The 108,887-nt window shown below is 70.4% G+C and carries 113 protein-coding genes (1 of these 113 running past the window's edge); 66 read left to right on the top strand and 47 right to left on the bottom strand.

Annotated features, from left to right (window positions below; translation table 11 throughout):
• Nucleotides 1-816: the 3' portion of a phytanoyl-CoA dioxygenase family protein gene (locus IE246_RS03830; protein WP_189987620.1), read on the top strand. It extends 18 nt beyond the left edge of the window; only the last 816 of its 834 coding nucleotides appear in the window; the start codon falls outside the window, past its left edge; it ends in the stop codon at nt 814-816.
• 79 nt (nt 817-895) lie between these two features.
• Here the strand turns inward: IE246_RS03830 and IE246_RS03825 are convergent, their stop codons facing one another.
• Nucleotides 896-1,819: a LysR family transcriptional regulator gene (locus tag IE246_RS03825; protein WP_189987619.1), complete on the bottom strand. Its 924-nt coding sequence runs from the start codon at nt 1,817-1,819 to the stop codon at nt 896-898.
• A gap of 155 nt (nt 1,820-1,974) precedes the next feature.
• Between IE246_RS03825 and hpaH the strand changes: the two genes are divergently transcribed.
• The 7 genes from hpaH to IE246_RS03785 all read left to right on the top strand — a co-directional run bounded on the left by hpaH (nt 1,975) and on the right by IE246_RS03785 (nt 10,135).
• On the top strand, nt 1,975-2,787 hold the full coding sequence (gene hpaH / locus IE246_RS03820; protein WP_189987618.1) for a 2-oxo-hept-4-ene-1,7-dioate hydratase: 813 nt from the start codon (nt 1,975-1,977) through the stop codon (nt 2,785-2,787).
• A 4-nt stretch (nt 2,788-2,791) separates the two neighbouring features.
• The gene (hpaI, locus tag IE246_RS28220) at nt 2,792-4,984 is read left to right on the top strand and encodes a 4-hydroxy-2-oxoheptanedioate aldolase (RefSeq protein ID WP_308434475.1); all 2,193 of its coding nucleotides are present in this window, start codon (nt 2,792-2,794) and stop codon (nt 4,982-4,984) included.
• Between the two features lie 11 nt (nt 4,985-4,995).
• Entirely contained in the window at nt 4,996-6,468 is a 1,473-nt protein-coding gene (locus IE246_RS03805) for an aldehyde dehydrogenase family protein (protein WP_189987617.1), read from the top strand.
• A gap of 11 nt (nt 6,469-6,479) precedes the next feature.
• Nucleotides 6,480-7,346 (top strand): DODA-type extradiol aromatic ring-opening family dioxygenase, encoded by an 867-nt coding sequence (locus IE246_RS03800; protein WP_189987616.1) that lies wholly within the window; start codon nt 6,480-6,482, stop codon nt 7,344-7,346.
• 79 nt (nt 7,347-7,425) lie between these two features.
• Nucleotides 7,426-8,304 (top strand): fumarylacetoacetate hydrolase family protein, encoded by an 879-nt coding sequence (locus IE246_RS03795; protein WP_229836326.1) that lies wholly within the window; start codon nt 7,426-7,428, stop codon nt 8,302-8,304.
• The gene (locus tag IE246_RS03790; RefSeq protein WP_189987614.1) at nt 8,301-9,284 is read left to right on the top strand and encodes a 2-dehydropantoate 2-reductase; all 984 of its coding nucleotides are present in this window, start codon (nt 8,301-8,303) and stop codon (nt 9,282-9,284) included. The genes IE246_RS03795 and IE246_RS03790 overlap by 4 nt, the downstream gene beginning before the upstream one ends.
• A 35-nt stretch (nt 9,285-9,319) precedes the next feature.
• A complete protein-coding gene (locus IE246_RS03785) occupies nt 9,320-10,135 on the top strand; it encodes a DODA-type extradiol aromatic ring-opening family dioxygenase (protein ID WP_189987613.1) in 816 nt (271 codons plus the stop codon).
• A 95-nt stretch (nt 10,136-10,230) separates the two neighbouring features.
• Here the strand turns inward: IE246_RS03785 and IE246_RS03780 are convergent, their stop codons facing one another.
• The 4 genes from IE246_RS03780 to IE246_RS03765 form a co-directional block, all read right to left on the bottom strand.
• Complete coding sequence (locus IE246_RS03780; protein ID WP_189987612.1) at nt 10,231-11,043, bottom strand: ABC transporter permease; 813 nt, start codon at nt 11,041-11,043, stop codon at nt 10,231-10,233.
• Nucleotides 11,036-11,803: an ABC transporter ATP-binding protein gene (locus IE246_RS03775; protein WP_189987611.1), complete on the bottom strand. Its 768-nt coding sequence runs from the start codon at nt 11,801-11,803 to the stop codon at nt 11,036-11,038. The genes IE246_RS03780 and IE246_RS03775 overlap by 8 nt, the downstream gene beginning before the upstream one ends.
• 70 nt (nt 11,804-11,873) lie before the next feature.
• Entirely contained in the window at nt 11,874-12,893 is a 1,020-nt protein-coding gene (locus IE246_RS03770) for an ABC transporter substrate-binding protein (protein WP_189987610.1), read from the bottom strand.
• 37 nt (nt 12,894-12,930) lie between these two features.
• A complete protein-coding gene (locus IE246_RS03765; protein ID WP_189987609.1) occupies nt 12,931-13,596 on the bottom strand; it encodes a GntR family transcriptional regulator in 666 nt (221 codons plus the stop codon).
• Between the two features lie 144 nt (nt 13,597-13,740).
• On the opposite strand from IE246_RS03765, the gene IE246_RS03760 reads away from it, so the two are divergent.
• Nucleotides 13,741-15,336, top strand: a complete 1,596-nt coding sequence (locus IE246_RS03760) for a lysine--tRNA ligase (protein ID WP_189987608.1) — start codon at nt 13,741-13,743, stop codon at nt 15,334-15,336.
• Nucleotides 15,337-15,491: 155 nt separating this feature from the next.
• Here IE246_RS03760 and IE246_RS03755 read toward each other — a convergent pair whose 3' ends face one another.
• From IE246_RS03755 to IE246_RS03745, 3 genes are all read right to left on the bottom strand, one after another.
• Nucleotides 15,492-15,818 (bottom strand): hypothetical protein, encoded by a 327-nt coding sequence (locus IE246_RS03755; RefSeq protein ID WP_189987607.1) that lies wholly within the window; start codon nt 15,816-15,818, stop codon nt 15,492-15,494.
• 78 nt (nt 15,819-15,896) lie between these two features.
• Nucleotides 15,897-16,583, bottom strand: a complete 687-nt coding sequence (locus IE246_RS03750; RefSeq protein ID WP_189987606.1) for a DUF1028 domain-containing protein — start codon at nt 16,581-16,583, stop codon at nt 15,897-15,899.
• 223 nt (nt 16,584-16,806) lie between these two features.
• The gene (locus tag IE246_RS03745) at nt 16,807-17,649 is read right to left on the bottom strand and encodes a branched-chain amino acid aminotransferase (protein WP_189987605.1); all 843 of its coding nucleotides are present in this window, start codon (nt 17,647-17,649) and stop codon (nt 16,807-16,809) included.
• 183 nt (nt 17,650-17,832) lie between these two features.
• Between IE246_RS03745 and IE246_RS03740 the strand changes: the two genes are divergently transcribed.
• On the top strand, nt 17,833-18,636 hold the full coding sequence (locus tag IE246_RS03740; protein ID WP_189987604.1) for an SDR family NAD(P)-dependent oxidoreductase: 804 nt from the start codon (nt 17,833-17,835) through the stop codon (nt 18,634-18,636).
• Between the two features lie 25 nt (nt 18,637-18,661).
• On the opposite strand, the gene IE246_RS03735 is transcribed toward IE246_RS03740, so the two are convergent.
• On the bottom strand, nt 18,662-19,093 hold the full coding sequence (locus IE246_RS03735; protein ID WP_189987603.1) for a hypothetical protein: 432 nt from the start codon (nt 19,091-19,093) through the stop codon (nt 18,662-18,664).
• Between the two features lie 442 nt (nt 19,094-19,535).
• Here IE246_RS03735 and IE246_RS03730 point away from each other — a divergent pair, with 442 nt between their 5' ends.
• Genes IE246_RS03730 through IE246_RS03725 form a run of 3 tightly spaced genes read left to right on the top strand, consistent with a single transcriptional unit; the run spans nt 19,536 to nt 20,983 of the window.
• A complete protein-coding gene (locus IE246_RS03730) occupies nt 19,536-19,748 on the top strand; it encodes a cold-shock protein (RefSeq protein ID WP_189987602.1) in 213 nt (70 codons plus the stop codon).
• Between the two features lie 49 nt (nt 19,749-19,797).
• Entirely contained in the window at nt 19,798-19,932 is a 135-nt protein-coding gene (locus tag IE246_RS28100) for a hypothetical protein (RefSeq protein ID WP_268245266.1), read from the top strand.
• Nucleotides 19,933-19,942: 10 nt separating this feature from the next.
• Entirely contained in the window at nt 19,943-20,983 is a 1,041-nt protein-coding gene (locus tag IE246_RS03725; RefSeq protein ID WP_229836319.1) for a fatty acid desaturase family protein, read from the top strand.
• 356 nt (nt 20,984-21,339) lie between these two features.
• On the opposite strand, the gene IE246_RS03720 is transcribed toward IE246_RS03725, so the two are convergent.
• The 5 genes from IE246_RS03720 to IE246_RS03700 form a co-directional block, all read right to left on the bottom strand.
• A complete protein-coding gene (locus IE246_RS03720; RefSeq protein WP_229836317.1) occupies nt 21,340-21,663 on the bottom strand; it encodes a DUF1488 family protein in 324 nt (107 codons plus the stop codon).
• Between the two features lie 28 nt (nt 21,664-21,691).
• Nucleotides 21,692-21,841 (bottom strand): hypothetical protein, encoded by a 150-nt coding sequence (locus tag IE246_RS03715; protein WP_189987601.1) that lies wholly within the window; start codon nt 21,839-21,841, stop codon nt 21,692-21,694.
• Between the two features lie 109 nt (nt 21,842-21,950).
• Nucleotides 21,951-22,142: a hypothetical protein gene (locus tag IE246_RS03710; protein WP_189987600.1), complete on the bottom strand. Its 192-nt coding sequence runs from the start codon at nt 22,140-22,142 to the stop codon at nt 21,951-21,953.
• A 38-nt stretch (nt 22,143-22,180) separates the two neighbouring features.
• Nucleotides 22,181-22,624: a hypothetical protein gene (locus tag IE246_RS03705; RefSeq protein ID WP_189987599.1), complete on the bottom strand. Its 444-nt coding sequence runs from the start codon at nt 22,622-22,624 to the stop codon at nt 22,181-22,183.
• Nucleotides 22,625-22,917: 293 nt separating this feature from the next.
• On the bottom strand, nt 22,918-23,403 hold the full coding sequence (locus tag IE246_RS03700; protein WP_189987598.1) for a PaaI family thioesterase: 486 nt from the start codon (nt 23,401-23,403) through the stop codon (nt 22,918-22,920).
• Between the two features lie 202 nt (nt 23,404-23,605).
• On the opposite strand from IE246_RS03700, the gene IE246_RS03695 reads away from it, so the two are divergent.
• The 3 genes from IE246_RS03695 to IE246_RS03685 all read left to right on the top strand — a co-directional run bounded on the left by IE246_RS03695 (nt 23,606) and on the right by IE246_RS03685 (nt 27,800).
• Nucleotides 23,606-24,550, top strand: coding sequence for a methylenetetrahydrofolate reductase (locus IE246_RS03695; RefSeq protein ID WP_189987597.1), 945 nt, complete (start codon nt 23,606-23,608; stop codon nt 24,548-24,550).
• A 40-nt stretch (nt 24,551-24,590) separates the two neighbouring features.
• A complete protein-coding gene (locus tag IE246_RS03690) occupies nt 24,591-25,502 on the top strand; it encodes a methyltetrahydrofolate cobalamin methyltransferase (protein ID WP_189987596.1) in 912 nt (303 codons plus the stop codon).
• A 210-nt stretch (nt 25,503-25,712) separates the two neighbouring features.
• Nucleotides 25,713-27,800 (top strand): ASKHA domain-containing protein, encoded by a 2,088-nt coding sequence (locus IE246_RS03685; RefSeq protein WP_189987595.1) that lies wholly within the window; start codon nt 25,713-25,715, stop codon nt 27,798-27,800.
• A gap of 278 nt (nt 27,801-28,078) precedes the next feature.
• Here IE246_RS03685 and IE246_RS03680 read toward each other — a convergent pair whose 3' ends face one another.
• Together IE246_RS03680 and IE246_RS03675 are read right to left on the bottom strand one after the other, a co-directional pair.
• Nucleotides 28,079-28,951: a phosphonopyruvate hydrolase gene (locus IE246_RS03680; protein WP_189987594.1), complete on the bottom strand. Its 873-nt coding sequence runs from the start codon at nt 28,949-28,951 to the stop codon at nt 28,079-28,081.
• A gap of 86 nt (nt 28,952-29,037) precedes the next feature.
• Complete coding sequence (locus tag IE246_RS03675; protein WP_229836315.1) at nt 29,038-29,610, bottom strand: histidine phosphatase family protein; 573 nt, start codon at nt 29,608-29,610, stop codon at nt 29,038-29,040.
• Between the two features lie 253 nt (nt 29,611-29,863).
• Here IE246_RS03675 and IE246_RS03670 point away from each other — a divergent pair, with 253 nt between their 5' ends.
• Nucleotides 29,864-31,579: a methyl-accepting chemotaxis protein gene (locus IE246_RS03670; RefSeq protein ID WP_189987592.1), complete on the top strand. Its 1,716-nt coding sequence runs from the start codon at nt 29,864-29,866 to the stop codon at nt 31,577-31,579.
• A 33-nt stretch (nt 31,580-31,612) separates the two neighbouring features.
• On the opposite strand, the gene IE246_RS03665 is transcribed toward IE246_RS03670, so the two are convergent.
• The 4 genes from IE246_RS03665 to IE246_RS03650 form a co-directional block, all read right to left on the bottom strand.
• The gene (locus IE246_RS03665) at nt 31,613-32,227 is read right to left on the bottom strand and encodes a 2-hydroxychromene-2-carboxylate isomerase (protein WP_189987591.1); all 615 of its coding nucleotides are present in this window, start codon (nt 32,225-32,227) and stop codon (nt 31,613-31,615) included.
• A 90-nt stretch (nt 32,228-32,317) separates the two neighbouring features.
• The gene (locus tag IE246_RS03660) at nt 32,318-32,800 is read right to left on the bottom strand and encodes a flavodoxin family protein (RefSeq protein ID WP_189987590.1); all 483 of its coding nucleotides are present in this window, start codon (nt 32,798-32,800) and stop codon (nt 32,318-32,320) included.
• A gap of 113 nt (nt 32,801-32,913) precedes the next feature.
• Nucleotides 32,914-34,599, bottom strand: coding sequence for a glutamine--tRNA ligase/YqeY domain fusion protein (locus tag IE246_RS03655; protein WP_189987589.1), 1,686 nt, complete (start codon nt 34,597-34,599; stop codon nt 32,914-32,916).
• A 207-nt stretch (nt 34,600-34,806) separates the two neighbouring features.
• Nucleotides 34,807-35,685 carry an MBL fold metallo-hydrolase gene (locus IE246_RS03650; RefSeq protein ID WP_189987588.1) on the bottom strand — a complete coding sequence of 293 codons (879 nt, stop codon included), beginning with the start codon at nt 35,683-35,685 and terminating at the stop codon, nt 34,807-34,809.
• A gap of 157 nt (nt 35,686-35,842) precedes the next feature.
• Here IE246_RS03650 and IE246_RS03645 point away from each other — a divergent pair, with 157 nt between their 5' ends.
• The 4 genes from IE246_RS03645 to IE246_RS03630 all read left to right on the top strand — a co-directional run bounded on the left by IE246_RS03645 (nt 35,843) and on the right by IE246_RS03630 (nt 39,220).
• Nucleotides 35,843-36,556, top strand: a complete 714-nt coding sequence (locus tag IE246_RS03645; protein ID WP_189987587.1) for a tellurite resistance TerB family protein — start codon at nt 35,843-35,845, stop codon at nt 36,554-36,556.
• A 79-nt stretch (nt 36,557-36,635) separates the two neighbouring features.
• The gene (locus tag IE246_RS03640; protein ID WP_189987586.1) at nt 36,636-37,016 is read left to right on the top strand and encodes a nuclear transport factor 2 family protein; all 381 of its coding nucleotides are present in this window, start codon (nt 36,636-36,638) and stop codon (nt 37,014-37,016) included.
• 69 nt (nt 37,017-37,085) lie between these two features.
• On the top strand, nt 37,086-38,171 hold the full coding sequence (locus tag IE246_RS03635; protein WP_189987585.1) for a dipeptidase: 1,086 nt from the start codon (nt 37,086-37,088) through the stop codon (nt 38,169-38,171).
• Nucleotides 38,172-38,257: 86 nt separating this feature from the next.
• Complete coding sequence (locus tag IE246_RS03630) at nt 38,258-39,220, top strand: cation diffusion facilitator family transporter (RefSeq protein ID WP_189987584.1); 963 nt, start codon at nt 38,258-38,260, stop codon at nt 39,218-39,220.
• Nucleotides 39,221-39,265: 45 nt separating this feature from the next.
• Here the strand turns inward: IE246_RS03630 and IE246_RS03625 are convergent, their stop codons facing one another.
• From IE246_RS03625 to IE246_RS03615, 3 genes are all read right to left on the bottom strand, one after another.
• On the bottom strand, nt 39,266-39,646 hold the full coding sequence (locus IE246_RS03625; protein WP_189987583.1) for a hypothetical protein: 381 nt from the start codon (nt 39,644-39,646) through the stop codon (nt 39,266-39,268).
• 71 nt (nt 39,647-39,717) lie between these two features.
• Nucleotides 39,718-40,848, bottom strand: a complete 1,131-nt coding sequence (locus tag IE246_RS03620) for a PAS domain-containing sensor histidine kinase (RefSeq protein ID WP_189987582.1) — start codon at nt 40,846-40,848, stop codon at nt 39,718-39,720.
• 220 nt (nt 40,849-41,068) lie between these two features.
• Complete coding sequence (locus tag IE246_RS03615) at nt 41,069-41,650, bottom strand: TetR/AcrR family transcriptional regulator (protein ID WP_189987581.1); 582 nt, start codon at nt 41,648-41,650, stop codon at nt 41,069-41,071.
• A gap of 185 nt (nt 41,651-41,835) precedes the next feature.
• Here IE246_RS03615 and IE246_RS03610 point away from each other — a divergent pair, with 185 nt between their 5' ends.
• From IE246_RS03610 to IE246_RS03595, 4 genes are all read left to right on the top strand, one after another.
• Nucleotides 41,836-42,384 (top strand): carboxymuconolactone decarboxylase family protein, encoded by a 549-nt coding sequence (locus tag IE246_RS03610; protein ID WP_189987580.1) that lies wholly within the window; start codon nt 41,836-41,838, stop codon nt 42,382-42,384.
• A 74-nt stretch (nt 42,385-42,458) separates the two neighbouring features.
• On the top strand, nt 42,459-42,923 hold the full coding sequence (locus IE246_RS03605) for a nuclear transport factor 2 family protein (RefSeq protein WP_189987579.1): 465 nt from the start codon (nt 42,459-42,461) through the stop codon (nt 42,921-42,923).
• 125 nt (nt 42,924-43,048) lie between these two features.
• Nucleotides 43,049-43,918: a cysteine hydrolase family protein gene (locus tag IE246_RS03600; protein WP_189987578.1), complete on the top strand. Its 870-nt coding sequence runs from the start codon at nt 43,049-43,051 to the stop codon at nt 43,916-43,918.
• Between the two features lie 56 nt (nt 43,919-43,974).
• On the top strand, nt 43,975-44,460 hold the full coding sequence (locus IE246_RS03595) for a YHS domain-containing (seleno)protein (protein WP_189987577.1): 486 nt from the start codon (nt 43,975-43,977) through the stop codon (nt 44,458-44,460).
• A 69-nt stretch (nt 44,461-44,529) separates the two neighbouring features.
• On the opposite strand, the gene IE246_RS03590 is transcribed toward IE246_RS03595, so the two are convergent.
• Nucleotides 44,530-46,254, bottom strand: a complete 1,725-nt coding sequence (locus IE246_RS03590) for a hydantoinase B/oxoprolinase family protein (RefSeq protein ID WP_189987576.1) — start codon at nt 46,252-46,254, stop codon at nt 44,530-44,532.
• 169 nt (nt 46,255-46,423) lie between these two features.
• On the bottom strand, nt 46,424-48,496 hold the full coding sequence (locus tag IE246_RS03585; RefSeq protein WP_189987575.1) for a hydantoinase/oxoprolinase family protein: 2,073 nt from the start codon (nt 48,494-48,496) through the stop codon (nt 46,424-46,426).
• Between the two features lie 182 nt (nt 48,497-48,678).
• Here IE246_RS03585 and IE246_RS03580 point away from each other — a divergent pair, with 182 nt between their 5' ends.
• Nucleotides 48,679-49,956: a hypothetical protein gene (locus IE246_RS03580; protein WP_189987574.1), complete on the top strand. Its 1,278-nt coding sequence runs from the start codon at nt 48,679-48,681 to the stop codon at nt 49,954-49,956.
• Nucleotides 49,957-50,102: 146 nt separating this feature from the next.
• A complete protein-coding gene (locus IE246_RS03575; RefSeq protein WP_189987573.1) occupies nt 50,103-51,413 on the top strand; it encodes a hypothetical protein in 1,311 nt (436 codons plus the stop codon).
• A gap of 21 nt (nt 51,414-51,434) precedes the next feature.
• Here the strand turns inward: IE246_RS03575 and IE246_RS03570 are convergent, their stop codons facing one another.
• A complete protein-coding gene (locus IE246_RS03570; protein ID WP_189987572.1) occupies nt 51,435-52,166 on the bottom strand; it encodes a S24 family peptidase in 732 nt (243 codons plus the stop codon).
• Between the two features lie 167 nt (nt 52,167-52,333).
• On the opposite strand from IE246_RS03570, the gene IE246_RS03565 reads away from it, so the two are divergent.
• The 25 genes from IE246_RS03565 (at nt 52,334) to IE246_RS03445 (ending at nt 74,077) form a co-directional block, all read left to right on the top strand.
• Nucleotides 52,334-52,735: a hypothetical protein gene (locus IE246_RS03565; RefSeq protein ID WP_189987571.1), complete on the top strand. Its 402-nt coding sequence runs from the start codon at nt 52,334-52,336 to the stop codon at nt 52,733-52,735.
• Nucleotides 52,732-53,127, top strand: a complete 396-nt coding sequence (locus IE246_RS03560) for a DUF6362 family protein (protein WP_189987570.1) — start codon at nt 52,732-52,734, stop codon at nt 53,125-53,127. Before IE246_RS03565 ends, IE246_RS03560 begins: the two co-directional genes overlap by 4 nt.
• A 218-nt stretch (nt 53,128-53,345) precedes the next feature.
• Nucleotides 53,346-53,813, top strand: a complete 468-nt coding sequence (locus IE246_RS03555; RefSeq protein WP_189987569.1) for a terminase — start codon at nt 53,346-53,348, stop codon at nt 53,811-53,813.
• Nucleotides 53,770-55,047, top strand: a complete 1,278-nt coding sequence (locus tag IE246_RS03550) for a DNA-packaging protein (RefSeq protein WP_189987568.1) — start codon at nt 53,770-53,772, stop codon at nt 55,045-55,047. Before IE246_RS03555 ends, IE246_RS03550 begins: the two co-directional genes overlap by 44 nt.
• Before the next feature lie 51 nt (nt 55,048-55,098).
• Nucleotides 55,099-55,497, top strand: coding sequence for a phage tail terminator-like protein (locus IE246_RS03545; protein ID WP_189987567.1), 399 nt, complete (start codon nt 55,099-55,101; stop codon nt 55,495-55,497).
• A gap of 62 nt (nt 55,498-55,559) precedes the next feature.
• The gene (locus IE246_RS03540) at nt 55,560-56,978 is read left to right on the top strand and encodes a polymorphic toxin type 44 domain-containing protein (protein WP_189987566.1); all 1,419 of its coding nucleotides are present in this window, start codon (nt 55,560-55,562) and stop codon (nt 56,976-56,978) included.
• Nucleotides 56,975-57,358, top strand: coding sequence for a hypothetical protein (locus tag IE246_RS03535; protein WP_189987565.1), 384 nt, complete (start codon nt 56,975-56,977; stop codon nt 57,356-57,358). The genes IE246_RS03540 and IE246_RS03535 overlap by 4 nt, the downstream gene beginning before the upstream one ends.
• Nucleotides 57,359-57,374: 16 nt before the next feature.
• Nucleotides 57,375-57,761 (top strand): hypothetical protein, encoded by a 387-nt coding sequence (locus IE246_RS03530; RefSeq protein ID WP_189987564.1) that lies wholly within the window; start codon nt 57,375-57,377, stop codon nt 57,759-57,761.
• A gap of 98 nt (nt 57,762-57,859) precedes the next feature.
• A complete protein-coding gene (locus IE246_RS03525) occupies nt 57,860-58,180 on the top strand; it encodes a hypothetical protein (protein ID WP_189987563.1) in 321 nt (106 codons plus the stop codon).
• Between the two features lie 27 nt (nt 58,181-58,207).
• A complete protein-coding gene (locus IE246_RS03520) occupies nt 58,208-59,548 on the top strand; it encodes a DUF4055 domain-containing protein (protein WP_189987562.1) in 1,341 nt (446 codons plus the stop codon).
• 27 nt (nt 59,549-59,575) lie between these two features.
• Nucleotides 59,576-60,256, top strand: a complete 681-nt coding sequence (locus tag IE246_RS03515) for a hypothetical protein (protein ID WP_189987561.1) — start codon at nt 59,576-59,578, stop codon at nt 60,254-60,256.
• Between the two features lie 72 nt (nt 60,257-60,328).
• Nucleotides 60,329-60,703 carry a hypothetical protein gene (locus tag IE246_RS03510; RefSeq protein WP_189987560.1) on the top strand — a complete coding sequence of 125 codons (375 nt, stop codon included), beginning with the start codon at nt 60,329-60,331 and terminating at the stop codon, nt 60,701-60,703.
• Nucleotides 60,704-60,984: 281 nt separating this feature from the next.
• Entirely contained in the window at nt 60,985-61,455 is a 471-nt protein-coding gene (locus IE246_RS03505; protein WP_189987559.1) for a hypothetical protein, read from the top strand.
• 127 nt (nt 61,456-61,582) lie between these two features.
• Complete coding sequence (locus IE246_RS03500; protein ID WP_189987558.1) at nt 61,583-62,737, top strand: major capsid protein; 1,155 nt, start codon at nt 61,583-61,585, stop codon at nt 62,735-62,737.
• Between the two features lie 192 nt (nt 62,738-62,929).
• A complete protein-coding gene (locus tag IE246_RS03495) occupies nt 62,930-63,238 on the top strand; it encodes a hypothetical protein (RefSeq protein ID WP_189987557.1) in 309 nt (102 codons plus the stop codon).
• Nucleotides 63,235-63,702 (top strand): DnaT-like ssDNA-binding protein, encoded by a 468-nt coding sequence (locus IE246_RS03490; RefSeq protein ID WP_189987556.1) that lies wholly within the window; start codon nt 63,235-63,237, stop codon nt 63,700-63,702. The genes IE246_RS03495 and IE246_RS03490 overlap by 4 nt, the downstream gene beginning before the upstream one ends.
• Nucleotides 63,699-64,058, top strand: coding sequence for a hypothetical protein (locus IE246_RS03485; protein WP_189987555.1), 360 nt, complete (start codon nt 63,699-63,701; stop codon nt 64,056-64,058). The genes IE246_RS03490 and IE246_RS03485 overlap by 4 nt, the downstream gene beginning before the upstream one ends.
• Nucleotides 64,059-64,243: 185 nt before the next feature.
• On the top strand, nt 64,244-65,413 hold the full coding sequence (locus IE246_RS03480; RefSeq protein ID WP_189987554.1) for a phage tail tube protein: 1,170 nt from the start codon (nt 64,244-64,246) through the stop codon (nt 65,411-65,413).
• A gap of 26 nt (nt 65,414-65,439) precedes the next feature.
• A complete protein-coding gene (locus tag IE246_RS03475; protein ID WP_189987553.1) occupies nt 65,440-65,895 on the top strand; it encodes a phage-derived protein YdaY family protein in 456 nt (151 codons plus the stop codon).
• A complete protein-coding gene (locus IE246_RS28285) occupies nt 65,892-66,179 on the top strand; it encodes a phage tail assembly chaperone (RefSeq protein WP_444545901.1) in 288 nt (95 codons plus the stop codon). The genes IE246_RS03475 and IE246_RS28285 overlap by 4 nt, the downstream gene beginning before the upstream one ends.
• Before the next feature lie 161 nt (nt 66,180-66,340).
• Nucleotides 66,341-69,403, top strand: a complete 3,063-nt coding sequence (locus IE246_RS03465) for a hypothetical protein (RefSeq protein ID WP_189988123.1) — start codon at nt 66,341-66,343, stop codon at nt 69,401-69,403.
• Nucleotides 69,404-69,583: 180 nt separating this feature from the next.
• The gene (locus IE246_RS03460; protein WP_189987551.1) at nt 69,584-71,098 is read left to right on the top strand and encodes a hypothetical protein; all 1,515 of its coding nucleotides are present in this window, start codon (nt 69,584-69,586) and stop codon (nt 71,096-71,098) included.
• Between the two features lie 7 nt (nt 71,099-71,105).
• The gene (locus IE246_RS03455; RefSeq protein WP_189987550.1) at nt 71,106-71,960 is read left to right on the top strand and encodes a hypothetical protein; all 855 of its coding nucleotides are present in this window, start codon (nt 71,106-71,108) and stop codon (nt 71,958-71,960) included.
• A gap of 36 nt (nt 71,961-71,996) precedes the next feature.
• Nucleotides 71,997-73,409, top strand: coding sequence for a hypothetical protein (locus tag IE246_RS03450; RefSeq protein WP_189987549.1), 1,413 nt, complete (start codon nt 71,997-71,999; stop codon nt 73,407-73,409).
• Between the two features lie 2 nt (nt 73,410-73,411).
• Entirely contained in the window at nt 73,412-74,077 is a 666-nt protein-coding gene (locus IE246_RS03445) for an SPRY domain-containing protein (protein ID WP_189987548.1), read from the top strand.
• 7 nt (nt 74,078-74,084) lie between these two features.
• On the opposite strand, the gene IE246_RS03440 is transcribed toward IE246_RS03445, so the two are convergent.
• On the bottom strand, nt 74,085-75,005 hold the full coding sequence (locus IE246_RS03440) for a hypothetical protein (RefSeq protein ID WP_189987547.1): 921 nt from the start codon (nt 75,003-75,005) through the stop codon (nt 74,085-74,087).
• Nucleotides 75,006-75,149: 144 nt separating this feature from the next.
• Here IE246_RS03440 and IE246_RS03435 point away from each other — a divergent pair, with 144 nt between their 5' ends.
• Genes IE246_RS03435 through IE246_RS03425 form a run of 3 tightly spaced genes read left to right on the top strand, consistent with a single transcriptional unit; the run spans nt 75,150 to nt 75,831 of the window.
• The gene (locus IE246_RS03435; RefSeq protein ID WP_189987546.1) at nt 75,150-75,344 is read left to right on the top strand and encodes a hypothetical protein; all 195 of its coding nucleotides are present in this window, start codon (nt 75,150-75,152) and stop codon (nt 75,342-75,344) included.
• Nucleotides 75,345-75,376: 32 nt separating this feature from the next.
• A complete protein-coding gene (locus tag IE246_RS03430; RefSeq protein ID WP_189987545.1) occupies nt 75,377-75,607 on the top strand; it encodes a hypothetical protein in 231 nt (76 codons plus the stop codon).
• Nucleotides 75,604-75,831: a hypothetical protein gene (locus IE246_RS03425; RefSeq protein WP_189987544.1), complete on the top strand. Its 228-nt coding sequence runs from the start codon at nt 75,604-75,606 to the stop codon at nt 75,829-75,831. Before IE246_RS03430 ends, IE246_RS03425 begins: the two co-directional genes overlap by 4 nt.
• On the opposite strand, the gene IE246_RS03420 is transcribed toward IE246_RS03425, so the two are convergent.
• The 4 genes from IE246_RS03420 to IE246_RS03405 form a co-directional block, all read right to left on the bottom strand.
• Nucleotides 75,822-76,508 carry a DUF4286 family protein gene (locus IE246_RS03420; protein WP_189987543.1) on the bottom strand — a complete coding sequence of 229 codons (687 nt, stop codon included), beginning with the start codon at nt 76,506-76,508 and terminating at the stop codon, nt 75,822-75,824. The two genes, IE246_RS03425 and IE246_RS03420, sit on opposite strands and share 10 nt — an antisense overlap.
• A gap of 32 nt (nt 76,509-76,540) precedes the next feature.
• On the bottom strand, nt 76,541-77,419 hold the full coding sequence (locus tag IE246_RS03415; protein WP_189987542.1) for a fumarylacetoacetate hydrolase family protein: 879 nt from the start codon (nt 77,417-77,419) through the stop codon (nt 76,541-76,543).
• Nucleotides 77,420-77,429: 10 nt separating this feature from the next.
• The gene (locus IE246_RS03410) at nt 77,430-78,239 is read right to left on the bottom strand and encodes a hypothetical protein (RefSeq protein WP_189987541.1); all 810 of its coding nucleotides are present in this window, start codon (nt 78,237-78,239) and stop codon (nt 77,430-77,432) included.
• Nucleotides 78,240-78,332: 93 nt separating this feature from the next.
• Nucleotides 78,333-79,130, bottom strand: a complete 798-nt coding sequence (locus IE246_RS03405) for a hypothetical protein (protein ID WP_189987540.1) — start codon at nt 79,128-79,130, stop codon at nt 78,333-78,335.
• A gap of 34 nt (nt 79,131-79,164) precedes the next feature.
• Between IE246_RS03405 and IE246_RS03400 the strand changes: the two genes are divergently transcribed.
• Entirely contained in the window at nt 79,165-79,482 is a 318-nt protein-coding gene (locus IE246_RS03400; protein WP_189987539.1) for a hypothetical protein, read from the top strand.
• Between the two features lie 9 nt (nt 79,483-79,491).
• On the opposite strand, the gene queF is transcribed toward IE246_RS03400, so the two are convergent.
• From queF to IE246_RS03365, 7 genes are all read right to left on the bottom strand, one after another.
• Nucleotides 79,492-79,959 carry a preQ(1) synthase gene (gene queF / locus IE246_RS03395; protein WP_189987538.1) on the bottom strand — a complete coding sequence of 156 codons (468 nt, stop codon included), beginning with the start codon at nt 79,957-79,959 and terminating at the stop codon, nt 79,492-79,494.
• Nucleotides 79,956-81,092 (bottom strand): tRNA epoxyqueuosine(34) reductase QueG, encoded by a 1,137-nt coding sequence (gene queG / locus IE246_RS03390; protein ID WP_189987537.1) that lies wholly within the window; start codon nt 81,090-81,092, stop codon nt 79,956-79,958. Before queG ends, queF begins: the two co-directional genes overlap by 4 nt.
• Nucleotides 81,089-81,577 carry a hypothetical protein gene (locus tag IE246_RS03385; RefSeq protein WP_189987536.1) on the bottom strand — a complete coding sequence of 163 codons (489 nt, stop codon included), beginning with the start codon at nt 81,575-81,577 and terminating at the stop codon, nt 81,089-81,091. Before IE246_RS03385 ends, queG begins: the two co-directional genes overlap by 4 nt.
• A gap of 91 nt (nt 81,578-81,668) precedes the next feature.
• On the bottom strand, nt 81,669-82,793 hold the full coding sequence (tgt, locus tag IE246_RS03380) for a tRNA guanosine(34) transglycosylase Tgt (protein WP_189987535.1): 1,125 nt from the start codon (nt 82,791-82,793) through the stop codon (nt 81,669-81,671).
• A complete protein-coding gene (gene queA, locus IE246_RS03375; protein ID WP_189987534.1) occupies nt 82,790-83,827 on the bottom strand; it encodes a tRNA preQ1(34) S-adenosylmethionine ribosyltransferase-isomerase QueA in 1,038 nt (345 codons plus the stop codon). Before queA ends, tgt begins: the two co-directional genes overlap by 4 nt.
• Nucleotides 83,827-84,384 carry a queuosine precursor transporter gene (locus IE246_RS03370; protein ID WP_189987533.1) on the bottom strand — a complete coding sequence of 186 codons (558 nt, stop codon included), beginning with the start codon at nt 84,382-84,384 and terminating at the stop codon, nt 83,827-83,829. The genes queA and IE246_RS03370 overlap by 1 nt, the downstream gene beginning before the upstream one ends.
• A gap of 202 nt (nt 84,385-84,586) precedes the next feature.
• Nucleotides 84,587-84,982 (bottom strand): hypothetical protein, encoded by a 396-nt coding sequence (locus IE246_RS03365; protein WP_189987532.1) that lies wholly within the window; start codon nt 84,980-84,982, stop codon nt 84,587-84,589.
• Between the two features lie 132 nt (nt 84,983-85,114).
• On the opposite strand from IE246_RS03365, the gene IE246_RS03360 reads away from it, so the two are divergent.
• The 4 genes from IE246_RS03360 (at nt 85,115) to IE246_RS03345 (ending at nt 90,550) form a co-directional block, all read left to right on the top strand.
• Nucleotides 85,115-86,602 carry a tetratricopeptide repeat protein gene (locus IE246_RS03360; protein WP_189987531.1) on the top strand — a complete coding sequence of 496 codons (1,488 nt, stop codon included), beginning with the start codon at nt 85,115-85,117 and terminating at the stop codon, nt 86,600-86,602.
• A 60-nt stretch (nt 86,603-86,662) separates the two neighbouring features.
• A complete protein-coding gene (locus IE246_RS03355) occupies nt 86,663-87,667 on the top strand; it encodes a thiamine pyrophosphate-dependent dehydrogenase E1 component subunit alpha (protein ID WP_373297847.1) in 1,005 nt (334 codons plus the stop codon).
• Nucleotides 87,667-88,644: an alpha-ketoacid dehydrogenase subunit beta gene (locus IE246_RS03350; protein WP_189987529.1), complete on the top strand. Its 978-nt coding sequence runs from the start codon at nt 87,667-87,669 to the stop codon at nt 88,642-88,644. The genes IE246_RS03355 and IE246_RS03350 overlap by 1 nt, the downstream gene beginning before the upstream one ends.
• A gap of 172 nt (nt 88,645-88,816) precedes the next feature.
• Complete coding sequence (locus IE246_RS03345; RefSeq protein WP_189987528.1) at nt 88,817-90,550, top strand: thiamine pyrophosphate-binding protein; 1,734 nt, start codon at nt 88,817-88,819, stop codon at nt 90,548-90,550.
• A 151-nt stretch (nt 90,551-90,701) separates the two neighbouring features.
• Here the strand turns inward: IE246_RS03345 and IE246_RS03340 are convergent, their stop codons facing one another.
• Nucleotides 90,702-91,253, bottom strand: a complete 552-nt coding sequence (locus tag IE246_RS03340) for a hypothetical protein (protein ID WP_189987527.1) — start codon at nt 91,251-91,253, stop codon at nt 90,702-90,704.
• A gap of 5 nt (nt 91,254-91,258) precedes the next feature.
• Nucleotides 91,259-91,798, bottom strand: coding sequence for a PAS domain-containing protein (locus IE246_RS03335; RefSeq protein ID WP_189987526.1), 540 nt, complete (start codon nt 91,796-91,798; stop codon nt 91,259-91,261).
• A gap of 87 nt (nt 91,799-91,885) precedes the next feature.
• Between IE246_RS03335 and IE246_RS03330 the strand changes: the two genes are divergently transcribed.
• The 3 genes from IE246_RS03330 (at nt 91,886) to IE246_RS03320 (ending at nt 95,488) form a co-directional block, all read left to right on the top strand.
• Nucleotides 91,886-92,191 (top strand): hypothetical protein, encoded by a 306-nt coding sequence (locus IE246_RS03330; RefSeq protein WP_189987525.1) that lies wholly within the window; start codon nt 91,886-91,888, stop codon nt 92,189-92,191.
• A gap of 77 nt (nt 92,192-92,268) precedes the next feature.
• Nucleotides 92,269-93,720 (top strand): amidase, encoded by a 1,452-nt coding sequence (locus IE246_RS03325; RefSeq protein WP_189987524.1) that lies wholly within the window; start codon nt 92,269-92,271, stop codon nt 93,718-93,720.
• A 127-nt stretch (nt 93,721-93,847) separates the two neighbouring features.
• The gene (locus IE246_RS03320) at nt 93,848-95,488 is read left to right on the top strand and encodes a thiamine pyrophosphate-binding protein (protein ID WP_189987523.1); all 1,641 of its coding nucleotides are present in this window, start codon (nt 93,848-93,850) and stop codon (nt 95,486-95,488) included.
• Between the two features lie 86 nt (nt 95,489-95,574).
• Here IE246_RS03320 and IE246_RS03315 read toward each other — a convergent pair whose 3' ends face one another.
• From IE246_RS03315 to IE246_RS03290, 6 genes are all read right to left on the bottom strand, one after another.
• A complete protein-coding gene (locus tag IE246_RS03315; protein ID WP_189987522.1) occupies nt 95,575-97,485 on the bottom strand; it encodes a glycosyltransferase family 61 protein in 1,911 nt (636 codons plus the stop codon).
• A 43-nt stretch (nt 97,486-97,528) separates the two neighbouring features.
• Entirely contained in the window at nt 97,529-98,194 is a 666-nt protein-coding gene (locus tag IE246_RS03310; protein WP_189987521.1) for an acetyltransferase, read from the bottom strand.
• A 483-nt stretch (nt 98,195-98,677) separates the two neighbouring features.
• A complete protein-coding gene (locus IE246_RS03305; RefSeq protein WP_189987520.1) occupies nt 98,678-99,799 on the bottom strand; it encodes a CaiB/BaiF CoA transferase family protein in 1,122 nt (373 codons plus the stop codon).
• Nucleotides 99,799-100,956: an acyl-CoA dehydrogenase family protein gene (locus IE246_RS03300; protein WP_189987519.1), complete on the bottom strand. Its 1,158-nt coding sequence runs from the start codon at nt 100,954-100,956 to the stop codon at nt 99,799-99,801. Before IE246_RS03300 ends, IE246_RS03305 begins: the two co-directional genes overlap by 1 nt.
• An 18-nt stretch (nt 100,957-100,974) precedes the next feature.
• Nucleotides 100,975-101,556: a thiamine pyrophosphate-dependent enzyme gene (locus tag IE246_RS03295; RefSeq protein ID WP_189987518.1), complete on the bottom strand. Its 582-nt coding sequence runs from the start codon at nt 101,554-101,556 to the stop codon at nt 100,975-100,977.
• A 1-nt stretch (nt 101,557) separates the two neighbouring features.
• Entirely contained in the window at nt 101,558-102,094 is a 537-nt protein-coding gene (locus tag IE246_RS03290; RefSeq protein WP_189987517.1) for a thiamine pyrophosphate-binding protein, read from the bottom strand.
• A gap of 106 nt (nt 102,095-102,200) precedes the next feature.
• Between IE246_RS03290 and IE246_RS03285 the strand changes: the two genes are divergently transcribed.
• Nucleotides 102,201-103,136 (top strand): LysR family transcriptional regulator, encoded by a 936-nt coding sequence (locus IE246_RS03285; protein WP_189987516.1) that lies wholly within the window; start codon nt 102,201-102,203, stop codon nt 103,134-103,136.
• Between the two features lie 12 nt (nt 103,137-103,148).
• Here the strand turns inward: IE246_RS03285 and IE246_RS03280 are convergent, their stop codons facing one another.
• On the bottom strand, nt 103,149-104,630 hold the full coding sequence (locus IE246_RS03280; protein ID WP_189987515.1) for a tetratricopeptide repeat protein: 1,482 nt from the start codon (nt 104,628-104,630) through the stop codon (nt 103,149-103,151).
• A gap of 196 nt (nt 104,631-104,826) precedes the next feature.
• On the opposite strand from IE246_RS03280, the gene IE246_RS03275 reads away from it, so the two are divergent.
• Nucleotides 104,827-107,265, top strand: coding sequence for a S8 family serine peptidase (locus IE246_RS03275; RefSeq protein ID WP_189987514.1), 2,439 nt, complete (start codon nt 104,827-104,829; stop codon nt 107,263-107,265).
• A gap of 24 nt (nt 107,266-107,289) precedes the next feature.
• The coding region (locus IE246_RS03270) for a S8 family serine peptidase (protein WP_189987513.1) at nt 107,290-108,887 on the top strand (1,598 nt) is incomplete at its 3' end.

Here is a 108,887-nt window from a genome sequence, read left to right as displayed (position 1 = left end):
CCCGAGCAGGTCGCCGCCTTCGAGCGCGACGGCTACATCGTGCTGCGCGGCCTGTTCGACGCCGAGGAGGTCGACCTGCTGCGCCGCGCCATGGAGGAGGATCCGTCGGTCCGCGACCACATGCTGGTGCGCGCCGACGGCGAGGGCGGCGGCACCAGGATCGCGCTGTGGAACCGCGCCGGCGACAGCGTCTACGGCCTGGCGGCGCGCTCGGACCGCATGGTCGACGCCGCCGAAGCCCTGCTGGGCGGGCCGGTCTATCATTTCCAGTCGAAGCTGACGGCCAAGGACGCCGGCGGCGGCGGCGCCTGGGAATGGCACCAGGACTACGGTTACTGGTACTACAACGGCTGCCTGTACCCGCGGCTGCTGAGCTGCATGATCGCGCTCGACCGCACCGACCGCGGCAATGGCTGCCTGCAGTTCCTCAAGGGCTCGCACCATCTCGGGCGGGTCGAGCACGTGCAGATCACGCCGGAGCAGAACGGCATCGACCCGGCCCGCGTGGCCGCCGCCGAGCAGCGGCTGGAACGGGTGTACGCCGAGCTCGACCCCGGCGACGTGGTGATCTTCCACTGCAACCTGTTCCACCGCTCCGACCAGAACCGCTCGGACCGCCGGCGCTGGACCCTGATCGTCTGCTACAACCGGGTCGACAACGACACCATCACCAAGGACGACGACCGCTACTACGTGCCGCTGGAGCGGGTGCCCGACGGCGCGCTCAAGGCGGCCGGGCTGAAGTTCGCCGACGCCGGAAACGCCGAGCACTTCACCAGCAAGCCCTACGTGCCGAAGGTCGGCGCTGCGGAGTAGGGGGCGGAGCGGCGCGGCCGTCCGTAGCCTCCTCTGACCGGCCACCCGACGGTCAGGGGGCAAGCATCGGGCACACCGATCAAGCCGAGTCGAATTCTCCGACGTTCGCCTCGATCCAGTCGGTCAGATGTTTGGCGAACCCCTCCGCAGCAGGCGAGAGAGCACGCCGCGTCGACCGGTAGAGGCAGACCTGCCGGATCGATTCCGGCTCCACGATGCGCTTCATCACCAGCCCGAGCCGCCGCGCCAGGATGCCCACATAGGCCGGCGACAGCGTCACCGCCGGCCCGACGGCAGCGATGCCGAGGGCCGTCGAGATGTGATCCACTACCTGGGACGGTGTGATGCGCTCCTCCTCCGGCAAATTGCTCCGCATGCGGGCGACACTGCGCTCGTGGTCACGGCCGGCGGCGACCATCGGCAGGCCGCGCAGGTCCTCCCACTCGACGACTGGCTTGCCGGCAAGCCCGTGTTCGGGCGCGCACCACAGAACCCAGGGGCTGTCGAACAGTGGCAGCCGCTCGACGTCGTCGCCATGCGGGCGGTCCGGGCCGATCGACAGATCGACCTCGCCGGTCGCCACCACGTCCACCAGGCGCTCGACGGCGGCGTCGCGGATCGCGACGACCACCTTCGGGTGCCTCTTGGCGTAGGGCTCGATGATCCTCGGCAGCATCATCCCGGCGATCACCTGGGGGGCGGCGACGCGGATCATGCCGGCGGCTTGATTGCGCAGATCCTCGGCGGCGATCTCCGCCAAGCCCGCGTATCTCAGCACCGCTTCCGCCGAGCTCAGCAGCTCCCGGCCCGGGCCCGAGAGCTCGACCTTGCGCGTGCTGCGGTCGAACAGCCGCAGGCCCAGGGAATTCTCCAGCTCGACCACCAGCTGGCTGACCGCCGACGGCGTCAGGCCCATGCGGTTGCCGGCCTCGGTGAAGCTCAGCGTCTCGGCGACGGTGACGAACGCCTCGAACTGGCGAAGCGTGAAGCGGGAGAGCGGCATCCGATCGGTCGATTTGTTAGGTCTTCTTCATAGTAGCCCAATATTCATCGTTTGTGTGCAACCGCCCTCCTGTGGACAGTTATCGCCAAGCGGATCCCGGCCCCGGCGGCCTTCCATGAAGATCCGGTCAGGATGACAAGCGAGGAAGCCCAAGTATGGCGTGCCACCTGGACGCAACGACCATTCGTGCCCTGGCGCTGGAACTGCACCGGTCTGAACAGTCCGGCGAACAGGTCGAGCATTTCTCGAAGCGTCACCCGGACATGACGATGGACGACAGCTACGCCATCCAGCGGGCCTGGGTCGAGGTGAAGCTGTCCGAGGGTCGACAGGTGAAGGGCCACAAGATCGGCCTGACCTCGCGGGCGATGCAGGTGTCCTCGCAGATCGACGAGCCTGACTATGGCTGCCTGCTCGACGACATGTTCTTCCGCGACGGCGGAGACATCCCGACGGCACGTTTCATCAAGCCGCGGGTGGAGGTCGAGCTGGCCTTCATCCTCGGTCGCCGCCTGGCCGGGCCGGACGTCACGATCTTCGACGTGCTGGCTGCGACCGACTACGTGGTGCCGGCGCTGGAGATCATCGACGCGCGCATCGAGCAGCTCGACCGGACCACCGGTGCGCCCCGCAAGGTGCTCGATACGATTGCCGACAACGCCGCCAACGCCGGTGTGGTGCTGGGCGGTCGGCCGGTGAAAGCGGACGCGGTGGATCTGCGCTGGTGCGGTGCCCTGCTGTACCGCAACGGCGTGATCGAGGAATCCGGGCTGGCTGCCGCGGTGCTGAACCATCCGGCCAACGGCGTGGCGTGGCTGGCCGGCAAGCTCGCGCCGCACGACGAAGGGCTGGAGGACGGCGAGGTCGTGCTGGCCGGCTCCTTCACCCGCCCGGTCGCCATGAGCCGGGGCGACGTGTTCCACGCCGATTACGGCCCGCTCGGCTCGATCGTCCTGAAGATGGTCTGAGCCCATGCGTACGCCCGACAACGGCTTCAAGCAGGCGCTCGCGCGCGGCGAGACACGGATCGGGCTGTGGCTCGCCCTGGCCGACGCCTACGCCGCCGAGCTGTGTGCCGGCAGCGGTTTCGACTGGCTGTTGATCGACGGCGAGCACGCGCCGAACGACCTGCGGAGCATCCTCGCCGCCTTGCAGGCGGTGGCGCCGTACCCGGTGCATCCCGTCGTGCGCCTGCCGCACGGCGATCCGGCGCTGATCAAGCAGGTGCTCGATCTGGGTGCCGCGACGCTGCTGGTGCCGATGGTGGAGACAGCGGAACAGGCGCACACACTGGCGCGCGCCATGCGCTACCCGCCCGCGGGCACCCGAGGGGTGGGCAGCGGGGTCGCGCGCTCGTCGCGCTGGACGCGCTTCCCGGGGTATCTGCGCGAGGCCGACGACCGGGTCTGCCTCCTGGTGCAGGTCGAGTCCGAGACGGGGCTGGCGCAGCTCGAGGCCATAGCGGCGGTCGACGGCGTCGACGGCGTGTTCATCGGCCCGGCCGATCTGGCGGCATCGATGGGCCATCTCGGCCGGCCCGACGCGCCGGAGGTCAGGTCGGCGATCGACGCCGCCATCGCCGCGATCCTGAAGGCCGGCAAGGCGCCGGGCATCCTGGCGACCGACCCCGTCCTGGCGCGGCACTACCTGCAACTCGGCGCGCGCTTCGTGGCGGTCGGCGTCGACACGACCCTGCTCGCCCGCTCGACGGCCGCCCTCGCGGCGTCCTTCGTCGCGCCGCCAGCGGACAAACCTTCGCTCGAGGACCTGCGCGCGGCGTTCTCCGGACGCCTTCTGACCGGCGAAGACGAGATGGAGCCGTTCCTGGTGGACTGGCGCCGGCGCTGGCGCGGACGGGCGCTCGCGGTCGCCCAGCCCGACACCACGCTGGACGTCGCCGCCGTGCTGTCCTGGTGCAACCGCAACCGGGTTCCCGTGGTTCCGCAGGGCGGAAACACCGGGCTCTCGGGCGGCTCGGTGCCGGATGGCAGCGGACGCGCCATCGTGCTGTCGCTGACGCGGCTGTCGCGCATCCGCGCCGTCGATCCGGTCAACAACACGATCACCGTGGAGGCCGGCTGCACTCTGCAGCAGGTGCAGGAGGCGGCACGCGCCGCCGGGCGACTGTTCCCGTTGAGCCTGGCGGCGGAAGGCACCTGCACGATCGGCGGCAATCTCGCGACGAACGCCGGCGGGGTGCGGGTGCTTCGCTACGGCAACGCCCGCGAGCTCTGTCTCGGCCTGGAGGCGGTCACGCCCTCCGGCGAGGTCTGGGACGGGCTGCGGGGACTGCGCAAGGACAACACCGGCTACGACCTCCGCGATCTCTACATCGGCTCGGAGGGAACGCTGGGAGTCATAACCGCGGCGGTCCTGAAACTGCATCCGCTTCCGGCCGTGGAGACCGCCGCCTTCATAGCTGTGCCCGACTTGGAGGCGGCTGTCAGGGTGCTGGAGCTCGGCCAGCAGCGGCTGAACGCGGAGTTGACCGCCTTCGAGCTGCTCAGCGAGGAATGCCTGGGCCTGGTGCTCAAGCACATGCCCGCCCTGCGCCGCCCCCTGGCGGAGCCCTCGCCTTGGTACGTGCTGATCGGCGTGTCCAGCAGCCGCGCCGAGGGCCAGGCCTCGCAGAGCCTCATGGACCTGCTGGAGGCGGCGCTGGAACGCGGCTGGGTCACCGACGCGACTGCCGCGCAGTCGCTCGGGCAGGTTAAGGACCTCTGGGCGCTGCGCGAGAACACCTCGGAGGCACAGGCCCACGAAGGTCCGACGATCAAGCACGACATATCGCTGCCGATCTCCGCGATCCCGGAGTTCGCCATCGGCACGGGCGAGGCGATCGCTTCCGGATATCCCGGAGTCCGGCTGGCCGTTCTCGGGCATCTCGGCGACGGCAACCTGCACTACAACCTGCTGCCCGCTGCCGACCGCTGCGGCCCCGAGCATGCCGAGGCGTTCCGTGCGCTCGAGGCGCCGATCAACCGCCTGGTGCACGACGCGGTGGCCCGCTTCGGCGGCTCGGTGTCGGCGGAGCACGGCCTGGGCGTCCTGCGGCGTGCCGAGGCCGCCCGCTACAAGTCGCCGGTCGAGCTGCGGCTGATGCGGACGGTCAAGGACGCCCTGGATCCGCTCGGCCTCATGAACCCCGGAAAGCTGTTCGCGTGAAGGAAACCACGATGACAGACGCGCTCCACATCGCGGGCATCGCCGTCTCGCCCGACCACTACATCGATAGGCGGCGGGTCCCGTCCCCGACCGGCTTCGACCTGTTCTCGCCGATCGACCGGTCGACGCTCGGCCGGGTCGCCGAGGGCACGCCGGAGCACGTGAATGCGGCGATCGCCGCGGCGCAAGCGGCGTTCCCGGCCTGGGCGGCGCTGCCCGCCGAGGCGCGGCGCGACCATCTCCATCGCTTCGCCGAGGAGATCGGGGCGCGTGCCGACGCGTTCTGCCTGGTCGAGTCGACCGACGCCGGCGTCCTGCTTTCGCGCATGCGCCACGGGGTGGTGCCGCGGGCAATGCAGAACCTGACCTTCTTCGCCGACCACGCGCTGTCCCTGCAGGACCGGGTCATCGAGACAGCGCAGGCGACCCACCGGGTGCGCCACGATCCCGCCGGGGTGGCGGCGATCATCACGCCGTGGAACGCGCCGCTGATGCTGACGACCTGGAAGCTCGGCCCGGCGCTGGCCGCCGGCAACACCGTGGTCGTCAAGCCGCCGGAGTGGGCGCCGCTGACCTGCTCGCTGCTGGCCGACGCGGCGCATGCCGCCGGCCTGCCCGCCGGAGTGTTCAACATCGTGCAGGGCACGGGGGCGAACACCGGTGCCGCCCTGGTGTCCGACCCGCGGCTGGCACGGATCTCCTTCACCGGCTCGGTGCCGACCGCCAAGTGGATCGCCCAGGCCGCCGGCGCCAACCTGGTGCCGTGCAGCTTCGAGCTCGGTGGCAAGTCGCCGTTCATCGTGCTGGAGGATGCCGACCTCGACGGGGCCGCGGCGACTGGCGCGCTGATGTACCGCAACGCCACGCAGGTCTGCCTGGCTGGCACCCGCTTCCTGGTACACGAGGCCATCGCCGACGCCTTCGTCGAGCGCATGCGCGGCTATGTCGAGAATCTGCGCGTCGGCGACCCGCGCGAGGAGACGACCGAGGTCGGACCGATCATCCACCCGCGCCAACTCGAGCGGGTCAAGGGCTTCGTCGAGCGCGCCGTGGCCGGCGGGGCCGAGGTGCTGTGGGGTGGGGAGACGCACCCGGCGGGCGGGTTGTACTACCGGCCGACCATGCTCACGAACGTGCGGCAGGATTCCGAGATCGTGCAGAACGAGGTCTTCGGCCCGGTCCTGACCCTGCAGACCTTCGCCTCGGACGACGAGGCGGTCGCACTGTCCAACGACGTCGACTACGGCCTCGGCGGCGTGTGCTACGGCGCGACCGAGCGCGCGGCGGCGGTGGCCGATCGGGTTCGCACCGGCTTCATCTGGGTCAACTCCTTCGGCATTCGCGACCTGGCGGCCCCGTTCGGCGGCTGCAAGAGGTCCGGCATCGGGCGCGAAGGCGGCGACTGGAGCTTCGAGTTCTTCTGCGACGTGAAGGACGTGGTGCTGCCGAAGAAGCCGTTCCGCGCCAGTTTCAGTCAGCGATAAGGAGACATGTCATGGGAAAGATCGTTGGTTCGGCCATCGTGTCCCACCACCCCGGCCTCATGCAGTGCGAGGACTTCCGACGCATGATGGGAGCGGGCCAGGACTCCGACCTGATCGCAGGCTACGAGCGGCTCCGCCACAAGATCGAGGCGGTCAAGCCCGACGTCGTCGTGATTTTCGACTCCCATTGGTTCACCACCGGCTACCACCTGGTCGACGGGGGCGCCCATTACGAGGGGGTCTACACCTCCGACGAGATGCCTTGGTACCTGTACGGCGTTCCGTACAACTACCGGGGCCACCCCGCGTTCGCCCTCGACATCGAGGCGGTGTCGAAGGAAATGGGCGGCTACAACCGCGCGATCGCCCACTCCGGCCTGGAGCGCCAGTACGCGACCCTCAACCTGATCAAGCATCTCCGTTTCGAGCTCAGCGATACCCCCGTCGTTTCCGCCAGCTCCTGTCAGAACTGCCGGCCCGAGCACTTCCTGCAGTCCGGTGCGGTGATCGGCGAGGCGATCCGGCGCAGCGACCTGAACGTCGTGCTGTTGGCGTCGGGCGCGCTCAGCCACCGCTTCGTCGACATCGACTGGAAGCCGAACCACCCGCGGATCTTCCACGAGAGCAACCTGTCGTCGCCGGAGAACCTGGCCAGCGACAAGAAGGCGATCGCGCTGATGCAGGACGGGCGTCACGACCGGATCCTGGAGGATTGGGACAGCGATTTCCGCAAGGCGCACTGGGAAGCCTTCGGCGCCCACTACCTGCAGATGCTGGGGGCGATGGGCGGGGCCGAATGCCGTGCCAAGGGGGAGCCGCTGTCGGCTTACGAGAACGCCCGCGGCACCGGGAACATCCATGTCTGGTTCGACGCGTGAGGGCCGGGTGATGACGTTCGAATTTCCGATCGGAGAGTTGCCCGCCGTTCTGCGGGGCCCCCGCGTCGAGCGGCGCCGCTTGCTGATCGGTGGCAGCGCCTTCTGGGGCACGGTGATCGAGACCGGTGCCGACGTGGGCAAACTTCAGCTCGACGACGGCCGTGTGATCGATGCCGAGACCGCCTGCTACCTGCCGCCGGTCAGCCCGAGCAAGATCATCGCGGTGCACATCTCCTATAGCTCGCGCAGCATGGAGACCCGCAACCGGCCGAAGCCGACCGAGACGCCGACCTATTTCACCAAGCCGCCGAGCTCGCTCAACGGCCATCGCGGCCAGATCCTGAAGCCGGCCGACTGCAGCTACCTGAACTACGAGGGCGAGTATGCGGTCGTGATCGGTCGGACCTGTCGCAACGTCACGCCGGACGAGGCCTGGGACTGCATGGCGGGCTTCTGCCCGGCCCTCGACATGGGCCTGCAGAACTTCCGGGACACCGACCAGGGCAGCATGCTGCGGGTAAAGGGGGCCGACACCCTGCTGCCGATCGGCCCCGGCATCGTGCGCGGCGTGAACCTGCTCGAGGAGACGCTGCGCACGACGGTGAACGGGCAGGTCGTGCAGGAGGCGCATATCGGCGAGGAGACGATCTGGGGGCCGCACTACGTGATTGCCGACCTCGCGCGCCACATCACCCTGGTCGCCGGTGACGTGATCCTGATGGGCACGCCCTGCCACTCGCGCTCGGTCGACGCCGGCGACGTGGTCGCCTGCGAGATCACCGGTATCGGGCGGGTCGAAGGCACGGTGACCGCCATCCCGGCACCAAGGGCGAGTGCACTCGGCGTCGGCGCGCCGCCGACCGACAGCGACGAGGTGCGACGGGTCGCGCTGGGCTTCGACGAGCGCGTGCCGGAGCGCTTCAAGGACAATCTGCGCAAGGCGAGGCAGCGGTCGTGAAGACGGTCTGCATCGTCGGCGCCGGGGCCATCGGCGGGTTCATCGGCGCCCGGCTGGCCGCGACCGGACAGGTCTCGGTCGGCGCCGTGGCGCGGGGGGACACCCTTCAGGCCCTGTCCACCCACGGCTGGCGGCTGCGGCAAAGCGGTGGGATGGTCGGCGGCCCGGCGATCGCGTCGGACGATCCGGCCAAGCTCGGGGCGCAGGACTTGGTGATCATCGCCGTCAAGGGACCGGCCATGCCGGCGGTGGCCGGGACCATCACGCCTCTGATCGGTCCCGACACCGTCGTGCTGCCGGCGATGAACGGCCTTCCCTGGTGGTTCGGAGACGGTGTTCAGGCGCTTGACGGCCCGCCTCTGGAGAGCGTCGACCCTGACGGCGCCATCGCCGCGGCCATCCCGGCACACCACGTGCTCGGCTGCGTCGTGCACGCCGCCGCGGCTGTCACCGAGCCCGGCCTGGTGGAGCACCGGATGGGCAACGGTCTGATCGTGGGCGAGCCGGACGGGTCCGCCTCGGACCGGCTGGCAACGGTCTCCGCCCTACTCACGGAGGCCGGCTTCGACGTCACCGTGTCCGGCAGCATCCGCCGCGAGATCTGGTACAAGCTGTGGGGCAACCTGACCATGAACCCGGTGTCGGCGGTCACCGGGGCGACCGCCGACCGCATCCTGGACGACCCGCTGGTCCGGGCGTTCTGTTCGGCGGCGATGCGCGAGGCCTCGGCGATCGGCGAGCGGATCGGCTGCGTGATCGACCAGAGCCCGGAAGACCGCCACGAAGTGACCCGCAAACTCGGCGCTTTCAAGACCTCGATGCTGCAGGACGCCGAGGCCGGCCGCCCGCTGGAGCTGGACTCGATCGTTGCCGTGGTGTCGGAGATCGGCCGGCGGGTCGGCGTCGACACGCCCAACGTCGACGCCTTGCTCGGCCTGACCCGCCTGTTCGGGCGGGTACGGGGCCTCTATCCGCAGTAGCATGGCGACGGTTACCGGCAACGGAGGGACGGCCGATGGCACAGGTCTTCTTCATTCCTCATGGCGGAGGACCTCTGCCGCTGCTCGGTGACCCCGGCTATGCGCGCTTGGCGTCGATGCTTCGCGCCCTGCAGCCGAGGCTCGACGGCAGCAAGGCCATCATCCTGGTAACGGCGCATTGGGAGGCGGAGCAGCCTCGCCTGGCGACAAGCCCACACCCCGGCATGCTGTTCGACTACTACGGTTTCCCCGAGGAGTCCTACCGCTACGGCTACCCGGCGCCCGGCGCACCGGACCTCGTCGAGCCTGTCGTATCGGCGCTGGCCGCCCAGGGGATCGGCGCGCAGCTCGATCCCGAGCGGGGTTTCGATCACGGCACCTTCGTCCCGATGATGCTGATGCGGCCGGAAGCCGACATCCCGATCCTTCAGATGTCCCTGATGTCCTCGCTGGATGCGGAACGGCATCTGGCGGTCGGGAGGGGCCTCGCCGCACTGCTCGACCAGGACATTACCCTGATCGGCTCCGGCTTCAGCTTCCACAACATCCAGGCCCTGATCGGCCGCTCACGCGTCGACCGCGAAGCCGGTTACGCCCTGGCCAAGTCCTTCCATGACTGGATCGACGAGGCGGTGTGCGGCGAGGGCCTGCGCGCCGACCAGCGTGCCGAGCGGCTCGCGGCCTGGGAAACGGCGCCGGGCGCACGGTTCTGCCACCCGCGCGAGGAACATCTGCTGCCGCTGCACGTCTGCCTCGGCGCGGCAATCGAGGCCGGGATGGCCGTGACGAAGATCTTCGGCGAGCCGGTCAAGGGATACCAGACATCGGGCTATCACTGGCAGGCTGCGTAGTCACCCGCGGCTCGGGCCACTGGCTCGCGCTCCCTTGGGCGGACAACCGCTACACGGATCCGCTCCCGCCCGGTTCCGGCCCCGCGCCGGCGCCCCTACGACCGCCAGCCCAGCAGGCGCTTCTCGATCTGGCCGATCGCCGAGCTGACGACCACGCCCAGCAGCGACAGGATCACCACCCCGGCGAACAGCCGCTCCAGGTCGTACAGCGCCCCGGCCTCCAGGATGTAGGCGCCGATCCCGTACTCGGCGCCCAGCATCTCGGCGGCGACCAGCAGGATGATGGCGATGGCGAGGCTGATGCGCAGCCCGGACAGGATCCCCGGCATGGCGCCGGGCAGCACGATCTTCAGTACGATCGACCGCCACGACAGCCCGAAGCTCTGGCCCATGCGGATCAGCGACCGGTCGACGTTGTCGACCGCGCCGTAGGTCGCCACCACGGTCGGCGTGAAGGTGCCGAACGCGATCAGAGCGTATTTCGAGCCCTCGTCGATCCCGAACCAGATCACGAACAGCGGCAGGAGCGCGATCTTCGGGATCGGGAAGATCGCCGCGACCACCGGCACCAGGGCGGCCCGGACATGCGAGAACAGCCCGATCAGGATGCCGAGCGTGACCCCGAAGCTGGCGCCGATGGCGGCGCCGACCACCAGCCGCGACAGCGACGGCGCCAGGTGCTTGAACAACAGCCCGCTCTGCCAGAGCTCGACGAACACGCCCAGCACGTCGGACGGCCGCGGCAGGGTCAGGGCCGAGATCCAGCCGGCGCGCGTGCCCCACTCGACGAACGCGATCGCCAGGGCGAATACCACCGCCCCGGCCCAGCGGTTGGCCTTCGGCGCGAACCCGCCGCCGCGGAAGCGGACCTCGACCGGCGCCTGGCCCGGGGCCGTCGCTTCAGACATCGATCAACTCCTCGTCGGCGGCGCGGGCCTCCTCGCGCATCAGGGTCCACAGGTGCTGCCGGGCGGCCTCCAGCTCGGGGTCGGCATAGCCGCGCTCGGCCAGCGGCTTGTCGATCTCGACCACCTCGCGGATCCGGCCGGGGCGGCGCGACAGCACCGCGATGCGGTGCCCCAGCCGGACCGCCTCGGCCAGGTTGTGGGTGACGTACACCGCGGTGAACGGCTGCCGCGCCCACAGCCCGACCAGGTCGTCCATCAGCAGCTCGCGGGTCTGGGCGTCGAGTGCCGACAGCGGCTCGTCCATCAGCATGACCGCCGGGTTCACCGCCAGCGCGCGGGCGATCGCGACCCGCTGCTTCATGCCGCCGGACAGCTGCTTGGGCAACGCCCGGCCGAAATCCGTCAGCCGGGTGCGGGCCAGCACGTCGGCGATGATCGCGTCGGCCCGCGCCCCGCGGATGCCGTGGTCCTCCAGCACCAGCGAGACGTTGCCGCGCACGGTCCGCCACGGCAGCAGCGCGAAGTCCTGGAACACGTAGGTCAGCGGGTTCAGGCAGCCTTCCGGCGGCGAGCCGAGCTGCAGGACGCGGCCCGCCGACGGGCGCTCCAGCCCGCCGATGAACCGCAGCAGCGTGGACTTGCCGCAGCCCGACGGCCCGACCAGGCAGACGATCCGGCCGGTCGGGACCTCGAGCGAGATGTCGCGCAGCACCTCGGTGCCGCCGTAGGCATGGCTGATGGCGTCGAGACGGATGTCCATGGCGGGCCCTTCTCCGGCACGCGCCCGGGGGGCGGCGCCGCGGTTGCGGGCGCCGCCTCCGGGGCTGGGCTCAGGCCTCGAAGGTCTCGACGTAGCTGGTGTCGAGCAGGGTATCGAGGGTGATCTTGGCGTCGACCAGGCCCTCGGCCTGGAACCACTCCAGCTGGTCGCGGACCGAGGCGACGTTCAGGGCGGCGTTCTCGTTCAGCCGCATCGTGCCGTTGATGATCGAGGGGGCGGCCTTCTCGCGCGGCTGGTCCTCGTAGACGTATTTGTGGATCAGGTCGACCATGGCGTTCACGCCGGCCTCGCCGCCGGCCTTGTCGATCATCGCGGCGTTGTAGTCGTGCACGCCCTTGCCGAAGGCGGCGAGGAACCCCTTGGTCTTGTCGCGCTCGCCGGCGGCGTTCTTCGCCGAGGTGAACACCGTCGTCACCTGGTAGCGCGGCAGGTAGTCGGAGATGTTGCCGATGACGTGCACCGCGCCGGAGCCGGCCAGCGGCTTGGCGATGTGCGGCACGATGACCCAGGCGTCGATCTGGCCGGACTTCAGCGCGCCGATGATGGCGCCGACCTTCTGCAGCGGCTTGAACGACATCTGCACGCCCTCGGCGGCGGCGACCTTGGAGCCCATGTAGTGGAACGAGGAGCCGGCCGAGGTCATGCCGAAGGTCCGGCCGCCGAGCTGCTTCGCCGACGTCAGCCCGGCCTTGAAGGCGGCGTCCGAGGCCAGGATCTTCTGGCCGTCGATGCCGGGTTCCTCCGACAGCGCGCCGCCGATCACCTTGATCGCGCCCTTGTCGGCAAGCGACACCAGGCCGCCGGAGATCGCGGTGACCGCATAGTCGACGTCGCCGCTGGCGATCGCCACGGCCATCGGCTGGGCCGCCTGGAAGAACTTCAGCTCGACGTCGAGGCCGGCCTCGGCGAAGTAGCCGCGCTCGAGTGCGACGAAGCTGCCGGCATGGCTGGTGAAACGCAGCGCGCCGACCACGATCTTGCGGTTCTGGGCAACCGCCGGGGCGGCCAGCCCGGTCGCCGCGGCGGCGCCGATCAGCCCGAGCGCCCGGCGTCTGTTCAGTTGGATCATCGTCTCCTCCCTCTGTGGTCTTGGTTGCGGTCTTGTCTCACGCGCCGAGATCGGCGGATATCTCCGCCTCCAGGCAGGCCAGGGCGCGCGGCGCGTCGCGCTTCAGGATGGCGTCGCGCAGCGCCTCGCGGCGGGCCGTGCGCGCGGCGAAGTCGATCCGGCCCTCGCGCAGCAGGGCCAGTCTGAACCGGCGCGACTGGTTGTAGAACTGGCCGGTCAGCCCGGTCAGCCGCGGCGAGTCGCCGGCCTCGGTCAGCGCCAGCGCGAGGTCCCGGCAGGCCTCGTCCCATTGCAGCGCGGTCACGTCGTCCGGGCTGGCCTGGACCGCCGCATCGGCCCGGCCGACCGCGTGCAGCGCGGCGACCACGCGGGATTCCCAGGCGACGCCACCGCGCTCCAGCGAGCGGGCCAGGCCGAGCCGCTCGACCTGCAGCCGCATCAGCAGGATGTCGCGCAGGTCGTCCTCGGTCGCCGAGGCGACGCGGAAGCCGCGCTGGCTGGTGGCCTCGACCATGCCTTCGGCGGCCAGCACCCGCAGGGTCTCGCGCATGGAATGGTTGGAGCCGCCGTAACGCTGGCGCAAGCCCTCGATCTTCAGCTTCTGGTCGGGCCGCAGGACGCCGAACGCGATGTCCCGGCGGATGGCGGAGGCGAGAACGGCGACGACGGTGTCGTCCTCGTCGTTTCGTCCACCGAACAGCATAACGCCTCCCGTTCCCCGGAATATTGGATGTTCTATCGAGGCCCTGCCGACCCGAGTCAAGGGCGGCGGCCGCCACCCCCGAATCGTTGACGCCGCGGCCTTCGCGCACTAACCCTCGTCCTCCCGTTCACCCTGGAGGCAGACATGTCCGCCACTTCGCTCCGACCGCTCGCCGAGAACGCCCGCGCCTGGCCGTTCGAGGAGGCGCGCAAACTGGTCGAGCGGATCGGCGGCAAGGCGCCGGACAAGGGCTACGTGCTGCTGGAGACCGGCTACGGCCCGTCCGGCCTGCCGCACATCGGCACGTTCGGCGAGGTGGTGCGCACCACCATGGTGCGGCGCGCCTTCGAGCAGCTCTCGGACGTGCCGACCCGGCTGTTCGCGTTCTCCGACGACATGGACGGCCTGCGCAAGGTGCCGGACAACATCCCCAACAAGGAGCTGATCCGCCCGCATCTCGGCAAGCCGCTCACGCAGGTGCCGGACCCGTTCGGGACCCATGAGAGCTTCGGCGCCCACAACAACGCCCGCCTGCAGGCGTTCCTCGACAGCTTCGGCTTCGAGTACGAGTTCAAGAGCGCCACCGCCTGCTACAAGAGCGGCGAGTTCGACGCCGCCCTGCTGAGCGTGCTCAGGCACTACGACGCGGTCATCAAGGTGGTGCTGCCGACCCTGGGGGCCGAGCGCCAGGCCACCTACTCGCCGTTCCTGCCGGTCTGCCCGCGCACCGGCGTGGTGCTGCAGGTGCCGATCGTCGAGCGCGACGTCGCGGCCGGCACGGTCTCCTACGACGACCCGGAGACCGGCGACCTGGTCACCGTCCCGGTCACCGGCGGCGCCTGCAAACTGCAGTGGAAGTGCGACTGGGCGATGCGCTGGACCGCGCTCGACGTCGACTACGAGATGTCGGGCAAGGACCTGATCGACTCGGTCAAGCTGTCCAGCCGGATCGAGACCATCCTCGGCGGCCGGCCGCCCGAAGGCTTCAACTACGAGCTGTTCCTGGACGAGCAGGGCCAGAAGATCTCCAAGTCCAAGGGCAACGGCCTGTCGGTCGAGGAGTGGCTGGCCTACGGCCCGCCGGAGAGCCTGGCGCTGTTCATGTACCAGCAGCCGCGCCGGGCCAAGCGCCTGTACTTCGACCAGATCCCGAAGGCGGTCGACGACTACCTGACGTTCCTGGCCAAGGTGCAGGACGAAGAGCCGGCCCAGCGGCTGGAGAACCCGGCTTGGCACATCCACGAGGGCGCTCCGCCGGCGGCCGAGTCATCGGGGCTGTCGTTCGGCCTGCTGCTGAACCTGGCGAGCGTGTGCCACGCCGAGGACAAGGCGGTGATCTGGGGCTACGTGACCCGCTACGCGCCGGGCGCCAGCCCGGAGGCCAACCCGCTGCTCGACCGGCTGGTCGGCTACGCGGTGCGCTACTACCAGGACTTCGTGCGGCCGGCTAAGACCTACCGGGCGCCGACCGAGGTCGAGCGCGCCGCGCTGGAGGAGCTGAAGTCGGCGCTGCAGAACACCGCCGCCGGGACCTCGGCCGAGGACCTGCAGACCGAGGTCTACGAGATCGGCAAACGGCACCCGTTCGAGAACCTGCGCGACTGGTTCAAGGCGCTGTACGAGGTCCTGCTCGGGCAGTCCCAGGGCCCGCGCTTCGGCTCGTTCGTGGCGCTGTACGGCATCGCCGAGACCGCGACGCTGATCGACCGGGCGCTTAAGGGCGAGGACCTGGCGGCGTAGCCGCCCACTCGGCATGGGTCCCGGATCCGCCGCGCCTGCGGCCCGCCGGTCCGGGATGAGGGAAGCCATAGGCGTTTGCCTTCACCCCCTCATCCCGGCCGCAGCGGCGGAGCCGCGTAGAGCCGGGACCCACGACGCGACAGGCACGCCCCCCTTTACCAGCAGCGCCCCCACGGGAACGCCGAGAACCGGTCGCAGCCGAAGCGGGCGCGGTTGGCGTCGTCGCTGCGGCGCTGCGCCATGCCCTGGTCGATGCAGCTCTGCAGGTTGCGGCGCTGGGCCTCGCGCAGCCAGGTCACCGGCACGTCGGCGGCGTAGCCGAAGCCGCGCAGCCGCTGGCACACGAACTCGTCGTTCTGCCGGGCGATCACCTGCGGCGGCATGGCGCGCGCCTGCTGCAGCTGGCCGATCCCGGCGCAGCCGGCCAGCAACAGGGCGAGGCCCAGTACGGCGAACGGCGGGGTGAGGCGGCGGTCGGTCATGGCTCCCTCCGGGCGACCCCTGTCATGTGGTGGCGCGGCACCCGACAGGGAACGGCGACCGGGAACGGCAGTGCGCCGTCAGGCCTCGGCGTGGCCTTCCAGCGCCTCGGTCGAGGGCGCCCCGGCCGGATCCACCGCGCGCTGCAGGTAGCCGTCCATGACCGGCTGCCAGCGCTCCCAGGCGGTGCGCAGGTCGGCGATCGGCCGGGCCGACAGGTCGACCCGCAGGTCGACGACCGGGAAGCTCCAGCCCGGCGCGCACACCAGCACCGCCGCCGACTGCAGCGGGTCGAGCTCGCCGCCCTCGGCCTCGCCGGCCTCCAGCGCCTGGATCAGCCGGTCGGCCAGCTCGGCCGGCGGATCGGTCTCGAAGCCGGCGGCGATCGCCGCGACCACGGCCTCGCTCTTCACCCAGTTGCCGATCACCACCGCACCGTCGAGCGCCATGCCATCGGCCGGCGGGGCCACGTCGCTGCCGGTCCAGTGGGCGACGTCGCCGGCGGCGGTGATCGCCGCGACCTGCCGCCAGCTCGCCTCCGGTGTCGATGCCACCAGGCCGTCGATGGTCTGCCGGGCGCTGCGCCCAGCCGCCAGCAGGTCGAGGCCGAGCGGCCCGAGTCGCGGATCGGTGCGGGCCTGTGTGAGGATCGCGCCGACGCCGGGCCGCAGGTGCGGGCAGCGCCCGCCGGCGCCGATCGACGAGGTGGCCAGCGCCACCCCGAACTGCCCGGTCCGGGGACAGTGCCCGGCGATCGAGAAGGTCATGTTGCGCTCCGTCGTCATCCGCCTTGTGGCGGAGAGTGCGCACGGAAGATCGGGCGCGGCCGGTGGGTTCCGGCTCGACCGCGCCGAGGGCGGCGCGGTCGTCCGGAATGACGACAGGAGGGTGGATCGGTGTGTGGACCCTCTTCCTGTCGTCATTCCGGACCGGACCGCCATCGGCGGACCGGAGCCGGAACCCACGAAGCGACGTGCGCCCCGCGAAGGGTCAGGCGTCGCCGTGGGCGAACGCCCAGTACAGCTCCTTGGCCTTGGCTGCGACCGGGCCCGGCTGCAGATCCTGGTCCTCGAACTTGGTCAGCGGCTGCACCTTGCCGTGGTTGCCGGTCGAGAAGATCTCGTCCGCCTCCTTCAGGTCAGCGACCGTCACCGTGCGCTCGTGCACCTTGTAGCCGGCCTTGGCCAGCAGCCCGAGGATCCGCTGGCGGGTGATGCCGTTCAGGAAGGTGCCGTTCGGGATCGGGGTGTGGACCTCGCCGTCCTTGGCGAACACCAGGTTGGCGGTCGCGAACTCGGCGACGTTGCCGATCGGGTCGAGCACCACGGCGTTGTTGAAGCCCTTGTCGACGGCCTCCTTCAGCGCCCGGCCGGCGTTGGCGTACAGGCAGGCGGCCTTGGCGTCGGTCGGCGCCTGGTCGGGGGCGGGCCGGCGCTTGGTCGACACGCAGGCGGTGAAGCCGGCGTCGCCCGGCAGCGGGCTCTCGAACACGTTCAGCAGGAACCGGGTGGAATCCGGGTCCGGGTAGATCCAGCCGGAATCGGCCCAGAACATCGGCTTGATGTAGAGCGCGGTGCTGCCGTCGAAGCGCGACACCGCGTCCTTGACGATCTCGACCATCTCCTCCGGCCGGATCTTCGGCTCCAGCATCATCTTGCGGGCCGAGGCGCAGGCCCGGGCGCAGTGCAGGTCGATGTCGGGGATCACGCCCTCGAACGCGCGGGCACCGTCGAAGATCAGCGAGCCGAGCCAGGTGGACTGGCTCATCGGCCCAAGCACCATCGGGTTGCCGTCGTGCCAGGTTCCGTCATCGACGTAGGTAACGGCCTTCATGCCAAGGACTCCGGTGTGTCGGGAATGTGGAATGGCTGGACCTTAGACCGGCCGGACCGGAATGCCAACGCGGCCGGGCCGGCCGATGGGGCCAAGCGGTGCCCTTCCGGTGGGGCAGCTTCCGGCGCCCGCCGGTGCGGTCTAGGCTTGCCGCAACGACAACGCCATCCGGGAGGACCCACCATGCCGCAGCACCCATCCGTCGACGACGTCGCCGACCCGTCCACCCTGTTCCGGCTCGACGGCAAGACCGCGCTGGTGACCGGGGCCGGCGGCGGCATCGGGGCGCTGGCCGCCAAGGTGCTGGCGCGCGCCGGCGCCAGGGTGGCGGCGACCGACGTCGACGCCGAGACCGCCGAGGCGACCGCCGCGACGATCCGCGGCGAGGGGCTGGAGGCCAGGGCCTACCGGCTCGACGTCGCCGACGAGGCCTCGGTGGTCGCGGCGTTCGAGGCGGCGAAGGCCGATCTCGGCCCGGTCGGGGTGCTGATCAACAACGCCGGCATCGCCAGGCGCAGCCGCACCGAGGAACTGGACCTCGCGACCTGGAACCAGGTGGTCGCGGTCAACATGACCGGGGTGTTCCTGTGCGCCCGCGAGGCCGCCAAGCAGATGCTGGAGATGGGCGAGGGCTCGATCGTCAACATCTCGTCGATGTGGGGCCACGTCGGCGGCGGCTTCTATCCGAACCTGTCGTACCACGCCACCAAGGGCGCGGTGGTCAACATGACCCGGGCGATGGCGGTCGAGTGGGGCGGCCGTGGCATCCGCGCCAACGACATCGCCCCGACCTTCCTGCGCACCGCCCTGACCGCGCCACTGTTCGCCGAGCCGGCGCTGATCGAGCGGTTCGACGAACTGACCCCGCTCGGGCGCACCGGCGTGCCGAACGACCTGGCCGGGGCGCTGATCTTCCTGGCCAGCCCGGCCTCGGCCTACGTCACCGGCCACTCCCTGCTGGTCGACGGCGGCTGGACGGCGCGCTGAACCTTTGCCGGTCGCCGGGCCGCTCTCAGTCGTCGAGCCGGTCGAAGAAGGCACGGGCGGCGTCGTCGTCGACCTCGTCGCCGGCGGCCTCGTCGCTCTCGAACAGGCCGGTCTCGCGGCGCTGCGCCGGCTCGTCCGCGGCCTTCGGGGCCGGTGTGGCGGTCGTCGCCCCCGGGCGTCCGGCCCGGCGCAGCAGCCCGCGGCGCTTGGCCTCGCTGCCGAACTCCTGCAGCTCGATCAGCGCCTTCAGGAACCCGGCCCGCTCGGCACCGTCGTCGATCGCGCGTTCGGCCAGCCGGGACATCGCCAGGATGTGGCCGCTGGCGATGCCGTGCTGGTCCATCAAGCGGCGAGCACGAGCCTGGGCACCGGAGAGCAGGGCCTTCAGTTCTTCGTCGTCGTAGTCTTTCGGGTGCTTGCCGGCGCCGTCGGTCGCCGTCTGGGAGGTGTCGACCATCAGACGTGTCGCTCCGATCCGGTGAGCGTTCCGGTTGTCGTGGTACGCTGACATGACATGCGTGACATGTGAGGGCGTCCGGCTCGAGGACAAGGCCGGGCTCGTCGGCGCAGCTCATCGGGAAGTCCGGCACCGGCTCGGACCAGGCGGATGTTCGCCTCCCCGACCCGATGGTTCGACGAGCCAGCCGGCCCCGGCCTTCAGCGGTGAAAGTCTGCCCTCTTGTGGGCTTCTTCGAACCGATCGAAAAATAAAAATCATGATTGTCTTGTGTCGACCACGGTAATGATCCATTTAAGGCAGGTCGATAGACGGTCGGATTATATGGGCCGGCGCAAGAATTTGCAGTGGCGCCACGTCGCAGTATTCTAACCTGGAAAATGCAACGTCGACAGTTCGCGGCAACGCGGACAGCAAATTCTTGTGTCTTAGGGGAACTCCCATGGCTACCGGAACCGTCAAATGGTTCAATGCACAGAAGGGCTTCGGGTTCATCGAGCCCGATGGCGGCGGCAGCGATGCCTTCGTGCACATCAGCGCCGTCGAGCGCGCCGGTCTCGGTACCCTGGTCGAGGGCCAGAAGGTCAGCTTCGAAGTGATGGCCGATCGCAAGACCGGCAAGATGGCGGTCGATACCCTGCGGGTCATGGACTGAACCGACAGTCTGGATCGTCTTGATCGAAGCGTCTTCCAGGAGAATGGACATGGCCAAGGGCCAGAAACGCGGCAACCGCGAGGTGCGCAAGCCGAAGGCGGTCAAGCAGCCCGCTGCGGCGGCGACGACCTTCCTGCCCAGCCGGGACAAGCCGATGCCGACGGCGGCGAAGAAGAAGCCGTAGCGAGGGGCCGGTGATTTCCGGCAACCCATCGACGGCCGACGCCGCTCGAACCGAGCTGCGGCGGGAGGTGGCGCGGTTCCAGGCGCCGGTTCTGGGCGACAGCCTGTCTCAGCTCGGCTCGTCGTTCGGCGGCTTTGTCGCCGTGTGGGCGGCGATGTACGTGCTGAGCGGTTCGTCGTTCTGGCTGGCCCTGGTGCTGGCACCGCTGGCCGCCGGTTTCCTGGTTCGCATCTTCATCATCCAGCACGACTGTGGGCACCACGCGTTCTTCCGGTCCCGGCGGGCGAACGATCTGGTCGGGACGGCGTGCAGCCTGCTGACGCTCACCCCGTACCCGTCGTGGCGCCGCCAGCACGCCGGTCACCACGGCGTCTGGAACGACCTCGACCGCCGGCAGAGCGGGGCCGACATCTACTCGTCCTGCCTGACCGTCGCCGAGTACACCAGCCTCGGACCATGGACGCGCCGCTGGTACCGGTTTACGCGGCATCCGCTGGTCGCCAACGTGCTGCTACCCCCGCTGGTGTTCATCCTACTGTACCGCCTCCCGTTCGACATGCCGCGGTCCTGGCGGCGCGAGCGGCTCATGGTCCATGCGACGACCCTTGCGCTGGCGACAGCGATCGGGGGGCTCGGCATGTTGCTGGGATTCGGGCGGCTGGCTGCGGTCCAGGTGCCGATCACCGTCCTCGCGGCGATCGCCGGGGTCTGGCTGTTCTCGGTGCAGCACCGCGGCGACCGGACGGTCTGGGCCCGCCACGAGGCCTGGGACGCGACCTCGGCGGCGCTGCGCAGCTCGACCTATCTGAGGCTGCCGAAGATCCTGCAGTGGTTCACCGGCAACATCGGCTTCCACCACGTTCATCACCTCAATCCCCGCGTGCCGAACTACCGGCTGCAGGCCTGCCACGAGCGGATCGAGGATCGCTGCGACGTGGTGCCGAGGCTTTCGTTCCGGGACGGCCTGCGGGCGCTCCGGCTCAGTCTATGGGACGAGAAGCGGGCCCGTATGGTCACGTTCCGGGAGGCGGCTGCGCAACGGCATGCCTAGCGCGGACGCCCTCGGCCGTCGGTCCCCGGCTGGGAGTCGATATGCCTGTTCCGGGCCGCGCCGTGGTTCAGCGACTGTTGCCTGAAGCCGGATGCGATCGGACCGGGGTGCCCTGGCGCCAGGCGTGCGAGCCCTTGCAGCGTGTGCAGATGCGTTCGCCCGACCATGCGCTCTCGAACAAGGTCCGGCACCGCAGGCACTGACGCTGCTTCGGCGGGGCAGCCACCTCCTGCTCGGTCACGCCGTCGTCTCTCCATGACAGGGTCATCGGCTCTCCCTTCGGATCGGTTTCCGCTGTCGCGCGGTGCAGGTCGGGGCAGAAGCGTGTCCGGAACGCGCTTCCGGGGAATCGGGTGTCAGAAGTCCGACAGGGTCAGGTGATGGCTGTAGGCGGGGCGGCGGGCGTGAACCGCTGCCGCCACTTCGCGTATCCGGGCCACCCCCTCGTCGAACGCCTGAAGCGCTATGGCCTCGGCATGCGCCGATTCCGGATCGGCTTCGGACTGCGGGTCGACGGGCATCAACGCATCGACCTCGACGAAGAACGTGATCTCGAGAGCGCTGTCGTATCCCCAGAACCGCACGCGCCGTCGCGTCGGATCGTAGCTGCGTGAGCCGTTCGGGAAACTGAGCGGGATGTCATGCCCTCCTGCACAGGGCGTGTGGGTACGACGGACCATCCGGCCCGCCGCGCCACACGCGTACGATCTAGCCTTTGTTGTCGGGCACTTGCGCCTCGGTCGGCGTCTTGGCGGCCGGGGCGGTCGGTCGGTCGTGGACCGGCATCGCCTTCGGCCCGTCGTTCGCCGCGGTTTTCTTTTCGGTATTAAGATTTGACGAGAAGTTCTTGAACGACATCTGATCACCAATTCAAGTGGTTGCAGAAAATCAAGTATTCTAAGTGGTGATTCGGAGCGTTATTCGCAAGTTTATTTTGATTTGGTGTGTGCCGATCGGGCCGGCAACCTCAAGCCAACGACAGGTCGGGCTCCGAGACGAGCCGCTCGTGCGGCTCCTGCTTGCTCTTGATGCGGTATTGCGGGCCGCGGTTGTCGGCCGGGAGACGCGCGATGACGGTGTACTCGCCGCGCGCCGCCTTGAGGGTGCCCTGGCCGAAATAGCTGACCATCTGGCCGACCTTGAACTTGTGCTGTTGCATTGTCGTCCTTGCCGCGAGGCGGTTGCGGCGGCTGGTTGTTAGCGGTCGAGGTAATCGAAGAGCGCCCGGCTGGCGTCGGTCGAGACGCCGTCCGCGCCCTCCTCGTCGGAGGCGAACATCCGGGTTCCGCGATCGCCGACAATCGGAGCGTCCGCCGGCGGCTGGTCGGTATCCGGCGCTTTCCCCTTGGCGGACCGGTCCCGCGGCGCGACGAGCAGCCCGCGCTGCCGGGCTCGTCGCCCGAATTCGTGCAGGTCGATCAGGAGCCGCAAGAACTCGGCACGTACCGCCGTGTCGGCGATGGCCTGCTCGGCCTGCCAGGCCATGATGCTGATGTTCGCGCTGGCGATCTTGTGTTCACGCATCAGCGCGCGGGCGCGCGACTGCACTTCCACGAGCCTGTCCATCAGCGCGTCGTTGTCGAGATTGTGCGGTGCCGACCGGTCGGACGACTCCGCGGCGCCCGAACTGCGCGCCGCCATAGACATTTACGGATCCTTCCGCAGGACAAACTGCCGATCTGCAAAAATTCAATGCCGTCGACAGTCCGATCTGCCATAAGTTGACAGTTTTGGCGCGCCGAGAATTGAGCTTACGGTGCGTCGGAACTTTTGAATTTATATATCGTTAATTCGCAGAAATCCAGGAAAATTGATGCAATTTCATTCGAAATGCCGCCAGAGCCAGGGTGCCGAACCCAGGAAGTTCTTGGTCAACGTGCCGGAATCGCGGCTCTCTTTCTTAAGGACGGGGTGACCGTCGGCCGCGCGCGCGACTACCCCAGGATCAGGCAGGTCTCGGAGCCGTGGGCGTAGACCTTGCCGGCGGCGTCGACGACCCGCGCCTCGGCGGTCGCGGTGCGGCGGCCCTGGTGCACCACCCAGCCTTCGATCCGCAGCTTGCCGGTCTTCTCGGTGACCGCCCGGGTGATGTTCACCTTGTACTCCAGCGTGGTGTAGCCGGTGCCGGCCGGCAGCGCCGAGTGCACCGCGCAGCCCATCGCCGAGTCCAGCACCAGGCCGTACCAGCCGCCGTGCAGGCCGCCGGCCGGGTTCAGCAGGTGCTCGCCCCACTCGCCCTCGAACACCGCGCGGCCGTCGCCGGCCTCGACCAGCCGGAAGCCGACGGTCTTGCCGATGGTCGGCATCGGCAGCTCGCCGGCGATCAGCTTGGCGAACAGTTCCGGGCCCGACAGCTCGCGCACGGCGGCGGCCAGCTCGGCCGGATCGGTCCAGGTGACGGTGCGGCTGCGCTCGGTCATCGACTGGCTCTCCCCAGGGGGTTCCGAAGGTGATGTCGCCGTCACATGCCTGGAAGTCGGTGTCGAGACAATCGGAATCGGCGGAACGAATGCGTGTCGGATTTGAGGCGTTCGGCGGCGCCGCGACACCATCACCGCGCCGGAAATCGCCGATAAGTGTCGGCACGTTCGGGTTGGTCGTGTGGTGGAGGTCGTGTCGCCGATGAGCCAGTTTGCCGTATCCCCCCGTGCCTCCGCTGCCGATGTCGTCGCCCTGATGCGCGACTTCTCGGTAGAGACCACGCCGACCTCGGCGGCCAAGGTCGCGAGCTTCGCCGACCATCTGGCGGCCGGCACCACCGTCAACGTGACGTTCCTGCCGGGCTCCGATCCCGCCGATACCGTCGCGGTCGCCCGCCGGCTGCGGGCCGAGGGCTTCGAGCCGGTGCCGCACGTGGCGGCGCGCTCGCTGGCCGACCGGGCGACGCTCGACCGCTATCTCGGCCGCCTCGGAGACGAGGCCGGCGTCACCCAGGCGCTGGTGATCGCCGGCGGCGTCGACAAGCCGGTCGGCGCCTTCGCGTCGTCCATGGACCTGCTGGCGACCGGGCTTTTCCAGGCCCGCGGCATCACCCGGATCGGCGTCGCCGGGCACCCCGAGGGCACCCCCGACATCGCGGAGCCGGCGCTCCGGGACGCGCTGCTGTGGAAGAACCGCTACGCCGCCGAGCACGGGCTCGACATGTACATCGAGACCCAGTTCTGTTTCGACGCCGCCGCCATCGCCGCCTGGGACCGCAGGATCCGCGGCTGGGGCAACCGGCTGCCGATCCACCTCGGTGTGCCCGGCCTGGCGACCCTGAAGACCCTGCTCAAGTTCGCCCAGTCGTCCGGCGTCGGCCCGTCGATCCGGGTGCTGACCCGCCAGGCCCGCAACATCGCCAAGCTGATGCTGGTGCAGGCCCCCGACCGGCTGGTCGTCGAGCTCGCCGCCTGCAAGGCGTTGGACCCGGAGTGCGGCATCGAGAAGCTGCACTTCTACCCGTTCGGCGGCCTCGCCAAGACCGCCGAGTGGGCGAACGCCGTGGCCGCCGGCCGGTTCGCCTTCGATGAGCGCGGCACCGGCCTCGTTATCGGCGAGCAGGCGACGCTGCGCGCCGCCTCCTGACCTCCATCGACACCAGCAAGCCCGCGTTCCGGAGAACCCCATGGTCGACACCGTCGTCAGCTCCGCCACCAAGGAAGTCGTGATCGGCTTCGAGCGGCCGTTCTGCGTCATCGGCGAGCGCATCAACCCGACCGGGCGCAAGCTGCTGGCGGCCGAGATGGCGGCCGGCGACTACAGCCGGGTCGAGGCCGACGCGCTGGCCCAGGTCGCCGCCGGCGCCACCATGCTGGACGTCAACGCCGGCATCCCGATGGCCGACGAGCCGGCGATCCTGGCGGAGTCGATCAAGCTGGTGCAGTCGCTGACCGACGTGCCGCTGTCGATCGACAGCTCGATCGTGGCGGCGCTGGAGGCCGGGCTCGCGGTCTACAGGGGCAAGGCGCTGGTCAACTCGGTCACCGGCGAGGAAGAGCGCCTCGAGGTCGTGCTGCCGCTGGTCAAGAAGTACGGCGCGGCCGTGGTGGCGATCTCCAACGACGAGACCGGCATCTCCGAGGACCCGGACGTCCGCTTCGAGGTCGCCAGGAAGATCGTCCAGCGCGCCGCCGACTACGGCATCCCGGCCGCCGACGTGGTGGTCGACCCGCTGGTGATGCCGGTCGGCGCCCTGAACCTGGCCGGGATCTCGGCGATGCGGCTGATCCGCCGGCTGCGCGAGGAACTCGGCGTCAACACCACCTGCGGCGCCTCCAACATCTCGTTCGGCCTGCCGAACCGGCACGGGCTGAACGCGGCGTTCCTGACCATGGCGATCGCGTCCGGCATGACCTCGGCGATCATGAACCCGCTGCGCGACGAGGAGATGCAGGCGATCATGGGCGCCAACGTAATGATGGGGAACGACCCGGAGTGCCGGCGCTGGATCCGCAAGTACCGCGAGCCGTTGCCGGAGGGCGCCGAGCAGCTCGGCGCGCGCGGCGGCCGCGAGCGGCGGCGCCAGCGGGCGGTGTGAGTTGGGAGTGCACCGGCGTTGGACCGGCCGGTGGGTTCCGGATGCCGCTGCGCGGCTCCGGAATGACGGAAGGGATAAGGGGGCCGGACAAGTAGCTCCTTTCCTTTCGTCGTTCCGGACGCGCCAGGCGCGATCCGGAACCCACCAGTCGCTCCGAGCCGGGGCTGGAACGTGGAGGAGTAGTCGAGGCGTGGAGACCGCGATCACCGGATGACGGAATCGAGCGTCGCGCGGACACCGCAGGGAGACCCGGCCCCCCAGCAGGCGGCCGGTGACGGGGAGGCTTTCGTCGTCTTCACCCCGTCGGGGCGGCGTGGCCGGTTCCGGGTCGGCACCCCGGTGCTGGAGGCGGCCCGCAAGCTCGGGGTCGACATCGACTCGGTGTGCGGCGGCCGCGGCATCTGCGGGCGCTGCCAGGTCGACGTCGCGGTCGGGCATTTCCCGAAGTTCCAGGTCGACTCCCGCGCCGGCAACCTGACCGAGCCGGCCAGGCAGGAGCTGCGCTACGCCGAGAAGCGCGGGCTGGCGGCCGGCCGGCGGCTGTCGTGCTCGGCCAAGCTGCTGGGCGACGTGGTCATCGATGTGCCGGAGACCAGCCAGGTCCACCGGCAGATCGTGCGCAAGCGCGCCGAGGCGCGCGTCATCGACATCAAGCCGATCCACAAGCTGCACTACGTCGAGGTGCGCGAGCCCGACATGCACGACCCGTCCGGCGACTTCCGGCGGCTGTGCGAGAGCCTGCGCGAGCAGTGGCCGGACTGGGGCATCGCCGCCGACGTGAGCTGCGACCTGCCGGTGCTGGTCGGGCTGCAGAAGGCGCTGCGCCAGGGCGACTGGAAGGTCACGGTGTGCCTGCGCGAGGGCCGGCGCGTGGTGGCGGTGTGGCCGGGCTTCCGCGAGAAGGTCTACGGCCTGGCGGTCGACATCGGCTCGACCACCATGTCGGCGCATCTGTGCGAGCTCGGCACCGGCGAGGTGGTGGCTTCCGGCGGGGTGATGAACCCGCAGATCCGCTACGGCGAGGATCTGATGAGCCGGGTCAGCTACGTGATGATGAACCCGGGCGGCGAGGTCGAGCTGACCCGGGTGGTCCGCGAGTCGGTGAATTACCTGGCCGGCCAGGTGGCCGAGGAGGCCGGGATCGTCCGCGAGGACATCGTCGACCTGGTGTTCGTCGGCAACCCGATCATGCACCACCTGATGCTCGGCATCGACCCGGTGGAACTCGGCGGCGCCCCGTTCGCGCTGGCGATCGACACCGCCGTGAACCTGCGGGCCGAGGAGCTGAGTCTCGCTCTGCACCCGAACGCCCGGGTCTACGGCCTGCCGTGCATCGCGGGGCACGTCGGCGCCGACACCGCGGCGGTGATCCTCTCGGAGGCGCCGCACGGCCAGGACGCGATGACGCTGATCGTCGACGTCGGCACCAACGCCGAGATCGTGCTCGGCAACCGGCACCGGCTGCTGGCCGCCTCGTCGCCGACCGGCCCGGCCTTCGAGGGGGCGCAGATCTCCTCCGGCCAGCGCGCCGCCCCCGGCGCCATCGAGCGGGTGCGGATCGACCCGCTGACGCTGGAGCCGCGCTTCAAGGTGATCGGCTCGGAACTGTGGTCGGACCAGGACGGCTTCGACGAGGAGACCCGGCGCACCGGCATCACCGGGATCTGCGGCTCCGGCATCATCGAGGTGCTGGCCGAGATGTACCTCGCCGGCATCCTGCGCCACGACGGCATCATCGACGGCGCGGCGGCGGCCCGCAGCCCGCGCATCGAGGCGGACGGCCGGACCTTCGCCTACCGGCTGACGCCGGAGGTCTCGATCGTGCAGAACGACGTGCGCGCCATCCAGCTCGCCAAGGCGGCGCTGTACGCCGGCGCCCGGCTGCTGATGGACAAGATGGGGGTCGAGACGGTCGAGCGGGTCATCCTGGCCGGCGCCTTCGGCAGCCACATCGACACCAAGTACGCGATGGTGCTGGGGATGATCCCGGACTGCCGGCTCGACCGGGTGTGGTCGGTCGGCAACGCCGCCGGCACCGGCGCCCGCATCGCCCTGCTGAACGCCGAGGCGCGGCGCGAGATCGAGACCGTGGTGCGCCGGGTCGAGAAGATCGAGACCGCGGTCGAGCCGCGCTTCCAGGAGCACTTCGTCGGCGCCATGGCGATCCCGCACGCCACCGCGCCATACCCGAACCTGGCGGCCGAGGTGGCGCTGCCGGAGCGGCCGGCGCCGGGCGAGGGCGGAGACGAAGGCGGCGAGGGGCGCCGGCGGCGCGGCGGCAGGAGGGGACGAGGCTGACGCCGGGCGGCGCGGCGGTTGGGCCCGTCCTTTCCCTATCGCCTTGAAGTGTCCGAGGCGAAGCGGAAGTTCCGGTGGCGGTTCCGGTAGTTCCGGTGACATAGTTCCGGTGACAGTAGTTCCGGTGACAGTGCACTTATCTCGCGGTTCCAGTGACAGCAGTTCCGGTGACAGTGCACTTATCTCGTGGCAGGAATTGAGTGCACTGTCACCGGAATAACTGTCACCGGAATATGTGTTGACCACTGGCACGGTCTGCCACGTGCTGGCGCTCCCCGCTACCGCAGGAACCGCTTCTCGTCCTGTTTGACCCGGTCCATGCCCTGCAGGCGGAAGATCTCCTCGACGCTGACGATGTCGCGGTCGGCGCCCCGGATGCCGCCCTCGTCGAGGATCTGCCGGAACACCCGCTGCATCGCCGTCACCGCGGCGCGGATCGCGTGGTTGCCCCAGATCGCGACGGCGATCTTGCCGAGCGCCTTCATGCGCTCCACCGTGAACTCCGGGTAGGCGGTCGGCACCACCACGATCGGCACCTTTCCCCGCCACGCCCGCACGTAGCTCTCGACCTCGTCCGGGGTCTTCTGCTTGGAGTGGATCAGGATCATGTCGGCGCCGGCTTCCTCGTAGGCCGCCGAGCGGGCCAGCGCCTCGGCCTCGCCGAGCCCGGCGATCAGCGCCTCGCAGCGGGCGATCACCAGGAAGTCCGGGTCCCTGCGGGTCGCGCAGGCGGCCTCGATCTTGCCCTGGAACTCCTCGACCCGCAGCAGGTCCTGGCGGCCGCCGGCGATCAGGCTGGTGACCTTGGGGAACGACTTGTCCTCGATCACCACCGCGGCGGCGCCGGCGCGCTCGTACTGCTCGATCGCGTGGATTACGTTGATGGCGTTGCCGAAGCCGGTGTCGATGTCGGCCACCACCGGCAGGCCCGACGCCTCGACCATCGCCCGCATGGTCTCCAGGTGCTGGGTCATGGTGACCAGGCTGACGTCCGGCAGGCCGTGCAGCGCCGACAGCTCGAAGCCGCTCGCCCAGATGCCGTCGAACCCGGCCTCGGCCGCCAGCCTCGCCGACAGCGGGCTGTGCCCGGCCATCACCTGCACCAGCCCGCGCTCGGCGATCCGGTCCTTCAGTTGCCTGCCCTTGCTCATGCTCCGGCCCTCGTCGTTGCAGGGCGAAGGCTAGGCCAGCCGGGGGCGACGGCGCCACCGGAAACGCCCGCGTTCGGACGTCGATTTCAGGGCACCGGGATCGCGATCGAGCCGAGCGTCTGCACGCCGCCGTCCTGGGCGACCCGGATCACCAGCACCTCGCCGGACCGGGTCGAGCGGCCGGTGAGGGCCGCAATGTTGACCTGGTGGGTGACCAGCAGCAGCTTCTCCGCCGGATCCGCCCCGGCGAGGCGCCGGCGCACCGCCTCGGTCTGGGCGTCGGCGGTGCTGCGGTCGGCGAAGAACGAGTCGAGCGCCGCGAATTCCTCGACCGGAGCCAGTGCGGTTTCCTCGGCCGTGTGCCGGCACCGGCACCAGCGGCTGGTCAGGATCCGGTCGACCTCGATGCCGGCGGCCCGGAAGGCGTCGCCGACGGCCCGGGCCTGGGCCCGGCCGCGCGCGTCCAGGTCGCGCTGGGTCGCGCAGTCGCCGAGGGTGAAGCCTGCCGGGTCGCCGAAGCCGGGAGCCAGGGCGTGGCGCATCACCGCCACGGTGCCGGGCTGGCGCAGGGCCGCCCAGGCTTCCGGGGAGGCGGTCGCAGGGGTGGCGGTCAGCAGGGCGGACAGCAGGATCAGCAGGCGGCTCAGGCGGGCGGTCACGCGGCGTCTCCGTCTCGATGGCTCCCGTGACCGAGGTAGCTCGGCCGGGCGGCGCGGCAACCCCGCGGTCCGGTGGCTGGCCCGCATAGAGTAATCGCGAATGAATACGGTCGTATTCGACCGTTGCCAGGCAAGAAGTTCTTTACTCATTTTTCATCACTCGTGCCCTGAATGCAGGATGACCGGACGGGATGGGGAGGCCGACTCTGACCCGGTGATCGGTATGCGAATGGCCAAGAGGTTGAGGGCTGCCATGTCATTGGTGAACATCCCGATTTCGGCGAAGATCTTCTCCATCATCGCGGTCCTCGGCGCTGCGGTGCTGGCGGTCGCGGGGGTCGGGATCTCGGCCCTGCACACGCTCGACGAAATCGCCGCCGAGGTGGAGCATTCCGCCGAGGAGGCGGTCGAGGGGCTCCGGCTCAGCCAGCTCGTCACCACCCTGAACCGCTCGGAGTACATCATCGCGGCCGAGCCCAGCCCGGACCGGATCGCCGAAATGCAGTCTGTGATCGCACAGGAGAAGGCCGAGCTCGAGGCGAGGCTGGCGAGCGCGCGCGCGCTGACCGCCGCCACCGAGACGGAGCTGCTGGCGGTGCTGGAGCGGGTCGAGGCCGGGTTCGCCGGCTATCGGCGCGGCGTCGAGGCGATGCTGAAGATCGTCGCCGGCGCCGGAGCGTCGGTCGAGATCAGCGAGACGCAGCACCGCATCGTCGAGGCGGTCCGCGCCAACCAGGGGGCGGCGCAGAACCTCAACAGCACGATCCGGGAATACGTGGCGCTGGCCGAGGCCCGAGCGCATGCCGAGGCGGCCCGGGCCGACGAGACCTACGAGCGGATCCGCGCGATCATGATCGCGGTGTCGGCCGCCGGGCTGGTGCTGGGAACCGCGCTGGGCATGGCGATCGCCCGCTATGGCATCGTCGAGCCGATCCGGCGCGTGGTGTCGGCGCTGAAGGAGCTGGCGACCGGCAACCTCGCGGCCGAGGTCTTCGGCGTGGGCCGCCGCGACGAGATCGGGGCGATCGCCGGCGCCATGCAGGTGTTCAAGGACAGCATGATCCGCACCCGGCAGTTGGAGGAGGACGCCGCCGAGGCCGAACGCCGGGCGGCGGCGGAGCAGGCCCGGGCGATGAACGCGCTGGCCGACCGGTTCGAGGAGAGTGTCGGGGCGATCGTCGAGGCGGTGTCGTCGGCCGCGACCGAGCTGGAGGCGGCAGCCCAGACCCTGAACTCCAGCCTGGAGGAGACCAACAGCCAGGCCGGCACGGTGGCGGCGGCCGCCGACGAGGCGAGCGCCAACGTCGAGACCGTGGCCACCGCCTGCGAGGAGCTGGCGGCGTCGGTCCGCGAGATCGGCCAGCAGGTCGCCCAGTCCTCGACGATCTCGTCGCGGGCCGTGGACGACGCCGAGCGCACCCGGGTCACCGCGGAAGGGCTGGTGGTCACCTCGCAGAAGATCGGCGAGGTGGTCGAGCTGATCCAGGACATCGCCGAGCGGACCAACCTGCTGGCGCTGAACGCCACCATCGAGGCCGCCCGTGCCGGCGAAGCGGGCAAGGGCTTCGCGGTCGTGGCCGAGGAAGTGAAGAACCTGGCGACCCAGACGGCCCGCGCCACCGAAGGCATCACCGCCCAGGTCGGGGAGGTCCAGGACGTCACCCGCCGGACCGCCAGCGCCATCGAGGGGATCGCCCGGGTGATCGGCGAGAGCCGCGACATCGCCGCGGCCATCGCCTCGGCGGTCGAGGAACAGGGCTCGGCCACCCAGGAGATCGCCCGCAACGTCCAGCAGGCCTCGGCCGGCACCAACGAGGTGAGCGGTGCCATCGCCCAGGTCAGCCAGGCCGCGGCGGAAGGCGGCTCGGCGGCGTCGCAGGTGCTGTCCGCCGCCCGCGAACTCGCCGAATCCGCCAGCAGCCTGCGGCGCCAGGTCGGCGAGTTCGTGTCGCGGGTCCGGGTCGCCTGACGCGGCCGCCCTGACGCGTCCTGTTCGGGCGCCTCAGCCGCCGGCCAGCGCCCGCTCGACGAAGTCCAGACGGTCCTGGCCGTAGAACGGCTCGTCGTCGACGAAGTAGGTCGGTGCGCCGATCACGCCGCGCACGATCGCCTCCTGGCAGTTGCGCTGCAGCTCGGCCTGCACGCCGGCGCTCAGCGCCTCGTCCATCAGTGCCTCGGCGTCGGCGAAGCCGGCCGACCCGCAGAGCTCGGCGACCACCGTGCGGTCGGCGATGTCGCGGTCGTCGCGCCACAGCGCCTGCAGCACCGCCAGGCTGAGCGCGTCGACGTCGCCCGGCTCGCCGCGCGCCACCGCGCGCTGGCCGGCGATCACGATGCCCGACGGCAGCTCGACCGGGCCCATGTGGTGCACCGGCTCGCGCAGCAGCGGGACGCCCAGGTGGTCGGCCCAGCGCAGCGCGTCGCGCATCGAGTAGTTCCGCAGCATGGTCGGTCGCTCGCCGAACGGCAGGCCGCCGATCGCCGGCATCGTCACCGACAGCAGGATCGGCCGGTGCACGATCCGCCGCCCGTGCGCCTTCGCCATCGCGTTCAGCCGGGCGGCTCCCAGATAGGTGAAGTTGGAGCGGGTCGAGTAGTAGTAGTCGATGGTCTTCACGGCGGTCCCCCTGATGGCGAGGGCGCGACGGTACGATGCGGCCCATCGGGTCGCCAGCGGGTTCGACGCCACGATTGCGTGAGCTTGGCCTCAGGCGGGGCGGCCGCGGCGAAGCTCCGCCGCGAAGGCGGCGATGGCGGCCGGGTCCTTGCCCTCCTTGAAGTGCTCGGCGGTCAGCGCCAGGGTCGCCGCCGGCTGCCTGCCGGCAAGCGCCGCCATCGTCGCGAACGCCCGCTCGAACCCGGCGCCGCCGGCGGTCGCGAAGAACGCGACGGCCGGCAGCCGGGCCGCGGTGCGCGTCAGGTAGGCCCGCACCGGGGTGCAGGCGTTCCAGGCCCAGACCGGGCCGCCGACCGCCACGAGCTCGTACTGCGCCGGGTCGTTCGCCGGCGGCTCGATCTCCGGGATCAGGCCTCTCCAACTGTCATGCCCGGCGCGCAAGGCCCCGAGCAATCCGGGCCGGTAGCGCGGGCAGCGGATTTCCTCCAGCTCGGCGCCGAGCTCTGATGCCAGCGCCCGGGCGACCCGGCGCGTGGTGCCGGTGAGCGAATAACAGACGACGAGCGCCCGCATGGCGAATCTCCGGATCTGGTGCCGGTGTGTCCGGAGTATCGCCCAGGGACCTGCGTGAGGAATTGATCCGGCGCAAGCGTCCGGCCGGCCGGGATCAAGCGGGGCGCCGGGGCCTACCCCTTCTGCTGGATCTTCGCCCAGGTGTCGCGCAGGCCGACGGTGCGGTTGAACACCGGCTTGCCCGGCGTGGAGTCGCGGTCGCGGCAGAAGTAACCGAGCCGCTCGAACTGCACCGGCGCCGGGTCGTTGCCGGCGGCCAGCGCCGGCTCGACCAGGGCCTCGACCACCTCCAGGGACTTCGGGTTCAGGTCGGCGAAGATGTCGCCGTCGCTCTCCGAGCCCGGGGTCGGGTTGGCGAACAGGTGGTCGTACAGCCGCACCTCGGCCGGCACGGCGTCGGCGGCGCACAGCCAGTGCAGGGTGCCGCGCACCTTGCGGCCGTCCGGCGAGTCGCCGCCGCGGGTCGCCGGGTCGTAGGTGCAGCGCAGCTCGACCACCTCGCCGGCCTCGTTCTTCACCACGCCTGTGCAGGTCACGAAGTAGCCGTAGCGCAGCCGCACCTCCTGGCCCGGGGTCAGGCGGTAGAACTTCTTCGGCGCCTCTTCCATGAAGTCGTCCTGCTCGACCCACAGCTCGCGGCCGAACCGGATCGTGCGGGTGCCGGCTTCCGGGTCCTCCGGGTTGTTGACCGCCGGCAGCTCTTCGAATTCGCCTTCCGGCCAGTTCTCGATCACCACCTTCAGGGGGCGCAGCACTGCCATCCGGCGCGGCGCCGCCTTGTTCAGGAAGTCGCGGATCGAGAACTCGAACATCCCGAAGTCGACCAGGCTGTTGGCGCGCGCCATGCCGATGCGCTTGATGAAGTCCTTCAGCGCCTCCGCCGGCACGCCGCGGCGCTGCAGGCCGGCCAGGGTCGGCATGCGCGGGTCGTCCCAGCCGCTGACGTGGCCGTCGCGCACCAGGGTGGTCAGCACCCGCTTCGACAGCACCGTGTAGGACAGGTTCAGGCGGGCGAACTCGTACTGCCGCGGCTTCGAGGGAACCGGCAGGTTCTCGATCAGCCACTCGTACAGCGGCCGGTGATCCTCGAACTCCAGCGTGCACAGCGAGTGCGTAATGCCCTCGATCGCGTCGGACTGGCCGTGCGCGTAGTCGTAGGTCGGGTACAGGCACCAGGCGTCGCCGGTGCGCGGGTGCGTGGCGTGCAGGATCCGGTAAAGGGTCGGGTCGCGCATGTTCATGTTGCCCGACGCCATGTCGATCTTCGCGCGCAGGACGCGGGCGCCGTTCGGGAACTCGCCGGCCCGCATGCGGCGGAACAGGTCCAGGTTCTCCTCGACGCTGCGGTCGCGGTACGGGCTCGGGGTGCCGGCCTCGGTCAGGGTGCCGCGGCTCTTGCGCATCTCCTCCGGCGACTGGTCGTCGACATAGGCCTTGCCGGCCTTGATCAGGTGCTCGGCCCACTCGTACAGCGTCTCGAAGTAGTCGGACGCGTGGTACAGGTGGCCGCCCCAGTCGAAGCCCAGCCAGCGCACGTCGCGCTGGATGGCGTCGATGAACTCCTGCTCCTCCTTCACCGGGTTGGTGTCGTCGAACCGCAGGTGGCAGCGGCCGCCGAACTCCTCGGCGACGCCGAAGTTCAGGCAGATCGACTTGGCGTGGCCGATGTGCAGGTAGCCGTTCGGCTCCGGCGGGAACCGGGTCACCGGGGCGGTGCACTTCCCGGCGGCGATGTCGGCGCGGATGATGTCGCGGATGAAGTCCTGGCCGGCCGCCGCATCCGTGGTCGTGTCGCTCATCCGAGGTTCCTTCGTTGCAGTGCGGCGCCTATGTGCCAAATCCACGGCGTTCCGCCAAGGGCGGCGTGCCGGTCGCGCCGTGGGTCCCGGCTCTCCGGGGCTGCGCCCCTGCGGCCGGGATGAGGCAATGAGGAGGGCCTTGCTTCAACCCTCATCCCGGCCGGAGCGGCTTGCCGCGCAGAGCCGGGACCTACCCGCCTCCCGCCGTCAGGAGCCCAGCCGCCAGTGGGCGTCGCCGTGGGTGAGCGTGCGGGTCGGCACGTCGTAGCTCATCAGGTCCTCGCCGATCGCGAACGGCCCGGCGAAGTCCTGCGCCACCTCGGCGGCCAGGGCCTCGCGGTCGAACTCGGCCGGCACGAAGTGGTTCAGCATCAGGAACCCGACCCCGGCCTCGCTGGCCACCTTGCCGACCTCGGCCGACAGGGTGTGATAGGAGGCGACGGCGTCGATGCCCTCCTGGGTGCGCACGCCCGGCACCGGCTTCATCAGGCCGTGGATGAAACACTCGTGCACCAGCACGTCGGCGCCGCGCGCCGCCTCGATCAGCGCCTCGCAGTAGCGGGTGTCGCCGCTGAACGCCGCCACCGTGCCGTCGTCGGCCCGGAACACGAAGCCGTAGGCCTCCTTGATCGGCTCGTGCTCGACCTTGACCGCGTCGACGAACAGCCCCGGCAGCTCGACCACCGGGCCTTCGCCGTACTCGACCACCTCGGCGGTGAAGCCGGCCAGGTTCGGGCGCCGCTCGTGCGCCATCCGCAGCTCGCGCTCCTCGCGCCACAGCGCCAGCAGCCCCTCGACGTAGGCACGGGTGCCTTTCGGCCCGTAGATCCGCTGCGGCACCGTGCGGTTCTGGTGCCAGCCCGAGACGATCAGCTGGTACAGGTCGACCAGGTGGTCGGAATGCAGGTGGGTCAGCAGCACCGCGTCCAGCCGCCCGCCCGGGCAGCCGGCACCGACCAGCCGCTGGGTGACGCCGGAGCCGCAGTCGATCAGCACCGAGACCTCGCCGTGGCGGACCAGGCTGGCCGGGCCGTAGCGTTTGGTGTGGCACTGCGGGCAGCCGGTGCCGAGCAGGGTGACTTTCATATGCAGGGCTCCATCGTTCGATCGTGGCCGCAGGTTAACTGCAAGCCGGGCGTTCGTCCCGCCCGGCGGACGGGGGTGCGACCTGGCGTCTCCGGCCGTTGATCCGTAGTGGGCGTTCCCTACCTGTACGGCTGATCAACCCGATACCGGAGACGAGATGGACCCGACCAAGCTGCTCGATCAGTTCCTCGGCGGCGACGCCAAGGCCGCCATGGGCCGCGCAACCGATGCGGCACGCCGGCAGGCCGACGCGATGGGCGGCCTCGGCGGCCTGGCCGGCGGCGCGGCGGCCGGAGGCCTGATCGCGCTGCTGCTCGGCAGCAAGAAGGTCCGCAAGATGGCCGGCGGCGCGGCCGCCTACGGCGGGGCGGCGGCGCTCGGCGCGCTGGCCTACCGGGCCTACACGAACTGGCAGGCCGGCCGGAGCGCGGCCGACGCGCCGGTCGCGACGGCCGAGGACGTTGCCCGGGCCGAGCCGCGATTCCTGCCCGAGGCGGCGCCGGCCGCCGACGGCCAGCCGTTCCAGCTCGCGCTGATCCGGGCGATGGTCGGGGCCGCCAAGGCCGACGGTCACGTCGATGCCGACGAGCAGGCCCGGCTGTTCGAGTCGGTCGACCGCATGGGTCTGGACGCGGCGGCCAAGGGTTTCGTGTTCGACCTGCTGGCGAAGCCGGTCGACCTGGGAGCGATCGCGTCGGCCGCGCAGTCGCCCGAGCAGGCGGCTGAGCTGTACCTGGTGTCGCGGCTGGCGATCGATCCGGACCACCCGGCCGAGCGCGCCTACCTGGAGGCGCTGGCGCACCGGCTCAGCCTGCCGGCCGACCTGGTCGCCCATCTCGACCGCCAGGCCGAGAGCGGGCTGCCGACCTGAGGTCCTGCCAGGGCAGTTCCATCTGCCGCAGTCCAGGCGCTAGCATGGCCGGGTCAACCATCGCTCGGAGACCCGGCCCATGTCGCGCCCCATCACCATTGCGCTGCTCGACGAGATCCAGGACGGCTTCAACCGGCACGACGTCGACGGGATCCTGTCGCACTTCGCCGACGACTGCGTCTGGCTGATGGCGCGCGGGCCGAACGCGCCGGAAGGCCGGCGCTGCGTCGGCAAGGCCGAGATCGCCCAGGTGTTGCGCGGCCGCTACGCCGAGATCCCGGACATGCGCTGGGAGGAGATGCGGCACTGGATCTGCGACGACACCAAGGCGCTTTCCGAATGGGTGGTGCGCGGCACCCCGGCCGGCGGCCAGCCGTTCGAGTACCTCGGCTGCGACCTGTGGGAGTTCCGCGACGGCATGGTCGTCAAGAAGGACACCTACTGGAAGTTCATCGGGTAGAGTGTGCCGGCAATTCTGCTAGCCTGATCGCTCGCCGGGGTTCTCCGGCTCCCTCATCGCGAGTCCATCATGCCCGACACCTCCGCCATGCCCGTCTTCGACGGCCACAACGACGTCCTGCTGCGCCTGTTCCGGAAGGGCGCACAGGGGGTCGAGCAGCAGTTCCTCGACGGCGACGGCGAAGGCCATCTCGACCTGCCGCGCATGCAGGCCGGCGGCTTTGCCGGCGGGCTGTTCGCGGTGTTCGTGCCGTCGCCGGACCCGGACCCGGCCGGCGCCAGGGCCGGGCGCCGCGAGGCGATGTCGGGCGAGAGCTACGACCTGCCGCTGCCCGCGCCGCTGTCGCTCGGCGAGGCGCAGCCGGTGGCGCTCGCCATGGCCGGCATCCTGTTCCGGATCGAGAAGGCGTCCGGCGGCCGCGTGAAGGTGTGCCGGACCGCCGCCGAGATCCGCGACTGCATGGCCAGGGGCGTGCTGGCGACCGTGCTGCACTTCGAGGGTGCGGAGGCGATCGACACCGACTTCCGGTCGCTCGAGGTGATGGTCCAGGCCGGGCTGCGCTCGCTCGGCCCGGTGTGGAGCCGGCCGACCGCCTACGGCCACGGCGTGCCGTTCCGGTTCCCGGGCTCGCCCGACACCGGCGACGGGCTGACCGACGCCGGCAAGGCGCTGGTGCGCGAGTGCAACCGGCTCGGCGTGATGCTCGACCTGTCGCACCTCAACGAGAAGGGCTTCTGGGACCTGGCGGAACTCAGCGACGCGCCGCTGGTCGCCTCGCACTCCAACGCCCATTCGATCTGCCCGACGACGCGCAACCTGACCGACGACCAGCTCGCCCGGATCCGCGAGAGCGGCGGCCTGGTCGGCATCAACTACGCCACCTCGTTCCTTCGCCCCGACGGCCAGATGAGCGCCGACACCGGCCTCGACGTGGTGCTGCGGCACATGGACCACCTGCTGGAGAAGCTGGGCGAGGACGGCGTCGGCCTCGGCTCCGACTTCGACGGCGCCACCATCCCGGCCGAGATCAAGGACGCCGCCGGCCTGCCGAACCTGGTCGCCGCCATGCGCCAAGCCGGCTACGGCGAGACGCTGGTCCGCAAGATCTGCTGGGAGAACTGGGTGAACGTGCTGGAACGCACCTGGGGCGGGTGAGGGGCAACACTATCACGTTGCGCGTGCCCTTGCGGCGCTGAGGGGGCTGCGGTCAGGTGGGCCGACGCCCCCGGCGGAGCCGCCCGATGCCGCACGATCATCACCATGGCCACGACCACGCTCACAGTGGCCACGGGCATGGCCACCATCACCACGACACCGCGTCGATGGGCGACGGGCGCCTCGCCTGGGCGGTGGCGGTCAACCTGGTGCTGACGGTCGCGCAGATCGCCGGCGGGCTGGTCTCAGGCAGCCTGGCGCTGGTCGCCGACGCGATCCACAACCTCAGCGACGCCGCCTCGCTGGCGATCGCACTGTTCGCCCGCCGGGTGGCGCGGCGCGGGGCCGACGCGCGCATGACCTACGGCTACCGGCGGGCCGAGATCATCGCCGCGCTGATCAACCTGACCACGCTGATCGTGATCGGCGTGTACCTGGTCTACGAGGCGGTGTTCCGGTTCTTCGCGCCGGAGCCGGTCGCCGGCTGGATCGTGGTGATCGTCGCCGCGATTGCGCTGGCGGTCGACCTGGTGACCGCCGCGTTGACCTATGCGGAATCGAAGAACAGCCTGAACGTGCGCGCCGCCTTCCTGCACAACGTCGCGGACGCGCTCGGCTCGGTCGTGGTGATCGCCGCCGGCGCGCTGGTGATCTGGTTCGGCTGGAGCTGGGTCGACCCGGCCGCGACCCTGCTGATCGCCGGCTACATCCTGTGGCACGGGCTGCTGGAGATCAGGAGCTGCATCCGCATCCTGATGGCCGGCGTGCCGCTGGACCAGGACCTGGAAACGCTCGGCGCCGCGGTCGCCGGCGTCGACGGCGTGGTCGGGGTCCATCACCTGCACGTCTGGCAGCTCGACGAGCGCAGCGCCTATTTCGAGGCCCATGTGGTGATCGAGCGTGCCGACGCCGACCGCATGGAGATCATCAAGCGCGCGGTCAAGCAGGTGCTGGGCGAGCGCTTCGGGATCGCCCACACGACGCTCGAGTTCGAGTTCGACGGCGCGGACTCGGCGTGCGGGGAGACCGCGACGGTGGTGGCGCACTGACGGGTTGCGGGCGGCCCGGTCGCCGCCGGGCCGCCCGGGTCGGGGTTACTGCTTCGGCGCCTTGCCGGTCTGGACGCCACGCAGGGTGTCGAACCGTATCAGCGCGGCCTCGACCTCGTCGGCGCCGCAGCCGGCGTGGCTCATCGCCCGGTCGATCCGGGCCTTGCCGGCCTCGATCATCTCGAGCTGCCGGCCGGCATGCATCGCCGCCCCGGCGCGCGCGGCGATCCGCGATTCCAGGAGCCGGTAGTCGGCCGGCGTGAACACCGCGCCCCGGCACTCGACCGCCGCGTACACCCCTTCGTGGTCTGCGCGGTAGCTCTGCTCGGCCGCGGTCGGAGCGGTCGCACCGGCGGCCTGGGCGACGGCGGTGGCGGCGAGCAGGCCGGCGACGGCGAGTCCGAGGGGCCGATGAAGTCGGATCATGACGGGGTCTCCTGTTCCGTGTCCGTTGCGACGACAACGCCGCGAGGGCCGGCCGGTTGCAGGAGAGGGGCTCAGCCGGGGGTGGTCGGGGCGGCGACGGCCCGCTCGGACGGCAGGTGCAGCGTCACGGTGGTGCCGGCGCCCTTGGCGCTGTCGATGGTCAGGCTGCCGCCGTGCAGGGCCGCCAGCTCGCGGCAGATCGACAGGCCGAGCCCGGTGCCGCCGCGGTTGCGGTCGAAGCCGTTGTCGATCTGCACGAACGGCTCAAGGGCGCGGACCGCCTCGGCCTCGGTCATGCCGACGCCGGTGTCGGCGACCCGGACGACCACCTCCTCCGGCAGCGCCTCGGCGGCGATCGTGACGGTGCCGCCGGGCGGCGTGAACTTGATGGCGTTGGACACCAGGTTGATCAGGATCTGGCCGAGCCGAAGCTGGTCCGCCCGCAGCGCCGGGAAGTCGCGCGGCAACGCCAGCTCGAGGGTGACCTCGGCCTTGCTGAGGTTGGCGGCGAACAGCCGGGCGGTCCGCTCGGCGACCGCATGCAGGTCGACCAGCCGCTCGTCGAGATGCATCTTGCCGGCGCCGATCTTCGACAGGTCGAGAATATCGCCGATCAGGCCGAGCAGGTGGGTGCCGCTGACCCGGATGTCCTCGGCGTACTCGAAGTAGCGCTCGTCGTGCGGACCCAGCAGCCGGCCGGCGATGATCTCGGCGAACCCGATGATCGCGTTCAGCGGCGACCGCAGCTCGTGACTCATCACCGCCAGGAAGGTGCTCTTGGCCTGCGACGCCGCCTCGGCCGCCAGCCGGGCGCGGGCCAGCTGCCGGTCGGCGTTCACCCGGTCGGTGACGTCCTGGACCGTGCCCTCGAAATAGATGATCCGCCCGGCGGCGTCGCGCACCGACCAGGCGTTCTCGGAGATCCAGATCCGGTCGCCGGTGGTCATTCGGCGGACCTCGGAGACGAAGTTCTCGATCCGGCCGTCCTCGGTGATCCGGCGGTAGAACTCCTCCCGGCGCGCGGGGTCGACGTACCAGCTGTTGCCGTTCTCCGAGAGGTCCTTCAGCATCTCGGCTTCGCCGGCGTAGCCGTTCAGTTCGACCAGGGTCGGGTTGGCCCGAATCACCCGGCCCTCGGGCGTGACGCGGTAGAGCCCGATGTTGGCGTTCTCGAAGAACGAGCGGTAGGTGCTGTCCAGCATCTGCCTGTCCCCGGGCGCATGGGTCGTGAGCGACTAGGATATGGCCGGGTGGCCCGCCCCCCTCGACAGCCCCGACCCGGTTCGCAAATTAACAGCGGATTTTACTTAAACAATCGTGAACGCGCGGGCCTGCATCGCCGGACCGCCGCCGGTCGATCGCCGCACGTCGCCGTTTCCGCCCGGGGCGGGCGAGCGGTCGGGCGGATGCGGCCCGCGGCGATCAGTCGTCGCGCAGCGCCGCGTCGATCGCGCCCACGGCCATTCGCTTGGCGATCCCGGCCGACTCGGGCATCCCGCGTACGTGCGCCGTGACGATCGCGCCTTCCTTGAGCAGCGCCAACTGCTCCGCGAGATCCCTGGGATCGCGGGCGCCGGCTTGGGCGCAGAGCCGCTCGAGGTACTCCACGATGCGCCGCTTGTGCTCGGCGGCGGTCCGGTGGGCGGGGTGGTTCTGGTCCCCGAACTCGCCCGCGGCATTGATGAAGGCGCACCCGGAGAACCCGAGCCCCTTGAAGGCGCGCCCCTGGAACCAGTCCTCGATCGCATCGAACATCGCCAGGAGGCGCTCGCGCGGGTTCGCCGAGGCCCTCTCCATCTCGCCCATCAGCCAGTTTCGGAACTGCTCGTCGCGACGGTGCAGGACGGCGAGGATCAGTTCGTCCTTCGAGCGGAAGTGCTTGTACAGCGTCATCTTCGCGACGCCGGCCTCCGACAGGATCTTGTCGATGCCGGTCGCGTTGAAGCCCTGGGTATAGAAGAGCCGCAGGGCGGTATCGACGAGTTCGTCACGGCGGGACTGCAAGGTACGGCTCCTGCGATCAGACTGTTCTGTCTATATTTTGCATCTGCTGAAGCCGGTTGCAAGGATCGCAGCGGGCACGATGTGTCGGTGGTTAGGATGTCGGGGTTGACAAATAGACAGACCGGTCTGTATATATCGATGCGACGCGATGGTGCGTCGTGACCCGACCGACAAGGAGGCTCCCCATGACCCGCATTCAGCTCCCCGACTCCATCGAGGCCGCCCCGGCCGCCGCCCAACCGCTGCTCGAGGGCGTCAGGAAGATGCTCGGCAGCGTTCCGAACCTGTTTCGCATCGCCGCCAACAGCCCGGCTGCCCTGGAAGGCTATCTCGGCCTCAACGGCGCCCTGGCGAAGGGCAGCCTCAAGCCCCAGACCCGCGAGCGGATCGCGCTGGCCGTCGCCCAGTTCAACGGCTGCGACTACTGCCTGTCGGCCCACACCTACCTGGGCAAGAACCTCGCGAAGCTCGACGACGCGGAGATCGCGGCGAACCGGCGCGGCGCGTCGAACGACCCGCAGGCGGACGCGGCGGTCCGGTTCGCCGTCAAGCTGGTCCGCGACCGCGGGCAGGTGACCGACGCCGACGTGTCGGCGGTCCGGATGGCCGGCTACAGCGAGGCGGAGATCGTCGAGATCGTGGCGCACGTCGCGCTCAACACGCTCACCAACTACCTCAACGAGGCGCTCGGCACGCCGATCGACTTCCCGGTCGTCAGCGCCAGGGCCGCCTGACCTTCAGGGAGCGCCGCCGGCGGCCCGTCCGTGGTCCCGTCGCGGCGCTCCGCCCCTCCGTCAGGAGACTTCCCATGAGTCGTCCCCCTCTCCCTCCGTTCGACGCGGATACCGCCGCGGCCAAGGTCCGTATGGCCGAGGACGCCTGGAACGGCCGGTCGCCGGAGCAGGTCGCGCTCGCCTACACGGCCGACAGCCGGTGGCGGAACCGCGCCGAGATCTTCGAAGGCCGCGACCGGATCGTCGCCTTCCTCACCCGCAAGTGGGCCCTCGAGCTCGACTATCGGCTGATCAAGGAACTCTGGGCGTTTGGCAGCGACAGGATCGCGGTGCGCTTCGCCTACGAGTACCGCGACGACCGCGGTTCCTGGTTCCGCGCCTATGGCAACGAGAACTGGGAGTTCGCCGCCGACGGCCTGATGCGCCGACGGATCGCCTCGATCAACGATCTGCCCATCGCCGAGGTCGAACGGCTGTTCCGCTGGCCGCTCGGGCCGCGTCCCGAGGATCATCCCGGCCTGTCGGCGCTGGGTCTCTAGGGGACACGAAGCCCCCCGAGACCGCTTTCCGACCACTTCCCGAAACCGGCCGCCCGTTGTCCCGCCGCGCGACGATTTCCGCGGAAGGACCCGTGCGACCCGATCCCGAGCAAAGGAGCTCCGACATGGACACCAACCACGATCACGATCACGACTGCGGGTGCGGCGTTACCCACGAGAAGGTCGACCTGGCCCGCCGTCGCCTGATGGCCGGGACCGCCGCCGGAATCGCCGTTGCGGCGGCCGGCACCGCCGCGGCCGCAACCGCCGCAGCCGCCACCGAAGAGGCGCGCTCGCTCTACGCCGATCCCGACAAGCCGGGTCTGCCGCAGGTCGACATGTCGATCGAGACCGGGCGCACCGCGCTCGTCGTGACCGATCCCCAGATCGACTTCCTCTCGAAGGACGGGGTGACCTGGGGCGTCGTCGGCGAGAGCGTCACCGAGCAGGGCACCGTCGACAACATCGAACGGCTGTTCGTCGCGGCGAAGGCCGCCGGCATGCCGGTGTTCATCTCGCCCCATTACTACTACCCGCACGATCACAAGTGGCGGTTCGAGGGCACGCTGGAGAAGACCATGCACGCGATCGGCATGTTCGACCGGCTCGGCCCGCTCGACCTCGAGAACTTCGAGGGCTCCGGCGCCGACTGGATGCCGCAGTACAAGAAGTACATCGCGGACGGCGAGACGATCGTCTGCTCGCCGCACAAGATCTACGGACCCGCGCAGAACGACCTCAACCTGCAGCTTCGCAAGCGCGGGATCGACAAGGTGATCCTGGCCGGCATGTCGGCGAACCTCTGCACGCAGGCGCATCTGTACGAGCTGCTCGAGCTCGGTTTCGAGGTCGCCGTGGTGCGCGACGCGACCGCCGGCGCGAAGGTTCCCGAGGGCGACGGCTATCTCGCCGCCATCATCAACTTCCGGATGGTCGCCAACGCCGTCTGGTGGACCGACGAGGCGGTCGAACGGATCGCCCGCTCCGCCGCCTGACGCCGCATCCGGCTTCCGCCATCCCCCGAGATACCGAAAGCGAAAGGATCATTCCCATGAAATCCAGCTCGACCGTCGCCGCCGTGATCTGCGCGGTCATCCTCACCGCCGCTTCGCCGGCCTCCGCCGCGGACGAGTACAACGTCGTCAACGGCCTCACCCTCACGGGCAATCCCCTCGGGCTGCACGGAATCGATCCGGTCTCGGTATTCGGCGGCGAGGCGCCGCGGGCCGGCGACGCGGTCTACACCGTCGCCCATGACGGCGTGGACTACTACTTCGCCTCGGCCGAAGCGCAGGCGCGCTTCAAGGCCGACCCGGAGGCCCATCTTCCGCAGTTCGGCGGGTTCTGTGCCTACGGGGTCTACGTCGGCAAGAAGCTCGACGGGGACGTCCGCTACGCCGACATCGTCGACGGCAAGCTGTATCTGTTCGTGAACGCCGCGATCTTCGCGAAGTATCTCGAGAACAAGGACGCCGTGATCGCCGGGGCCTTCGCGAAGTGGCCGGAGATCCGGTCCGTCCCGGTCGAGGACCTCTGACGGCCGGTGCACCCGGGATGGAGCGGGTCTCGCGTCGGGCGAGGCCCGTTCCGCTGTGCCGTGCGGGTTTCAGGACCGCTCGGCCTGGGTCGCCGCCCGGTCGACCGAACCGTCCTCCGCCAGCACCACGCCCCAGCGCTCGCGGATCTGGTCGGCGGTGTAGTAGCTGCGGCGGAAGTCGCGGGCGCACCGCTCGGGGTCGCGCCGCCGCGGGTCGCCATAGCCGCCTCCGCCCGGGGTCTCGACGGTGATGGCGTCGCCCTCGGCGATCGCGATGCCCTGCTCCTTGGACAGGTGGAGCGGCGTGTAGGTCTCGCCGCCGCGCTCCACCAGCACGGTGTTCGGCGCGCCGTCGCCGCCGCCCAGCGCGCCCTGCGGGCCGACCCTTCCGTGGTCCATGACGAACGAGGCGCGCGCCTTGCCGCGCCGCAGCCGCACCTTGTAGCGCACGCCGAAGCCGCCGCGGCTCTTGCCGGCACCGCCGGAGCCCTCGCGCAGCGCATACTCCTCGTACAGGATCGGGTAGCGCTGCTCGACCACCTCGATCGGCGTGGTCTTGGAGATGCCGATGGTCGAGCAGCCGTTGCTGAGGCCGTCGCCGCCCATATGCCCGCCGTAGCCGCCGCCGGAGATCAGGTAGCAGACGAAGCCGCGGCCGGTCTTCGGGTCGAGTCCGCCGAGCGAGAAGTTGCCGCTGGTCCCGGCCGGGGCGGCGAACAGCAGGTCGGGCACCGCCTTGGTCATGGCGGCGAACACCGCCTCGGCGATCCGCTGGCTGACCTCGGCGGCGCAGCCCGACACCGGGCGCGGGTACCTGGCGTACAGGAAGGTGCCGTCCGGGTCGGCGACGTGCAGCGGCTCGAAGGTGCCGGCGTTGATCGGGATGTCCGGGAAGATGTGCTTGATCGCCAGGTAGACCGACGAGCGCGTGGTGGCGATCACCGAGTTCATCGGCCCCTCGCAGGGCGGCGAGGAGCGCGAGAAGTCGAAGTACAGCTCCTCGCCCTGCTTGGTCATGGTCAGCCGGATGAACAGCGGCGCGTCGACCACGCCGTCGCTGTCGACTACGGCCTCACTGTCGTAGCTGCCGTCCGGGATCGCCGCGATCTTGGCGCGCATCTGCTGGGCGGCACGGCGGCGCAGCTCGGCGATCGCGTCGTCGACGGTGTCGCGGCCGTAGCGCTCCAGCATGCCGGTCAGCCGCCGCTCGCCGACCGTCAGCGCCGCGGCCTGGGCCTTGATGTCGCCGATCCGCTGGTCGGCGATCCGGATGTTGGAGAGAATTATCGAGAGGATTTCGTCGTCCAGCACGCCGGCCTTGTACAGCTTCACCGGCGGCAGCCGCAGGCCTTCCTGCTCGCTCTCGGTGGCGCTCGCCGAGAACCCGCCCGGCACGGCGCCGCCGATGTCCGGCCAGTGCCCGGTGTTGGCCAGCCAGCAGAACAGCTCGCCCTTGTAGAAGAACGGCTTGACGAACTTCACGTCCATCAGGTGGGTGCCGCCGAGATACGGGTCGTTGACGATGAACACGTCGCCCGGCTCGACCTTTTTCGCGCGCTCGATCACCGCGGCGGTGCAGTCCTGCATGGTGCCGACGAACACCGGCAGCCCGTCCTCGCCCTGGGCGATCAGGGCGCCGCCGTCGCGGTGGTAGATGCCGTCGGAGCGGTCGTAGGTCTCGCTGATCACCGGCGAGAAGGCGGAGCGCGAGAACGCCACGTCCATCTCGGCGCAGACCTGCTGCAGGCCGTTCTGGATGACGGCCAGGGTGACCGGGTCGAGGGACGTGCTCATGCGGCTGCTCCCGTGCTGGCAATGGCGGCCACCCACATCCTCATCCCGGAGCGGGGCGCCGCAGGCGGAACGCATCCGGGACCCATGCGGCGGGGAGTGGCGTACGGGTCCCGGCTCTCCGCGGCTTCGCCGCTGCGGCCGGGATGAGGGAGAGGGCGGGGGGCCGGCCTCATCGGACCTCTCCCACGCGCACGGTCACCAGCAGGTTTCCGTCGCGGTCCAGCCGCGCCGACTGGCCGGGTTCGATCACCGTCGTCGCGTCGAACTGGGCGACGATCGCCGGGCCGGCGAACGCCGCCTCCTCGGGCAGCCGCTCGCGGCGGTACACCGGGGTGTCGACGCGGCCGGTGCCCTCGAACCAGACCGATCGGCGGCCGATGATCGCCGCCTCGGCCGTCGCCTGGCGCTCGTCGGAGCCGGCCAGCGCCGCCAGCGGCACCGGCCGGCGCTTGCCGAGCACGGCGGTGTGCAGGTTTACCAGCACCGGCCGGATCTCAGGCAGCTCGACCGCGAACCGCTCCCAGTAGGCGGCAGCGAATCGCTGTTCCAGCGATTCCAGGCTCGGCTCGCCGTGCTCCAGCGCCACCGACAGGATGTGGCTCTGGCCCTGGAACTGCATGTCGACCGAGCGGCGCGCCTCGATCCGTTCGACCTCGACCGCTTCGGCCTCGATGGTGGCCCGCCCGGCGGCCTCCTGCTCGCGGAACAGCCGGTGCACGTCGGCGATGTCGAGCGTGCTGAGCGGGGTGTTCAGGGTGTTGACGTAGTCGTGCCTGAGGTCGGCGACCACGCAGCCGATGGCGTTGGTGATGCCGGGGCGGGCCGGGAGCACCACGTGCGGGATCGCCAGCTCGCGGGCGAGGGCCGTGGCGTGCAGCGGGCCGGCGCCCCCGAAGGCGAACAGCGCGAAGTCGCGCGGGTCGTGGCCGCGGGCCAGCGACACCATCCGCACCGCGCCGGCCATCTTGTCGTTGGCGATCTGCAGGATGGCGGCGGCCGCCTGCTCGGCGCTCAACCCCAGCGGGTCGCCGATGCGGGCCTGGATGACGGCGGCGACGTCGTCGACCGTGACCGGGTGGTCGACCGCCAGCAGCTTGTCCGGGTCGAGCCGGCCGAGCACCAGGTTGGCGTCGGTGATGGTCGGCTCGGTGCCGCCGCGGCCGTAGCAGATCGGCCCCGGGGTGGCGCCGGCGCTTTCCGGCCCGACGCGCAGCAGCCCGGCCTCGTCGATCCGGGCGATCGAGCCGCCGCCGGCGCCGATGGTGTGGACGTCGACCATCGGCACGTGGATCGGCATGCCATATTCCAGGTCGAGCTCGGCGTGGATCCGCGGCAGCCCGTCGAGGATCAGCCCGACGTCGGAGCTGGTGCCGCCCATGTCGTAGGTGATGGCGTTCGGGAAGCCGGCGGCGGTGGCGGTGTAGGCCGCGGCGATCACCCCGGAGGCCGGGCCGGACATCACGGTGTTCACCGCCTGGTCGGCGGCCAGGCCGGCGGCGACGGTGCCGCCGTTGCCCTGCATCACCAGCAGCTCACGGGCATAGCCCTGCTGCGCCAGCCCGCCGGCCAGCCGGTCGAGATAGCGGCGCAGCACCGGCTGCACGGCGGCGTTGACGGCGGCCGTGGTGCCGCGCTCGTACTCGCGGAACTCCGACAGGATCTCGGAGCCAGCGGTGACCGCGGCCTCCGGCCAGGCCTGCCGGACCAGCTCGACTGCCCGGCGCTCGTGCGCCCGGTTGGCGTAGCTGTGCAGGAAGTGCACGACCACCGACTCGCAGCCCAGCGTCCTGAGTGCCTCGACCGCGGCCAGCACCCCGGCCTCGTCGAGCGGCACCAGCACCTCGCCGTCGGCGTCGACCCGCTCGGCGACCTCGAGGCGCAGCTCGCGCGGGATCAGCGGCTCGAACCTGCCGGTCAGGCCGTAGGAGGTCGGGCGGGTTCGGCGGCCGAGCTCCAGCACGTCGCGGAACCCGCGCGTAGTGATCAGCCCGGTGCGGGCGACCTTGCGCTCCAACAGGGCGTTGGTGGTGGTCGTCGTGCCGTGGACGATCTGCTCGACTTGACCCGCCTCGACCCCGGCGGCGGCCAGCGCCGCCAGCACCCCGTCGGCTTGGTTGGCGACGGTGGTCGGCACCTTGGCCAGCCGGATGCCGCCGGGCGCGGACGGGTCCAGGCAGACCAGGTCGGTGAAGGTGCCGCCGACGTCGACTCCGACGAGCCGGCCGGCCGTGGTTCCGTTCATGGTGTTCCCGCCGCAGGCGCCGGGCCATCGCCCGGCAATCCGTGCAATCTTGTTCGTATACCTATGATTTGGTCAAGGGTCTCCAGGACTTGATCTGGAACAATATCCATCCGTCTTCGTACTGGCAGAATACTGTCACTGCACCGCTCTACGGTCGGAGCCGGAAGGAAAGGATCAATTTAATGGAATTTTGCGATGCAGATAAGCGGAAGCTTCGCGACGCGTTGTCGAGCAGGACGCCGCTGCACGGCAACCTGATGACTTTCATCGGGTTGGACGAGGTGCGTGAACGATTTCCCGAGTTATGGGAGCGGCAGCGCGAACGAATCACCGAGACATCCCGGGCGATACTTCGTCAGTTCACCGACCCGCGCACCGACATCGTGCTGCCGATCGGCGACGAGAAGTTCGCCGTGTTGTTCACGCGCCTCGACAAGACCGAGGCGATGCTTCGGGCCGGAATCATCAAGGCCGAGATCCTGCGACGCTTCGTCGGGGACGAGTCGCTCGAGCATCTCGATATCCGCACCGATGCGCTCGACATCGATTCCGGCGACGAAACTACCGGCGTACTGCGCGATCTGCTGAACGGCGCCGGGGCCGGCCGGGCGCAGCCGGCAGCCGCGGCGCCGGCGCCGGCGCGGTCGCGTCAACGGCAACGGGCTTACCGTGCGTCGATCGAAGAGATCGGTGCGGATTGGTCGATGCCGATCGACGAGATCGAACAGACCTTCGGTTTCGACCTGGACTCGCTGGAGTTCGCGTTTCAACCGCATCTCTATGCGCGGCGGGGCGTGTTCTCGATCTTCGAGTGCCGTGCCGTCCGCTACGACGCCACCGGTGCGATTCTCTCGGGGTACGATGTCCTGCCGCGGGACTGCACCCCGGGCCAGATCACCGCCGTCGACAAGATGACGCTGATGCGGGCGCGCCACGGCCTCGTCGACATGGCGTTCCGCAAGCGCATCGCCGTGGTCGCGACGCCGGTCTCGTTCGAGACCATGAGCACGCGCGCAACGGCGACCGAATTCCTCGATCTGCTGCGAAAGATCCCGTCGGACCTGCGGAACTATCTGGTCGTCGACATTTGCCGGGCGCCGGTCGGCGTTCCGGAGGGCCGGCTGGCTGAGATCATCAGCCCGATCAAGCAGTTGACCCGGGCCGTCTTCGTTCGCGTCAGTTCGGCGCAGCAGTCGCTCGCGACCCTGAAGGGCGCCGGTGCGTTCGGAGCCGGGCTCAACATGCCGTCACGGGCCGGCCGTGATCTGGGCAGTCCCGGGTTTCTTGGCCGTTTCGCCGCCTCGGCCCGCAAACTGCGCCTGCAGACCTATGCCCTCGACGTCGACACGCAGCAGCAGGTGGCGAGCTGTCGGGAAGCCGGCATGGACTACATGGCGGGCCGCGCGCTGGCGGAGCTTTCGGACTACGTCGGGCCGGTGACCGGGATGCAATCGGCGTAGCGGTCGAGCGCCTGCGGCCCTCCGGCGGCTTCCGGCCGGCGGTACCGTGTCTGCGGCTCCCGGAATTTCTGGGTCCCGGCGACGCCGTTTAACGGAATTTCAATTGGGATGTGCGATTCTCGCGAAGGTTTAAGGAGAGACGCATAATGGATCTGTCGGATAGCGACAAGCGAAGGCTCCGCGACGCTCTGTCGGTCAAGTCGTCCCTGAACGGAAACCTGATGACCTTCGTCGGCCTGGAAGAGGTCAAGGCCAGGTATCCGGAAATGTGGGAGCACCATCGCGAGCGGATCGTCGCGACGTCGCGCACGATCCTCCGCCAGTTCACCGATCCGGTCGCCGACATCGTCCTGCCGGTCGGCGAGGCCAACTTCGTGGTCCTGTTCACCCGCCTCGGCAGGGACGAGGCGATGCTGCGCGCCGCTGCCATCAAGGCCGAGATCCTGCGGCGCTTCATCGGCGACGAGGCGTTGGCCGACCTCGCCGTGGAAACCCAGGCTATCGACCTGGATTCCGGGAGCGTCACGAAGGGTGTGCTCGGCGATCTGCTGGCCATGGCGTCGGCCGGCGTCCCGTCGGCAGCGGGAACCCAGGCGGCCGGCGACGAGGCGGCGGTGGCCGTCCGGGATGGGCGGGAACGGCCGTCGAATCGGCACCGGATCGACCGCGCCCCGGTCGCTGAAATCGGCGCCGACGCAACGGTCTCGGTCGACGATCTGGAGGCCCGCTTCGGCTTCCGCCTCGACGATCTGGAATTCGCGTTCCAGCCGCTCCTCTATGCCAAACGGGGCGTGTTCTCGATCTTCGAATGCCGCGCCGTCCGCTACAGCGCGACCCGCGATATCCTCAGCGGCTACGGGGTGCTGCCGCGGGATGCGTCCGGCGATCAGGTGGTCGCGCTGGACCAGATGACGCTGATGCGGGCCCGGCACGGGCTGGTCGACATGGCCGTACGCAAACGGGTCGCGGTGGTGGCGGTCCCCGTGTCGTTCGAGACCATGACGAGCCGGGCGTCGGCGAGCGAGTATCTCGAGGCGCTGCAGCGGATCCCGTCGGACCTGCGCAACTACCTGGTCATGGATGTCAGGCGCTGCCCGCCGGGCGTCCCCGAGGGGCGGCTGGCCGAGATCGTAAGCCCGCTCAAGCGGGTGGCCCGGGCCGTGTTCGTGAATGTCACCTCGGCGCAGCAGTCGCTGTCCGTGATCAAGAACGCCGGGGCGTTCGGGGCCGGAATCGCGCTGTCGGCCAGGGATGCCGGAGACATGGCGAACCCGACGCTCCTCGGCCGGTTCTGCTCGATGGCCCACAAGCTGGGGCTGCAGGCCTATGTGCTCGACGTGGATACCCCGGTGCAGGCGACGCGCTGCCGGAAGGCGGGATTCGACTATCTCGCCGGCCGGGCGCTCGCGGAGCTGTCGGACTACGTCGGGCCGGTCACCGAGATGAGCCTCGCCTGACCCGCGGGCGGGCGGCCCGGACTACAGCCGCCGGGCGAACCAGATGACGCGGCCGGCGATCGTGACCTCGTCGACCGTGCGCTCGTAGTCCTGGTAGCGCGGGTTGGCGCTCTTGATCAGCAGCGTCGGCGGGTCGGTGTTCGGCACGTACTCGACCTGCTTGGCGACCAGGCCGAGGCCGTCGTGCAGCACGAAGATGCCGGGCGGCGACGGGGCAGTGCGCGAGGTGTCGATCAAGACCTTGTCGCCGGCGGCCAGCACCGGCTCCATGGAGTCGCCGTCGATCGAGATGATCTTCAGGTCGGCGGCGCGGGCCCGCAGCTCGTGCCGCAGCCAGTCGACCGGGAAGTACCAGGAATCGCCCAGCGCCTCGTACTCGGCCACGGCGCCGCCGCCGGCGGCCGCCGTCACCCGCACCTCCGGCACCGCCACCACGCCGGGCTCGTGGTCCGGGTCCAGGATCCGCGAATAGACCCGGGGTCGGCGGGTGGTGACCGCCTCGACCTGGCGCGCGCCGCTCGGCTGCGGGGGCGGCGGGGTGCCGTCGCGCAGGACCGATTCGTCGACCCCGAGATGGGCGGCGAGCGCCCAGCGCACATCCTCCGGCAGCCGCCGCGGCGTGCCGCGATGCACGAACTGGTGCAGGTAGGCGTGGTTCTTGCCGCAGGCCAGCGAGGCCTTCTTCAGGTCGGTCGGCGGGTCGCGATGCGCGACCAACTCCAACAGCCGGCGGCGGATCGGATCGAGCTTCATGGCGCGATCTTATTCCGATTGCCAGGAAAAGTATACAAATAAAATTCCTATTTACGGATAAAGATGATCGTCGTACGGTCCCGGGAGTTCCGATGCCGGTGCACAACGCTGGATGGCGGAGGTGCGTCGGTCCAGGCACAAGCCGGTCCAGGCACAAGGAGAAGGTCATGCCGCTCGCTCCCGGATTGCAGGTTCGAACCCTGGTGCGCCCTGGCGGGCGCGTCACCACCGTGGTGGTGCGGCGCCGCCGGACTTCGCCGATTCCCCCGGTCGAGCGGCGCGGCCCGCAGCCGTCGGCGGATACGGCGCCGCCACCGCGGGCCGCGGGGCCCGACGGGCGGTCCGGCGAGCGGTCAGGGTTCTCCCGGCCGATCGTCAGGGCCCTGGTGGCGCTGGGGTCGCGGGCCTGGCCGCTGGGTCGCGACGGGCTGGCGCTGGACGGTCGGCGGGTGCCGCTGGCACGGCTGGTGGCCGAGGCGAACCGCGCGCTGACGGCGCGCGGATGCCCGCCGATTCCGTATCCCGGGGTCCGGCCGAAGGAGGGGCGGCCGAAGGAGAACCGGCGATGAGCGGGTCGGTCAGCGCCGTCGCCGACGAGGCCGGGCTGCGGGCGTCGCTCGAGGAGGCGGCCGAGACCCTGCGCCGATTGCCGGCGGGGCTGCGGCGGCCGCGCCTGACGTCCTGGCCCGACGTGGTGCGCGACAGCGCCGGTCTGCTCGGGCCGTCGGCCGACGGACGGGCCCGGCCGGCGGCGCCGACGCCGGCGGCCATAGACCGGATGGACCGGGCGCTGACGTGGCTGCTGGCCTGCGACGACGAAGCCCGCCGGCTGGTCTGGGCACGCGCCTGCCGGGTGCCGTGGCGCCGGCTCGAGGACCTGGACGGCCGCAGTCACGTCACCCTGCGCAAGATCGTCGCCCGCGGCCACGGCCAGATCCTGCGGCAGCTGGTTTCATCGTAAAAAAACGAGCAAAAATATGAAAAAACCGCTTTACAGGATTTATAAGATCGACTAGAAGATGTCCTACCGTCGGGGTGATGCGGGATGGCCCGCCGCCCCGACCGGTTCCCCCGCTTCCGAAACTCGACGCGCCGCCGGCCCGCTCCGGCGGCGCGTCGCGCTGTCGGCGAGCGCCGTTTCGTTCCCCGACCGCGTCGCCGATCGCCGAGGAGGTTCGCATGGCCGTGCAACGCTGGACGTCGCGCCGGCGGGCGGCGTTCCTGAAGGCGCTCGCCGATACCGGCAACGTGTCGGCGGCGGCCCGGGCGGCGAAGGCCTCGCGGTCGCGGGCCTACCAGCTCAAGGTCGCCGACCCGGACTTCGCGGCCGAGTGGACGGACGCGCTGGAGACCGCGATCGACGCTCTCGACGCCGAGGCCCGCCGCCGCGCGCTGGACGGCGTCGAGACCCCGCATTTTCACCAGGGCCGGGTCGCCGGCACCGTCCGCAAGTATTCCGACACCCTGCTCATGTTCCTCCTGCGCGCCCACCGGCCGGAGCGCTATCGCGACCGGCCGGCCGGCGGATCGGATGCCGATGCCGACCTCGAAGACGACCTCGCCGCCGCCCGCGACACCCTCGCGGCCCGCCTTGCGCGCCTGGATGACGAGCCTGAGCCCGGCGAGCCGGAAGCGGATCCTGAATGAGCTGTCCGACCGCGAGGCGGCAGCGCTGCTTTGGGATTGGGAATTCTGGGCCCGGCCCAAGCAGCTGCCGCCCGCCGGCGGCTGGCGGGTCTGGCTGATCCTGGCCGGCCGCGGCTTCGGCAAGACCCGGACCGGGGCCGAGTGGGTGCGCTCGCTCGCCGAGGCCGGCCGTGCCCGTCGGATCGCCCTGGTGGCCGAGACCGCGGCCGACGCCCGCGACGTCATGATCGAGGGCGAGAGCGGGCTGCTGGCCTGCTGCCCGCCCCGGGCGCGGCCGCGCTACGAGCCGTCGAAGCGCCGGGTCACCTGGCCGAACGGTGCGGTCGCCACCAGCTTCTCGGCCGACGACCCGGACCAGTTGCGCGGCCCGCAGTTCGACGCGGCCTGGGCCGACGAGGTCGCCAAGTGGCGCTACGAGGCGGCCTGGGACAATTTGATGCTGGGGCTCCGGCTCGGCGCCGACCCGCGCTGCGTCGCCACCACCACGCCGCGACCGCGGGCCTGGCTGGCGCGGCTGATCGCCGACCCGGGCACCGTCGTGACCGGCGGCGGCACCCGCGAGAACGCCGCCAACCTGGCGCCGGCCTTTCTCGACCAGATCCTGGCGCGCTATGCCGGCACCCGGCTCGGCCGGCAGGAGATCGACGGCGAACTGCTCATGGAGGTGCCGGGGGCGCTGTGGAGCCGTGCCCTGATCGAGGCGGCGCGCACCCGACCGATGTCGGCCGCGGACCTGGCTCGGGTGGTGGTCGCGGTCGACCCGGCGGTGACGGCCGGGACCGACAGCGCCGAGACCGGGATCGTGGTCGCGGCGGTCGACGCCGACGGCCGGTTCCGCGTGCTGGAGGACCTCTCCGGCCGGCTGTCGCCCGACCTGTGGGCGCGCCGGGCGGCGGAAGCCTTCCACCGGCACCGCGCCGACGCGGTGGTCTGCGAGGTCAACCAGGGCGGCGACCTGGTCGCTGCGACCCTGCGGACCGTCGACCCGTCGCTGCCGGTCCGCTCGGTCCGGGCGACCCGCGGCAAGCGCCTCAGGGCCGAGCCGGTGGCGGCGCTGTACGAGCAGGGACGGGTGTCGCACGACGGTGCGTTCCCGGCGCTGGAGGACCAGATGGCCGGCTACACCGGTGCGCCGGGCGAAGCTTCGCCCGACCGGCTCGACGCGCTGGTGTGGGCGCTGACCGACCTGGCATTCGACCGACCGCCGGCGACCAGCCGGGAGTTCCTGGTGTAGGGCCCGGCGCCCACCCCGGGCCCAGTCCTTCGACCGCATTCGGAGACAGTCATGCGTCACGCCGAGGCCCGCGCCGAGATCGAAACGCGGTTCGCCGCGCTGTGGGTCGCCACCCCGGTGGCCTTCGAGAACGTGGCGTTCGAGCCGCCGGCCGACGACTCCCCCTGGGTGCGGCTGGCGGTGGTGAGCGACGGGGCCGAGCTGGCGTCGATCGGCGGGCCGCCGCGACGCCACCGCTGCCACGGCCATGTGAGCCTGGAGATCAGCGTGCCGGCCGGCAGCGGCAGCCGGGCGGCGCACGACCTGGCGGACCAGGCGCTCGACCTGTTCGCCGGCTGGCCGGTCTCGGAGCTGATCTTCCTGGCGGGCGCACCGGAGCCGGCGCGGCAGTCCGGCCAGGCCTACCGGGTCGCCGTCACCGTGCCGTTCCGCCACGACGATCTGCGCTGAGCTGCCGCCGGGGCGCCGGAATCCGGCCCTCGGCCTTCCTTACTCCGTTGCGAGGCTGGGCGATGACGACAACCCTGACGGGCGAGGTCGGCCGCTCCGGCCGGACGGAGGACGTGGCGATCGTGCAGGCACTGCTGGCGAACACCAAGGGACCGGACGGCAGGGCTTTCTGGGACCGCCGGATCGACGGCCGGCCGGGCGCCGAGCTGTCGGCGGCCATCGAGGCGTTTCAGCGACGCCGGTTGCCGGCGGCGGTCGCCGGCGGATCGGTCGAGGCAGGCGTCGTGCGGCCCGGGCTGGCGACGTGGAACTTGCTGCTCTCGCTGTTTCCGAGACGCTTGGGGGAACTGCGCGTGGTCTCCGGCAACCCGCTGATGTTGTATGCCACGAAGAACCCCGAGGCGGTGGCTGGGGAGACCGGCGGCCGGCTGCGGCGGGGGGGCACGGCGTGGGATCGAACGATTGCCGCGTGGCTGCGGCCGGACCTGGCGCGGGCGGTGGAGAGGGTGGCCGCAGGTCCCGGCGTCGGCCTCGTTCTCGGCTCGACGGCGCTGGACGGGGACCGGGTGGCGATGACGTTCCATCCGGTCGGGCTGTCGGTGCTCGACGACCACGGTCGGCCGAGCTCGGTGAATGGCCGTCCGCGCGGCGTCCCGGCGGCGCTGTGGCGTGAGGTCGACCGGGTGATGACCGCGCAGGCTGCGGTGGAGGCGACGGGCAGTGGCGGCTACCGGCCCCGGAACGGCCTGCCGAGCCTGCGCGGCCCGGACCTGGACGGGGCGCTGCTGTCGCGCTTCGGTATCGACCCGGCGTCGATCCGCGGCGACCGGCGGGCAGTGCTGGCGGCCCTGGGGCTGATCGCACGGGCAAACCGGCCGGCGCCGGTCGACCAGGGTGAGCTGACCTACCTGATCGACATCGTCGCGGCCGACGACCCGGAGACCGCCCGTGCCCTGCACTATCTGCGGCGCCGGCACGTCGGGGCCGGTCGACCGGCCGGTCGGAACGGTGCGCCGAGCCCGTTGGAACGGGCGGCGGAACAGCTGCTGCGGACTGTGAGGCGGAACTACCAGTCGCCGAAGTTCGCGCAGTTGAAGTCGTTGACCGCGATCGCCTCCGACCGCTCGGAGGCCTATTCGAGGTTCATCGCCCTGGTCGGAGCCGGCCGCCCCTGGGACATCAAGCGCGAGTTCCCGCGCTGGGTCCGCGACCCGGCGGAGGGCTTCGACTACGGCAGCGACCTGTGGGGCAACCTGCACTACGGCTACATCGGAAAGGCCGCAGGCTTCACCGAGTTCGAGCTGATTGCCGGTGCGATCTGGCAGGCGATCCGCGATACCGACGCGTGGTGGGACGACCCCAAGGACCAGGCCGCCATCCGGTTGGGCTTCGCGTTGTGGGACGAGCATCGGTTTCCGCCCCCGCGCGGCGTGCTCCTGGACGCGTTGCGCCGAGCCAGGTCGAGGCTGAACACGCGATGAGGCGGCCGCTCGACGGTGTGTTCGCGGCGGAGCCGGCGTCACGGCGCTGGCTCCTGGTCCTCGCGGCCGCCTTTGCCGCCGTCGATTTCGGGATCCTGACGCTTTTCGCCACCACGTATTTCGTCCCGTTCCTGACTTCCAGGATCTTCGAGGGTGACAGCCGCCCGTGGGGTTTCGGCGACGCGATCCTGCTGTCGATCCAAGTGTCGATGCTCACGCTGACGATCGTGATGTCGAACGTCTGCATGGCGTTCCTCTGCCTGATGGTCGTGAACTCCCCGGTGATGAGGGTGCTGCTGCGATGGCTGATTCATGCCCTGGTCTGGGTGTTCCTGGCCCTTCTGGCGTCGGTCGTGTGTGTTGCGATCTTCATCTATTGACGTCCGGAGACGGTGGATGACCGGCCAGGCTGATCGGATCTTCGGGGTCGAACCGTCCTCGTTCGGCCGATCGGCGGACACGGTCATCGTTCTCGTCTTGGTCCTCGACCTGCTTGCGTACGTGCCGCTCGCGCTGTTCGTGCTGTTTCCGGTGCAGTTCGCCCTGCTCCTGGGGAGCTCGGGAGAGATGGGGGAAGTCGAGCGCGCGTGGATCGCGATGTCCCTGCTCGCCGTCATGGCCTTCTTCGTCTTCTGTCTGAACATCACCGCCGGCTACGCGGTATCGCTGGTCGTCGACTCGGCCAAGCTGAGAGCCGTGCTCAGGATGTCGATTCATGCCGCCGTCTGGAGCTTCCTGGTGGCTGTCGCGCTGTCGCTGACGACCGCTCTCATGTGGTTCTAGCGCGCCGTCCGGCCGGTACGCTTCCCCGATCCGTTACCGCGTTCGGTTTGCCCAGCCCGATTCATCGCCTGCCGGAGACGCCTGCCGGAGACGCGACGATGCTGCGCACCACGCCATGGGCGAGCTTGCTCCGGGCGGTCGAACGGCCGGATGCCTTCGGCCGGACCGCCGGTCCGTCAGCCGATCGCTGCCGGCTGCACGCGACCGCCGCACCGGACCGTATCGTCATCGCCTGCCACGCGCCGCGCGGGGCCGGTGCGGCGTCGGCACTGGGCCTCGCCGAGCGGGTGGCCGCGCTGATCCGCGACTGCGGTTTCGGCTCCCGGTCCTTCGGCACGCCGTCGATCGAGCTCGACGGCCGCCACCCCGACGGTATCCGCGCCGTCGTCACCCTGCCGATCCGGCGGGACGCGGGCTGACGCCAGCAATCTGCAACGGAGATCGCCATGCCCGACGCGTCCATCGGAATCGCAGGGGGCGCCGACGTCGCCACCCCGAACGCCGCCTGGGCGGCGCGGGCGCCGGACTGGGAGCTGATCCGCGACCTGCTGGGCGGCACCCGCGCGATGCGCGAGGCTGGCGAGCGCCGGCTGCCGCGTGAGCCGGGCGAGAGCCTGGCGGCCTACCGCATCCGGCTGGCCCGCACCGTGCTGTTCAACGGCCTTGGGCGGGCGGTGCAGACCCTGTCGGGCAAGCCGTTCGGCAAGCCCGCGACCCTGTCGGACGACGCCGACCCGCGGATGCGGGCGATGACCCGCGACCTCGACCTCGGTGGCCGCGACCTGACCGGGCTGGCCCGCGACGTGCTGCGTGCCGCCCTGACCGACGGGCTGACCCACATCCTGGTCGACTACCCGGCCGGCGGCGGCGCCGGCGAGACCCTGGCCGACGAGCGGGCCCGCGGCGCCCGGCCCTATCTGGTGCACGTCCCGGCACCCGACCTGATCGGCTGGCGCGCCGGCCCGGACGGCCGGCTCGACCGGGTGCGGATCCGCGAGACCGTGCTCGAGCGCGACGGCGCCTGGGGCGAGCGCGCGGTCGAGCAGATCCGGGTGCTGGAGCCCGGGCGCTGGTCGCTGTGGCGCCGCTCGGAGGCCCTGAAGGACCGGCCGTGGCGTCGCCATGCCGGCGGCGAGACCAGCCTGGACGCGGTGCCGCTGGTCACCGTCTACGCCGAGCGCACCGGCTTCCTGACCGCCCGGCCGCCGCTGCTCGATCTGGCCTGGCTGAACCTGGCGCACTGGCAGTCGTCGTCGGACCAGCGCCACATCCTGCATGTCGCCCGGGTGCCGATCCTGTTCGGCCGCAACCTGAAGGTCGGCGAGGACGGCATCGAGATCGGCCCGAACCGGCTGATCCTCGGCGACGGCGACGGCGCCGACCTGAAATACGTCGAGCACGGCGGGGCGGCGATCGAGGCCGGCCGCCAGGACCTCGCCGACCTGGAGGACCGCATGGCGGTCATGGGGCTCGACCTGATGGTGCGCCGCTCCGGCGGCATCACCGCGACCGAGCGGGCGATCGACGCGGCCCGGGCCGATTCCGCGCTGGCCGCCCTGGTGCGGGCGGTCGAGGAGGGGCTGACCGCGGCGCTGGCCCTGTGCGCCCGCTGGATGGACCTGGCCCCGGAGGCCGCCGGCCGCGTCACCCTCGATCCCGACACCGGGCTCGACGCCCGCGAGGCCGAGGAGATCGACCTGCTGCTGAAGGCCCGGCTGGCCGGCGAGATCGACCGCCCGACCTTCCTTGCCGAGATCCGCCGCCGCGGGGTGTTGGCCGCGGCCTGACACAAACACCACGACCGGAGCCCTGTCATGACCCTGCCCGCCACCATCGACCGGCTCGAGGACCTGCCCGAGGCCGTGCGAGAGCATTACGTCGCCACCGAGGACGGCCGCTTCCGGCTGGACGCCGACGGCGTCGAGGACGTCGCCGGCCTGAAGTCGGCGCTCGAGAAGGAGCGCGCCGCCCGCAAGGCGCTGAAGGCCGAACTGGCGGCCCGCGACGAGGCCGGCGCCGGGGACGCCGAGGCGGTCCCGGACGATACTTCCGAGCCCGAGCCCGAGCCGGAGCCTGCCGCCGCTCCCGATCCCCGCCAGGCCGCCCTGGAGGCCCGGCTGGTCGACGCCGAGGCGCGGGCGGCCCTGCAGGCGGCGCGCGGGGTGCCGGAGCTGCTGCTGCCGATGCTGCGCGATCGCCTGAGCGTCGCCGAGGACGGCGCCGGCGGGCTGGCGGTGCGGGTGCTCGACGAAGCCGGGAAGCCGCAACGCCGAGAGGTCGAGGACGGCGCCTATCTCACGGTCGCCGACCTGGTGGAGGGCCTGCGTGCCGACCCGGTCTACGGCCGCGCGTTCGACGGCTCCGGCAAGGGCGGCAGCGGCGCCCCGACCGCCGGCCGCGGCGAACCCGGGCCGCTCACCATCTCCGCCGACGACCCGCGCGCCATCGCCCGCCACGTCGCCGATATCGCGGCGGGGCGGGTGCGGGTGGCGTAGCCGGCGCCGGAAAATCGCCCCACGGTCGTTCATAGTGGTGCCGACAGGGCGATGATCCCAGGGAGGTGACCCATGCGACGGCGGCTGTTCCTCGTTCTCCTCGGCTCCGCGGCTTTCGGCCTGGCCGCCGGTCCGGTGCGGGCCGAGGCCTTCATGGCGCTGGCGACCCGCACCCTTCGTGGCGACCCGGCCAGGCTCGGCTGGTCGAGCCTGCGCGCCGGGTTCCGTGTGCAGTTCCCGGTCGCCGCCTCGGGCCGCAAGTTCATGGACCGGCAGCACGACGTGATGGACGCGGTCGAGCGCGCGCTGGAGCGGGCCCGCTACGACCCGAACGGCGGCGCGCAGGAACGCGAGCGGCTGGCGCGGCTGATCGAGGACACCGTGCGCCGGGCCGCCCCGCGCGGCACCGTCAGCCGGGTCTACGACGTCTGGATCGAGGCGAGGTGACGCGGAATGATGACGGGCTGTTTCGTCTGCAGAAGGGATGAGAACAATGTCCGGTCAACTGACGATGGACGATAAGGCGAACGAATACGGAAGCGTTCACGGCTTCGGCGAGGATGTCAGGTGCCGCAAGGACGGTGGAACCGTCGTCTGCAAGGTCCTGAACGGAACGGCGAAGGCTTTCTACAAGGACAAACCTGCGATCCATGCGCCAGAGAAACCTGGGTACTGGTCGATCTGCCGGGTCGACTCCCACGGAGCCGAGTGCTGGCACGAGCTTCACGGTGTGTAAGCTCTTCGCGTGCCTGATGGTGCTGGCAGCGACGGCTCCCGCTTTGGTTGCCCACAGCGCGATGGACGAAGCACGCGAGTGCCGCGACAGGGGCATTGCCGAGATACGATCGAAGCAGGTGCCCATACTGCCTGACCCAAAGATCCAGGGCGCCATCCACGAAATCGCTCTGCCCTCGATCATCGCGACGGTGCGATCGGCCGGCGGGCAGGTTTACCGTCGCAAGACCTGGTTCACTCTCTATCTGCCGTCGTACGAGGCGGTCGATGTCGCTTGGGAGCGGATGCCCGCTCTACAGACCGTGATCGCGACGGGGCTCGCCGATTCACGCTTCGAGGATACGTGCACCATCGCTGAGGATCAGGCGTTGACGTTCCGGCTTCAGGAAGGCGTACGGCGCGTCCTGGACGACGATCGGGCCGTCCTTCGGACAGCTATCTTCGGGGCTGAGCGGGTCGACTGACGCGACCGCGAAATCTCTGACAGATCCCCCCCCCGGCGGGACGCCGGGCCTCTGCATGCGCCGGGGCGGGATGCCGCGCGCGCCTTCACCCGACCCCGACAATCCAGATCCCTGAAAGGAGTTCGCCATGGCGAACAGCCTCTCGGCCGTGATGCCGAAGATCCTGGCGCGTGGCCTCTTGGCCCTGCGCGAGCAGGCGGTGATGCCGCGGCTCGTCAACGCCGACTATTCCAACGACGCCGCCCGCAAGGGCGACACCATCGACGTGCCGCTGCCGAGCGCGGTGGCGGCGACCGACGTCAACCCGTCGAACACCGCCCCGGTGCCGGCCGACACCGCGCCGACGGTCGTGCAGATCCCGCTGAACCACTGGAAGAAGGCGGGCTTCCACCTGACCGACCGCGAGGTGCTGGAGATCGACGCCGAGGAAAGCTTCGTGCCGATGCAGATGTCGGAGGCGGTGCGGGCGCTGGCCAACGCCGTCAACGCCTCGGTGCATGCCGAGTACGCCGGCGTCTACGGCTTCGTCGGCACCGCCGGCAGCACGCCGTTCGCCGGCGACGTCTCCGATGCCACCGCCGCCCGCAAGCTGCTGAACAAGCAGCTCGCCCCGCGCTCCGACCGGCGTGGCGTGCTCGACTTCGACGCCGAGGCCAACGCGCTCGCCCTGCCGCAGTTCTCCGACGCCGAGAAGGTCGGCTCAGCCGGGGTGAAGATCGAGGGCGAGATCGGCCGCAAGTTCGGCATCGACTGGGTGGCCGACGACGGCGTGCCGACCCACGTCGCAGGCACTGCCTCCGACGGCGGCAGTTACACGGTGACGACGGCCGCCGCGTCGTCGGCCGGTGCTGCCAGCGTGCAGCTCAAGACCGACACCGGCACCCCGACCCTGGTGGCCGGCGACGTGATCTCGTTCGCCGGGCACGCCCAGACCTATGTGGTGATGGCGGGGACCAGCCTGACGGTCGGCGGTGTGGCGGTGGCGATCGCCCCGGCACTCCGGGCCGACGTGGCCGACGCGGCGGCGGTGACCGTGCGCGCCAGCCACGTGGTCAACCTGGCGTTCCATCGCGACGCCTTCGCGCTGGCCATGCGCCCGCTGTCGGCCGGGATGGCCGACCTGGCGCTCGGCAACCGTATCCTGGCGATGACCGACGCCCAGACCGGGCTGTCGCTGCGGCTCGAGGTCAGCCGCCAGTACAAGCAGACGGTCTGGGAGTTCGACGTCCTGTGGGGCGTCAAGCTGGTGCGGCCGGAGCTGGCCGTGCGCATCGCCGGCTGACCGCCGGCGCTTCCGACCGTCCTTCCCACCCTCATCCCGGCCGGCGCGCAAGCGTCGAGCCGGGACCCATCCGTCCCTCCCAAGGGGCCGCGCGTGGGGCCCGAATGCGCTCCGCCTGCGGCGGCTCGCTCCGGGATGAGGTGGGGAGGGAGCAAAACCCCGCTCTCGCCAGCCACCCCGCGAGGACCCGTCATGCCCGACGATCCGAGACACGTACCGGCCGACACCCTGCCGACCGTGGTGCTGGAGCATGCCCGTACCGGCCAGCCGGTGGTCGTCGACCTGCGCGACTACCTGGCCGGCCGGGACGGGCGCTATGCCGACTGGCGGCTGCTCGGCCAGGGCGGCTTCATCGACCCGCCCGGGCTGAAGAGCGAGGGCGGCCCCCCGGATCCGGCCGGCCCCGAACCGCCCGACGAAGAAGCCGCGCCGGCGCCGCCGCCATCTACGCCGTCGTCGCCCCGTCGCCGTCGCCGCAAGCACCGCAGGAGCCGGCCATGACCGTCACCGCCGGGATCGACGCCTATGCCGACCGGGCCGAGGCCGACGCCTATTTCGCAGCCCGCGCCGTCACCGCCTGGGCGGCGGCGACCGAGGCGGCGCGCGACGCCGCCCTGCTGAAGGCCACGGCGTATCTCGAAGGAAACCATCGCTGGGTCGGCCGGCTGGTCGATCCGGCCCAGCCGCTGGCCTGGCCGCGCACCGGCGCCCGCGACGCCGAGGGCCGGGCGCTCGACGGTATCCCCGACCGGGTCAAGGCGGCCTGCGCCGAGCTGGCGCTGATCGCCCTGACCGAGGATCTGGCGCCGCCGGTCGAGCGCGGCGGCCGGGTGCTGTCCGAGCAGGTCGGCCCGGTCGCGGTCAGCTATGCCGCCGACGCGCCGCCCGGCCGTTCGTTCCCGGCGGTCGAGGCGCTGCTGCGCGGCCTGACCCGGAGCGATCCGATGCCGGTGAGGCGGGCATGAGCCGCCTCGACGAGACCCTGCGCCCGCTGGCTGCCCGGCTGGTCGCGCGCGCCGGCACCGCCATGACCTGGCGGCGCGCCGGCCCGCCGGCCTACGACCCGGCGACCGGCGCCGTGACCGCGGCCGAGACCGACACCGCGGTGACCGGCGTGATCGAGGAGGTCGAGACCGGGCATCCCGACGGGCTGGTCCGGCGCGGCGACCGCATCGTCACCCTGGCCGCCGAGCCGCTGGCCTTGGAACCCGTCCCCGGTGACGCGCTGCTGATCGGTGGCACCGTGCACCGGGTGGTCACCGTCACCACCACCTGGGCCGGCGACCGGCCCGCCCTGTACCGCCTGCACGTGAGGCGGTAGGGCCGCCCGCCCAAACAGCCTCATCCCGGCCCCAGCGGCGAAGCCGCGGAGAGCCGGGACCCATCCGCGGGTCCCGGATGCGTCCCGCCTGCGGCGGCTCGCTCCGGGATGAGGGCAAGGGGGAAGGCCCGGCATTCCCGATCCGAACGACGACCGAACCACATCACCCCGAGGAGCACCCCGAGATGGCCGATTCCAGCCGCGCCCAGCTCTACTACCTCGCCGAATCGACCTGGGGCGCGACCCCGGCGGCGGCGCTGACCCAGATGCGCTTCACCTCCGAGAGCCTGGGCTTCCAGATCCAGAACACCACCAGCCGCGAGGTCCGGGCCGACCGGCAGATCGCCGACCTGATCCAGACCGGTGCCGAGGCGTCGGGCAGCGTCGAGGTCGAGCTGAGCTACGGCGCCCACGACGCGCTGCTGGCGGCGGCGCTGTTCTCGGCCTGGGGTACGCCGGTCGCGATCTCGGTCGCCGACGACATCGCCGCCTCCAATGCCGGTGCTTCGTTCACCAGCACCACCACCGACTTCGCAGCGGCCGGCATCGTGGTCGGGCAGTGGGTGCGGGTCGGCGGCTTCGCGGCTTCCGGGGGGGCCAATAACGGCTACTACCGGGTGACTTCGGTGGCAGCCAACGCGCTGGGCGTCTCGCCGGCACCGGTGCAGGACGAGGCCGCCGCCGGCCTGACCGTCGCGGTCGCCGGCACCCTGCTGCGCAACGGCGTGATCGAGACCTCGTTCACGCTCGAGAAGCAGTTCACCGACATCGGCCAGATGATCGCCTTCACGGGCATGGTGCCGGGCTCGCTCGGGCTCGACATCCGTACCGGCGCCGTGATCACCGGCTCGGTCGCATTCACCGGCAAGGCGGCGACCATCGGCACGTCGAGCGTCGGCACCGGCACCCCGGAGGACGCCCCGACCAACCCGGTGATGAACGCGGTCGGCCATGTCGGCGAGGTCCGCGAGAACGGCGTGAAGCTGCCGGAGGCCGCGCTGCGCGAGCTGTCGATCCGGCTGGACAACGGGCTGCGCGGGATCCAGGCGGTCGGCTCGCTCGGCAATGTCGACGTCGGCTCCGGGCGCTGCACGGTGACCGGCCGGGTCTCGGTCTACTTCGCCGACGGTGCGCTGTACGCCAAGTACCTGGCGGGCACCCCGACCAGCCTGTCGTTCCGGGTCACCGACAGCGCCGGCAACGGCTACGTCGTCACCCTGCCGCGGGTGAAGCTGACGCGCGGCACCGTGGTCGCCGGCGGCAACGACCAGGACGTGCTGGCCGATTTCGACCTGCAGGCCCTGCGCGACCCGGACACCGACTGCACCCTGCAGATCGACCGCTTCGCCGCCTGACCCTTCTCTGATCCGCGAGAGACCCCATGGACCTGAACCGCTTCAAGGCCGACACCGCGCTCGAGGACGAGGGCGTGTGGACCACCGTCGACGCCGCGTCCGGCTGCCGGCTGAAGATCGCCCGCATCGGCAACCGCCGGTATCGCGAGACCATGGCGCGGCGGCTGAAGCCGTACCGCCGGGCGCTGCGGTCCGGCACCCTGGACGACCAGGTGACCGATCGCATCACCGCCGAGGTGCTGGCCGAGACCGTGCTGCTCGACTGGCAGGGGCTGGAGCGCGCCGGCGGGGTCGTCGCCTACAGCCCCGAGGCGGCGGCGGCGATCCTGGCCGACCCGGCCTACAAGGACTTCCGCGACCTGGTGGTCGAGCTGGCGAGCGACCAGGAGACGTATCGCGAGCGCGCGCTCGAGGACGCGGAAAAAAACTCCGCGACGTCGTCCGCTGGCAGCACGACTGGGGCGGGCGCGTCGAGTTCCTGACCACGCTGGCCGAGACCACCGGGGTCGAGCCGGCGGCGCTGCGCGACCGGCCTGAGCCGTTCGAGGACCTGCAGCCGGTACTGCAGGCCTTCGCGCTGCTGTCGGCGGTCCGCCCGATCGTCGCCGGGCCTGCCGGTATGGCGCTGGCCGCCATCCCGCTGGCCGAGATCAGGGCCTATTGCGGGCTGTTCGACGTCCCCGACGTCGAGGAGTTCGTGCGCCTGATCCGCGCCATGGACGACGCCGTCCTGGCCCGCGCCGCCGAGCGGCGGCGGGAGGTGTAGGCGGCGTCAGCCGCTGCGTGGGTCCCGGATCTCCGCGGCGTTGCCGCTCCGTCCGGGATGAGGACTCGTTGAGCGATCGTCCACTCCCGTCCTCATCCCGGGCGCGTGAAGCGCGACCCGGGACCCACACACTCGCCACCCCCAACCTTCGGAGAGCCGTCATGGACATTACGTTGACCGCGACGACGCTGAACTCGGCCGTGGCCGGCTTCGACCGGCTGGTCGAGGCGGTGGCGGCCGCCGAGGGGGCGTTCCGCCGGCTGGTGGCCGGAACCGGTGCGAACTCGGCCGCGCAGAACACCGGCACCGGCCTGCTCGACGACGCCGTCGAGCTGGAGCGCCAGCGCCTGAAACTGATCGGCGACAGCAACCAGGTCTACCGCGAGCAGGGCGACCTGATCGGTGCCGCCGCCGACGAGCAGGAGAAGGCGGCGGACAAGGCCCGGGACGTCTGGGAGGGCTTCGGCGGCAAGCTGGCCGATACCTTCCGGGCGCTGTTCGAGCGGGTCGTGAAGGACGGCAAGCTGCGCTTCGACGAGCTGTTCCGGACCCTGAGCCCGCTGATCGCCGACCTGCTCGGCCGGCTGACCGGTTTCGACTTCTCGCCGATCCTGCAGGCGATCGCCAAGGTGTTCGGCGGCGGCGGCGGATCGGTCGGCGGGCTGCTCGGCCAGGTGGTCGGACTGCTGGGGCCGCTGCTCGGTGGGTCGGGCGGCGGCGTCGGCGGTCTGCTGGGTTCGCTGTTCGGTGGCGGTGGCGGGCTCGTCGGCCTGCTCGGATCGGCCGCCGGCGCCATCGCGCCGCTGCTGCCGATCCCGGGGGCGAACGTGATCGCGGCCGCCCTGCCGCTGGTCGCGAGCTTCTTCGAGGACAAGGACTATCCGTTCGCCAAGGCCGGCATCGGCGTGTCGGGCGGCAGCGTGGCCAGCGACCCGTTCGCGCTCGACGACGCTCCGCTGGACCAGATCGCCCGGCTCGGCGACCGGGTCGTCACGACTCTGCAGGACGTGTTCGACCGCCTGGGCGCGACCGTGTCCGACCTCGCCGACCTGACCGCCATCGGCTACTCCAGCGGCCGCAAGTCGATCCTGCCGAAGGGCTTCTTCGCCGGAATCGACGCGACCCGCGGCGCCGACTTCCAGACCGGTGCGGTGTTCTCCGGCATCGAGGACCCCGAGGAGGCGGTCCTGCGGGCGGTCCAGACCGGCCTGCTGCGGGCCTTCGAGACCGGGGCCGCCCGGGGCGTCGACGCGTACGACGCCACCACCCTGACGGTCGGCCTGCGCCGGGCGACCGCGGCCGACTTCACCGGCCTCGACGAGGGCCTCGCCGACATCGCGTTCCTGCGCGATTTCGGCCGGACCGTGGAACGCCTGAATGCCGCCGGCGACCCGGCGGCGCTGCAGCGCCTGGACCTGCGCGACAAGGCGGAGGAGCAGGGAGCGCGGGACGCCGAGACCATCCGGGCGTTCCTGGACCGCGCGACCCGGCTGTTCGCGCCGCTGAACGATGCGGTCGACCCGGAATTCGGCGACGCCGCGGCCGCTGAGCCGGCGGACCCGGCGTTCACCTACGACGAGGGCCGCCGCGTTCCGCTCGACGACCCGGGTTATCGCCGGCCGATCACCGACGAGGGTTCGGTGGTCGGCTACGAGGAGCCGGCGACGACGACCGGGCCCGGGCCGGCCGACCAGATCACCGTCGACGACGACGCGGCGGCCGCCGAGCGGCTGGACGCCGCCCGTGCCGCCGTCGAGCACTACGTCCGGGCGCTGCTCGGCCTCGGGGATGCGGTCTCCGACACCAAGCCGCTGACCGGCTACGCCCTTCAGCTCGCCGAGGCCGAGGCCCGGCTCGACGGGCTCAGCGAGGCGCTGCGCGAGGCCGGCTACTCGGCCGAGGAGGCGGCCGAGCTGATCGAGCAGGGCAAGGACGCCGCCCGCGACCGGCTGCGTCAGGCCTACGAGGACGACCTGGCCCGCGACCTGCGCGGTGCCCAGGGGCTCGGCGTGGTCGACCAGGTCGGTGCCCTGGTCGACGCCTACGACACCAGGCGGGCCGAGGGCGAGGCGCTCGGCGCCGACGTCTCCGGCCTGGACCAGCTGCTGGGGCGGCAGGTCGAGACCCTGGTCTCGGCCGGGACCGTCTCGGTGGCGGCGCTGCAGGCGCTGGGCACCGAGTTCGCCGACAACGCGATCGTCAGCGATGCCCTGAGCCGCGCCATCGACCTGCAGACCTCGGCGGCCAACGACAACATTGCCGCCCAGGTGACGCTGGCCGACGTCACCCGGCTCGCCACCAAGGAGCTGGACGAGCAGGTCCGCGAGCAGGAGGAGGTGAAGCGCAGCGCCGAGGCCGTGGTCGAGGCGATCGCCGACACCAGGCGGCGGCTGGCGCTCGACGCCTCGCTGTCGATCCTGTCGCCGGCCGAGCAGCTGGAGCAGGCACGACTGCGGTTCGAGGACCTGGCGTCACGGTCCCTGGCCGGCGACCAGCAGGCCCAGGCCGAGCTGCCGGACGCCAGCGAGGCGTATCTCAAGCTGGCGCGCGACTTCTACGCCAGCAACGAGGACTACGCCCGGGTGTTCCGGCAGGTCGACAGCGCGCTGCGCGACACCGGCGACGTCGCCGACCGCCAGCTCCAGGTCGCCGAGGCCCAGCTCGAGGAGCTGAAGGAGCTGCGCCGGGCCCTGACCGGAGAAACCGGAGACCTGCCGAATCCGAACGCCGATTTCGGATACAAGCCGACCCGCAACCGCATCATCGCCCGCCTGACCGGCTATGCCGGCGACTTCGGCAGCGGTGGGTTCAGCGCGTTCCGGGCCGGCCTGGCGCCGGACATCAACGCCCTGGTCGACGCCATCGCCTCGGCCATCAACTTCGCCGACGGCGGGGTGATGACCGCCGGCGGGCCGCTGGAGCTGCACCGCTATGCGTCCGGCGGCATCGCGCATCGGCCGCAGCTCGCCCTGTTCGGCGAGGGCCGGATGCCCGAGGCGTTCGTGCCGCTGCCGGACGGCCGCTCGATCCCGGTGACCGTGACGGCGCCGGCGAACGACCGGGGGACGGCGGAAGCCGACCCCGGGGCCGCCCGCCGCACCGCCGGCATCGAGACCCTGGTGGCGGAGACCCGACGGCTGCGGGCCGACCTTGCCGGCCTGCGCAGCGAGAACGCGACCCTGCGCCGGTCGCTGGAGCGCCTGGCGGCCGGCCGGGCGGCGTGAGTTCTCTTCGCCCCATGGGTCCCGGCTCTCCGCGGCCGTGCCGCTCCGGCCGGGATGAGGAGAGTTGGGAAGCGCGTTTCTCTCTGACCTCATCCCGGACCGGCGCGGGAGTAGCGCGGCGGAGCCGGGACCCGGCCGCCGCGCCGCAGTTGAGACATTGGCCGGATACAGGAGCATCGCATGAGCCGGTTCGACGACCTGCTGACCGATCCGTATGCCGGCCGGCGCTATCTGGTGGTGGTCGAGCCGTTCGACCCGGCGACCGGGGCGACGCGGACCTTGCGGTTCAGCGACCAGGGCTTCGTGACCCGGCCGGGCGACGATCCGCCGAACGCCTGGTACGAGCCGCGGCTGGTGACGGCCCTGAACTTCGAGCGCCAGCTGTTCTCGGGCGGCCGGCTGGAGGGCCGGTCGGTGCCGGGGTTCGGGGCGCTCACCCTCAACAACGCCGACGGCGGGCTCGACGGGCTGGCGGCCCTGGCCTGGGACGGCCGGCGGGTCCGTGTCTGGCTCGGCGGCGACGGCTTCGGGCTCGCCGACTACGGGCTGGTGTTCGACGGTACCGCCGAGCAGGTCGAGTTCGACGACCTGCTTCTGACCCTGCGGCTGCGCGACCTGCAGGCCCGGTTCGAGGCCGAGGTGGCGCGCGCCAGCTATGCCGGAACCGGCGGCAGCGAGGGCCGCGAGGGTCTGACCGGCCGGCCGCGACCGCTGAGCTTCGGCCGGGTGCTGCGGGTGCCGGCGGTGCTGGTCGACCCGGCTGCCCTGCTATACCAGGTCCACGACGGGCCGATTGCCGACGTCGACGCGGTGTACGACCGTGGCCTGGCGCTGACCAAGGTCGCCGGCCCGCCGGCGGCCGGGCAGTTCGCCAGCGATCCGGCGACCGGCTGCTTCACCCTCGGGGCCTCGCCGGCGGGGACGGTGACAGCCGACGTGCGCGGCGACGCCGCCGGCGGCTATGTCGAGACCGCCGCCGCGCTGGTCCGGCGGATCGCGACGGCCCGCGCCGGGTTCGCCGACCCGGCCGGCCTCGACACCGCCGCCTTCGCCGCCCTCGACGCGGCGGCGCCGGCCCCGGTCGGCCTGTTCGTCGCCGACGAGACCCCGCTGGTCGAGCTGCTGGACGCGCTGGTCGACGCGGTCGGCGGGCACTACGGCTTCGACCGTGCCGGTCGGCTCACGGTCGGCCGGGTGTCGGCGCCGGCTGCGAGCGCCCACGCTGAGTTCGACGCCGTGCAGATCCTGGAGATCGAACGCGTAGCGGTGGCCCGCCCGGTGTGGCGGCAGAAGCTCGGCTTCGCCCGCTACTGGCGGACCCTGGATTCCGACGCGGTGGCCGGGGCGGTCGGCGACGAGACCCGCGCCGACCTGGCCGAGAGCCTGCGCTACGCCAGCGCCGAGGATCCGGCGATCAGGGTCCGGCACCTGCTCGCCGAGGAGGCGGTACGCGACACCGCGCTGGCCTTGGCGGCCGACGCCGCGGCCGAGGCGGCCCGCCGGCTGGCGCTGTTCGGGGCCGACCGCGACGCCTTCCGCCTGAAGCTGAAGACCCAGCCCTTCGCGCTCGACCTCGGCCGCACGGTCCGCATCCGCTACCCGCGCTACGGCCTGGCTGCCGGCCGCAACCTGCTGGTGGTCGGCATGGTCGAGGACGCGGCGGTGAACGAAGTGACCCTGGACCTGTGGGGATGACGCGCGCATGGGCACCTTGCTGATCGCCTACCGGAACCACGCCGACCAAGCGGTCTTCTCGGGCGGCGCCTGGACCGCCGAGCTGCCGGCGGCCAATCTCGCCGACCGGCAGCCGAGCCGGGTGGCCAGGACCCTGACGTCGACGCCCGACGACACCGTCGCCGACCTGGACTTCGGCGGCGCCCGGCCGGTGCGGTTCGTGGCGCTGGTCCGTCACAACCTGACCCAGGCCGGCCGCTGGCGCCTGCGGCTGGCGGCAGACCCGGCGTTCGCGGAGCCGATCCACGATTCCGGCTGGACCGCGATCTGGCCGGCGGTGACCCCGTTCGGCGTCGGGGTGTGGGGCGAGTTCCACTGGGGCGGCCGGTTGTCGGCCGAGGAGGCGGCGACCTACGGAATCGCCGCGATCCACGTTCTGCCGGTGCCGGCGATCGCCCGCTACCTGCGCCTGGAGCTCGCCGATCCCGGGCACCCCGACGGCTATCTGCAGGCCGGACGGCTGGTCGCCGGCCCGGCCTGGCAGCCGCGCGTGAATCTGCAGTACGGCTGGTCGATCGAGCAGGTCGACGACAGCCGGACCGTGCGCTCGCGCGGCGGCCAGAGCTATGTCGACGTGCAGCCGAAGTTCCGCCGCCTGCGGTTCGCCTTCGACTATCTGGAGCGCGACGAGGTGTTCGGCCAAGCCTACGAGCTCGAGCGCCTGAAGGGCGTCGGCGGCGACCTGATGGTGATGGTCGACCCGGACGACCTCCAGCACCGCCACCGTCACACGGTCTACGGCGTCCTGGCCGAGACCGCCCCGATCGCCAACCCGACGCCCGGGCGTTTCGCCAAGACCTTCACGGTCGACGAACTGCTCTGACCGCCCACCATCCCAGCCGCCACGGAGGCCCGATCCATGTCCTGGAGCGTGACGCTCGCCGGTGAGACCTTCACCGACGCCAACGTCGCCGGCATCGCCTATGCCGACGAGGAGACCGGCTTTCCGGCGATCCTCGCCGCCTTCGCGCGCGAGGCGGCGTTCCTGAAGGGCCTCGCCGCGACCTCGGCGACCATGCTGACCCCGGCGGTCGGCCCGGCGGTGCTGACCACCCACCAGGACGCCGCCGCGGTCGGGCTGTCGCCCGGCATGCTGGTCCGGGTGGCCAGCGCCGCCGATCCGTCCCGGGTGATGGTCGCCGCGGTCGCCGGCTTCACCGGGACCGCGCTCAGCCTCGACGTGCTGTTCGCCGCCGGTGCCGCGGCGGCCGACTGGGTCGTCACCCGGCCGAGCGGCGGCACCAGCCTCGTCCTCGATCCGGCGCCGGCGCTGGGCGCCGATCTCGACGCCGACGGCCGGTCGATCCTCGGCGCCGCGGCCGGCAGCTTCGCGGGCGACCTGACCGTCGGCGGGGTCGCCAGCTTCGCGACGGCCGGCCAGTCGAAGGTCGGCTATCTCGGCGAGGTCTCGGGCGAGGTGATCGTCCGGGCCTCCGACCCCACGACCCTGGTCTGCACCGTGGTCGGCGACACCACCTTCCTGGTCGCCGGCGCCGACACCCCGGGGCACGAGCATGCGCACAGGATCCGCGCCACGATCGGCGGTGCCGGCGGCTGGAACGTGACGGTCCTGCCGGCCTCGCGCCTGACCAACGGCAACGAGCTGTCGATCGCCCTGCTCGACACCGGCTGGTCTTCCGGCGGGGTGACGGCGGTCCGGGACGTGACGAGCCCGGCCGGGGCCGGCTGGACGCTGACGGCGAGCGGGTCGGGGAGCACCACGCACTATCTCTCGGCCCGCCGCCCGCCGGCGGCGGTCGCCCCCTACGACTACGTGGCGTCGACCCTGTTCAAGGCCGGTACCGGTCACCGCGCGCGGTTCCGCCTGGTCGTGGACACCTACGCGCACGGCGGTTCCATGGATCTCGACCTGGCAGCCGGAACGGTTCTCTCGACCGCCGACCTCAACGCCGGGACGGTTCTCGCGAACGGGCTGCGAAGGGTCGAGGCGGACTGGTACCTGGCCTGGATCGCGGTCGACGTCGCGGTTGCCGGCGTCGACCTCACGATCTCCGTCAACCTGCTCGACGCGGCCGGCGACGAGGCCTTCCCCGCTGCCGGCGAGTCGGTGCTGTTCGGCGGCGGCACGCTGGGGACCGGGGCTTCCTACCAGGGCTTTCAGCATCTCGGCGCCACCCGCGCCGGGGCCGTGCTCTGGCAGGGCGTGCCGATCGATTGGCCGGCGCTGGCGGCCGGGCAGACCGTCGACCTGATGATCCAGTGCGATCCCGACCGGATCGTGCTGCAGGACTACACTCCCGAGGAGATCTGACCATGCCGAGCTTCCTGGGCCACCCGCGCGCGAACACCATCCAGTTGCCGGCGCCGGTTTATGCGACGTGGAACCCGGCAGGGACCGACGCAAACATCGCGCTGTCCAATGGAAATCTGACTGCCGAAGTCACAGGACCGACGGCGGGAACGGCATACGGGACGTCTGCGACCCCCGGCGGCAGTTTTGACAACGGGAAACGATACATTGAAATTGGCGTGACCAGTATTGTGGGGTCGGCGTCGGGTGTGGCTATCGGATTTGCGGACACCGACCAAGCCGTTACTGGCGAGTTGGGTGATATGGCGTATGCCTACGCTTGGCGGTTGGATGGATACAAGGAAAATGCAGGAGTTGAATCTGTTTTCGGTAGTATAGCGACAGCTGGAGATATTGTACAGCTGGCAATTCACGCGTATGTTGAAGGTGGTTTAGCAAAAGCAAATATTTGGTTTGGCCTCAATGGTGTGTGGTTCGGTGCGGGCGACCCCGCGTCAGGTGTAAATCCATCCTTTGAAGGGGTTGTCGCTCCCATAGCAACAGACTGGAGCATTCGCTCTACGTTAAAGGTGACTGGGGATTGTCTGTTTGGGAATTTTGGCAATGCTCCGTTCTCATACGAGGTTCCTGTCGGTTTTGGATCCGGATGGGGGTTCAATATCGTGTGACTGTAGGCTATATTTTATATTTATTTATGATAAAATCATCATCATTGGCATAATTTTTGACAAGAAAATCGTGAGACTCTTTATGTCTCGTAAGTATTGTATTCCGTTGTTCTGCGTTTAGTAGTGTGGGTCGATTCTCGACGCCTGTATGATGAATCTTCTGAATCTCTTTAAAAACCGCAGGTCTATTGGGCACATCGGTGTGTGTCCAGATCCTCTTCAGAATAGTAATTCCCGTATCTGATATGCTCCGATTCTGGTCCTCGACCGTTGGGATTTCTGTATTCTCTACTATGTCAGGTTCGATGTTGCATGCGCCGCAGAACCTCTTAAGAAACGGCGCAATGCCATGTTTTATTCTTTCATAGAATTCTAGACAAAATCGTCCATGGAAATGTCGTTCTATGGACTCAACAACATCTGCCCAAGTTCTGTTTCCAATGCTCTCTAAAACATCCTCAATTGGTATTTCATTACCATGAGCGTATTGCTGCAACACATGACTTTCTATGAATTCATCAATCCGTCGTATGTAGAATATAACCATTGTATTATCGTAGTTAAATATTTTATTGAGGTGAAAAAGAGTATTGTCTGAATTAATGTATAGCCGCCCTGCTTCCCCTAGTATATTTTCTTTTGATATGATGTGAGAATCAGGACATCCAATATTGTTCCGGACTCGTCTGATGTCAGTTCTCGCGGCATCAATCGAGATTGTACGATTTCTGGGCTTAGAAAGTTCAAAACAGAATTGTTCGAAGTCGCCACCTGCCAAATCAATATTTCTACTTACACCTATTCCATTTTTTGAGAGAGTCGCACTGTTCTGCGCCATCCAGTTTTGAATCAAAGTTGTTCCAGTTTTATGTGCTCCGAGGTGTATAATCGTTTTTTTCATATGTTTCATTTCTTGGGTTCTCTTCATGATTTACTGTACTCATCTCGACAAGAGCGATTTAATTTGCCGGGTCCTGGTATTCGAAATCGTTTTGCTCAATCTAAGTTGGAAAATTTATTGTCCATTTAGTGTCGTCAGCGAAGCCAAGGCCTTGGTCCGGAGTAGCCCACCATGAAGGACTTCGCCATCCCCGTCCCTGCGGCACGCCCCGACAGCAGCGCCGACCGTGCCCTGATCCGTCATCGCGTTGCCGAACTCGAGCGCCGGGTCGGGCGGGTCGAGGCGTTCATTCTCGGCGTGCTCTGCACCATCGCGCTGTCGGTCCTCGGTGGTCTCGTGGCCCTGCTCAACCTGCCGCGACTCTAGCCGTACCGTTCCCTGGAACCCCGGAGGATCCCATGACCCGCCCGCTTCGGGCGGCGGCCTGTGCCGTCGCCGTGTCCTGCCTGCTCCTGCTCGGCGCCTGCGCCGGCGTGCCGGCGGCCGCCGTCGTGCTCGGCGCCCAGGCGGCCCTGGCTGCCGCCAGCGAGACATACTGCACCCAGACGACCGCCGAGGCCAAGCGGGCGGTCCGGGCCGAACTCACCGGCGGCGTCGCGGTCGTCCGGTGCCCGGAGGACCGGCCATGACGGCGGTCGCGCCACGCCTGTCGGTGACCGGCGCGTCGGTCGGCTCCGGCGTGCTGGTGGCCTGGGTGTGGAACGCGTCGGTCCCGGAGGTGCCGATGCCGGCCGAGGTCGCCGCCGTGATCGGGGCGGTCATCGCGCCGGTGTTCGACGTCGTGGTGGCGGTGCGTGACGCCGCGCTGACACGCCTCGCCGGCCCGTCGACACCCCCGCCCGCTCAGCGGTGATTGCCGAACACCAGCGCGTAGCGCCCGAGGTCGATCGCCGAGGAGGGCACGCCGTGGCCGTCCAGCCGGTCGTCGCCGAAACCGGCGTCGAGGGCGGCCCCGACGATCGACGGGCTGCTGCCGTCCAGGATCACCACCCATTCCTGCCGCATGTCGGCCGGCACGTCCTTGCCCTGTGCCTTCAGTCCCTCCGCCACCACCGCCAGGTCGTTCTCCAGCAGCGAGGCGCCGTGCATGCCCGGCCGGCCGGCCAGCTGCGGCAGGATCTCGTCGCGCATGGCGGCCCGCAGGTCCTGCTTGCACTCCTCCGGCGGGAAGAACCGGGCCAGGCCGGCGGCGCCGGAGATGCCGTGGGCGAGGTCGACGGTGCAGGTCAGGGTCAGTCGGTCGAAATGCGTGAACCGGGCCATCACCCGCTTCGACCAGTCCGACTGGTCGCCCAGCAGCTTCATGTACGCCGGGGCGCACAGGTCGCGCACAGTGTCGGTCTCGTAGGTCGCGAAGTACTTCACCCGGGTGGCGGAATCGGCGGCGACGTAGCGGCGGGCGCGCTTGAAGCCGGGCATGAACACCCGCTCGTCGATGTGCTCGCGGTTGTACCACTCGTTGAAGTCCAGCTCGTCCTCGGGCGCCACCTCGGTGAAGGTGATCAGCATGCCGGTCCCGAGCAGTCCCATGGTCGTCTCCCGTGGAAGGGTGGTGGGTGGCGTCAGCCGTCGATGAAGGCGGTGTCGTCGGGCTCGGCGACGACGCGGTTCTCGATGTGGCCGAGGCCGTCGATCTCGACCCGCACCACGTCGCCCGGCCGCAGGTAGCGCTTGGGCGTGAAGCCTTCGCCGACGCCCGGCGGGGTGCCGGTGGTGATCACGTCGCCGGGCTCCAGGGTCAGGCCCTGGCTCAGCAGCGCGATCAGGTCGGCGCAGCCGAAGATCATCTCGGCGGTCGAGGAGTTCTGACGGATCTCGCCGTTCACCGAGGTCCTGATCGCCAGGGCCTGCGGGTCCGGGACCTCGTCGGCGGTGGTGAGCCAGGGGCCGAACGGGCCGTGGGTGTCGAAGCTCTTGGGGATCACCACCTGCGGCGTCAGCTCGACCCACTCGCGGACCGTCAGGTCGTTCACCACGACGTAGCCGGCCACCACCTCCAGCGCCCGCTCCCTCGGGACATGGCGGCAGCGCCTGCCGATCACCAGGCCGAGCTCGCCCTCGTAGTCGAGGCTGTCGGAGACGCGCGGCCGGTGCACCGGGTCGTACGGGCCGGCGATGCAGCTCTCCATCTTGGCGAAGGTCGACGGGAACCGCGGTGTCGCTGCGCCGAGCTCCTTGATGTGGTCGGCGAAGTTCAGGCCGACCGCCAGGAACTTGCCGGGATGCGGTACCGGCGCCTCCAGCCGGACCTCGGCCAGCGGCCGGCGCGGGGCCGAAGTCAGCGCCCGCTCCAGGGCCGCGCGGCCGGCTGTCCCGAGCTTCAGGAAGGCGGTCATGTCGGCCGGCAGCGAGGGATCGGCGGCCGTCACGTCGGCGATCCGGGCGTCCTCGACCACGCCGATGCGGGTCCGGCCGCCCTCGGTGAAGGTTGCGAGCTTCATCCTGTCCTCCTCACGCGATCAGCATCTGGCAGAACGTCTTGAGCGCCATGCCTTCGGTCCCGCCGAGCCGGCGCGCGGTGTCGTTCACCCGGCTCAGCACGCCGTCCTCGTAGCTCGACCGGGCGTCGCCGATCCGAGCGCTCATGGCGGCGACCGTGCCGGCGGCGATGCCGCGCTCGTCCAGGGCCGGCAGGCGCGAGAACCCGCCGTCTTCGGCGCCGCCACCGGCGTCGTTGAAGAACGCCGCGTAGCCGTCGATCTTCATGGCCGCCGCCTTCTCGTTGCCGAGGATGCCGCCGTGCGAGCCGGAGACCACGACCTGGCCGACGTCGGACGGGCCGACCAGCGAGATCGAGTCGACCAGTACGATGCGCCGGCCGCTCGGGCCCGCGGGCAGCTCGGCCCGGGCCTCCTCGTAGGCCGGGACCGGCTTGTCGGACAGCGTCGCCCGGGTCATCGCGGCGGCGGCCTCGGCGCACGGCATGCCGGCGCGGACGCCGAGCACCTGGGCGGCCCGGTTCGCGACCGAGATGATCCCGCGGGCGATCATGTCGTCGCCGTTGCCGATGCGGGCCGACATGGTGTCGATCGCCGCGTAGGGGATGCCGAGCCCGTCGCAGTACGCGCCGCCGCCGATTCCGGCATCGTCCTTGCCGCGCCCGGCGTCGTTCAGGATCACCCCGCGCACCCCGGCCTTGACCGCGCAGTAGGCGGCATAGACCCCGCCGTGCGAGCCGGCCACCAGGACCGCGCCCGTCCAGGCCTCGGTCGGCCGCGTCACCGTGTCGGCCGCGACCACGCCCGCCGCCAAGTCGCCCATCGCTTCCTCCGTCGAGACGGGCGGTCCGGACGGCCGCCCGAGGTTTCGAGCATCCTGACGGGCGCGGGCGGAGCGGTCCAGAGCGATGGGCGATCAGCGGGGCGGCCACTCGCGGCGCTCGACTGCGTCGCGCAGCGCCGCGATCGAGCGGTGCATGCCCTGCCGCTCGCGATCGGTGGCAGGCAGGTCGTCGATCACGGCCGCTGCGGCGAGCAGGGGCGGAAGGGCTGCGGTCGCGAGGTCCCACAGGCCGGCCTCGGCCTCCATCTGCACCAGGGTCTGCAGGTTGCCGAGCCGGGGGCCGCGGTCGCCGTCGCGCTCCGGCAGGGCGAGAGCGACCGGTAGGGCTCGCTGGAACTGGTCGCGCGCAAGGTCGTCGCGGCCGAGGGCCGCCAGGCCCTTGCCGAACAGCCCGCGGGCCAGCACCAAGTTCTCGGGCTCGCCGTAGGCGGCGGCCACGCGCTCGAACTCGGAAAGAGTCCAGCCGAAATCGAGATCGAAACCGGCTTTCGCCTGAAGCAAAGCGGTGTCCACCACGGCGCTCAGGATGCCCTCGTCGCGCTCGGTTCTGGCGACGGTTGCCAGGACGGCATCCAGCGAAGCCCGCAGGACGTCGGCGGCGTCGGCCGGCGCCGCCAGCTCGATCAGCCGGCAGGCGACCAGCCGGCTGGCGTCGAGACGCGTGCCCAGCGCGAACTCGGCACGGGCCGACACTGCCGCGGCGCGGAGCTTGTCGACGGCCTGCGGCCCGCCCGGGTCGGCCTGCAGCGCCTCGCAGACCGCCGTGTTGATCGGCTCCTTGCCGCACAGGAGCCGGACTTCCTTCGGTTCGCAGGGATCGCTCCAGCCCCAGGCCGGCAGCGCACACGCGGTCGTCGCCAGAAACAGCATGCTGCGGGCTACACAGCAAAGCCGGGAGAACGCCATGTCGTCCGGCTGGTTTGACGTCATTGCCTGGCCCTTCAAGTTCGGACCCGAGGCGCCGCGGGTATCGTCGATCCTCGGCGGCTCGCAGCCCTTCGTCATCCAGGTCGAGGCGGACTCGATTGCCGACCTGCCCGGGCCCATCCTGGGGCAGCTTTCCTATTGGGACGAGCAGGAGCGTTTTCGGTCCGAAACCTTCTTCGACTCGATCAGGGTGATCGCCGGCGGCGGCAGCGCATTCACGCCGAAGATCCGGTTTCAGAGCCTGACCGTCAACGCGCAGATGGTGCGGGGCCGCTGGAGCATCACCGGCGGGTGATCCGCGGCGTTACGGCCGCCCGCGGTAGATCGGTACGTCCTGCGGCGGGATCCACAGGCCCTTCGGCGGCTCGCCGGATTGGTAGAATACGTCGATCGGCATGCCGCCGCGCGGGTACCAATAGCCGCCGATCCGCAGCCATTTCGGGTCCAGCAGTTCCTCAAGCTTCTTGGCGATCGCCACCGTGCAGCCCTCGTGGAAGGCGCCGTGGTTGCGGAACGAGCCGAGGTAGAGCTTCAGCGACTTGCTCTCGACCAGCCAGTCGGCCGGGACGTAGTCGATCATCAGGAACGCGAAGTCCGGCTGGCCGGTCACCGGGCACAGCGAGGTGAACTCCGGGGCGGTGAACCGCACCAGATAGTCGGTGCCGGGATGCGGGTTCGGCACCTTCTCCAGCACCGCTTCCTCGGGCGACGCCGGCAGGCGGGTGTCGCCGCCGAGCTGGGTCAGACTGCGGTAGATGGTCTCGTCGGTCATCGGTCGTCTCCCACGGGGGCGGCCAGTGCTGCCCGCCACTCGGCGCGGACGTGGTCGTCGTGCTCTGTATCGGCGAGGTGGGCCTGCCGGCGCAAGGCATCAGGCGCCAACCGGGCCAGCGCCCAGACCGCCATGCCGCGCACCAGCGGGCTCGTGTCGCCCAGCAGCCGTTGCACGACCGGAACGGCCGAACTGCCTTCGGAGTTGCCGAGCGCGATCAGGACGTTGCGCACGAACCGGTCGCGTCCGGTGCGCTTGATCGGCGAGCCGGCGAACCGGGTCCGGAACGCCGCGTCGTCGAGCGACGCCAGCTCGGCCAGCAGCGGCAGGGTGAGGTCGTCGCGGGCGACGAACGCCGCCTCCCGGGTCGCGGCGGCGAACTTGTTCCACGGACAGACCGCCAGGCAGTCATCGCAGCCGTAGATGCGGTTGCCGATCGGCTCGCGGAACTCGGCCGGGATCGGGCCCGTGTGCTCGATGGTCAGGTAGCTGATGCAGCGCCGGGCATCGAGGGTGTACGGGGTCGGAAACGCGGCGGTCGGGCAGACGTCGAGGCAGCGCCGGCAGGAGCCGCAGTGGTCGACCTCCGGCGTGTCGGCCGTCAGGTCCAGGGTGGTGAACACCTCGCCGAGGAACAGCCAGGAGCCGAACTCGCGGCTGACCAGGTTGGTGTGCTTGCCCTGCCAGCCGATCCCGGCGCGCGCCGCCAGCGGCTTCTCCAGCACCGGCGCCGTGTCGACGAACACCTTCACCCCGGCGTCGAGGTCCTGGTGCATCCACCGGGCCAGCCGCTTCAGGCGCTTCTTCAGCAGGTCGTGATAGTCCTTGTTGCGGGCGTATACCGCGATCGCGCCGCGGTCGCGGTGCGCCAGGTCGCCGAGCGGGTCGTGGTCCGGCCCGTAGTTGGCGGAGCACACGATCACGCTGCGGGCTTCGGGCCACAGCACCCGGGGGTCGCGGCGGCGCTCCAGGGTCTCGGCCATCCAGGCCATCTCGCCGAACTCGCCGGCCGCCACGAAGGCGCCCAGCCGCGCCTGCTCGCGCGCGCCGACGGCGGCCGGCGCGATGCCGACGGCATCGAAGCCCAGGGCCCGGGCCTCGGCCCTGATGCGGTCTGCGAGTTCGGCGGTCACGGCGAGAACAGCAGGTCGATCTGCTTCTGGTCGAGGCGGAAGACCGTGCCGTTGATCACGCCGCCGATCCGCTCCTGCAATTCCCGGATGCCCTTCATGTGCTCCCCGACCTTGGCGCGGAGCTCGTCCTCGCCGGCGGTTTCGACGAGCTGGCTCAGCTCCGTGATCGCCCGCTGGATCAGGCTGTCGAGCGCGGCGACCAGTTCCTCGAACGAGTCGATGTATTCCTTCGGCGCGTTCTTGTAGGCCCAGATCGCCAGCTCCTTGTCCGAGAACACGCTGGCGGCGAAGTGCTCGACGTAGGATGCGGGTTTCCACTCCAGCGCCTCTTCGATGATCTCCGGCATGTCCGGGACCATCTCGAGGATCATCACCACCTCGTTGAAGTGGTTCAGGTAGTCGGTGGCCAGCAGCGACGTCGCATTGATGTTGGTCCCGCGGACGAGCAGGCGGTAGGTCCGGGTCAACCGGAACTTGCCGTCCACTCCGGGGCTCTCCGACATCGATCCTCCATCCGGCACGCGCCACGATGAAATCCTGCGGTACCGGAGGCAGCCCGCCAATCCGGAGATTCCGCTACAGCGGCGGCAGGTCGCCGGCCGCCTGTTCCGCCTCGAACCGGGCGGCGAACGCGTCCAGCTCGCCCTTGGCGATCGCCTCCCGCAGCCCCGCCATCAGTTCTTGATAGTAGTGCAGATTGTGCCAGGTCAGCAGCATCGGCCCGAGGATCTCCTCGGCCTTGGACAGGTGATGCAGGTAGGCCCGGCTGTAGCCGGTGCAGGCCGGGCAGCCGCATTCCGGGTCGAGCGGGCGCGGATCGGCGGCGTGCCGGGCGTTGCGGACGTTGACCGGGCCACGCCGGGTCAGCGCCTGGCCGGTGCGCCCCGACCGGGTCGGCAGCACGCAGTCGAACATGTCGACGCCGCGGCGCACCGCGCCCACCAGGTCGGCCGGCTTGCCCACACCCATCAGGTAGCGCGGCCGGTCGCCCGGCAGCAGCGGCGCCGTCACGTCGAGCACCCGGAGCATCTCGGCCTGGCCTTCGCCGACCGCCAGTCCGCCGATCGCATAGCCGTCGAAGCCGATCCCGGTCAGCGCCGCCGCCGACTCCCGGCGCAGGTCGTCGTAGACGCTGCCCTGCACGATGCCGAAGAGGGCGTAGCCGGGCCGGTCCCGGAACGCGGCGCGCGAGTCCGCGGCCCAGCGCATCGACAGCCGCATGCTCTCGGCGGCGGTCCGGTGGTCGGCCGGGAACGGCGTGCATTCGTCGAACGCCATGGTGACGTCGGATCCCAGCAGGTGCTGGATCTCGATCGATCGGGCCGGCGTGAGCCGGTGCCGGCTGCCGTCGATGTGGCTCTGGAAGGTCACGCCCTCGGCGTCGATCTTCCGGCGGCCGGCCAGCGACATCACCTGGAACCCGCCGGAATCCGTCAGGATCGGCTTCGGCCAGTTCATGAACCTGTGCAGCCCGCCGAGCTCGGCGATGCGCTCGGCGGTCGGCCGCAGCATCAGGTGATAGGTGTTGCCGAGCAGGATCTCGGCGCCGGTCTCGGCGACCGATTCCGGGCGCATCGCCTTCACCGTCGCCGCCGTGCCGACCGGCATGAAGGCCGGGGTCTCGACGGTGCCGTGCGCCAGCGCGATGCGGCCGCGCCGGGCGGCGCCGTCGGTCGCGAGCAGCTCGAAGCCGATGGTCATGGTTTCTCCCGGGCCAGTAGGCAGGCGTCGCCGTACGAGAAGAACCGGTAGCCGCTCCGGATGGCGTGGTCGTAGGCCGCCAGGATGCGCTCGCGCCCGGCGAAGGCGGAGACCAGCATCAGCAGGGTCGAGCGCGGCAGGTGGAAGTTGGTCAGCAGCACGTCGACCGCCTTGAACCGGTAGCAGGGTGTGATGAACAGCGAGGTCTCGCCCGACCAGGCCGGCACCGTGCCGTCGTCGCGCGCGGCTGCCTCGAGGATGCGCAGGGTGGTGGTGCCGGTCGCGACGATCCGGCCGCCGGCGGCGCGGGTCTCGGCGATCGCGGCGGCGGTTTCGGCCGAGATTTCCCCCCACTCGCTGTGCATCACGTGGTCATCGGTGTCCTCGACCTTGACCGGCAGGAAGGTGCCGGCGCCGACATGCAGCGTGACCAGCGCGCGGCGCACGCCGCGGGCGGCGATCCGGTCCAGCAGATCGGGCGTGAAGTGCAGGCCGGCGGTCGGGGCGGCGACCGCGCCGTCGCGGGCCGCGAACACGGTCTGGTAGTCGTGGGCGTCGTCCTCGGCCTCGTCGGTGCCGCGCTTGATGTAGGGCGGCAGCGGCATGCTGCCGTGCGCTTCCAACGCGGCCATCAGGTCGGGGCCGGCCCGGTCGAAGTGCAGTGTCACCTCGCCGCCTTCGCCCTTGGCGTCGACGTCCGCGGCCAGGTCATCGGCGAACACGATGCGGTCGCCGGGGCGCAGCTTCTTGGCCGGCCGGGCGAAGGCCCGCCAGACCTGTTCGCCCTCGCGCTTGTGCAGGGTCACCTCGACGCGGGCCTCGCCGCGCCGGCCGGTCAGCCGGGCCGGGATCACCCGTGTGTCGTTGGCGAGCAGCAGATCGCCCGGCCGCAACAGGTCCGGCAGGTCGGCGACTGTCCGGTCGGCCAGCCCGTCGCCGGTCAGGTCCAGCAGCCGGGCGCTGTCGCGCGGCCGCGCCGGGAACCGGGCGATGCGCTCCTCCGGCAGGTGGTAGTCGAACAAGTCGACGCGCATCAGGCGCGACTGCTCTCCGGCTGCCGCCATTCGGCCGGCAGGGCCGACAGCACGGCGCGGAACGGCGCCAGCAGCACCGCGGCCATCGCCAGCTTGGCAGCGTAGTCGCCGAGCGCCCAGGTGACCCAGGGTTCACCGGTCAAGGCGAAGGCGGCGGTGAAGAACACCGCGGTGTCGAGGGCCGAAGCGATCAGCGACGACACCGCCGGCGCCTTCCACCAGGCCTGCCGGCGCAGCCGGTCGAAGATCCAGATGTCGAGCAGCTGGGCGACCAGGAACGCCGCGCCCGAGGCGATGCCGATGCGCGGGCTGGCGAAGATCACCGACAGCAGCACGCCGACCGCGAAGCCGACATAGACGACGCGGCGGGCCGAGGCGGCACCCAGGATGCGGTTGGTCAGGTCGGTGACCAGGAAGGTCAGCGGGTAGGCGAAGGCGCCCCAGGTCAGCCAGTCGTTGATCGGGTAGCCGACCGTGATGTTCGACACCAGGACCACCAGGCCCATGGCGGCCGCACCCGCGACCAGCGCGTTGCGCTCCATGGCGTGCGTGCGCATCGCCGTCCTCCACGAAATCCGGAAAAGCGCGCGCGTGATACAGGCCATGCGCCGGATTGTCGAGGAAATTGGGCGGTTGTCCGTCGCTCCGTGGGTCCCGGATCGCCACAAGGCGGCGTCCGGGATGAGGGATGTCACCTTTCGAGCCTCATCCCGGGCAAGCGCAGCGCGACCCGGGACCCGGCGGCCGGATCACCGGGCCCTACTCCGGGAACCGGCCGTCGAGCACCTGCCAGATCTGGTGCGGCTTGAGGTCCTGGACGACGACGATCCGCTGGTCGCCGCGCTCCATGATCGACAGCAGGGTGCCGCAGGTCTGCTGGCCGATGGTGATGTCGTACCAGCCGGCCCGCCTGATCCCGCCCTCGTCCTTGACGATGAGCGGCGGGCCGAGTTCGTCGCGGGCGTCCTCGATGTTCCAGTCCTCGACCTCGTCGCCGATGTCGCGGAGCGAGATGCCGCGCGTGGTCTCGCCGCAGGGCTGGCGCGGCTCGGCGCCGTACGGGGCCAGGCGGGCGAGCTCGGCGCGGTTCGAGCCGCAGCCGGCGAGCAGGCCGGCGAGAAGGGCGAAGGCGGCAAGCAGGCGGGTCGGCGGCATCTTCGGTCTCCGGTCGTCGGCGTCGTGCCCCGCTGCGACTCAAGCGCGTCGCGCCGCGCGGGGCAAGCCTCGGCCTTAACGTCACCGCCCGGCTGTGGCATCACGGGCGACCGCCACCCTTCGATCGGCCGAATGATCCGTTCCGCGCCCGTTCCGCCCGCCGTCGCCGCCGCCTACCGTCTGTATCAGGACGGGCGGGCCGATGCGGCCCTGTCGGCGTTGTCGGCAGACGCCGGAAAGGCGCTCGGCCACCCGGCCGGGCAGCTCCTTCTGGGAGCGCTCGAACTGGGCCGGCGCCGACCGGCCGCGGCGTTGCCCGCGTTCCGGCGGTCGGCGGTGCTCGATCCGGGTTTCGGCCGCGCCTACGGCAACGCCGCGGTGGCCCTGCGGCGCCTCAACCGCCTCGAACCCGCGCTCGCCGCCGCCCGGCGGGCGGTGCAGGTCGAGCCGGGGAGTGCGGCGGCGCACAACGCGATGGCCGCCGTCCTGCTGGACCTCGACCGTCCCGGCGAGGCGCTGGACGCCGCCGACGCGGTTCTGGCCGGGACACCGGGCGACGATCAGGCCGGGCTCAACCGCGGCCTGGCGCTGCACCGGCTGGGACGGCTCCAGGAGGCCCGGGCTGCGTTCGACGACGCGGTGCGGCGGCGTCCGGGCGATCCGGCGCCGGTCCATGCCCGCGGTTACCTCAGGCTGCTGCAGGGCGAGATGCCCGAGGGCTGGCGCGAGCGCGAGGCCCGCTGGTCGATGCCTGACCAGCCGCCGCTGCAGGCGGTGTCCGGCATTCCGCTCTGGGCCGGCGAACCGCTCGCCGGCCGGCGGCTGCTGGTGGTCGGCGACGAGGGTCGCGGCGACATGATCCAGTACCTCCGGTTTCTGCGCCGTCCCCCGTTCGACCGGGCGGCGGTAGTCCTGATGGCGCCGGCCTACATGGTCCGGCTGTTCGCGGCGGCGCTGCCGACCGTCGAGGTCCGGGCGTCCCGCCCCGACCGACCGGTGGACTTCCAGACCCCGCTGTCACGCATTCCAGCCATGCTGGGGACGTCGCTCGCGACCGTTCCCGCCGACATCCCCTACCTCGTGCCGGAACCCGAGCGGGTCGCGCACTGGCGTGCCCGGATCGGCGAGCGCGGTTTCCGGATCGCGCTGTGCTGGCAGGGCAACCCCGACAATCCGGTGGATCGCGGCCGATCGATCCCGCTTGCCGCGTTCGCGCCGCTGGCGGCGGTTCCCGGCGTCCGGCTGATCGCCCTGCAGGCGCGCCACGGTACCGAGCAGCTGGCGCGATTGCCGGCCGGCATGACGGTCGAGACCCTCGGCGACGACTACGACAGTGGTCCGGACTCGTTCGTCGACCCGGCGGCGGTGGCCGAGGCCGTCGACCTCGTGGTCTCGTCCGACACCGCGCTTGCGCACCTCGCCGGGGCGCTCGGCCGGCCGACCTGGGTGGCGCTGCGCAGAATCCCCGACTTCCGCTGGCTGCTCGACCGCGAGGACAGCCCCTGGTACCCGACCATGCGGCTGTTCCGGCAACGGACTGAGGGCGACTGGGCCGAGGTCATGCAGAGGATCGCCGGGGCGGTGCGCCACCGCTTGACCCCCCGTCGCGGCGCTTCCTAGACTTCGTTCGCCCGCATACAAGATCATACGAATTCAAGCGCGGGTGAGGGAGGAATGCCCGTGCCCGCGACCCAAGTGCCGCGCAATCTCGATATCGACCGTCTGCTGTCGCACCACCGCCTGATGTGGCGGATACGCGCCTTCGAGGAGGCGGCGCTCCAGGCCAACACCGAGAAGCTGGTCCTGGGCGCCATCCACCCGTCGATCGGGCAGGAGGCGATCGCCGTCGGCGTGTGCTGCAACCTGAACCGCGATGACATCCTGTCCTCGACCCACCGCGGCCACGGTCACACCCTGGCCAAGGGTGCCGACGCCACGGCGATGATGCGCGAGCTGCTGGGGCGCGAGGGCGGCACCAGCCACGGCAAGGGCGGCTCCATGCACATCGCCGACTTCGAGGTCGGCATGCTGGGCGCCAACGGCGTGGTCGCCGCCAACATCCACATCACCGCCGGCGCCGCCCACGCCATCAGGCTGCGCGGCGAGAACCGCGTCGCCTGCTCGATCTTCGGCGACGGTGCGATCAACCGCGGCCCGTTCCTGGAGGGCCTGAACTGGGCCAAGGTGTTCGAGCTGCCGGCGCTGTTCGTGTGCGAGGACAACGGCTTCGCCTCGACCACGCGGACCGCCGCCATGACCGGCGGGCCGGGGCCGGCGGCCCGGGCCGAAGCGCTCGGCGTGCCGGCGGTCGAGGTCGACGGCAACGACGTGATGGCGGTCGACGAGGCGGCGCGCGAGGCGGTGGCGGCGATCCGTGCCGGCGGCGGTCCACGTTTCATCGTCGCCAAGACCTACCGGCTGACCGGCCACACCGCCGCCGACGCCGCCCCGTATCGCCCGAAGGACGAGGTCGACGAGGCCTGGCGGCACGAACCGATCGCGCGCCTCGCCCAGGTGCTCGCCGATGCCGGCGTGAAGGGCGCGGTGCTGGCCGGCCACGAGCGCGACGCCAGGGAGGAGATGGACGCGGTCTACGCCGACGCCAAGGCGGCGCCCTGGCCGCCGCTGTCGCGCGGATACGAAGACGTGCAGGACGCGGGCGACCCGCGCCAGGGAGCGTTCTGATGGCGACGATGACCTACGGCGAGGCCGGCAAGCAGGCCCTGGCGGAAGAGATGCGGCGCGACCCGCTGGTCTGGGCGGTCGGCGAGGACCTCGGGCGCGGCGGCGTGTTCGGCCAGTACAAGGGACTGGTCGAGGAGTTCGGCCCCTTGCGGATCTCCGACGCGCCGATCTCCGAGGCGGCGATCCTGGGGGCCGCGGTCGGGGCGGCGATGACCGGCACCCGGCCGGTGGTCGAGATGCGGTTCGCCGACTTCGCGCTGTGCGCGGTCGACGAGCTGATCAACCAGGCCGCCAAGGCGCGGTTCATGTTCGGCGGCCAGGCACGAGTGCCGCTGGTGGTGCGCGAGCCGATGGGCATGTGGCGCTCCTCGGCCGCCCAGCACTCGCAGTCGCTCGAGGGCTGGTACACCCACATCCCCGGCCTGGTGGTGGTCTGCCCGTCGACCCCGGCCGACAACAAGGGGCTGCTGAAGGCGGCGATCCGCTCCGACGACCCGGTCGTGTACTTCGAGCACAAGAACATGTGGGCGCTGGAAGGCGAGGTGCCGGACGGCGACGTGACCGTCCCGTTCGGGGTCGCCCGCACCGCGCGCGAAGGCCGCGACCTGACCATCGTGTCGTGGTCGGCGACCGTGCACGCCGCCACCAAGGCGGCCGAGACCCTGGCCGGCGAGGGCATCGAGGCCGAGGTGATCGACCTGCGCACGCTCTGGCCGTGGGACAGGGAGGCGGTGTTCGCCAGCGTCGCGAAGACCGGCCGGCTGATGGTCGCCCACGAGGCGGTGCAGGTCGGCGGCTTCGGCGCCGAGGTGGCGGCCACCGTGGCCGAGCACTGCTTCAAGGACCTGAAGGCGCCGGTGAAGCGCCTCGGATCGCCGCGCGTGCCGATCGCCTACGCGCCGCCGCTCGAGGACATGCTGCGCGTCACCCCCGAGAAGATCGCCGAGGCGGCGCGGGCGGTGGTTTCGGAGAGCTAGCGCCGGCCGTTCACCCCTCCACCCTCATCCCGGACGCCGCCAGGCGAGCCGGGACCCATGGGGAGGGGAAGGCGACAGGTAGGTCCCGGATCGGCCGACGGCCGTCCGGGATGAGGAACTGGGATACAACGGCAGGCTCCCGCCGCCGAACGAAGGACATGAGAGGACTTCCATGCCGACCAACGAGATGACCGGGGGCGAGGCGCTCGCCCGGATGCTGCAGGCCTTCGAGGGCGGGCCGATGTTCGGCATGGGTGGCTTCCAGCTGCTGCCGTTCTACGACGCCGCCCGCCGCATGGGGCTGAAGCACTACCTGATCAACGACGAGCGCTGCGGCGCCTTCGCCGCCGACGCCTACGCCAAGGTGACCGGCCGGGTCGGGCTGTGCGACGCCACCCTGGGCCCGGGCGCCACCAACCTGGTGACCGCGCTGGTCGAGAGCCTGAACGCCGGGGTGCCGGTGGTGGCAATCGTCGGCGACACCCACCGCCTGCACTCCTGGAAGAACATGACCCAGGAGAGCCGGCAGCTCGACATCCTGCGGCCGGCGGTCAAGGAAGTGATCCGGGTCGAGTACATCGAGCGCATCCCCGAGCTGGTGCGCCGGGCCTTCGCGGTCGCCACCTCCGGCCGGCCGGGGCCGGTGGTGCTGGACGTGCCCGAGGACGTCTGCCACGCCACCTATCCATTCGACGAGGAGGAGTTCGTCGTCGACCCGATCCACCGCGCGGCCCCCTCGCTGCGGGTCCGGCCGGACGCCACCGCCCTCGACACCGCGGTCGACATGCTGAAGGCGGCGGAGCGGCCGCTGATGCTGTGCGGCGGCGGCATCCACATCAGCCGTGCCGCCGAGGCGGTGACGGCATTCGCCGAGGCGACCAACATCCCGGTCGCCCACACCATGAGCGGCAAGGGCGCGGTCGCCTGCACCAGCCCGCTGTCGGCCGGCCTGTTCGGCCGCTACGACCGGATCGCCAACAAGCTGATCGAGGAATCCGACCTGCTGTTCGTGGTCGGCTGCAAGCTCGGCGAGATCGCCACCAAGCGCTACACCGTGCCGCCCAAGGGCAAGACGGTGATCCACCTGGACATCGTCGCCGAGGAGATGGGCCGCACCCTGACCCCGGCGCTCAGCCTGTGGGGCGACGCCCGCGCGACCCTCGACGAGATGCGCGCCGCACTCGCCGGCAGCGGCATGAAGGAGAAGCTGGCCGGCTGGGCCGGCGACGTGCCGAAGCGGATGGCGGCGTGGCGCCAGGACGTCGACGCGCGCCTGACCTCCGAGGAGCGGCCGATCAACATGGCGCGGCTGATGCACGAGCTGAACCTGAACCTGCCGGCCGACGCCACCCTGGTGGCCGACGGCGGCTTCGCGGCGCATTGGGGCGGGCTGCTGTACGACACCAAGCAGCCGGGCCGCGGCTTCGTGCCGGACCGCGGCTTCGCCTCGATCGGCTACGGCGTGCCGGGCGGCATCGGCGCGGCGCTGGGCGCGGCCCACGACAAGCTCGGCCCGGTGGTGGCGCTGACCGGCGACGGCGGCTTCAACATGGTGATGGGCGAGCTCGAGACCGCCCGGCGGCTCGGCCTCGCCTTCACCGTGATCGTCGTCAACAACGCCGCTTCCGGCTACGTGAAGGCCCTGCAGCACCTGATGTACGGCGAGGGCGCCTACCAGTCCTCCGACCTCGCCGAGACCAACTACGCGACCGTGGTTGAGGCCTTCGGCTGCAAGGGCATCCGGGTCGAGCGCCCGGAGGAGCTCGGGCCGGCGCTGCAGGCGGCGATGGCCGAGAAGGGCCGCCCGACCCTGCTCGACGTGGTCGTCACCCGCGATCCGGCGAAGATGCTGCCGGCGGTCGACAACCGCACGGTGCAGGTGAAGAAGGGCGACCGGGTGGCTTGAGGGTCGCCCGTCGCTTGGTGGGTCCCGGAGCCGCCCCGGATCGGGTCCGGGGCTCTCCGGGATGACGGGTGATGGTTAGGCGAGGTCGGTGGACTCTTCTCGCTGTCGTCATCCCGGAGACGCGCAGCGGGCTCCGGGATCCACCAGCCGCCTACGACACCAGACAACTCTCGCCCCGTCCGGTATCCGCCCGGCTGTCGGGCTCGAACGGGGCCGAGCGCTCGACCTCGCTTCCGTCGGGGCCGGCGAACACCGCGTTGACCCGGCCGCCGGCGATCTCGGCGCCGTCGACCCAGGTCTGGGTGCCTTCGGGCAGGGTGTCGTCCAGGTCGATGGTGAACAGGAAGCGCTCGCCGGGGTCGAAGCGGGCGAAGGCGACGGTCAGCAGGCTGTCGCCGTCGGTCACCTCGGTGTGCCCGACGGCGACCGCGGTGCCGCCGGCCTGGGCATAGGGCCGCCAGCTGCTGACCCCGGCGCCGCTCTCGGACACGTCGAAGATCAGCCGGCCGGCGCTGGCGCGCAGGTCGATCTCGACCCGCCGCACGGTCCAGCCGGGCTCGCTGGCGTTCATCAGGATGAAATGGTCCGAGACGTCCTCGACGAAGTCGACGATCAGCTGCGGCCCGCAGGGATCGGCCCGGGCCACCGCGGTCATGGCCAGAAAAAGAAGCGCGGCGATCCGCAGGCTCATCGGTCCGGCCATTCCGGTTACCCGCAGCTCAGCTTGGCACCGTCGCCGACCGGCGGTCCCCGGTGCACTTCGATCATGCCGTCGGCATCGGCGTGGGCCGAGCTCGCGGTCGCCAGGCGGAGAACCATCATGCCCCCGAAGACGAAGCGGACACACCCGTCGGGGCCTGCCACCGGCAGGAGCAGGCGCCCGCTTTCCCTGTGCTCGTGCCCGATCGGGGTCAGCCGCGCCCGGTAGTAGATGGCGCGCGGGACGCCGACGCATTCCTGGTACAGCGCGACGCGACTGCGGCCGAGCACCGGGTCGAGCATGCCCTCGAGGTACTGCCCTGTCGGCTCGTAGCCCAGTTCCTCGACGAAACACGTGCCGGCCAGTCGGCAACGGAACCGTCCGTCGACTTCGTGCTCGTAGATGAAGGCATGCGGCAGGGCTTCCGCCGGCAGATCGAGCATGTCCATCTCACCGCGGTCCGGCAAACGCCGTCCCTCGCCGCTGCGAGCCCACCAGACGCGGTAGAGCTCCCGCAGGGGAGTCTCGTGGATCAAGCCTGCCAGCATGGGCACCCTCCCGCGAGTTCTTCGCCGGACAACGGAGGCTAGCGTATCTTCGGGCCCGGCACCACGCAGGCAGGGGCGGAGGGCGGGATGCGCATCGGATCGGCGGTCGCGATCGGGGTCTTCGTCGTCGGGCTCGGCCTCGTGGTCACGGACGTGCTGGTCAACGGCTTCGGCTTCGAGCCGATCCGCTACCTGCTGCTCTACCTGCTGATGGCCGGCTGCATCGACCTGCTGGACCAGGGCCTGCGGAGCGGTTGGCTGATCGTCCCGCATGGCCGGTTGAGCCGGGCGACCCAGCCGGTCGCCTACTGGAGTTTCGCGGTGCTGTACCTGGTGCTGTTCCCGGCCGTCATCCTGGGCGCCATGGGAATGCAGGCGGAGACGCTGTTCTGAACAGCCCGGCCCGCGACCGCGATTGACCGCCTGCCGCCGCCTTGCTTCAGTTCCCCGCAACCTGGAGGGAGGACGGCATGGCGAGCGGCGACGAACTGGTGCGGCTGACGGCCCGCGAGGCGGTAAGGCTGCTGGAAGCGGGCGAGGTGTCGCCGCTGGAGCTGATCGACGCCGCGGCCGCGCGGATCGAGGCGGTCGAGCCGGCGATCAACGCGCTGCCGACCCTGTGCCTCGACCGGGCCCGCGAGTTCGCGAGGAAACTGCCGACGACCCGGCCGGATGGCGGGCGGGGCTGGCTGGCCGGGCTGCCGGTCGCCATCAAGGACCTGATGGACGTCGAGGACGTGCGCACCACCTACGGCTCGCCGATCCACGCCGACCACGTGCCGACCGCCTCGCACCCGCTGGTCAAGCGGATCGAGGCCCGCGGCGGGGTGGTGATCGCCAAGTCCAACACCCCGGAGTTCGGGGCCGGCGGCAACACCTACAACGAGGTATTCGGCAAGACCCGCAATCCCTGGAACACCGCGCTGACGCCGGCCGGGTCGACCGGCGGCGGGGCGGCGGCGCTGGCGGCCGGAGAGGTCTGGCTGGCGCACGGCTCCGACCACGGCGGCTCGCTGCGCGGCCCGGCGTCCTTCACCTCGACGGTCGGCCTGCGCCCGAGCCCCGGCCGGGTCACCCGCGGCACCGCCAACAACCTGTTCAGCCCGAGTTCGGTCGAGGGGCCGATGGCGCGCAACGTGCCGGACATCGCGCTGTTCCTCGACACCATGGCCGGCCTGTGCCCGCACGATCCGCTGACCCGCCTGGCCCCGGCCCGCGGCTATGCCGACACCGTCGACGCCGCGCTCGCCGAGAACAAGGCGTGGTGGCCGAAGCGGGTGGCCTGGACGCCCGACCTCGGCGGATCGGCGCCGGTCTCCAAGGTGGTGCGGGCGGTCTGCGAGGCGACGGTCCGCAAGCTCGAGGGCGCCGGCGTGACCGTCGAGGCGGCCTGCCCGGAGGTCGGCGACATCGGCGAGGCCTTCCAGATCCTGCGTGCCATGATCTTCGTGGTCACCCACGGCGAGCGGCTGAAGACCCACCGTCCCATGATCAAGCCGGACATCATCTGGAACACCGAGAAGGGGTTGAAGCAGACCCCGGAGCAGGTGGCCTGGGCCGAGCGCGAGCGCGCCGCCTTCTATCGCCGCCTGGTGGCGTTCTTCGACACCTACGACCTGCTGCTGCTGCCGACCAGCGTGGTGCCGCCCTACGACGTCAACAAGACCCACATCGACGAGGTCGACGGCGTGAAGTTCGACAACTACATCGCCGCCTCGATTACCACCTCGTCGATCACCCTGAGCGCCTGCCCGGCAATCAGCATCCCGGCCGGCTTCACCGAGGACGGCCGCCCGGTCGGCCTGCAGATCGTCGGCAAGCCGCACGACGAGGCCGGCCTGCTGGCCGCAGCGGCGCTGCTGGAGGAACTGACCGGGTTCTCCAAGCTGCTGCCCATCGACCCGCGCGCCGGGACGGCGTAGAAAACCCGTCCGGAGGGCCGTCGCGGCCCTGCGGTTCCTGCCTTTCGCCGGAGTCCTCCGGCGCATCCCCGAGACGACGCATCCCCGAGACGACCCGACCGTTCGGTCACCACAGGAGAGTTCGAGCATGGAAGCAGGCGCAGCCCTGGTCGAGGCGCTGGTCGATGCCGGCGTGGATACGGCCTTCACGGTTCCGGGCGAGAGCTTCCTGCCGGTGGTCGAGGCGCTGCGCCACCAGCGCAACCGCATCCGCCTGGTGTCGGTCCGCCACGAGGCCGGCGGCGCGTTCGCGGCGCACGGCTACGGCGTGCTGACCGGCAGGCCGGCGGCGGTGTTCGTCAGCCGCGGCCCGGGGGCGACCAACGCCTCGATCGGCCTGCACGCGGCCCAGCAGGACTCGGTGCCGCTGGTGCTGTTCATCGGACAGATCCGCTCCTACGCCCGCGGCCGCGAGGCGTTCCAGGAGATCGACGCCACCGCCGCGTTCGGCTCGATGACCAAGGCGGTGCTGGAGCCGTCGTCGCCGGCCGATTTGCCGGCGCTGGCCCGGCGTGCGGTCGAGATCGCGGTCGAGGGCCGGCCGGGCCCGGTCGTCGTCACCATGCCGCGCGACTTCGGCGACGGCGAGGTGCCGGTCCCGGCCGAGCTCGGGCCGGTGGTGCGGCCGGCGGTGGTCGCCGACGCCGCGTCGCTCGACGCCCTGGTCGCCGCCCTCGGCGAGGCGAAGCGGCCGGTGATCGTGGCCGGTGAGCTGGCCCGCCGCCCGGAGGCGCGCGAGCCTCTGGCCGCGTTCGCCGCGGCCCTCGGCGCGCCGGTGCTGGCGGCCTATCGCTGCCAGGACGTGATCGACAACGAGCTGCCGGCCTATGCCGGGCACCTGGAGATCAACCCGGTCCCGTACCAGGCCGAGGCGGTCGCCGCATCCGACCTGCTGGTGGTGCTTGGGAGCCGGCTCGACGGCATCACCAGCCGCGAGGAGGCGATGGTGAAGGGCAAGCGGCTGGCGCATGTGCATCCCGACGCGGTGGTGCTGGCCCGCTTCGGTGCCGCGGTCCCGGTGCAGGCCGACGTGGCGCCCACCCTGGAGGCGATCACCGCGCGGCTGCCGGCGGCGCCTGCCGACCGGCTGGCGTGGCGCGACGGGCTGCATGCTCATTACCTGGCGTTCTCGACCCCCGGCAATGTCAACATCCACGGCGAGATGGACCTGTCGAAGATCGCCGCGGCGATCCGCGAGACCCTGCCCGACGACGCGGTGCTGGTCACCGACGGCGGCAGCTTCGCGCGCTGGTTCCACCGCTACCTGCGCTTCACCCGGCCGCAGACCCAGGGCGGCTCGCCCAGCGGGGCCATGGGCTGCGGGGTGCCGGGGGCGATCGGCGCGGCGCTGGCGACCAACGACGGCCGCCCGGTGGTGGCGTTCGTCGGCGACGGCGGATTCATGATGAACGGCCAGGAGCTGTCGACGGCGGTGCGCGAGGGCGTGCCGATCAAGGTCGTGCTGTGCGACAACGAGGTGCACGGCTCGATCCTGAAGGGCCAGCTCGACCGCTACGGCGACGAGTCCTCTTTTGCCACCCGCATGGGCAGCCCGGACTTCGAGCTGATCGCCCGCGGCTACGGCGCCGCCGCCTGGACGGTTCGCAGCATGGACGAGTGGCGGCCGGCCTTCGCCGCCGCGCTGGCGCACGAGGGGCCGGCGCTGATCCGTCTGATGTTCGACGCCCGCGACATCGCCCCCTACGGCAACGAGAAGGACGCGGTGTAGGGGCTTGGTCCCGGCCTGTGATGGATCGGGAGGCCCCGTAGCGATCTGGCCGTATCATGGGCGTGGCCTGCCATCATATGCCGGCACTAAGAATCCAGGGCCCACTCGACGGCTTGGAAGAGCGACGTCAGATCGGCCTCGTAGGAGGTGCCATCCGCGCCGTCGTGGGCCTCCACTACGCGCGACGGCACCTGCATCACCTGATGGCCAAGCAGAGCGTATCGTGCGGCGGGCGTCGCGACCTTGGTCCGGATCTCCACGATCCGCTTCTGGCCGAAACAGAACCACAGATTGAAGAGCGCACTGCCGTGCGGCGCGACGATGACGTCTGCGGTTTCGAAAGCGGAAACCTGCTCGTGGAACGGCAGTTCCTCCGGGCGGAGTATCTGAAAATCCTGGGCGGCCAGTCGCTCGACGATCGCGGCCTCATTGGTCAGGGGCCGGGCCGCGGTATGCGGTCGGGCCACGTAGATGCGCCGCGGCCCCTCGCATCTGCGTGGTCTCGGAAGCTCGGCGCGGAACGCTTCGGCGAGATTGGCGGCCACCAGCCCATGCGGCGCTTCTTCGAACACATCGAGTCGGCCGACGGACACGCCGACCCGATTCTCCGTGAAGACGAGAGATGACGACGGGTACCCACAGTAGTTCAATATTTCTTCCTGAAATTGATACTTTACGGTTGGTAAAATAATCTTCGATTCTTGAAAGTGTTTTTTATCGTAAACGGACAGTCGGAAAATTCCATTGATGATAAAGTGGCCAAAATTGTGAAGGTTGCCGAGGCCCGAAAGAAGAACCGCCGAGTCGACATGCCGGGACTCGAACGTTCTCAGGGCCGCGGCATGGTCCGTCGACGACAGCACCTCGCTATGGTGGTGCAACTGGAAGGGGTCGATCGCGTATCCGGACCGGTTCACCTGGTTGGCGAACTCGTACTCGAGAAGTGCATCATCTCCGAACAAGACCAGACCGGTGGGAGTGACGGTGGCGTTGGCGAACCGGGCCCGCACGACCGGTTCGTTGTTCCACCGGAAGCGACAGCGATGGCGGGGATGGCGCGGAACCTCCCTCGGCCGCTCACGCTCGATGCCGGTGACCTCGCGGCTGCGTGGATCGCGCCGGTAGCCGACGAACTCGGAGCCGTCGCTTTCCAGGACCGTCTCGGTGGCGGGAGCGGGCCGGACAAATCGGACCTGGACCGGCGGGGCCACGAGACGAGCCCTGGCGGGATCCTCCTCACAAGCCATCAGAACGACCGCCGCGGCCAATCGCTCGGATGCGGCACTCGCGCGGGCGACCAGGGACCGGTGCTCGATTCCTCCCCATCGGTCACGGTAGCCCTCGCTCAGCGCGCAGGTGATGACGGCGAGGGGGACTTCGGGGTTGTCTCGATGGAAGGGATTCAGGCGCTGCAACATGAACAGCCCCATCCGCAGGGCCAGCGGCCATGATATGTCCGGCGGCAGGGACCGGTCGCCGCCCCGCAGATTTCCAAGCTTGACCGAACAGCTCATCGCACCTTCGGACAAGTTGAAGAACAATATCAACATCGACGCCAGCGCGGGGCTGAGCCGGGCCAGCAAGCTCGAATCGACCACCAGCCGCAAAATAATCGAGGACGACAAGGCTAAAGGGCCAATACACTTACTGACGGAATCGTTCTCGGATCTTGAGTAGCAAGAAAGAAATCGACTGAAAAACGAGTCTCTGCCCTGGTGCCCATCCATGAGGCCGACGAGCAGCAGGAACAGGCCAAGCCGGCGGCAGGACGGGGAACCGTTGCCTGCCGACAGGAGAGTGACGACGATCATCCTTGCCGTCCGGCCCCGGTTCGGTCCTCGACCTTCGGCGATGGCCTTCACACCCTCCAGGATCGCCGGCATCGACCGGGTGGCGCACAATCGGCGGACAGCGCTTTCGACCGTCTCTCCGGTTTCCGGGTCCGGGTCATGCGAAAGCAGTCTTGCCACTTGGAAAGGAAAGTCCGACAGGGTCATCACAGGGCAAAGCGCTCGACGTCGCGATCGGGACCAGCCTGTCTCAAAGACGCCACAGATCGCGGCTCGACACCGCCGCAGGTTCGGCGGCCGGTCCCCTGAATACCGAGAAATCCGGCGCGTCGTTCAGCAACAGGCAACCCGCGCCGACTATGCAGTGTCGGCCAATCCGGACGTGGTCCCGTATCGTCGCGTTTGCGCCGATGAAGGTCCCGCGGCCGACCGAACTCTGGCCGGCGACCACGGCGCCGGCGCCCAGCAGGCAGTCGTCCTCGATCACGACGTGATGGCCGATGTAGGTGTTCGCGACCAGCATCACGTTGGCCCCGAGGCGGGCGAACGGCTGGATCGTATTGCCGCTGCCAATGAAGCAATTCGGGCCGCAGGAGAAACCCGGAAAGGTCGTCGCATGCGAACTGACGTAGGACGTGAGCGAATAGCCCTTCTCCGTCGCCTCGCTGCATTTCCGGGCCCTCAAGCGGTTGACGTCCGCCATGCCGACTGCGATCAGCATCTCGTGTTCCTCGGGCGGGAACCGTTCCTGGATATCCTCGAACGGAACGACCGGCAGCCCGTGGAACTCGGACTTCTCTAGATAGGCTTTGTCCACCGTGAAGCCGGCAACCCGGCGGCCCGCGTCCTGCGTCAGGCAGAACCAGGCCAACTCGGCGATGTCGCCGGTGCCGAACAGCACCACAGGCTTGCTCATTTCCCCCCTCCCGACCATCAAGCATTGAGAGTGACCTGCCCTCCATTAGTCCCTCAAGGATAATGAGAGCCTCGGCCTGCCGGAGCCGAGAGCCGTCTTTGGATCACCTGGGGCCGGAGCTTCCGGGCTCTGTCACCACGGCAGGCGGTGGCGCCGTGCCGTTCGTCTCCAAGCGGGCACGTCGTCACGGCTGTGCGGCGATTTCATTCGTCGCACCCGCCCAAGGGGACGGCCGCTCTGTCTCGCCGTCAATGCGCCGGACAAGATGAACGCTTCACGCCTGGGCACGTCATCGGGCCGGGCCTCCGGTGAGCCCCAGAACAAGACGGACTACAGCGATCGGGCGCTCGGTCCCGCGGCTTCCCCGCCCCCGCCGGGATGGACCCTTGTGCGGCGGGAGTTGGCCCGGTCGTCGTCGACTTCAACGGGGCAGGTTCGATTGCTGCAACTGACACGGTCCGGATCAACCAATGCGTCTTGACCCTAGGCCTTCGACAGTGTCCGGTGCTCGCCGACCGCGGGCACCGGGCCGTACTGGCGCGGGGCATCGACGACGATCGGCGCCGGGGCCGGGTAGGAGACCGGGCCGGCCGGGGTGTCGACGGTGATCCGGCGCAGGTGCGGATGGTCCGACAGGGCGGCCATGTCGTTGACCTTGGCGAACGCGATGTCGGCGCGGTCCAGCAGCCGCTCCAGCTCCGCGGTGTCGTGCGCCGCGAACACCGCGCCGACCATGGCGTCGGTCTCCGGCCGGTTGCGGACCCGCGCGACGTTGGTGGCGAACCGCTCGTCGGTGACCGCGTCCTCACGGGCCAGCACCTGGCGGCACAGGCTCGCCCACTCCCGCTCGCTCTGGATCGAGATCAGGATGGCGCCGCCGTCCCGGGTCGGGAACGCGCCGTAGGGCGCGATCGACGGGTGGGCGAGGCCGACCCGGCGCGGCGACTTGCCGCCTTCGTGGTTGAGCAGCGGCACGGTCAGCCAGTCGGCCATCACGTCGAACATCGAGATCCGGATGTCCGCACCCTCGCCACCGATCGAGCGGGCGATCAGCGCCTCCAGGATGGCGGCGTGGGCGGTGGCGCCGGTCGCGATGTCGACCACCGAGAGCCCGACCCGCGACGGCTCCGACGGGCCGCCGGTGATCGAGCACAGCCCCGATTCCGCCTGGATCAGCAGGTCGTAGGCCTTGCGCTGGGCGAGCGGGCCGCTGTCGCCGTAGCCGGTGATCGAGCACACCACCAGCCGCGGGTTGCTGCGGCGGAGATCCGGGATCGGGAAGCCCAGGCGCTCGATGGCGCCGGGCTTGAGGTTCTGGACCAGCACGTCGGCCTGGCCCAGCAGCTCCCCCAGCACCCGCTTGCCGTCGGTCGAGGCGAGGTCGAGGACGATCGACTCCTTGCCGCGGTTCAGCCACACGAAATAGCTGCTCTGGCCCTTTGCGACGTCGTCGTAGCCGCGCGCGAAGTCGCCCTCCGGCCGCTCGATCTTGATCACCCGGGCGCCGGCGTCGGCCAGCCGCGCGGTGCAGAATGGGGCGGCCACCGCCTGCTCGAGCGCGATGACGGTCAGGCCTTCCAGGGGCAGGCGCGCAGCTTGCGGCATTAGAACGACCTCGGCAGGCCGAGCACGTGCTCGGCGACGTAGCTGAGGATGAGATTGGTCGAGATCGGCGCCACCTGGTAGAGCCGGGTCTCGCGGAACTTGCGCTCGACGTCGTACTCGCTGGCGAAGCCGAAGCCGCCGTGGAACTGGATGCAGGCGTTGGCCGCCTCCCAGGACGCCTTGGCGGCCAGGTACTTGGCCATGTTGGCCTGGGCGCCGCAGGGCTGGTGGGCGTCGAACAGCCGGCAGGCCTCGAAGCGCATCAGGTTGGCGGCCTCGATCTCGATGAAGCTCTCGGCGATCGGGAACTGCACCCCCTGGTTCTGGCCGATCGGCCGGCCGAACACGGTCCGCTCCTTGGCGTAGGCGGTGACCTTGTCGACGAACCAGTAACCGTCGCCGATGCACTCGGCGGCGATCAGGGTGCGCTCGGCGTTCAGCCCGTCGAGGATGTAGCGGAAGCCCTGGCCTTCTTCGCCGATCAGGTTCTCCGCCGGGATCTCCAGGTTGTCGAAGAACAGCTCGTTGGTCTCGTGGTTGACCATGTTCGGGATCGGCCGGACGGTCATGCCGCTGCCGATCGCCTCGCGCAGGTCGACGATGAAGATCGACATGCCCTCGGACTTGCGCTTGACCTCGGCGAGCGGGGTGGTGCGGGCCAGCAGGATCATCAGGTCGGAGTGCTGGACCCGCGAGATCCAGACCTTCTGGCCGTTGACCACGTAGCGGTCGCCCTTGCGCTCGGCCTTGGTCTTGATCTTGGTGGTGTCGGTGCCGGTGGTCGGCTCGGTCACCCCCATCGACTGCAGGCGCAGCTCGCCGCTGGCGATCTTCGGCAGGTACAGCCGCTTCTGCGTCTCCGAGCCGTGCCGCAGCAGGGTGCCCATGTTGTACATCTGGCCGTGGCAGGCGCCGGAGTTGCCGCCCGAGCGGTTGATCTCCTCCATGATCACCGAGGCCTCGGCCAGCCCCAGGCCGGAGCCGCCGTATTCCTCGGGGATCAGCGCGGCCAACCAGCCGGCCTTGGTCAGCGCGTCGACGAACGCCTCGGGATAGCCGCGCTTCTCGTCGACCCCGCGGTGGTACTCCGGGGGGAACTCGGCACACAGCGCCCGGACGGCCTCGCGGATCTCGCCGTATTGGTCGGCAGCGGTCATCGGTTCCTCCGTGGGCGGTCAGATCGTCGCCAGGCCGAGGGCGGCCCGGAAGCGGTTCTTCACGTGCACGCCGTCGCGCGGCGGCAGGACGCGCGGCAGCTCGTCGGCCGCGATCTTGATGCTGGCGAACGTGGTGCCGCTCCTCGCGTGGATGCGCTCGCGCAGTGCCGCCACGCCGTCCATGTCGGTCACCACGCCGGTCCACGGGAAGTTGGCGGCGGCCGCGAACCGGGACAGCTCGATGCCGCGGCCGGTGTGGCTGGCCTGCATGCCGGTCTCGCCGTAGTGGCCGTTGTCGAGCACGGCGATGGTCAGGTTCGGCGGCAGCTTCTGGCCGATCGACGCCAGCGCACCCAGGCCCATCAGCATCTCGCCGTCGCCGGTCAGCACCAGGACCGGGCGTTCGCGCCGGGTCATGGCGAGGCCGAAGCCGACCGTCGCGGCACTGCCCATGGCGGCCCAGAGGTAGTAATTGCCGTCGTGGTCGCCGGCCGCGAAGGCGTCGTAGCTGGCCGAGCCGAGCCCGGTGACGACCAGCAGGTCGCCGCGATCCTGGAGGAGCGTCGCCGCGACGGTGCGGCGGTCGAGAGCAGCGTTCATCTCACTTCACCCACTTCTTTTCGCCGATCAGGCTCTGGCCGAGCAGCACGGCGCAGGCCTCGCCGCCGTTGAACGCCATGGTCGCGGCGCCGTGCACCAGGCGCCGGATGTCGGCCGGGTGGTCGGCCCGCCAGGTCCGCACCCCCATCAGCTTCAGCGCCGCCTCGGTGGCCTGGCCCATCAGGTTCTGCCAGGGATTGAACTCGGCCCAGTCGCCCCGCATGGTCACCAGCATCAGCAGCGGGAACCGGGTCATGGTCTGCAGCGCCAGGGTGTTCAGGCAGTTGCCGACCCCGCTCGACTGCATCAGCAGCGCCCCGCGCTCACCGCCGAGCCAGGCGCCGGCGAGGTAGCCGATGCCTTCCTCCTCGGTGGTCAGGGCGACCGACACGATGTCGTTGTCCTGTTCGGCGCCGCGGATCGCGGCGGCGTGCCCGGCGTCGGGCACGTAGACCACGTGCTTCACGTCGAAGCTCTTGAGGGTCGGCAGGATCTCGTCCTGCCATGACGGGGCCTGCACGGCCGGCATCGCGGTCATCTCGCCTCCACATGGTCCGAACTGCGGCGGGGTCCGGCTTACCGGGCGGTCGAGAGAAACACGAGAAGCATATTTCTTATTCAGATATGCCGTTATTATCTAGCTCATGGATCTCCGGCAGCTCAGGACATTCCTGCAGGTCGCGGAGCTCGGCAGCCTCAGCCGGGCGGCCGACCGGCTGCACGTCGCCCAGCCGGCGCTCGGCCGGCAGATCCGCCTGCTGGAGGACGAGCTCGGGGTCCGGCTGTTCGCGCGCCACGGCCGCGGCATGGTGCCGACCGCCGCCGGCCAGATCCTCGCCGAGCGGGCCACCGCGATCCTGCGGCTGGTCGAGGACACCCGCGCCGAGGTCTCGGCCGAGCGCGGGGCGGTCAAGGGCACCGTCAGCCTGGGCGTGCCGCCGACCGCCGGCGAGGTGATCGCCGGGCGTCTGGTCGAGCGGTTCCTGCGCGACTATCCGGAGGTGACGGTGCGCGTCGTGCCTGCCTTCAGCGGCTATCTCCTCGACATGCTGCAGCGGGGCGATCTCGACCTCGCGGTGATGTACGAGACCGGGGCGACCCGCCATGTCCGCTCCGAGCCGCTGATCGAGGAGACCCTGTTCCTGATCGGCTCGCGCGCCTCGGGCCTCGGCCCGGACCGGGCGACGCCCTTCGCCGCCCTGGCCGGGCTGCCGATGATCCTGCCGGGGCCGCGGCACGGGCTGCGGACCCTGCTGGAACGCCAGGCGGCGGACCTCGGCATAGGCCTGCGAGTGACGGTCGAGGCGGACTCGCTGCAAACCCTCAAGGACCTCGTCGCGCGCGGGCTCGGCCACACCGTCCTGCCGCTGGCCGCGGTCGACGCGGAGCGGAAGGCGGGCTCGTTGCGCACCGCCCCGATCGAGGGCCCGACGCCGACCCGCAAGCTGGTGCTGACCCGCTCTCTGGTCCGGCCGGCCACCAACGCCGTGCGGATCTTCGCCGACACGCTGCTGGCGGAGACGGCGGACATGGTGCGCGAAGGCGCCTGGCAGGGCACCCGGCTGCTGGCCGACGGCTGACGGGGCGGGCGGCTACTTCCCGCCCTCGCCGAACAGCATGGTGATGTTGATCCGGCGGTTCTCGAACCCCGGCTTGAACCGGAACACGTCGGTCTCGTGGATCAGCCGGCTGTCGAACAGCAGCGCCCGGTTGGCGCGGTGCGGCACCCGGATCACGTCGGTACGGCGTTCGCCGAGATAGTCGTAGATGAAGTCGGCCGAGGTCGTGTTGTAGGTCCGGAAGTCCCATTCCGGCGGGGCCGCCTTGCGGTACACCAGCAGGCCGCCGGTCTCCGGGTCCAGGTTGGCCTCGTCCACGGTGATCCAGAAATTCATGTTCACGGCCGCGAAGTCGGCGTGCGGGTTGATGCCGACCATGCCCTGGTCGTAGCTGTAGGCCCAGATCACCCGCGCCGGCAGGCCGCCCAGCACCCGGGGCAGGCGGGCCCGCAGCTCCTCGGCGATGCGCACGACCAGCGGGTCGTTGAAGCCCTCCCGGAAATACGCCCCGAGATAGCCGGCGCCCTTGATCTGGTGCCAGAAGGTGGAGGCGCGGCAGACCCGGCGGAGCGCCGCCAGCGCCGCGTCGGTCAGCACGCCGTCGACGGTCACCGCACGCGGATCGCCGGCCAGGAACGCTTCCTCCATCGCCGGCCAGTCGACCGCGTCCGACAGTGCCGGCCGGTCGCCCCAGTTCGACGGCTCCAGCCGGACGAACCGGCCGTAGCTGCGGGCGATCGGCGCGAACCGGTCCTCCGGCAGGGTGAAGCTGATCGCCGCGCGTTCGTCGTCGCTCAGCCCGTCGAGCACCGCCTGATAGGCCTCCGGCTCGCCGGCGAGGTCGTCGGGCAGCAGGCTGCGGTCGCGCAGCCAGCGCAGCTGGTCGCGGTCGTGCTCCAGCCGGTGCTTGCAGGTCAGGCGCGAGATCGGCCGCACCGGCTCGGTCGGCAGGGCGGGCAGCGGGTCGGTGCCAGCCCGTCCATCCTGGTTGGCTGGCCGGCCGCGCAGCAGACGGCCGTGCCGGCGGTAGGCGGCGGCCGCGTCGGCCAGCCGGCCGTCCTCCATCAGCACGACCCCCAGATTGTACCAGAGGTCCGGATCGACCGGCGCCAGGGCGGTGGCGATCCGCAGGGCGGCGGTCGCGAGGCGACGTCTGCCGGCCTGGCTGGCGGCGAGACCCAGGGCGGCGTAGGGCCCGGCGCCGGGCGCCAGCAGGGCCGCCCGCCGCAGCGGTTCGACGGCGTCGGCATGGTGCTCCAGGCGACGCCGGGCGGTGCCGAGATTGGCGTGCAGGGCGGCGACCCACGGCATCTTCGCGGCCGCCTGCGCCAGCAGCTCCGCGGCCCGGCTGGCGTCCCCCCGCTGCAGGGCCAGCACCCCGAGCTGGGCGAGGGCGGCCGGCGTGCCCGGTGCGCCGGCGAGGATCGCGGCATAGGCCCGCTCCGCCTCGGCCCGGTGGCCCTGCGACAGGAGGCTTGCCGCGTCGGCTAGTGCGGCTTGAAGCGCGTCGGTCATGGCCGGGTTCCTGTGCGGTCGGTCTGGCAGCGGGATACTCGCCCAGGACGGCCGGCAGCGGGAGTCCGCAGCGTCGCGGTGCACCGTCCGTCTCAAAGTTTCGCCCGTCCGTCTCAAACTCCGCCGCCGCCGTTGACCCGGGCCGGGCGTCGCATAGGTATGTTCCCGGGAGCGACCTGTGACGGGGAGAGGGGCCGTGACCTTCACGCCAAGCGATCCGCTGTTCGGCGATCAGTGGTACCTGCGCAACACCGGCCAGTCGGGCGGAACCGCCGGGATGGACATCCGGGTCGACGGCGCCTGGACGGATTATACCGGCGACGGGGTCCGGGTCGTCGTGGTCGACGACGGGGCGTTCCACCAGCACCAAGATCTCGCCGGGAACTACGATGCGAGCGTCGACTACAACTTCGTGACGAACGTCGACGACGGCATGGCGGTGGCCGGCGAATACTCGCACGGGACCCAGGTCGCCGGGTTCATCGCATCGACGCAGGACACCGCCGGGATCGTCGGCGTCGCGTTCGACGCGACGTTCACGGCGTATCGGGTGACCGACGACGGAGGGGACTTCATCGGGCTCGACGAGGGCTTTCCTGCCACAGGCGCTTTCGACATCAGCAACAACAGCTACGGCAACGAGATATTCTCGCAGGACGCGGTGCTTCTCGCCGGGGCCGAGGACACGGCGACCTTCGGGCGGGACGGGCTCGGAACCGTGCACGTCTTTGCGGCCGGCAACGAGCGCTACGAGACCATCCTGTCGACATACGGCGGCCTGCAGAATTCGCCCTATCAGATGAACGTTGCCGCGACCGACGACGACGGCCGGATCGCGGCCTTCTCCACGCCCGGGGCCAACGTCTTCCTGGCGGCACCTGGAACCGGGGTGCTCGGCCTCGACGGCCTCGACAGCTTCGGGTACGACCTGACCAAGGGCACGTCGTTCTCGGCGCCGATCGTCTCGGGCGTCTCCGCCCTGGTGCTGGAAGCAAATCCGGAACTCGGCTACCGGGACGTCTTCGAGATCCTCGGGTACTCAGCCTACGATACCGGCGGCGCGCCGCTCACGGCCGAGGACATCTACCAGGATGCCTTCGGCTCCAGCACGATCCCCGACGATTTCTCCGATGAAGTGACCGACGCCTTCGAGCGGGCTGCGGACCTCGTGACCAGCTATCCCTGGACGACGGTCACCAACGGGGCGGTCGACTGGAACGGCGGCGGCCTGACGGTCAGCCACGATTTCGGCCTCGGCCAGGTCGACGCCCGGGCGGCGACCCGGCTGGCGGAGACCTGGAATGCCGACGCCCACACCGCCGCCAACCTGACGGTGCTGGACAGCACGGTGGACTCGCCGCAGGCGATCCCGGACGGCGATCCGGCCGGCATCGGCCAGACCGTGACCGTCACCCAGGACATCCGGGTCGAGTCGGCGGTGGTGCAGGTCACGCTCCCGCATGGCGACATCGGCGACCTGCGGATCGAGCTGGTTTCGCCCCGGGGCACCACCAGCTACCTCGTCTACAACCCCGACTACGACATCTACGGGATCCTGGGGCGCGGACCGCTGCCCGACGAGTTACTGGCAAACGGCACGTTCCTGGCGAGCGGCGACACCGCCGACCTGATGACCACCCAGGTGTACGGCGAGAGCTCGCTCGGCGACTGGACGCTGCGGGTGGCCGACACCGCGACCGGCACGACCGGCACCCTGGAGAGCTGGACCTTGTCGCTGTACGGCGGCGAGCAGACGGCCGACGACCGCTACGTCTATACCGACCAGTACGGCGAGCTGTCGGCCGACGAGACCTCCCGGGCGGTGCTGACCGACACCGACGGTGGCATCGACACCCTGAACGCGTCGGCGGTCTCCGGCGACGTCGCCATCGACCTGACGGCCGGCGGAACCATCGACGGCGCGGCGGTCGCGATCGCCGACGGCACGGCTATCGAGAACCTGTACACCGGCGACGGCAACGACACCCTGACCGGCTCGGCGGCGGCCAACCACCTGATCGGCGGGCGCGGCGACGACCGGCTCTCGGGCGCTGCCGGCGACGACACCATCGACGGCGGCCGGGCGCTCGACGTCGCCATCTTTTCCGGCGACAGCGGAGGCTATGTGCTCACCGCGAACGCCGATGGCACCGTCTTGCTGACCGGTGCCGACGGCAGCGACACCCTCGAGAACGTCGAGGTGCTGGGGTTCGACGACGGCTACACCGCGGTCGCGGTGCCTTCGGAGTTGTCGGACATCGGCTTCGATGCGGCACTGTATCTGGCGATGAGCCCGGACCTGGCGGCGGCCGGCTACACCGTCGACACCGCCTACGCTCACTATCTGGCCTTCGGGGCCGACGAGGGCCGGGCGGCCAACGCGTTCTTCGACAGCGCCGGCTACCTCGCCGACAACCCGGACGTGGCCGCCTCCGGGGTCAACCCGCTGCAGCATTACGCGGAGTTCGGCTGGCAGGAGGGCCGCGACCCGTCGGCGTTCTTCGACACCGATCTCTATCTGGCCCTGAACCCGGACGTCGCGGCGGCCGGCGTCAATCCGCTCGACCACTTCCTGCGCGCCGGCATCGCCGAGGGCCGAATGGCCCAGGCAGCCGCCGACTGGGTCGGCGCCTGAGGCAAGGCCAGGGGGAGAGGCGCGATGTCGCTGGCCGTCGTCGAGCCGCTGTTCGACCAGCAATGGTACCTGAAGAACACCGGGCAGTCCGGCGGCACCGCCGGCATGGACGTCCGGGTCGACGGCGCCTGGACCGACTACACCGGCGTCGGCGTCCGGGTCGTCGTCATCGACGACGGGGTGTTCTACGACCACCCGGACTTGGCCGCCAACTACGATACATCCGTCGACCGGAACTTCGTGACGGGAGCCGACGATGCTGTCGCAGCTTCCGGCGTCTACTCCCACGGGACCCAGGTCGCCGGTTTCGTCGCGGCGCCGTTGAACGGCGCAGGCGTCGTGGGTGTCGCCTACGATGCGACGTTCACCGGCTATCGCGTGGCGTCCGAGACCAACGGCCTGTTCGACGCCGATGCGATCGTGGGCGCGCTCTCCGCGGCCGGCGACTTCGACGTCTCGAACAACAGCTTCTATTCCTACTCCTTTGACGAGACGCCGGGAGTCCCATCCGCCATGGAGCTTCTGGCAACGGATGGTCGGGATGGACTCGGCACGGTCAACGTCTTCTGTGCCGGCAACTCGCGCACGGAACTCATGCTGTCGACCTACGGCGAACAGCAGAACTCGCCGTACCAGATCAACGTCGCGGCGACCGACGACGATGGCCGGATCGCGGTGTTCTCATCGCCGGGGGCGAACGTCTTCGTCACGGCGCCGGGCGATCAAGTCATCGGCAACGACGGCATGCAGGTACCGGCGTTCGACCTTACGCTCGGCACCTCGTTCTCGGCGCCCATCGTCTCCGGGGTGGCCGCCCTGGTTCTCCAGGCGAATCCCGGTCTGGGCTATCGCGACGTCGCCGAGATCTTGGGCTACTCGGCTTACGATACCGGTGGGGCGCCGCTAACCGAGAGCGATGTCTACCGGGTCATCTTCGGCTCCGCGACCATCCCGGACGACTCCGATCCGGAACGAGCCGCGGCTGCAGAATCCGCAGCCGATCAGATCACCCGCTATCCCTGGACGACGGTCACCAACGGGGCGGTCGACTGGAACGGCGGCGGGCTGACGGTCAGTCACGACTTCGGCCTCGGCCAGGTCGACGCGCGGGCGGCGACCCGGCTGGCGGAGACCTGGAACGCCGAGGCTCACACCACCGCCAACCTGACGGTGCTGGACAGCACGGTGGACTCGCCGCAGGCGATCCCGGACGGCGATCCGGCCGGCCTCGGCCAGACCGTGACCGTCACCCAGGACATCCGGGTCGAGTCGGCGGTGGTGCAGGTCACGCTCCCGCATGGCGATATCGGCGACCTGCGGATCGAGCTGGTTTCGCCCCGGGGCACCACCAGCTACCTCGTCTACAACCCCGACTACAACGTTCTGAACGTGCTTGATCCCCGGGGTGCCGTGCCGGACGACGTCTTCGAGATGGGGACGTTTCTGAACAGCGGCGACTCGACGTCGCTGATGACCACCCAGGTGTACGGCGAGAGCTCGCTCGGCGACTGGACGCTGCGGGTGGCCGACACCGAGGCCGGCACCACCGGCACCCTGGAGAGCTGGACCTTGTCGCTGTACGGCGGCGAGCAGACGGCCGACGACCGCTACGTCTATACCGA

Source organism: Thalassobaculum fulvum (genome assembly GCF_014652915.1).
In the GTDB taxonomy this organism is placed as follows: domain Bacteria; phylum Pseudomonadota; class Alphaproteobacteria; order Thalassobaculales; family Thalassobaculaceae; genus Thalassobaculum_A; species Thalassobaculum_A fulvum.
This window is presented reverse-complemented; position numbering and strand designations above follow the sequence as displayed.

Excerpts from the sequence above, each read along its gene's own strand:
- IE246_RS03825 (WP_189987619.1), bottom strand. The coding sequence starts at position 1,819 with ATGCCGCTCTCCCGCTTCACGCTTCGCCAGTTCGAGGCGTTCGTCACC.
- hpaH (WP_189987618.1), top strand. The coding sequence starts at position 1,975 with ATGGCGTGCCACCTGGACGCAACGACCATTCGTGCCCTGGCGCTGGAA.
- hpaI (WP_308434475.1), top strand. The coding sequence starts at position 2,792 with ATGCGTACGCCCGACAACGGCTTCAAGCAGGCGCTCGCGCGCGGCGAG.
- IE246_RS03805 (WP_189987617.1), top strand. The coding sequence starts at position 4,996 with ATGACAGACGCGCTCCACATCGCGGGCATCGCCGTCTCGCCCGACCAC.
- IE246_RS03800 (WP_189987616.1), top strand. The coding sequence starts at position 6,480 with ATGGGAAAGATCGTTGGTTCGGCCATCGTGTCCCACCACCCCGGCCTC.
- IE246_RS03785 (WP_189987613.1), top strand. The coding sequence starts at position 9,320 with ATGGCACAGGTCTTCTTCATTCCTCATGGCGGAGGACCTCTGCCGCTG.
- IE246_RS03780 (WP_189987612.1), bottom strand. The coding sequence starts at position 11,043 with ATGTCTGAAGCGACGGCCCCGGGCCAGGCGCCGGTCGAGGTCCGCTTC.
- IE246_RS03775 (WP_189987611.1), bottom strand. The coding sequence starts at position 11,803 with ATGGACATCCGTCTCGACGCCATCAGCCATGCCTACGGCGGCACCGAG.
- IE246_RS03770 (WP_189987610.1), bottom strand. The coding sequence starts at position 12,893 with ATGATCCAACTGAACAGACGCCGGGCGCTCGGGCTGATCGGCGCCGCC.
- IE246_RS03765 (WP_189987609.1), bottom strand. The coding sequence starts at position 13,596 with ATGCTGTTCGGTGGACGAAACGACGAGGACGACACCGTCGTCGCCGTT.
- IE246_RS03760 (WP_189987608.1), top strand. The coding sequence starts at position 13,741 with ATGTCCGCCACTTCGCTCCGACCGCTCGCCGAGAACGCCCGCGCCTGG.
- IE246_RS03755 (WP_189987607.1), bottom strand. The coding sequence starts at position 15,818 with ATGACCGACCGCCGCCTCACCCCGCCGTTCGCCGTACTGGGCCTCGCC.
- IE246_RS03750 (WP_189987606.1), bottom strand. The coding sequence starts at position 16,583 with ATGACCTTCTCGATCGCCGGGCACTGTCCCCGGACCGGGCAGTTCGGG.
- IE246_RS03745 (WP_189987605.1), bottom strand. The coding sequence starts at position 17,649 with ATGAAGGCCGTTACCTACGTCGATGACGGAACCTGGCACGACGGCAAC.
- IE246_RS03740 (WP_189987604.1), top strand. The coding sequence starts at position 17,833 with ATGCCGCAGCACCCATCCGTCGACGACGTCGCCGACCCGTCCACCCTG.
- IE246_RS03735 (WP_189987603.1), bottom strand. The coding sequence starts at position 19,093 with ATGGTCGACACCTCCCAGACGGCGACCGACGGCGCCGGCAAGCACCCG.
- IE246_RS03730 (WP_189987602.1), top strand. The coding sequence starts at position 19,536 with ATGGCTACCGGAACCGTCAAATGGTTCAATGCACAGAAGGGCTTCGGG.
- IE246_RS28100 (WP_268245266.1), top strand. The coding sequence starts at position 19,798 with ATGGCCAAGGGCCAGAAACGCGGCAACCGCGAGGTGCGCAAGCCGAAG.
- IE246_RS03720 (WP_229836317.1), bottom strand. The coding sequence starts at position 21,663 with ATGGTCCGTCGTACCCACACGCCCTGTGCAGGAGGGCATGACATCCCG.
- IE246_RS03715 (WP_189987601.1), bottom strand. The coding sequence starts at position 21,841 with ATGTCGTTCAAGAACTTCTCGTCAAATCTTAATACCGAAAAGAAAACC.
- IE246_RS03710 (WP_189987600.1), bottom strand. The coding sequence starts at position 22,142 with ATGCAACAGCACAAGTTCAAGGTCGGCCAGATGGTCAGCTATTTCGGC.
- IE246_RS03705 (WP_189987599.1), bottom strand. The coding sequence starts at position 22,624 with ATGGCGGCGCGCAGTTCGGGCGCCGCGGAGTCGTCCGACCGGTCGGCA.
- IE246_RS03700 (WP_189987598.1), bottom strand. The coding sequence starts at position 23,403 with ATGACCGAGCGCAGCCGCACCGTCACCTGGACCGATCCGGCCGAGCTG.
- IE246_RS03695 (WP_189987597.1), top strand. The coding sequence starts at position 23,606 with ATGAGCCAGTTTGCCGTATCCCCCCGTGCCTCCGCTGCCGATGTCGTC.
- IE246_RS03690 (WP_189987596.1), top strand. The coding sequence starts at position 24,591 with ATGGTCGACACCGTCGTCAGCTCCGCCACCAAGGAAGTCGTGATCGGC.
- IE246_RS03685 (WP_189987595.1), top strand. The coding sequence starts at position 25,713 with ATGACGGAATCGAGCGTCGCGCGGACACCGCAGGGAGACCCGGCCCCC.
- IE246_RS03680 (WP_189987594.1), bottom strand. The coding sequence starts at position 28,951 with ATGAGCAAGGGCAGGCAACTGAAGGACCGGATCGCCGAGCGCGGGCTG.
- IE246_RS03670 (WP_189987592.1), top strand. The coding sequence starts at position 29,864 with ATGTCATTGGTGAACATCCCGATTTCGGCGAAGATCTTCTCCATCATC.
- IE246_RS03660 (WP_189987590.1), bottom strand. The coding sequence starts at position 32,800 with ATGCGGGCGCTCGTCGTCTGTTATTCGCTCACCGGCACCACGCGCCGG.
- IE246_RS03655 (WP_189987589.1), bottom strand. The coding sequence starts at position 34,599 with ATGAGCGACACGACCACGGATGCGGCGGCCGGCCAGGACTTCATCCGC.
- IE246_RS03650 (WP_189987588.1), bottom strand. The coding sequence starts at position 35,685 with ATGAAAGTCACCCTGCTCGGCACCGGCTGCCCGCAGTGCCACACCAAA.
- IE246_RS03645 (WP_189987587.1), top strand. The coding sequence starts at position 35,843 with ATGGACCCGACCAAGCTGCTCGATCAGTTCCTCGGCGGCGACGCCAAG.
- IE246_RS03640 (WP_189987586.1), top strand. The coding sequence starts at position 36,636 with ATGTCGCGCCCCATCACCATTGCGCTGCTCGACGAGATCCAGGACGGC.
- IE246_RS03635 (WP_189987585.1), top strand. The coding sequence starts at position 37,086 with ATGCCCGACACCTCCGCCATGCCCGTCTTCGACGGCCACAACGACGTC.
- IE246_RS03630 (WP_189987584.1), top strand. The coding sequence starts at position 38,258 with ATGCCGCACGATCATCACCATGGCCACGACCACGCTCACAGTGGCCAC.
- IE246_RS03625 (WP_189987583.1), bottom strand. The coding sequence starts at position 39,646 with ATGATCCGACTTCATCGGCCCCTCGGACTCGCCGTCGCCGGCCTGCTC.
- IE246_RS03620 (WP_189987582.1), bottom strand. The coding sequence starts at position 40,848 with ATGCTGGACAGCACCTACCGCTCGTTCTTCGAGAACGCCAACATCGGG.
- IE246_RS03610 (WP_189987580.1), top strand. The coding sequence starts at position 41,836 with ATGACCCGCATTCAGCTCCCCGACTCCATCGAGGCCGCCCCGGCCGCC.
- IE246_RS03605 (WP_189987579.1), top strand. The coding sequence starts at position 42,459 with ATGAGTCGTCCCCCTCTCCCTCCGTTCGACGCGGATACCGCCGCGGCC.
- IE246_RS03600 (WP_189987578.1), top strand. The coding sequence starts at position 43,049 with ATGGACACCAACCACGATCACGATCACGACTGCGGGTGCGGCGTTACC.
- IE246_RS03595 (WP_189987577.1), top strand. The coding sequence starts at position 43,975 with ATGAAATCCAGCTCGACCGTCGCCGCCGTGATCTGCGCGGTCATCCTC.
- IE246_RS03590 (WP_189987576.1), bottom strand. The coding sequence starts at position 46,254 with ATGAGCACGTCCCTCGACCCGGTCACCCTGGCCGTCATCCAGAACGGC.
- IE246_RS03585 (WP_189987575.1), bottom strand. The coding sequence starts at position 48,496 with ATGAACGGAACCACGGCCGGCCGGCTCGTCGGAGTCGACGTCGGCGGC.
- IE246_RS03580 (WP_189987574.1), top strand. The coding sequence starts at position 48,679 with ATGGAATTTTGCGATGCAGATAAGCGGAAGCTTCGCGACGCGTTGTCG.
- IE246_RS03575 (WP_189987573.1), top strand. The coding sequence starts at position 50,103 with ATGGATCTGTCGGATAGCGACAAGCGAAGGCTCCGCGACGCTCTGTCG.
- IE246_RS03570 (WP_189987572.1), bottom strand. The coding sequence starts at position 52,166 with ATGAAGCTCGATCCGATCCGCCGCCGGCTGTTGGAGTTGGTCGCGCAT.
- IE246_RS03565 (WP_189987571.1), top strand. The coding sequence starts at position 52,334 with ATGCCGCTCGCTCCCGGATTGCAGGTTCGAACCCTGGTGCGCCCTGGC.
- IE246_RS03560 (WP_189987570.1), top strand. The coding sequence starts at position 52,732 with ATGAGCGGGTCGGTCAGCGCCGTCGCCGACGAGGCCGGGCTGCGGGCG.
- IE246_RS03555 (WP_189987569.1), top strand. The coding sequence starts at position 53,346 with ATGGCCGTGCAACGCTGGACGTCGCGCCGGCGGGCGGCGTTCCTGAAG.
- IE246_RS03550 (WP_189987568.1), top strand. The coding sequence starts at position 53,770 with ATGACGAGCCTGAGCCCGGCGAGCCGGAAGCGGATCCTGAATGAGCTG.
- IE246_RS03545 (WP_189987567.1), top strand. The coding sequence starts at position 55,099 with ATGCGTCACGCCGAGGCCCGCGCCGAGATCGAAACGCGGTTCGCCGCG.
- IE246_RS03540 (WP_189987566.1), top strand. The coding sequence starts at position 55,560 with ATGACGACAACCCTGACGGGCGAGGTCGGCCGCTCCGGCCGGACGGAG.
- IE246_RS03535 (WP_189987565.1), top strand. The coding sequence starts at position 56,975 with ATGAGGCGGCCGCTCGACGGTGTGTTCGCGGCGGAGCCGGCGTCACGG.
- IE246_RS03530 (WP_189987564.1), top strand. The coding sequence starts at position 57,375 with ATGACCGGCCAGGCTGATCGGATCTTCGGGGTCGAACCGTCCTCGTTC.
- IE246_RS03525 (WP_189987563.1), top strand. The coding sequence starts at position 57,860 with ATGCTGCGCACCACGCCATGGGCGAGCTTGCTCCGGGCGGTCGAACGG.
- IE246_RS03520 (WP_189987562.1), top strand. The coding sequence starts at position 58,208 with ATGCCCGACGCGTCCATCGGAATCGCAGGGGGCGCCGACGTCGCCACC.
- IE246_RS03515 (WP_189987561.1), top strand. The coding sequence starts at position 59,576 with ATGACCCTGCCCGCCACCATCGACCGGCTCGAGGACCTGCCCGAGGCC.
- IE246_RS03510 (WP_189987560.1), top strand. The coding sequence starts at position 60,329 with ATGCGACGGCGGCTGTTCCTCGTTCTCCTCGGCTCCGCGGCTTTCGGC.
- IE246_RS03500 (WP_189987558.1), top strand. The coding sequence starts at position 61,583 with ATGGCGAACAGCCTCTCGGCCGTGATGCCGAAGATCCTGGCGCGTGGC.
- IE246_RS03495 (WP_189987557.1), top strand. The coding sequence starts at position 62,930 with ATGCCCGACGATCCGAGACACGTACCGGCCGACACCCTGCCGACCGTG.
- IE246_RS03490 (WP_189987556.1), top strand. The coding sequence starts at position 63,235 with ATGACCGTCACCGCCGGGATCGACGCCTATGCCGACCGGGCCGAGGCC.
- IE246_RS03485 (WP_189987555.1), top strand. The coding sequence starts at position 63,699 with ATGAGCCGCCTCGACGAGACCCTGCGCCCGCTGGCTGCCCGGCTGGTC.
- IE246_RS03480 (WP_189987554.1), top strand. The coding sequence starts at position 64,244 with ATGGCCGATTCCAGCCGCGCCCAGCTCTACTACCTCGCCGAATCGACC.
- IE246_RS03475 (WP_189987553.1), top strand. The coding sequence starts at position 65,440 with ATGGACCTGAACCGCTTCAAGGCCGACACCGCGCTCGAGGACGAGGGC.
- IE246_RS03465 (WP_189988123.1), top strand. The coding sequence starts at position 66,341 with ATGGACATTACGTTGACCGCGACGACGCTGAACTCGGCCGTGGCCGGC.
- IE246_RS03460 (WP_189987551.1), top strand. The coding sequence starts at position 69,584 with ATGAGCCGGTTCGACGACCTGCTGACCGATCCGTATGCCGGCCGGCGC.
- IE246_RS03455 (WP_189987550.1), top strand. The coding sequence starts at position 71,106 with ATGGGCACCTTGCTGATCGCCTACCGGAACCACGCCGACCAAGCGGTC.
- IE246_RS03450 (WP_189987549.1), top strand. The coding sequence starts at position 71,997 with ATGTCCTGGAGCGTGACGCTCGCCGGTGAGACCTTCACCGACGCCAAC.
- IE246_RS03445 (WP_189987548.1), top strand. The coding sequence starts at position 73,412 with ATGCCGAGCTTCCTGGGCCACCCGCGCGCGAACACCATCCAGTTGCCG.
- IE246_RS03440 (WP_189987547.1), bottom strand. The coding sequence starts at position 75,005 with ATGAAGAGAACCCAAGAAATGAAACATATGAAAAAAACGATTATACAC.
- IE246_RS03435 (WP_189987546.1), top strand. The coding sequence starts at position 75,150 with ATGAAGGACTTCGCCATCCCCGTCCCTGCGGCACGCCCCGACAGCAGC.
- IE246_RS03430 (WP_189987545.1), top strand. The coding sequence starts at position 75,377 with ATGACCCGCCCGCTTCGGGCGGCGGCCTGTGCCGTCGCCGTGTCCTGC.
- IE246_RS03425 (WP_189987544.1), top strand. The coding sequence starts at position 75,604 with ATGACGGCGGTCGCGCCACGCCTGTCGGTGACCGGCGCGTCGGTCGGC.
- IE246_RS03420 (WP_189987543.1), bottom strand. The coding sequence starts at position 76,508 with ATGGGACTGCTCGGGACCGGCATGCTGATCACCTTCACCGAGGTGGCG.
- IE246_RS03415 (WP_189987542.1), bottom strand. The coding sequence starts at position 77,419 with ATGAAGCTCGCAACCTTCACCGAGGGCGGCCGGACCCGCATCGGCGTG.
- IE246_RS03410 (WP_189987541.1), bottom strand. The coding sequence starts at position 78,239 with ATGGGCGACTTGGCGGCGGGCGTGGTCGCGGCCGACACGGTGACGCGG.
- IE246_RS03405 (WP_189987540.1), bottom strand. The coding sequence starts at position 79,130 with ATGCTGTTTCTGGCGACGACCGCGTGTGCGCTGCCGGCCTGGGGCTGG.
- IE246_RS03400 (WP_189987539.1), top strand. The coding sequence starts at position 79,165 with ATGTCGTCCGGCTGGTTTGACGTCATTGCCTGGCCCTTCAAGTTCGGA.
- queF (WP_189987538.1), bottom strand. The coding sequence starts at position 79,959 with ATGACCGACGAGACCATCTACCGCAGTCTGACCCAGCTCGGCGGCGAC.
- tgt (WP_189987535.1), bottom strand. The coding sequence starts at position 82,793 with ATGACCATCGGCTTCGAGCTGCTCGCGACCGACGGCGCCGCCCGGCGC.
- queA (WP_189987534.1), bottom strand. The coding sequence starts at position 83,827 with ATGCGCGTCGACTTGTTCGACTACCACCTGCCGGAGGAGCGCATCGCC.
- IE246_RS03370 (WP_189987533.1), bottom strand. The coding sequence starts at position 84,384 with ATGCGCACGCACGCCATGGAGCGCAACGCGCTGGTCGCGGGTGCGGCC.
- IE246_RS03365 (WP_189987532.1), bottom strand. The coding sequence starts at position 84,982 with ATGCCGCCGACCCGCCTGCTTGCCGCCTTCGCCCTTCTCGCCGGCCTG.
- IE246_RS03360 (WP_189987531.1), top strand. The coding sequence starts at position 85,115 with ATGATCCGTTCCGCGCCCGTTCCGCCCGCCGTCGCCGCCGCCTACCGT.
- IE246_RS03350 (WP_189987529.1), top strand. The coding sequence starts at position 87,667 with ATGGCGACGATGACCTACGGCGAGGCCGGCAAGCAGGCCCTGGCGGAA.
- IE246_RS03345 (WP_189987528.1), top strand. The coding sequence starts at position 88,817 with ATGCCGACCAACGAGATGACCGGGGGCGAGGCGCTCGCCCGGATGCTG.
- IE246_RS03340 (WP_189987527.1), bottom strand. The coding sequence starts at position 91,253 with ATGGCCGGACCGATGAGCCTGCGGATCGCCGCGCTTCTTTTTCTGGCC.
- IE246_RS03335 (WP_189987526.1), bottom strand. The coding sequence starts at position 91,798 with ATGCTGGCAGGCTTGATCCACGAGACTCCCCTGCGGGAGCTCTACCGC.
- IE246_RS03330 (WP_189987525.1), top strand. The coding sequence starts at position 91,886 with ATGCGCATCGGATCGGCGGTCGCGATCGGGGTCTTCGTCGTCGGGCTC.
- IE246_RS03325 (WP_189987524.1), top strand. The coding sequence starts at position 92,269 with ATGGCGAGCGGCGACGAACTGGTGCGGCTGACGGCCCGCGAGGCGGTA.
- IE246_RS03320 (WP_189987523.1), top strand. The coding sequence starts at position 93,848 with ATGGAAGCAGGCGCAGCCCTGGTCGAGGCGCTGGTCGATGCCGGCGTG.
- IE246_RS03315 (WP_189987522.1), bottom strand. The coding sequence starts at position 97,485 with ATGACCCTGTCGGACTTTCCTTTCCAAGTGGCAAGACTGCTTTCGCAT.
- IE246_RS03310 (WP_189987521.1), bottom strand. The coding sequence starts at position 98,194 with ATGAGCAAGCCTGTGGTGCTGTTCGGCACCGGCGACATCGCCGAGTTG.
- IE246_RS03305 (WP_189987520.1), bottom strand. The coding sequence starts at position 99,799 with ATGCCGCAAGCTGCGCGCCTGCCCCTGGAAGGCCTGACCGTCATCGCG.
- IE246_RS03300 (WP_189987519.1), bottom strand. The coding sequence starts at position 100,956 with ATGACCGCTGCCGACCAATACGGCGAGATCCGCGAGGCCGTCCGGGCG.
- IE246_RS03295 (WP_189987518.1), bottom strand. The coding sequence starts at position 101,556 with ATGAACGCTGCTCTCGACCGCCGCACCGTCGCGGCGACGCTCCTCCAG.
- IE246_RS03290 (WP_189987517.1), bottom strand. The coding sequence starts at position 102,094 with ATGACCGCGATGCCGGCCGTGCAGGCCCCGTCATGGCAGGACGAGATC.
- IE246_RS03285 (WP_189987516.1), top strand. The coding sequence starts at position 102,201 with ATGGATCTCCGGCAGCTCAGGACATTCCTGCAGGTCGCGGAGCTCGGC.
- IE246_RS03280 (WP_189987515.1), bottom strand. The coding sequence starts at position 104,630 with ATGACCGACGCGCTTCAAGCCGCACTAGCCGACGCGGCAAGCCTCCTG.